This window comes from Ancylobacter mangrovi (genome assembly GCF_024752355.1).
Lineage (GTDB): Bacteria > Pseudomonadota > Alphaproteobacteria > Rhizobiales > Xanthobacteraceae > Ancylobacter > Ancylobacter mangrovi.
Window position 1 is genome coordinate 1 of the sequence record NZ_JANTHZ010000007.1, and the last position, 113,097, is coordinate 113,097.

The following is a 113,097-nucleotide window of genomic DNA, read 5'->3' on the forward strand; positions in this document are numbered from 1 at the left end:
ACTATCGCTGGCGGCTCGGCCTCGCCCCCGGAGAGACTAGGTACAACGACATCGAGGCAAGGCTCGCGACCTTCCCTTCCATAGGCGTACCCACCATCACCATGGAGGGCGACGCGAACGGCGCGCCGCATCCCGAGCCTGCCGCCTATGCCAAGAAGTTCACGGGCAAATACCAGTTCCGGCTGATTACCGGCGGCATCGGCCACAACCTTCCGCAGGAGGCGCCGCAGCCCTTTGCACAGGCGATCATCGATGTGGCGCAGCTGTGACGGAAGGGTATGGCAAGCAAAGTCGTCGTTCTGGCGGGTTGCGCCACCAACGTTCCGGCCGGGTATCGCTGCCGGGTCGACCGCGCCGACCGAGGCGCTCAACGCAAGGCGTCACCCAGTTCTGGCGTCACCCGTCGCTGGCGTCGCCCTTCCCGATGGCTATCGGCGTCGGGAGCTCGCGGCGCCGGCCTTGGAGGCGGCAGCATCCGGGGCATCGACCGCCTCGCGCGCCAGCCTCGCCTCGCGCAGCCGCATAAGCTTGGCGTCGCGCTTGGTGGCCTCCTGCTGGATCATGCCCATCGCCGTGCGCGATACCGCCTCCGCCCTGGATTCGGTCTTGCTCAGGTTGGGCTTGAACAGATTGTTTCGGGTTAAGTCAGCCATGACGTGCAGTCTCCTATCAGAATGAAAAAAGGCCGGGTTGCCCTGGCCTCTCCCGATGCCTCGACGGTTCGTGCCAGTACATCCGTGGTCAGGAACCGGAGACACTGCCTCGGGCGGCTTCGAGGCTGGCCGCCGATCTGCCGCCGCTGAGGCGAGCGGCTTCGATTAATAGAAAATCTTTTGGCCTTTGCTCAGGCTCAACAAGCTCGAACGCTCCATGACCCGGATATGGAGGAGCACCTCCGGCTCGCCCTGATCGGATTAAACGAAGCCGAAGCCTTTTCTACCCGTTGAACGGCTTCAACCTCCCGCTTGCCATGACGATGGCCGTTCAAATCGACATAGAAATTCGACCACCCGCAACCGCGCGAACGTCACGATGGCATCGATTTGAGAGGACGTTTGTCCGGCGCAGCTCGGCGCAAAACGCGTTCAACGTACAAGTTCGACAGAATTACAATAGAGTTGAACCGGATATTTTACAAGCCTGCGCCGATTTTATTTCTTCCGATGGTCCGCCCGGGCTTGGCGATTTGCGGCCTTCTTTGACTCGCATTTCAGTGTTATACGTCGAAAGTCGTCATATCGACGTGCCCCGCCCTCTTTCGGTGGAGCGGGCCCCTTTTTGTAAATTCCGAAATGTCGTCGCGCGTCGCCGGTTTGAAAAGCGGCGCGCGCACAGGAACATCATGACCAGCAAGAAGACCATAAGGGGCATCAAGCCCCACCCCGCCGCCATGCCCACCGTGACGCGCGCCGCCGCGGACTGGAAGCCCGAGCCCTGCGGCCTCACCCGTGAACAGATCCGCGCCATCATTATCGAGCAGATCGGCTGAGGGCGCGACCTCGCGGAGGGGCGGCGACGCCCTCTCTCGTCGGTCTACTGCCGACGCCCCCCGCTCGGCGCCTTCGCCAGCGCTCCAACCTCAGTTTCCATCAATCCCGGCTGGATCGCGGCGCCGTGACGATCCGCTCCGGGCGTTCCTAAGGCGACCGTCACCCGGACGCTGCTTTGGGTGAGTCAGACCTGACATTGCCGTCTACATGAGCGGTAACGGTCCGAAGGATGCACAGTGACGACGTTCGAGGAAAGCTACGATCCGGAGACCGTGGACCTGCTCGACCAGGTCCTCGCCGATGCGTGCGCGCACGCGGCCTCTCGCGTCGTGATGGACGAGGGAATTCGCACCATGCTCGCTTCGGCCGTACTCGAGGGCGCGAAGCTCGGGCTGCGCGAGCGGGACGATGTGCTCCGCTTCGCCCTGCGGGCGATCCCCACGTTTCGCGAGCGCGAGGCGCAGCTGTAGGTCGCGGGAATGGTCGGATGCGGGAATGTCCCGCTGCGATCAAGCCCGCGTAATCAGCGCGGCTACAAGGGCGGCGAGGACGACGACAACGCCCAGCAGGGCGATGACCGCCGTCGGAAACGACACGCCCAGCACCGTCGTCCCCCGGTCGTCGAAGGGGCGCCCGCGCTCATCCGTACCGGAGCCCGCCGCCGGGTCCGGCTGGAACGCGTCCCGCCGGGCCTCGGCGATCTCTTCGCGGGTGGCCGGCCTTCCGGCAGCCTCGTCGTCGGTGCCGAGCGGGGCCGTCGCCGGATCGGGGAACGGGACCTTGTCCCCGAAACGGCCGCTGTCGATCTCCTCGCGCAGATGACTGTTCGTCGGCATGATCGCTGCTCCATATGTCGCGCGCATCCCGCCAGCCGATGGCGACTTCCTGAATAAGCCGGTGAAGCCCCTGGACGTTCCCCTGCCGACCCCGGCGGGGCGACCGACCGGTTCCACAGGCCAAAAAAATCGCCCGCGGAAATTTCCACGGGCGATCTCTCGTCCGGCGGAAACCCGTTGCCATTTCGCAGGCCCACGGGGCGACGCAGGCGCCTGTCCGGTTCGGGAACGCTCGGGCATTTCATCAGCCGCAGGGCGCGTGAGGCGGCGCGGATCGGGCCGTGCTTATGGGCGGGCCCGTCATGATGCCGCCGGCACCATGTGCCCGATCATCACTCAGGATAGGTCTCGCTTCCCTGCGCCCCGTCCTTGTGAAAAAGGATGAAGGTCAGAGGATTGCCCGGCTCGGCCATCGCGTCGCTGCGCTGGCCCGTTATCTCTCCGGCCACGCCGCTCGTATATTCGGCGACCACCTCGCCGAAGCTGTTGCGCTGGAGGGCAACCTTCTGTCCGGGCTCGACCTTCTCGTTGAGCTTGACCAGATGCTCGACGAGGCCGCCCTCGGTCGCCAGGATCGGAACCGCGCTGTTGCCGACGAAGACGTCCACATCCTTCCCCGTGCGCCCCATGGCCCCGGCGACGATTCCGTAATGCTTGAGCACGTTCATCGTGCCCTCGACGAACAGTCCGATCATGTCGAGGTCCAGCACACGCGCGGCGCCGATCTCCGGTGTGAACGCCGGAATGCCCACATCCATGAAGGCATTGTGCAGGACGCCGGGATATACGTGATTGTCGAAGACCTGGCCGACGGGGAAAAGCTCCACCATCTCCCTGACCTCCGGCACGTCCATGCCGCCAATATTGAACGCGGTGACCTCGAATCCCGTGGTCCCGGTGTGGAAGTCGATGGCGGCGTCGGCATTGCGCCGCAGCAGCCGGTTGAACAGCAGTCCGGCATGCCGGCTCGGGGCGGTCAGGCCGTTCTCGTTTCCGGGCCACTCGCGATTCAGGTCGATCAGATCGGCACCCCTGCCGGCATTGGGCCATCTGCGCTGCATGCCTTCCATGGCCGCGCGCGCAACATCGGTGACGGCCATCACCGTGCCCGACATCTGCGCCGGGTCGAGCTGGTTCATCACGGTCTGGACCGTGTGCACCGAGCTCATCTCGTCGCCATGCACGCCGCTCACCAGGACGACGCGCTTGCCCGGCTTCGCTCCCCTGGCGACGGTCACCGACACGTACCAGTGCTGGCCGGTGGGCATTTCGACGCCCTGAAAATAGAGGAAATGCTTGCGTCCCGGCTCGAGGTCCTCGACGTCGAGCGCGCTGACGACCTTTTTCCCCTGGATGACATCGCCCGTATAGACCGTCGCCGCGGAGGCACCGGACCCGGCGTCCGGCGCGGAAGTCGCTGCGCCCTGCGCGGCGGCGGAGCCGGCGCTGGCCAGGAGGCTGGCCGATGAGCCTATCGTCGCGACCGACGCGATCATGAAGTCGCGGCGGCCGAGGCGCTCGTCCGGTTCGTTCGACATGGCGCAGTTCCTTTCGGTGAGATCGGCAGAGGCTTCCTGCCGCCTGATGAGCGCGGACAGGCGCGTTTCGCGTGGGAACGGGCGAGGCCGAGCGGATACTCCCAGCGCTCGATGCAGGCCCCATGACGGCACGCGGTCATGCTTGCGCCCGCCCGGCGCCGAGCGCAATGCCGCACCGCTTCGATCAACCGAAGGTGCCCGCATGACATAGGCCGTCCGGACAGGCCTCGCCGCCTGCCCCGTCGGCGCGAACCAACTCGCCGGGGACGAGATCGTCGGTGTCTGGAAATTCGGGAAATGAGCGTCTGCGATGGCCGCCAGAGAGGCCGCCCCTGACGTAACGTCAGGCACCCGAAACACGTCGTGAACGATTCGGGATGTTCTCGAGACTTTTCGTTCCGACGCTCTCGGCCAAGAAGCATACCGAAGAACGGCCGTCGTACCTGTTTCGTTACGACTGCCGCGCGCCAACAGGAGCCGTATCCAGACGCATATCCGATGCGTTAGATGGCGACCGCGGCTGGGCTCGAACCAGCGACCTGCCGCTTAGAAGGCGGCTGCTCTATCCAGCTGAGCTACGCGGCCTTTCCGGCATGAACGCTCACGCGGTCAGTGGGTCCACTGGCCGAGGCGGCGGAAGCTGAAATTGTCCGCATAGGCGATGCGCCGGCGCGAGGCTTCCTTCGGCTCCTGGATCTGGTAGGCGATGCCGTGCCGCTCGGCATAGGCGACCGCCTCTTCCTTGGAATCGAAGCGCAGACGAAGCTGGCTCTTCATGTCGCCGGAGCTGGTATAGCCCATCAGCGGCTCGACCTGCCGGGCCTGCTCGGGCTCATAGTCGAGCACCCAGAGCTTGGTCTTGGCCGTGCCGGACTGCATGGCATTCCGGGTCGGCTTGTAAATGCGCGCCACCATTCTACTCGCTCCCCTGCCCTTCGCCTCTCGCAAGCCAAGATCGCACGTCCGGATGGTCGGGGCAGCAGGATTCGAACCTGCGACCTGAAGTTCCCAAAACTTCCGCGCTACCGGGCTGCGCTATGCCCCGACGGCTACAAACCGTTGCAACCAAACGATCTTCGAACGCCGCACCGCGCCGCTCGCGACATGCAATGGCACAGACCGGCGCACCAAGGCAAGAGCCGCCTCTCGACGGGCTGCTCCGCGCCGATCGCAGGGTGAGCGCGGGAACTTAGTTGTGAAGACCCGAATCATATGATTGACACAAAGTTAAGGATTATATTGTATGAACAGCGAGGGGCATAAGCTGTTTTTAATAGTAACAATGTAGCCACTTAGCGCCCTTCGAAAACAATCATGTCAGTAAAACTAAAAACTGCTCTCGTCATCGACGCCGTGACGAACAGCCCGGATTCCGTGGCCCGGGACTGTCTCGCCCAGTACGCTCTACTGTCGGACGACGGACAGAACAGGGACGTCCGGATATTCTGCGAGCGCCCCCGCTCCTCGTCCCACCCGGATATCGCGTTCCATGACCTCGCCGAGCTGCCGGCGTGGCTGGAGGGAGATGGCGAGTCGGTGGTCATCTATCACTGGCGCGACGGCAATCCCGACTTCGACGCGCGGTTCGCGCGCCTCGGCACGCGACGCATCATACGCTGGCACAACAACACGCCGCCCTGGTTCTTCGCGCCCTATGCGGCGAGCTGCGCGGCCAACACGCTGCGGGGGCTGAAGGCCATCCGCGAATTCGCTGCCATGGCGGGCATCGAGTTCTGGGCCAATTCGGCCTATTCGGCCCGGCAGCTCGTGGTGCTGGGCGCCGATCCCGCGGCGATCCGCGTGGTGCAGCCGCTCTCGCCGCTGCTGGCCGACGTCGCGGCGGGCGACCAGAGCCTCGCTGCACCCGGCCTGCTCCATTTCATCGGCAGCAACAACCGGGGGCCGCTGCGCCTGCTGTTCGTCGGCCGCTTCGTTCCGCACAAGGGCCATCGCCATCTGGTGGCGACCGCCGCCATGGTGCAGCAGATCACCGGGCGGCCGGTCGAGCTCAACCTGGTCGGCCGCGCCGACCCGGTGATGGGCGGCTATGTCGACGAGGTGCTGCGCCTGGCGCGCGAGCTCGGCGTCTCTATCACCGACCATGGCGAGATCTCGGGCGCCGCGATCGAGCATCTCTACTGCCGCTGCGACGTGTTCCTCATGCTCTCCGAGCACGAGGGCTTCGGCCTGCCTGTGCTCGAGGCGGCGCGGTTCGGCCTGCCGGTGGTCGGCGTGCGCGCAGCGGCGACGGCGGAAATTCTCGCCGGCCATCCGCTCTGCCTCGACCGCTTCGACCATGTGGAGCTCGCCCGCCGGGCGGTCGCTTCCTGCCAGCCGGCCGTGCGTCAGGCGGTGGTGATCTGGCAGCGCCAGGAGCTCGGCGCGCGCCATTCCCTCGCCCTGGTGGCGCGGCAGATCGATGACGCCATGGCCGGCGCGCAGCCGCCCGAACGAGTCGGCGCCGATGCGCCGGAGGAACTGGCGGCACTGGTGGCGCAGGCGCTCGAGGCGGTGCCCGTCCCGCCGCTGCCGGAGGCGTTGGAGGCGCGCCTTCGCACGCTGCCGGCCGAGAACCCGGGACGGCTCGTCAGCCTGCACGACATCGACGCCTATTCCGCGCTGATCCGCGGGGAGCCCGAGGCCGGCGATCTCTACAAGGCGACGTGGCGGCAGGGCTTCCCGGCCAAGCGGCGCTGGAGCAGCCGCGTCTACCGGGCGATCCGGCGCTTTGCCTTCAGCCTGAACTTCGGCCTCGTGGCGGCGATCGAACGCTCGCGCCGGGACACGGACCGCAGGATCAACCACCTGTCGGAGGAACTCGGCGCGGTGAAGCAGCAGAACGCGGCCATCCTGCAGCGCCTCGACCGGATGCTTGGAACGGAAGACCGCGCAGCCGAGCCCACCTCCCTACGCGCGCCCTCGCTCGCCGCCGTGCTGCCGAGCGCTCACGAGCCGGACGACGCCCCGGATGCGGTGGCCGCGCGCAGCGCGCCGGGCGGCCTCACTCTCCGCTGAACAGGCGGTGGTGCACGCGGTCGCCGACCTCGATCCCGCGCGCCTTCGCCGTGCCGGCCGGCAGCTCCAGCACGGCGCTGACCGGAACCTGCGAGGAAATGGTCTGGGTGGAGAGCGGCACCGTGTTCGCCGCGATACTGGCGACGCGTCCGTCCGCGCGGATGAACACCATGTCGAGCGGGATATAGGTGTTCTTCATCCACATATAGACCGGCTGCTGCACGCCGAAGTCGAACAGCATGCCGGCGTCGGGCGCCAGCTCGGTGCGGTACATCAGGCCCTTGGCGCGCTCGGCCGCGTTCTCGGCCAACTCGACCTTGAAGGTCGCCTCGCCCGATTTCGTGTCGATGGTGAGGGTCTCGATGGTCGCGGCGTTCACCGCGCCGGCGGCAAGCAGAAGCACGAGGACACACGCAAAGCCGCGCATACCCGCGGCCATCGCCCGAAAACCAGACGTCATACCGACTTGGCGCGCCGAGGCGCCTTCCCTAATGCGACGAAGGCGTCGAGGCCCCGTCCGGACGCACCTCGGCGGCCATCAGCCCTTTTGGACCTGGCCCGAAGCGCACCAGAACCATCTGCCCGGGGCGCAGTTCGGTCAAGCCGTGGCGGCGCAGAGTCTCCATGTGGACGAAGATGTCCTCCGTCCCCTCCCCGCGCGAGAGGAAGCCGAAGCCGCGCAGCCGGTTGAACCACTTCACCCAGGCCCGCTCGAACCCGCCCACGGGCTGCACCGTCACATGGGTGCGCGCCTGCGGAAGCTGGGAGTGATGCACGGCGGTGGAGGAATCCATCGACAGCACGCGCAGGGCCTGGAAGCCGCGTTCGCGCGCCACCGCCTCGCAGACGATGCGCGCGCCTTCCTGCGCGGTCACGAAGCCGCCGCGGCGCAGGCAGGTGACATGAAGCAGCACGTCGCTGCCGCCGCCATCCGGCACCACGAAGCCATAGCCCTTCGATACGTCGAACCATTTGATGGTGCCGGCGATCTGGACGATACCGGCATCGGCCTGACGTGCGTCGCCGACCTCATTGTCCACGGGCTCGTGATTGACCAGGCCTAATCGTGGCGCAGAACTGTCGGCTACCATCGGCCACCCACCTCCGGGAACGCCTCACCCCGCCATATCACATCTGGCGAGCCATGGATGATTCTCGTCGTTAGAGCATAACACTCGATTCCGCCACGAAAACACCCAAATCACGTCGCAGCGCGGGTTTGGAACAGCTTTAACCCGAGCGGCAACCCGATCAGGCGAACGGCGCGAATACCTCTCCGATCTCGTCACGGATGACGAGGTCGGCGATGTCGTCGAGCTCGGTCGGTTCGCGGTTGATGATAACGAGTATCGCACCGTTGCGCTTGGCCTCCAACGGGAAACCCGCGGCGGGCCAGACCACCAGCGACGAGCCTATGGCGAGAAAGACGTCGCAGCCCTGCGTCAGCTCCCGCGCCCGCAGCATTGCCGGCGCCGGCATGGGCTGGCCGAAGGAGATGGTCGCCGACTTGATCGGGCCGGCGCACTCCTCGCAATCGGGCGCCGCCCCGCTCTCCGCCTCGAAGCGCATGCGCACCCATTCCAGCTCGTAGCGCCGCCCGCAATCGAGGCAGGTGGCGTAGGTCGTGTTGCCGTGAAGCTCGATCACATCTTCCGGAGGCGCGCCGGAGGCCTGGTGCAGCCCGTCGATGTTCTGCGTCACGATGCCAGCGAGGCGCCCCTCGGCGAGTAGCCGGGAGAGCGCGCGATGCCCGCGCCCCGGGCGGGCCTTGGCGAACGCCTCCTCCATGGCGAAGCGTCGCCGCCACGCCTCGTCGCGCATGGCGCGGCTGGCGAGGAAGGCGTCGAAGTCGATCGGCCGGTTGCGCGTCCACAGCCCGCCCGGCGAGCGGAAATCGGGAATGCCGCATTCGGTGGAGATGCCGGCGCCGGTGAAGGCGACGCCGCGCCTCATGCCGGCCAGCAGCCGCGCCAGCGCCTCACCTTCAGGCTTGATGTCACCGACCGGCGTCATATGTTCGGCCACCCGTCCTGTCCGGCCGCCGGGCCGAAACCTTCCACGAGGTCAGCATGAAATTTCTTCATACCATGGTACGCGTGAGCGACGTCGACGCCTCGCTCGACTTCTACTGCAACAAGCTGGGGCTGGTGGAGGTCCGCCGCAAGGACGTTCCGCAGGGGCGCTACACGCTGATCTTCCTCGCCGCGCCGGGACAGGCGGGCGTCGCCGAGGTCGAGCTGACTCACAACTGGGACCCGGAGCCCTATGGCGAGGGCCGCAATTTCGGCCATCTCGCCTTCGAGGTCGACGACATCTACGCCGCCTGCAAGAAGCTGCAGGACGGGGGCGTGACCATCAACCGCCCGCCGCGCGACGGCTACATGGCCTTCGTGCGCTCGCCGGACAACGTCTCGATCGAGCTTCTCCAGAAGGGCAGCGCCCTGCCCCCGCAGGAACCCTGGGCGTCGATGCCGAACACCGGCAAGTGGTGATCGCTTGGTGATCGCGCGCTGACCCCCGCCGCGGCGGGGTGAGGGTCGGCACCGGGCGAGCGCAGCCCTGCCGAAGCCATGCGATGACCGGCGGGTCGCCAAGGGCAAATCGGCTTGCGGCGGTGCCTGTGCATCGCTGCAGCGGGGCGCTTGTGCAAGCTGCCGCTCGCCCCTATAAGGGCCCCGCCTGCGCGCCCTTCGTCTATCGGTTAGGACGCCACCCTTTCACGGTGGAGAGAGGGGTTCGACTCCCCTAGGGCGCGCCATCTGCCTATCCAAATTATCGACATCGACAAAAACACGGCCCATTCAATGGGTTGAGTCGGTTTCTTGCTACGTGAACGGCCATCGGACGGCTTTCATAACGTAGCTGACCCGTCCCGATTCAAGATGGCATTTCGGACCCCGGCTCACCGATGATCGAAGGGGCGGTGAGGCTCCCACCCGCCTGGCCCAACGACTTAGCAAACTCGTCAGCAGCAAGCGCAGCGCTTCAACCGACTCGCTCGAGCCGGGCATCGCTGAGGTCCTCGATACCGGCCAGGGAGATTCTGGACCATTTGTGCCTGTTGGCGCCAGTCAAGGTAGCAGAACCCGTCGCGCTTCCGCCCCGCTCGCACCCATCGAGCGAGGCGACCATAGCCTATGTACGCCAGACAAGGACCGGAACGCCCCCGAGAGCTTGCCGATGGTGGGGCCGACGGCCCGGAGCATCCCTCCCATGGGCGGGATCGGGTCGAAGCCAGACGATCGCCCGTCGCCTCAAGTATCGTGATTGCGGTTCGCGCTTTTCGGCCGGACTCACACCAGCCGCGCGCGTCGATGATCGGATGATCTCCGAGGGGGCCGCCCGCCGGCATCGCTCACCAGCGCAGCAGCCGCTGGCCGAGGCCGTAACCGGCGGCGGCCATGACGGCGAACGCCATCGGATACCAGAAGGCGACGAATAGCGGGCTGTCGTCGTCGCAATTGGCGGCATAGAAGGTCGCGGCGATCGCCGCCGCCGTGAGACCTGCCGCCGCGCCGGTACGCCCCGGATGCGCCGGCGCTCCCCGGCGCAGCACCGCGAGCAGGCAGGCAAGCGGCCCGAGCGACAGCAGCGGAATGAGGGTGAGGCACAGCCGGCCGTTATGGCCGATCATCTGTCCGCGCCAGGCCGCGGGCGGCAGCAGCCACAATTCGCTGGCGACCGCGCCCAGCAGCAGCGCGGGCGAGGCAAAAACCACCCAGCGCCACAGGCCGATGTCGGTACCCGGGCGGGCGAGGCTCAGCAGGAGGCCGACGGCGCCGAGCGCCAGCGGCACGGTGATCACGAACTTGAACAGGAACCGCCCGGTGCGCAGCGCCCTTTCGACGTCCGGCCGCACCCCGATCGCGGTGAAGAAGACCAGGCCGGCGATGGCGACGCCGGTCAGCGTGGCGGCGAGGAACAGGGTGCGGAAGGCGAAGGCCGGCGCGGTGTCCTGCGCCAAGAGGTCGATGAACTCCTCGGTCTTCACGTCGGCCTCCGCAAGCGTATCCCTCTGCCAATGGATACGTGCGGGAACACCGCTCCGTTACAGGGTGCTACCAGGCCAGCAGTCGCCGGCCGCCGAGATAACCGGCCGCGGTCACGATGGCGATCGCCACGCTGTACCAGACCGCCACGAAGAGCGGGCTGTCGTCCGGGCAGTGCGCCGCATAGAAGGTGGCGGCAATGCCCCCGGCCGCGAGGCCCGCGAGAGCCCCGGCGCGTCCGGCATGGGCGGGGGCGCCGCGCCGCAGCACCAGCAGGAAGCATGCGAGCGGCGCGACGGCGAGGAGCGGGATCACCCGGAGGCAGAAGGCGGAGTTGTGGCCTACCAGCCGCGTCATCCAGGCCTCGCGCGGCACCACCGCGAGCTCGGCCGCGACCCCGGCGAGCAGGAGCAGCGGAGCGGCCGCGAGAAGCCAGAGCCAGGGCCCCGTGCGCACGCCTGGCCGCGCCATGGCGAGGCTCAGGCCGACCGCGCCGGTCGCCAATGTCAGCGTGACCACGAACTTGAACGGGAAGCGCACCGTCTCCGCCGCATGCGCGAAGTCAGGCCGCGGCCCGATGGTCGCGAAGAACGCCACCGCGCAGGCGGCGACGGCCGCAAGAAGCGCAATGTCGAACAGCCGGCGGAACGGCCATTGCGGCGTGGCGTCCTCCGCCAGCAGCTCGATCAAGTCGTCGGTCTTCACAGTACAAGCTCCCGCCGGCAGGAACCGGCCCGTCTAGCGGACCGCCCCTTCCGACGTCTGAATTCGTCTCCGTCCCGGCAGACATAACATGGCTTTGCCACCGTCGCGCTAGCTGCGGGCCAGGACGAGCACGCCGGCGAGGATGATTCCGATGCCGGCCACGCGCGCCGGCGGCATCGGCTCGCCGAGCCACTGCCAACCCGCGAGCGCCACCAGCACGAAGCCGAGCGCGAGAAACGGGTAGGCGAAGGACACCTCCACCCGCCCGAGCACATAGAGCCACAGCAGCAGGCTCACGGCGTAGCAAGCCAGCCCGCCGAGCACCGAGGGCTGGAACGCCAGCGCCAGCAGCCCGGCGGGACCCGGCTCGGCGGCCGCCCCTGCCCGCGCCCCAAGCCGCAGAAGGATCTGGGCGAGCGCGTTGAGCGCCACGCTGGCGAGGATGAGGCCGACAAGGGCGAACCGGCTCATGCCCCGCCCGTCATCGCCCGTTTCATCCCGGCACCGGCCGCCTGGGGTGCGGCGTCCGTCCGGGGATGAAGGCCGGCGAACTCGGCCATCCCCTTCTCGAAGCTGACGCGCGGATGCCAGCCGAGCTCGCGCCGAAGCCGCGAGGAATCGGCGGTGATGTGGCGCACATCGCCGAGGCGGTACTGGCCCGTCACGACAGGCGCCGGACCGCCGAGCGCGCGGGACAGCGCGAGGGCCATCTCGCCCACCGTGCGCGGCGTGCCCGAGCCGACATTATAGGCGCCGACGCCCTCCCCATGCCGTTCACAAGCCAGCACGGTGGCGGCCGCGATATCGCCGACATGGATGAAGTCGCGCCGCTGATTGCCGTCCTCGAACACCTTCGGTGCTTCTCCGCGACGGAGCGCGGAGGTGAAGATCGAGGCGACGCCGGCATAGGGCGTGTCGCGCGGCATGCCGGGGCCATAGACGTTATGATAGCGCATCATCGCCACCGAGCCGCCGGTCGCGCGGGCCCAGTTGGCGGCGTAGAACTCCTGCGCGAGCTTGCTGGTGGCATAGGCGTTGCGCGGATCGGCCGGCGTGTCCTCGCCGACGAGCCCGCTGGCGAGCGGCCGGCCGCAATGAGGACAGGGCGGCTCGAAGTGTCCGGCCGCCAGATCCCGCGCGCGGCGCGGCGCCGGACGCACCGCCCCATGCTCCGGACAGGTGGCGAAACCCTCGCCATAGACCACCATCGAGCTCGCCAGCGTCAGGCGCGACACGCCCTCCTCCGCCATGCCCACCAGCAGCTCGGCGGTGCCGACATCGTTCGAGGAGGCATAGTCCGGCATGTCGGCGATATCGACCCCGAGCCCGACCTTGGCGGCGAGGTGAATCACCGCGTCGACCCCCTTCACCGCCCGCGCGACCAGCTCGCGATCGCGCACGTCGCCGATCAGCGCCTCGACGCCCCGCACCACCTGCCAGGGACTGCCGTCGCGATGGACGTCCGGCCGCAGCGAATCGAGCGCGCGCACCTCATGGCCGCGCGCAAGCAGCTCGGCGAGCACATGGGTGCCGATGAAACCGGCGGCGCCGGTGACGAGGATGTGCATGCGCCTCTCCGCTAGCTGTTTCTCAAGGTCGACGCCGGGCCGGCGGGGGCCGCGCCGAACGTGCGCTGGGAGCGGGCGAGGCGCAGAAAGGTCGAGGTGATCTTGAAGGCCGCGGCAAGGCCCGCCCTCAGATTGCCCGAGACCTTCGACACGCCGCCACGCCGGCAGCGATGATCGACGGCAATCTCCCGGCACCGCAGGCCGGCGCCTGCCGCGCGCATCTGCATTTCGAGATTCCAGCCATAGGTGGTCTCGCTCATGCCGAGCGCCGCGAGCCGCTCGCGCTGCATGGCCCGCAGCGGCGACATGTCGGTGAAGCGCACGCCATAGGCGAGGCGCAGCAGTACCCCGGCGATGCGTCCGGCGACGATCTGCTGGGGGGTCATCGAGCCCGGCTCACGCCGCCCGAGGATACGCGAACCCATGACGAAATCGGCCTCGCCCGCCGCGACCGGCGCCACGATCGCCGGAATGAAGGCCGGCACGTCGCTGCCGTCGCCGTCGAGAAAGCAGACGATCCCGCAACCCGGCCCCACCCCCGCCAGCCCGGCGGCGCAGGCGCGCCCATAGCCCCGCTGCGGCTCGCTCACCACCCTCGCGCCGGCTTCGGCCGCCCGCTCCGCGGTCCGGTCGCGCGAGCCGTTGTCGACGACGATCACCTCGCCGACGCCGACGGCGAGTACGTCCCGCACGACCGCGCCGATCGCCTCCTCCTCGTCGAGGCAGGGAATGATCACCGTCACCATGGACAGGTCCCGTGGGGCGCTCATGCGGCCCTCCCGGTGCGGCGACGCGCCCGCACGAAAGCGCGGGTGCGCGGCGCCGGCGCGCCGGTCATGCCCGGCCGCCCGACCGCCGGCGGCACGCCGTCGATCTCCTGCTCGAGCCAGGCATAGGACAAAGCGTCATCGACATCGTACCAGCCGGGCAGTTCGACCACGGGCAGCCCGATCTCCCGCGCCCGCTCCAGCGTCAGGCGATAGACGTCGGCGGTGCTCCAGGGGATGTCGGCGAACAGATGCGCGTGCGGGCGCGTCAGGCCGATCAGCGTATAGCCGCCGTCGGCCGCCGGGCTCAGCACCACCCGGTCGCCCCCCTGCAGCGCCTCGACCGCCGCCCGCAGGATCGCCGCCGGCAAGGTGGGGCTGTCGGAATTGATCAGCATGGCGCCGGCATGGCCGGCGTCCAGAAGATCCGAGATCCCCTTGTGCAGCCGGGCGCCGAGATCGCCCTCCCCCTGCAGCACCAGGCCGAAGCCGGGCGGCAGCAGCCGCCGCAGCGCCGGCTCGGTGCCGGCGGGGGTGTAGACGGCATAGCCCGCCGCGTCGGCGACCTCCGCCACCTCGGCGATGGTCGCGGTGAGGTCGGCGATGAAGCAGGCGGAGATCGCCGCGCACTCGTCCGGGTGCAGCGGCGGCGAGAGCCGGGTCTTCGACTTGCCCGGTGCGGGCGTCTTGCAGATGACCGCGACGGCGATCGTGCTCATGGGAAGATCCTCACTTCGTCGTCACGCCAGCAGATCGAGGGACTGGGCGAGGTCGCGGTAAAGGTCGCCTGGATCCTCCAGCCCGACCGAGAGCCGCAGCAGATCTTCGGGACAGGACGAGCCTTCGCCCTCGATCGAGGCGCGATGTTCGACGAGGCTCTCGATGCCGCCGAACGAGGTCGCGCGGCGCCAGAGCTGCACGCGGGCCGCAACCGCCACCGCCGCCGCGCCGCCGCCGCGCACCCGCACCGACAGCATTCCGCCGAAGCCGTCCGGCATCTGCCGCGCCGCCACCGCATGGTCGGGATGGGTGGGCAGCCCCGGATAGAGCACGCCAGCGATCACCGGGTGGCCGGCGAGGCGCTCCGCGATCAGCGCGGCGCTGCGGCTCTGCTCGCGCACCCTGAGGTCGAGGGTGCGCAGGCCGCGCATCAGGAGCCAGGCGTCGAAGGCGCCGGGAACGGCCCCGTTCTGGTCGCGCATCTCCTTGATGCGCAGCCAGAGGCCGGACGGGTCTGCGGTGGCGAGCGCTCCTGCGACCACGTCGGAATGGCCGTTCAGGTACTTGGTCGCGGAGTGCATCACGATGTCGGCGCCCAGATCGAGCGGCTTGGTCAGCACCGGCGTCGCGACCGTGGAATCGGCGCAGACCAGCGCACCGGCCCGGTGCGCGATGTCGGATACGGCCATGATGTCGGTCAGCGTCCACAGCGGATTGCTCGGGGTTTCGATCCAGACGAGGCCGGTGCGTCCGGGCCGGATCGCCGCGCGTATCGCGTCGAGCCGCGACATGTCGACGAAGCTGATCTCGTGAAAGACGCTGCCGAAGCGTTCGAGCCAGACCCTCAGGCCCCAGTACATCGCCTTCGGCGCGACGATATGGGTCGGGGGCAGCGCGGCGAATACGGCGGTCGCCGCTGCCATGCCGGAGCCGAACAGCAGCGCCTCCCGGGCGTGCTCCAGCTCGGCGAGCTGGCGTTCGGCCTGCTGCACCGAGGCATTGTCCTTGCGGCCATAGACGGGACCCGAGCTGTAGCCATTGTCGGCGTCGCGCGTGTAGGTCGCGCTCATGTCGATCACGGGCGTCAGCGCGGTCGGGGACGGCCGCCCGCCGCCGAGAGCCCGGGCGGCAATGGTACGCGGTGTGGGAAGGCTGGCGGGGCGGTCGTCCATGGAATCGCGATCAACCTGTGTCCGGGAACGGAGCGACCCATTCCCGGCAGGGCCCAGTGAACGTGTCATCGGCTTCTACGCGGCCGGAATGGACTTCGTTACAGCCCCGCCATGCCATCCGGTTATTTTTGCGTTCGCACGGCGGGAGGGCCCGCGCGGCAGCTCCCCAGCTTGGGGTTTTGGATCGCCAGATATAAAATGGAGCCCAGGAGGCCCACTGGGGAACATGTGTGGAAGAGTCAGCTCGCGAGGAGGAATGGGCAGCGCTGATGCGGGCCGCTCTCGCCGGTGATGCAGGCACCTACCGCCGCTTCCTCCAATCGATCACACCGTATCTGCGGCGCCTCGCCCAGCAGAGCTGCGCGCGGTTCGGCGCCTCGGCCAGCGACGCCGAGGACGCGGTGCAGGAAGCTCTGCTCGCGATCCACCTGAAGCGCGGCACCTGGGACCCTGCCCGGCCGATCACCCCGTGGCTGTCGGCGATCGTGCGCAACAAGCTGATAGACATGCTCCGCCGGGCCGGCCAGCCGGCGGTGCCGATCGACAACCTCGTCGAGGTGCTCCCCGCCGGAGAAGCGGGCTCGGCGCCGGAAGCCGGCGATATCGAGCGGCTGATTGGCAAGCTGAAGGACCAGCAGCGGAGCGTGGTGCGGATGGTCTCGCTCGAGGGCTGCTCCGCCCGCGAGGCCGCCACCCGTCTCGGCATGAGCGAAACGGGGGTGCGGGTTGCCCTGCACCGGGCGCTGAAGTCGCTCGCGAGCCTCTACGAGGCGGGCGCCGGGCGAGCCATGGCGAACCGGGCGCGCGACCCGGGCGGCGGCTGATCAGTCGCTCGCCGCCGCGAGTATCGGCCCGCCGGCGCTCTCCTGCACCAGGACCGCCGTCCGCAGGCCGTCCGGGGCCGGCGGCACCTTGAACGCCGCCGCCGCGCCGTTCCAGCCGCCGAGCCGGGCAAGACCATGCACCACATGGCTGTGCGGCAGGGTCCGCCCGGAATTCTCGCCGCGGCGCACCGGCACCTCGACCAGACGCGGGTCGTACCGGACCAGCCACACATCGGCGGCGCCCCGTCCCGGCCGCGCGGCCCCAATCTCGATCCGGCCCGGCCGCAGCGTCAGCGCCGGCCCGCTCTTGCGGGGGCTGGCGGCGATCAGCGCCTCCATCTGCCGCCGGTCATAGCCAATCGCGCTCGCCTGCCCGTCGACCACCATCTGCGGCGTGAAGGGCCCGCTCTGGCCGAGCTTCGGCTCGTAGGCCACCTGACGCTGGGTATATTCGGGCCGGCCGAACGCGTCCTTCCAGCCGAGATAATCCCAGTAGGTGACGCTGAAGCTCAGCGCCAGCACGCCGGGCCGATCCGCCAGCGCGATCAGCGTCGCATTTGCCGGCGGACAGGAGGAGCAGCCCTGGCTGGTGAACAGTTCCACCACCACCGGCTGGCTGGCGGGTGGAACGGCCTCCTCCGCCGCGAGGCGTGAGGCGGGGGCCACGAGGCCCCCGAGGGCGGCAAGCAAGGCGGCGATGGCGGCGCCTTTCATGGGATCACTCCGTCTGGGTTGGCCGGCGGTCCGCGCGGAACCACCGACCTCCCTTTCGCGCGCGCCGGCGCCGACGTTACCGGCTCACGCGCTCGTGTCCGCCGTAATCACGAAGCCGTGAAGGATGTAACGAGCTCTCGCTCCTCCCCGTACCCGTCCCTGCGAGGACCCGGATGGCTGACGGCGGGCCGGCTCCCCGCCCCAGACGCGGAGATGCCGGATGCTCACCCGACCGCCCTATGCGCCGCTCGGCGCCGACACGCTTCCCGACCGGCTCTGGCATCGGCCCGAACTGACGCGTCTTCTCGGCCCTCCCGCGCAATGGCGGGTACGCGAGGTCGGCGACGGCAATCTCAACCTCGTCTTCATCGTCGAGGGTCGCGACGGCTCGCTGGTGGTCAAGCAGGCGCTGCCCTATGCCCGGGTGGTCGGCGAGAGCTGGCCCATGTCGCTCGACCGCGCCTTCTTCGAATACGAAGCGTCCCTGCGCCTAGGCGCCCGCGACCCCGGACGCATGCCCACGCTCCACCTCTTCGACCGCGAGCAGGCGCTGCAGGTCATGGAGCACCTGACTCCGCACATCATCCTGCGCAAGGGGCTGATCGCCGGCACCCGCTACCCTGCCCTTGGCGAACATCTCGGCCACTTCCTCGCCCGCACGCTGTTCCGGGGCTCCGACTGGGCGATGGAGACCGCGCACCGCAAGGCCGACCTCGCGCTGTTCGCCGGCAATGTCGAATTGTGCGGCATCACCGAGGATCTGTTCTTCACCGACCCGTTCTTCGACTGCCCGCGCAACCGCCATAATCCGGCGCTCGACGCCGAGGTGGCGACGGTCCGCGCCGACCGCGCCCTCAAGCTCGCGGCGCTGCGACTGAAGGCGCGGTTCTGCACGGGCGCCGAAACGCTGTTGCACGGCGATTTCCACACCGGCTCGGTGATGGTGAGCGCGCAGGACAGCCGCGTCATCGACGCCGAATTCGCCACCTATGGCCCGATGGGCTTCGATATCGGCTCGCTGCTGGCCAATCTGTGGATGGCGGCCTTCTCCCAGGAGGGCCTGCGTCCGGGCGACGCCGACGCCCGCGCCTATCGCCGGTGGATCCGCGATCTCGCCGCGCAGATCTGGCGGGTCTTCACGGACGAGTTCGCCCGCCTGTGGCGCACCGAGCGTGCCGGCATCCTCGGCGGACACGATCTCTTCGAGGCGCAGAGCGACCGCGAGGGCGCCGAACAGGCGCTCGCCGCGCGGCTCGCCGCGATCTGGCACGACACGCTGGGCTTCGCCGGGCTGGAGATGTATCGGCGCGTCCTCGGCCTCGCCCATATCGCCGAGTTCGAGGCGATCGGCGACGAGGCCGCGCGGGGCGCTTGCGAGCGGCGGGCGCTTCGTCTCGGCCGGGCGCTCGCCGTCACGCCGGAGCGCTTCGCCGATGTCGCGGCCGTAAACGCCCTGGCGGTGGAACTCGACGGGGGCGAGCGATGACCGCCCGCCCGTTCGTTCGCCGGGAGGACTCGCGCCGTTCAGCGGCGCGAGATCGCGATGCGGATGGTGTCGTCGGCCGGGATCGGCATGCCCTCCCCGTCCGCCCAGGTCGGCAGGGTCGGAAAATCCTCGCGCGGGATGTCGAGCACGTTCAGGTGCCGGGCGAGGATGGCCACGGTCTCGATCGGGATGCCGACCGGCCGGGCGCCATAGCCGAGAAAGCCGCCATACGGCATGACCAGCACGATCCGGCCGTCCGGCGTGCGGACCACCTTCTCGACATAGCCGAGAACGCGGTCGTCGTAGTCCTGCATCGGCAGGCCGATCAAGTCGCCGACCCGAACCTTCTGGGGGAAGCGCCGGTTCATGCGCTCCTGCGGCGTCAGGCCGTCCGCCCGCGCGCCGGGCTGGGTATGCGCCCCGCCTTCAGCGCGCATGGGCTTGGGCTCGGGACTGGTCTCGTCGGCCCGCGCGGCACCCGCCGCGGCGCCAAGCGCCAGCCCCCCGAGCAGAACGACGCGGATGATGGTCTTCATGGCTCAACACTCATCGATGAAGGCAATAATGAGTAAATAATATCAATATTCGCCTTCGTCAAACCATGAATACAGGTAATTCTATTCGTCGTGAGAGGAAATACGATGAACACGTCCAGAAAAATGCATCCTCTCGCGATACGAATGATGCATTGGACCAACGCCATCGCCATGATCATCATGATCATGAGCGGATGGAAGATCTATAATGACGAAGTGATCTTCGGATTTTTGCATTTTCCCGATGCCGTCACCCTGGGTCCGTGGGCGCAGCACGGGCTGCAATGGCATTTCTTCGGCATGTGGATCCTGGCGCTGAACGGCCTCGCCTATCTCGCCTATGGCTTTCTGTCCGGCCGCTTCCGCCGGCTGCTCTGGCCGATCCGCCCGCGCGAGGTGATCGGCGAGGCACTCGCAGCCCTGCGCTTTCGGCTGCCGCATGCCGACCTCACCCAATACAACGCCGTGCAGAAGACGCTCTATGTCGGCGTCATGACGGTGATCGTACTGCAGGTGATCACCGGCCTCGCCATCTGGAAGCCGGTGCAGTTCGCCGGCCTGACGGCTCTGTTCGGCGGCTTCCAGGGCGCGCGGCTCGTCCATTTCTTCGGGATGACCGCGATCTGCCTGTTCCTCGTGGTGCATGTCGCGCTCGCGCTTCTCGTGCCGCGCACGCTCCTCGCCATGTTCACGGGAGGTCCCCGGCTCGACGAGGCCGCCGCCGCTCCCACCCATGCCTCCCATTCGTGACGGACGCACCATGTCGCTGAAACGCCCGATGTCGCTGTTCCGGCCGCGCCGCGGCCCCGACCCGTCGATCCTCGCCGAGCACCGCGCCCTGATCGAGGAGATCGACCGGCGCAAGCTACTGCGCGGCGCGGTCAGCCTCGGCGCGCTGTCCATGCTCACCGGCTGCAACATCGCCGAGCAGCCCCAGGTGCAGAGCGTGCTGCGCGCCGTCTCCTCCTTCAACGACCGGGTGCAGGAGGCGATCTTCGATCCCAACAAGCTGGCGCCGACCTATTCGGTCGATCAGGTGGTCAAGCCGCCGCGCTTCAACGCCTATTACGAGATCGAGAACGTCCGCCCGGTGGACGTCAGCGGCTGGAAGCTGGAGCTCGCCGGCCTCGTCGCCGACAAGCGGCCCTGGACGCTCGATCAGATCTACGCCCTGCCTGAGCAGGAGGAGATCATCAAGCACATCTGCGTCGAGGGCTGGGACTATATCGGCCAGTGGTCGGGGCCGAACCTCAGGCAGTTCCTCACCCGCGTCGGTGCCGATCTGAGCGCGAAATACGTCGCCTTCCACGGCAATGACGACTATCTCGAAGTCATCGACATGCCCTCGGCGCTGCATCCCCAGACCATCCTCGCCACCAAATATGCCGGCGAGCCGATCGCCGACCCGTTCGGCTATCCGCTGCGCCTGCGCACCGCGGTCAAGCTCGGCTTCAAGAACCCGAAATGGATCCGCGCCATCGAGGTGACCAACGTCTACCAGGAGGGGTTCTGGGAGAAGCAGGGCTTCAACTGGTTCAGCGGCCTGTGAGCCGCCCGCCGCGCCGGCGGCGCGCCGCCGGGAGCCGCTGAGCCATGTTCTCCCTCGCCACCGCCGCGCTGGCGGCCACAATCGGCCTCGTGCTGTGGAGCCTCGCGGGCTACCGGCTGGCGCGCCGGCTCGGCTTCGGCCGCGCCTTCGCCCTGCCGGTGGCGCCCGCTCTCGGCTGGGCGGCACAGAACGTTCTCGCGCTCGCCCTCGCCGAGATGATCGGCTTCTCGGCCCTCGCCATCCTCGCCAGCCTCGCGCTGATCCTCGTATCGACGCTGCCCACGGCAGCGACGGAAGGCGCCGAGGATGACGAACTCCCGCCCTGGTGGATCGCCCCGGCCGCCGGCCTCCTCGCCCTCGTTCCGGCGCTCGCCGTGGTGCCAAAGCACACCGCCGACGGCGTGATCCTCGCCGCCGCAATATTCGACCACTCCAAGATCGCGCTGATCGACGAGATGCTGCGGACGGGCGTGCCGCCGGTCAATCCGTTCTACGGCCCGGTCGGGCAGCCGGCGGAGATATCCTATTACTATCTCTGGCATTTCGGCGCGGCGCAGATCGCCCGCCTCGCCGGCGCGACCGGCTGGGAGGCGGATGCGGCGGCAAGCTGGTTCACCGCCTTCTCGACGGCGCTGCTGATGGCAGGGCTCGCCTTGCGCCTCGGTGGCAACCGGCTGGCGCCCGCCCTCGCCCTCGCCCTGTGCGCCACCGGCTCGCTGCGGCCGCTGCTCGGGTGGCTCGCCGGCGCCGGGCTCGACCAATGGCTCGCGCCGGCCACGGGCCTTGCCGGCTGGCTGTTCCAGACGAGCTGGAGCCCGCATCACGTCGCCGCCGCCGGCAGCCTCGTCATAGCGGCCCTGCTCGGCGTGCGCCTCGCCCGCCGGCCGGACGCGCCGACCTGCCTCGTGCTCGCCCTCGTGATGGCCGCGGCCTTCCAGAGCTCGTTCTGGGTCGGCGGCGTCGTGCTCGCGCTGGTGGCGCTTGCCTTCGCGCCGCTGCTTGTGTGCGCCGCGCCCGCGCGAGGCCGCGTCCGCTTCGTTCTCGCGGCCGCCGTAGCCGGCCTCCTCGCCCTCGCCTTCGCGGCGCCGCTGCTGCTCGCGCAGTACCATGCCGCGCTCGGGCGTGGCGGCGGCAGTCCGGTCGCGCTGCGGGCCTATGAGGTGCTCGGGCCACTGCTGACTGGCCAGTTCGGCCGCGTGCTCGATCTGCCGGCCTACTGGCTGTTGCTGCTGCCCGTCGAGTTCCCGCTCGTGGTCATCGCCGGCGCGCTCACCCTGCTGTGCCGGATCGGCGCGCCCGACGAGGCGCCGCGGCGCCTCGAGGTGCGGGCGCTCGCCCTCGTCGCGGCGGTGAGCTTCGCCACGAGCTGGCTGCTGGTGAGCACGGTCGGCGACAACAACGATCTCGGCTGGCGCGCCGTGCTGCCCGGGCTGATGGTGCTGACGGCGGCGGCGGCGGCCGGCCTTGCCGGACTGGTCGCCCGGCGCGCCCGGCTCGCGCTCGTCGCGGCACTCGCCCTCTTTGCGGCGAGCCTGCCGGCCGGCGCGATCATACTGGCCGGCAATGCCGGCGGCGACGCCTCGCTCTCGGCCGCCGCCTTCGCACGGGCGCCGGCGATGTGGGCGGCGGTGCGGCGCGCCGTGCCCCCGCAGGACCGCATCGCAAGCAATCCAGCGCTGTTCGCCGACATGACGCCCTGGCCGGTCAACATCTCCTGGGCGCTGCTGGCCGACCGCCGCTCGTGCTTTGCCGGCAAAGAACTAGCCATCGCCTTCGCGCCGCTGGCGCCAGCGGCGCGGGAAGCGATCTCGAGGCAGTTCCTCGCCGTGTTCGACGGCCGGGCAGGTCCGGACGACGTCCATGCCCTGGCGGAGCGCTATGACTGCCGGGCGGTCCTCGTCACCGCGCGCGATGGAGCGTGGACACGGGACCCCTTCGCGGTAAGCCCCGACTACCGACTGGTCGAGACCGAGCCGGACGCCTGGCGGCTCTATCGCGCCACCGCACCGGCCTCTTCACCGACCGTTCGTCCCTGAGACCCAAGGAGCCGTGCCCATGCAGGACCCCCACCGGCATCTCGCCGTGCTGGGCGACATCACCGTCCTGCCCATCATGGCGACTCCGCACGAATATGGCCCGCACCTGCGCGCCCGCATCGATCCGCTGATCTGCGGTGTCGGCCCGGTCGAGGCGGCGGCGGCGACCGCCATCGCGCTCGCGCGGCTCGAGGCCGCCGGCCGGCTGCCAGATCTCGTCGTCACGCTCGGCTCGGCCGGCTCGCGGCGGCTCGACCACGCCGCCATCTACCAGGTCGCCAGCGTCAACTATCGCGACATGGACGCCTCGCCGCTCGGCTTCGAGAAGGGCGTGACGCCGTTCCTTGACGAGCCGGCGGTGATCCCCATCGCCCTGCGGATCGAAGGCATTCCCGCCGCCTCGCTCGCCACCGGCGCCTCGGTCGTCTCCGGAGACGGCTACGACGTGCTCGACGCCGACATGGTGGACATGGAGACCTTCGCGGTGCTGCGGGCGGCACGACGCTTTGGCGTGGAGATCATGGGATTACGCGGGATCAGCGACGGCCGCGACGAACTCGCCCGGCTCGGTGACTGGACGGAGTATCTTCATGTCATCGATGCGAAGCTCGCCGACGCGCTCGACATGTTCGAGGCTCAAATGGCACGGTAATCGTTCGATCCGGACGTAAGCCGAGCTTCGAGACCATCGAAGCGCGCGGCGATGCGAGCTTCCGAAAGGTCGAAACCAGCGGTCGGTGTTTCCATGACGGACATTCCCTACAGCAACGCGCTGATCATCGGCACCGGCCCGGGCATCAGCGCTTCGCTTGCGCGGACCCTGCGCGCCGCCGGCCTTTCCGTGGTGATCGCCGCGCGCAACGTCGAAAAGCTGAAACCGCTGGCGCAGGAGACGGGTGCGATCGCCATTCCGGTCGACGCGACCGATCCGCGGCAGGTCGAGCGGCTGTTCGCCGAGACCGAGGCGCGGATCGGCGTCCCGGAGATCGTCGTCTACAATGCGAGCGGGCGCCTCCGCGGTCCGATAGCCGAGCTCGACCCCGCCGAGGTCGAGCGGGCCGTCGCGGTCTCGGCGATGGGTGCCTTCTATGCCGTCCATCAGGCGGCCCGGCGCATGGTCCCGGCCGGCAAGGGCGCCATCCTGCTCACGGGGGCCACCGCCGGCGTGAAGGGCTTCGCGCTTTCGGCTCCTTTCGCGATGGGCAAGTTCGCGCTGCGCGGATTGGCGCAAAGCGCGGCGCGCGAGCTGATGCCCAAGGGTATCCACGTCGCGCACATCGTCATCGACGGCGGCGTGCGCCGCGAGGCCGACCCGTCGGACGGCACGCTCGATCCGGATGCGATCGCCCGGACCTATGTCGACCTGCTGCGCCAGCACCGTAGCACCTGGTCGTGGGAACTGGAGATCCGTCCCTGGGTCGAGCGGTTTTGAGACGCGACGCCCGACCGGAGATGTGCGGTTGAGATAGGCGGGGCAATTCGGCGCCGCAGGGTCCCGACGCCCCGCGCGTGATGCGTCGTCAGATTTCGACGGCGCAGCCAGCGATCCGGGCGCCACCGGCGAAGCAGCGTCGGCGTGAGAGCGGGCTCGGCTGCCTCACGCCGGCGGCACCCCATCCGTCAGCGTGAGGTCCTCGCTCAAAGAAAAGCGAAGATAGCGTCCGCGATTTCGCGCGCATGCGTCTCCAGCGCGAAATGGCCGGTGTCGAGGAGGCGGATGTCCGCGCCCGGAATGTCGCGCCGATAGGCTTCGGCGCCCGCGGGAAGGAAGAACGGATCGTGCCTCCCCCATACCGCCAGCAGCTTCGGTTGATGTTCCCGGAAATAGGCCTGGAAGGTCGGGTACAGCGCGACGTTGCTGGCGTAGTCGAGGAACAGATCGAGCTGGATCTCATGCACCCCGGGCCGCCCGGTGTACCAGGCATCCAGGCTGTATCCGTCGGGGGAAACTCGGGTCGTGTCGGCGCCATGCTCGTACTGCCAGCGGATCGACTCCGGCGTCAGAAGCCCGCGCAGCGCCTGCCGGTTGGCGTCGCTCGGGTCGCGCCAGTAGCGCTCGATCGGGTTCCAGCCATTGCTCAGGCCCTCCTCATACGCATTGCCGTTCTGCGTGATGATCGCCGTGATCCGCTCGGGATGGGCGAGCGCCAGGCGGAAGCCCGTCGGCGCGCCATAGTCGAACACATAGAGCGCGTACCGATCGAGACCGATCACCTCGGTGAAGCGGCCGGTCACCTTCGCGAGGTTGTCGAACGTGTAGGCGAATGCCTCCCGCGGCGGCAGGGCGGAGCGTCCGAACCCGGGAAGATCGGGGGCGACGAGGTGGAACCGATCCGCGAGCAAGGGGATCAGGTCACGGAACATATGGCTCGACGAGGGGAAGCCGTGCAGCAGCAGCACGGTCGGGTTCGCCCGGTCGCCGGCCTCGCGATAGAAGACCTCGAAGCCGTCGACGTCGACGGAGCGATAAAACGTGTCGGACATGACTTTCTCCTGGCCGTGTTTGCGCAGCCGATTGGAGCTGGATGGACGGGGCGAGCGGCCTAGAGGCCGAGTTCGCTCAGGCCGGGGTGATCGTCCGGGCGACGTCCCGGCGGCCAGAAGTAGCGGCGGTCGGCCTCGCGGATCGGCAGGTCGTTGATGCTGGCGTAGCGGCGGCGCATCAGCCCGTTCTCGTCGAATTCCCAGTTCTCGTTCCCATAGGACCGAAACCAGCTCCCGCTGTCGTCGTGCCACTCATAGGCGAAGCGCACGGCGATGCGGTTTTCAGTGAAGCTCCACAGTTCCTTGATGAGGCGATAGTCGAGCTCACGGCGCCATTTGCGCTCGAGAAAGGAAGTGATGGCTTCCCGGCCTTCCACGAACTCGCTGCGGTTCCGCCACGAGCTGTCGAGGGTATAGGCGAGCGCGACCCGCTCCGGATCCCGGCTGTTCCAGCCGTCCTCGGCGAGCCGAACCTTTTCGATCGCGCTCTCACGTGTGAAGGGGGGCAGCGGCGGGCGCTGAATAGCGGTCATTTTGATGTTCCCTGCGATGCGAGCTGAGCGCGAAGCGTTGCGCATTCCGCTTCGAGGGCCTGCAGGCGGTCGCGCAGCGGCTTCACCGCCTCCGCGACCTCCAGCTCCGTGAAGCGAGGGGTTATGTGCTGCTGGCAGTTCCAATCGAACGCCTGCAGCTTCAGTCGAAATATCCTTTCGGGCCTTGCCCGATAGCCGGAGGGCGCGACGAGCTCATCGAGCTCGGGCTCCGCGCCAAGCGGGATCGCCGTGACGTGGGCGTAGATCTTCAAACGCGCACGCCTCGGATAATCCATGAGGATCAGGCAAGCGCGATCGTCCGCCGCCAGGTTGCCGACGCTGATGTATTGGCGGTTGCCCCGGTAGTCGGCGAAGGCCAGCGTGCGATCGTCCACGACCTTGAGGAAACCGGGCGGGCCGCCCCGATGCTGCACGTAAGGCCAGCCGCTTTCCGAGACCGTCGACATGTAGAAGCTGTCGCGCGTGGCGATGAAGGCCGCCTCGTCCGGGCTGAATCGGTCGGAAGGCCGGTTCCCCTTGAAGTCGGACCACAACCCGTCGGCGCCCATCGCCGCCTGGGCGGCACGGACACTCGGCGTGACGGCGATATCGAGGAAATCATAGGGCATGGCAGCCTCCGCTGCGTCACGTGGCGAACCGGGGTGCGCCCGGCCCGGCCGAGTTCAGGCCGCCTCGGCGGCGTGAACGACGGGGAAGTCGATGTCGGTCTTCGCGACCTCGTTGAGGTAATTGGTGAACGTGTGCTCCACGACCAGCGCCACGATCTCGACGATCTGCGCGTCGGCGAAGCCGGCGGCGCGCACGGTCGCGATGTCCGCGTCGGAAACGTGACCGCGCTGGCTCGCCACCTTCGCCGCGAAGCTCACCGCCGCGTCGGCCGTCGCATCGCTCGAGCGGCCCTTGCGGTTCAGCGCAATCTCTTCGGGGCTGATCTTCGCGAGGTTGAGGCCGAGATAGGTATGGGCCGAAAGGCAATAGTCGCAGCCGTTTACCTGGGCCACGGCGAGGGCGATGCGCTCGCGGGTCTTCACGTCCAGAACCTTGGTGAGCGGCCCGCTGAGGCCGGCATAGGCGTTGATGGCGGCCGGGCTGTTGGCGATCAGGCGAAACAGGTTCGGCACGACGCCGAGCGACTTGTGGATGGCATCGAGCACCGGCTTCGAGGCTTCCGGGGCATCATCGAGGTTGGGGACGGCGAGGCGGGACATGGAGCATCTCCTCAGGGCCGAGCCGGAACTGGCTCGTGTGAAGAGGAAGATGTTGCATTTCGGTCAGAAGGATAATCCGGTATCTATGAGAAGGATTTCACCGGAAATCGGGAAGATCGATGGATCGCTTCGAAGCCATGTCGATGTTCGCCGCCGTCACCGAGAAGGGAAGCTTCTCTGCGGCGAGCCGCGCGCTCCACGTGCCCCTGGCAACGCTCAGCCGCAAGATTTCGGACCTCGAGACCCTTCTCGGCGTACAGCTTCTGACCCGGACGACCCGAAAGCTCGCGCTCACCGAGGCCGGCATCGCCTATCTGGCGGCGGCACGTCGGATTCTCGAGCAGGTGGAGGAAGCCGAGCGCGAGGCCGCGGGCGAGTTCATCGCGCCGAGGGGCGAACTGGTCATCACAGCGCCCATCTCGTTCGGTCGGCGGCATCTGCTTCCGATCGTCTCCCAATTTCTGGCGACCTTTCCCGAAATCAACGTCCGGCTGCTGCAGTCCGACCGCAACCTTCACCTCGTCGATGACCATGTCGACATGGCGGTGCGCATCGGTGCGCTCCCGGACAGTTCGATGGTGGCGACGCGGGTCGGGAGCATGCGCACCGTGACCTGCCTAAGCCCCAGGCTCGCCGCCGGCCACGGACGCCCCACCGAGCCGAACGATCTCCAGCGCATGCCTTGCGTGGCCTTCGACATGGGCGTGCCGTCGCCGCACTGGACCTACCGCTCGCCGGGATTGGGACTGAGACTTGAGGTCGCCATCCAGCCCCGACTTTCGGTGACGACGGCGGACGCTGCGGCGCAAGCGGCGATCGACAATGTGGGCGTCACGCGGCTCCTGCACTACCAGGTGGCGGACGCGGTCGACCGGGGGCAGTTGGAGATTATCCTGGAGACGTTCGAGCGCGAACCGGCCCCCGTCCACCTCGTCCATGTGCCGCGCGGGCAGATGCCGCTGAAAATGAGAAGGTTCCTCAGCTTTGCCGCGCCGCGCCTGCGGCAGGCACTGACGAGGTTCAGCGGCAAGACGGCCGCCGATGCTCCCTCCGACGATGAGCCGGGGATGTCGCCGCGTGAATAGCCGCCCCGTCGAACAGGTGGGATATCAAAGTCGCAGCCGCACGCGACACGGCGGCGACGTCGCATTCCATCCGCTGCGCTATCGGCGCACTTCTTGAGGCCCCGAGGAATGGACCTCCAGCCGAAATAACCATCTAGACGTTTGCAATAGTCGCCCTCGCGGAACGCTGCGCGCCCCTGCCCGGGCCGTCGCCTCAGAGGCCGACGAGACCGCGCGGATTCGCCGTCGTCTGCCGCGCGGCGGTGCGCCCGCTCATCCAGGGCGGCGAGATGAATCGCTCGGTGTTGTAGGGCTCCGGCGCGATCATGGAGAGCGGCTTACGGAAGTCCTGGATCTGGTAGAAGATGTGCGGCATCCCGAGCGAGGGATCATGAGTGACCACCGGATAGGGCACGACCGCCTGCCAGTCCGGGTGATAGCGGATCGTGCCGTGCACGCTGCGGTAGATCATGCCCTTGAGGGCGAAGGCGACCTTGCGGTTCTGCTCGAAATCGCCGGGCGGCCCGGAGCCGCCCGCCATCGCCGCCGCCACCGCGTAATGGTGCATGTTGCTGTAGGACTGGCAGCCGATGGTCGCCGTCGACCCCTCGCCGAAGCGGGCGATGTAGCGGGCCTCGAATCGCTTGCCCATCTCGTCGCGCAGGAGCCCGATGACCGACGAGACAATCACCCCGTCGCACGCCTCCTGGGCGATGTCGTTGAAGGTGCGGTGCATGGCGCCGTATTGCAGATAGACGATGCAGTCCATCGGGTTGGCGCGGAACTGGCGCTGGAAATGGGCAAGGTCCACCGCATAGAAATGCGTGTTGGCGAGCACGGCCGGGTTGGTCGCGCGCGCCTCTTCCAGCACGTCGCGCCAGTGATGCGTCGGCGTCTGCACGATCTTCGGCCCGAACGCCACCTCCCAGCCGAAATCGGCCGCCGCGTTCGCCATCGCGTTGGCGATGACGATGCTGTAGGGCTTCGAGCCGGAAATGATGGCGATGCGGTTGGAGTGCGGCGTCCACTGGCCGGAATCGCGTAGCCAGGAAATGAACTTTATGAAGCCGGGCCCGTACCAGTAGTCGGCCGGGTCCGCCATGAAGCAGCCGAAATAGCGGTCGGGATCGCTCATCACCGTGTCGTGGTGCTGCAGCAGCGTGTTGGCGTGGACGTAGATGATCCCCGCATCCGCGATCGGCTCGTATTCGGAGTTCTGCGGGCCGATATTGTAGCCGTTGACGATGGCGTGGACCTTATGCTTCTCGATCAGCCAGCGCGCCGCGGTCACGACCTCCTCCGCCGTCTGCCGGCACGTATCGGCGAAGATCGGCAGGATCGGGCGCCCGAGCAGCCCGCCGCGGGCATTGAGCTCCTCGACGGCGAGAATCATTCCCTTGCGAAATTCCGCGCCGTCCGCCGCCGACGGGCCGGTCAGCGGCACCATGCTGCCGATGGGCACGGGTTCCATGCTGCTGGTCACGGGGCATCTCTTCTGGACTGGGAGGCGGGCGGTTCGGCGACGGACACCAGCGAGGGTTCGAACAGCAGGTTGTGCATCAGCACGCGCAGCCGCGGCGGGCTGACCGGCTTGATCAGCACCGGCAGACGGGCGGCGCGGATGCTCTCGATCACGCGCGGCTCCGCGTCGGCGGTGACGATCATCGCCGGCACCTCGGCGCCGATCGCCTTGCGCAGCCTGTCGACGACGTCCACGCCCATCTGGGTCTTGAGATTGTAGTCGGCCACGATCAGCCGGGGCGAGACGCCGCTCTCGATCAGCCGGATCGCCTCCCCCTCCTCCGCCGCCGCGTGCACGTCGATGCCCCAGCGGCGCAGGAGCTGGGTCATGGTCTGGCGCAGGATGTCGTCGTCCTCGACCAGTATGACCGGCGTGCCGACGAACTCGCCGGCGACCGTCTCGCTGATCTCGATCTCGTTGGCCTCGCTGTGCCAGATGTTGCCCATCGGCACGGTGACCGAGAAGATCGAGCCGCGACCGACCTCCGAGCGCAGGCGGATCGGCAGTTCCAGCAGGCCCGCCAGCCGCTTGACGATGTTGAGCCCGAGGCCGAGGCCGCTCTTCTGCGCGCGCTGCTCCTCGGAGCGGAAGAACTCGTCGAACACGCGGTCGCGGTCTTCCGGCCGGATGCCGCGCCCGGTGTCCACCACCTCGATCCTGAGGCCGTTCGCCTCCCGCCGGCAGCCGACGACGATGCCGCCGACCTCGGTAAAGCGGATCGCATTGGCGACGAAATTGCTCAGGATGCGCTCCAGCAGCGCGCGGTCGGTCGCCACCGTGCCGTGCGGCCAGACGAAGGCGAGGCGCAGCCCCTTCTCGCGGGCTTGGTGGCGGAACTGGACGTCGAGCCGCTCGAACAATTGCGAAAGCTGGAACGAGGTGATGCGCGGCTGGACACGGCCGGCGTCGAGCTGCCCGATCTGGAGAAGCGCGCCGAGCAGGTCCTCCATGATGGAGGTGGCGATCCCCATGGCGTGCAGCATGTCCGAGCGATGCTCGGGGTCCTCCTCGCGAATGCAGTTGTAGATCAGGATCTTGAGCGAGGCGAGCGGCTGGCGCAGGTCGTGGTTCGCGGCGCGCAGGAAGCGGGACTTGGCCTCGTCCGTCGCCTCGGCGGTCTCCTTGGCGAGCTGCAGCGCGCGCTCGTTGTTCTTGATCGCGGTGACGTCCGCGAACGACATCGTCATGCCGCCATTGGCGGTCGGCGTCTGCGTGACGTTGAGCACGAGGCCGGTCGCGAACAGGTAGTCCTGGCTGCTCTCCGAGCCGAAGCTCGCGGTCTGCTCGCGCTGCCATGCGTCCCGGTCGGTCGGCAGCACGCATTCGGGCCAGTGGGCGATGGTGTCGATGAAGGCGTCGAAGCCCATGCCGACCGTTACCGGGAAATCGCAGCTTCGCCGGAAGCGGTCGTTCACGTAGAGAAGCCTCTGCTCCGCTGACCAGATCAGGATGCCGAGCGGCGCGGCGTCCAGTCCGGCGAAGATGTCGCCCAGGTGCTCCGGCACGGGCACGTCGTTCACCTCAGGCACTCTCCTTCGTACCGAAGCGGCCGATCGCGTAGTGCATGGCGGCGGAACGATCGCGGATGTTGAGCTTGCGCATCGCATTGCCGAGATGCACGCGCACCGTCTGGCTGCTGAGCTCGAATTCCTCGGCGATCCGCTTCACCGAATACCCGCGGCCGAGCAGGCTGAGCACGTCGCGCTCGCGCGGCGTCAGCAGGTCGAGCTCGTCGCGCACCTCGTCGGCTGCCTGAGCGGGCGGGGCCTGCGGGTTCGCCGGGGCGGGTGGAGGCGCCGGTGTGGCCGGGGCGGCGGCAGGCTCGGCCGCCAGCTTCGGAGTGCCGCCGGCCGAACGCTCGATGATCCGCCGCGGGAAGCTCACCTCGCCGGCCAGCACCCGCTCCAGCGCGCGCTCGATCTCCGAGCCGCCGGCCGATTTCGGCACATAGCCGATGACGCCGTGCTCCAGCGAGCGCAGGACGTGGTCCACGTCCTCATGGACGGAGACCACCACCACGGGGACGTCCGGGAAATTCATGCGCAGCTTGTGAAGGCCGTCGAAGGCGTCGAAGCCGGGCATCACCAGATCGATGAGCATCAGGTCGATGTCGGGATGCTCGACCAGAAGCGCCGCCGCCTCGTCGAAGGTCTCCGCCTCGAAGGTCTCGAGCTTCTGACGCAGGCGACGCATGACCTGCTTCAGCGACTGACGGACGACCCAATGGTCATCGGCGATGAGGATCTTCATATGGTCACGCGATCGCTGCTTCCGACGGTGATCGACGCCTCCCCGACGCGATCGAGCGTCAGCTTTTCCAGCGTACCTGCAATCTTAGATATGCTCGTTTTGTCACGATTACGCCATCTTTGAAAGAGGGCGCGAGAAAATACTCTAGCGGAATGGCGCGAGGCGGCATCATCAATTCGGTGCACCTCGACGAGGCTTCTAGATATCGGCATGTAGCTCACCCCATTTGCCGCGAGTGGCCGCCACGGCCGCCGCGCCGCGGCCCGAGGCACAACGCGGCCCGGACGCGTCCGACTGACATAATCCGGCCAGCAGCCTGAAAAACAGCCCGACATCGAGGCTCCTGCACAGTCCTTGACCGCGCATCTGCCGTCGATGCGGGCAGTTTTTAATCGTAGGAAGAAAATTTGATAACTGCGACGAAAACCGTTGACGGCCCCGCAGCTAGCGACATAGCATCTAGATAATCGATCTAGCCACAATTCAAAACTTCCAGGCGCAAAGCTGAGGCCGCGAATCAACGTTCGTTGCCCGAGGGGTCGTAGATATGAACATCACACGCCGTAATATACTCAAGACGACGCTTGCCGCTTCCACTGCCGTGGCCCTGCCTCATCTTTGGCTGCCGGGCTCCGGCGAGGCGTGGGGCGCGACGCTGAAGAAGGGCGAGCCGATCAAGGTCGGCCTGCTGTTCTCCCTCACCGGATCGCTGGCGGTCCCGGAGGAGGACTCCACCCTCGTCATGCAGTACGCGATCGACGAGATCAACAAGGCCGGCGGCGTCGCGGGCGTACCGGTCGAGCCGGTGATCGTCGACGCCAAGTCGGACTTCGCCGTCTATTCGGAGAAGGCCAAGGAGCTGATCCTGCGCGACAAGGTGATCGCGATCTTCGGCTGCTACACCTCGGCGAGCCGCAAGGCGATCCTGCCGACCGTGATGCAGCGTAACCACCTGCTCTACTACCCGACCTGCTACGAAGGCGCGGAGTGCACGCAGAACACCATCTGCACCGGCCCGCTCGCCAACCAGCACTCGAAGGACCTGATCCCCTTCATGGTCGGGAACTTCGGCAAGAAGGTCTTCTTCGTCGGCTCCAACTATGTGTGGCCGAAGGAATCGAACAAGAACGCGAAGATCTGGCTCGAGCAGGCCGGCGGCGAGCTTCTCGGCGAGGAATACATCCCGCTCGGCAGTTCGGAGTTCGGCCCGGTGCTGAACAAGATCCGCGACGCCAAGCCCGACTTCATCTTCTCGACCGTGGTCGGCGCGTCCGACATCGCCTTCCACAAGCAGTTCAAGCAGGAAGGCTTCAAGGTCGACGACATGCCGATCGCCTCGCTCACCACGGGCGAGATCGAGACCCGCGCCATGGGCGCCGAGTTCGGCGCCGGCCACTTCCTCTCCGCGCCCTACTTCCAGACGCTGGACAACCCGACCAACCACAAGTTCGTCGAGGGCTTCCTGGCGAGCAAGTACGGCAAGAACGGCGTGACCCACTACAACATGGAGGAGACCTACATCTCCGCCTATGTGTTCAAGGCCGGCTTCGAGAAGGCCGCCGCCGAGGTCGGGTTCGAGAACGTGACCCCGCGCTCCATCCGCGACCATTCCGGCGGGCTGGTGATCGAGGACGCGGTCTCGCCGGAAGGCCAGGTCTGGATCGACAAGGACAACTTCAACACCTGGCTGAAGCCGAAGATCGGCCAGTGCCAGGCGGACGGGACGTTCAAGGTGGTCAAGGCCGCCGCCGAGCAGGTCGCGCCCGACCCCTACTCGATCTATCCCGACCTCGGCGTCTGCACGGCCAACGGGCTGAAGGCCCCGGACGGCAGCATCCGCAAGAACGTCATCTGACGCCAGAAGGCCCCGGTGCGCCCCCGCGCTTCCGGGGCCGTTCGCGGTCGACGCACGGGCTCGCCCTCACCATGGCGCGCCCGGCGGTCTCGGGCTCGAGGGATAGGGTTCTATGGATCTGGGTTCGCTCATCAACGCGCTCATTCTCGGTGTGAGCATCGCCAGCATCTGGCTGATCGCCGCGCTGGGATTGACGATCATCTACGGCACCGCCGGCGTCATCAACATGGCGCATGGCGAGCTGATCATGCTCGGGGCTTACAGCTCCTACATGCTACAATTCTATCTCGGCCTGCCCTATCTGCTGTGCCTGCCGGTGTCCTTCGTCATCGTCGCCCTGGTCGGGCTGGCGCTGGAGCGCGGCCTGATCCGCTATCTCTACAACCGCCCGCTCGACACGCTGCTGGCGACCTATGGCGTCTCGCTGGTGCTGATGCAGGGCGTGCGGCTGATCTTCGGCAGCGACCCGAAATATCTTGCCGTGCCGGAGATCTTCCAGAGCAATGTGATGATCGGCTCGGTGTCGCTCTCCGTGTTCCGCATCGTCGTCCTGCTGGTCACGGCGCTGCTCGTGCTGGCGCTGTGGCTCCTGTTCTACAAGACCCGGTTCGGCGTGCAGGTGCGCGCGGTCATGCAGGACAAGGAGATGGCGGCCTCCTTCGGCATCAATTCCAGCCGCATCTACATGCTGACCTTCGCGCTCGGCGCCGGGCTGGCCGGCGTCGCCGGCGCGCTGTTCGGCGTGCTGGCGATCGTGCTGCCGACCATGGGGGCGAGCTACGTCGTGCAGGCGTTCCTGATGGTGGTCGTGGGCGGCGGCTCGCTGGCGGGCAGCGTGGTGGCGAGCGGCGTGACGGGCGAGCTCCAGTCCGTCTTCGCCTTCTTCACCAACGACACCTTCGCCCGCTTCATCATCTTCGTGCTGATCGTGGCCTTCCTGCGGTTCCGCCCGCAGGGCCTGTTCGCACAGGCGGGAGCCCGGCGATGACCTTCGCCGTCATCAGCAACGCCACGCCAGGACGGTTCTGAGACCATGGGCAACCTCTATCACAACAAGATTGCGCAATGGATCGTCTATGTCGTGTTCTTCGCGGCGTTGACGATCATCCCGATGACGGTGAGTGACAGCTTCCTGCTCAACCAGCTCGCCACCTACGGCGTCTACGGCATGCTGGCGCTCTCGATCAGCCTGTGCTGGGGCTTCGGCGGCATCCTGAACCTCGGCCAGGGCATCGCCTTCGGCCTCGGCGCCTACGGCATGGCGATGACCATGCAGATGCAGAGCCAGAGCGAATCCAACCCGATTCCGCCGTTCATGCTCAACAACAGCCTCGACCACCTGCCCCTGCTCTGGCAGCCGTTCCAGAGCACGGCGGTCGGGCTGGTGCTGGCGGTCGCGGTGCCGACCCTGTTCTGCGCCGCGTTCGGCGGCATCATGTTCCGCGCGCGCGTCTCCGGCCCGTTCTTCGCCATCATGACGCTCGCCATGCTGTCGGCCTTCTACACCATCATCCTCGACCGGCAGGCGTACACCGGCGGCGTCAACGGGCTGACGCCACCCTCCTCGTTCGTGTTCGCGGGCGTGGAGGTCGACCCCTACAGCCCGACCGCCTACTGGGTCGTGCTCTGCCTGCTGGCCGGGGCCACCTTCGTGGCCAAGCTCATCACCCAGAGCTCGTTCGGCCTCGTCACCCAGGCGATCCGCGACGACAGCGAGCGCGTGCGCTTCCTCGGCTACAGCGTCGCCGGCTACGAGACGGTGATCTACACCGTCTCCGGCCTGATCGCGGCGCTGGCGGGCTGCTGCTGGGTGATGCTGGTGCAGTACGTGTCGCCGGCGCAGCTCGATGTCGGCTTCAGCCTCTCCATGGTGATCTGGGCGGCGATCGGCGGGCGGCACTCGCTGCTCGGCTCGATCCTCGGCGCCTTCATCATCCAGGGTGCGCAGAGCTATCTCGGCGACGCCTTCCTCGCCACCTGGCTGCTGATCCTGGGCGGCTTCTTCATCGTCGTGGTGCGCTTCCTGCCGAACGGCCTCGCCAGCCTGGTCGAGTCCGGGCTCGGCCTGTTCGACCGGCAGCGCCCGACCTCCTCGCCTGCGCCGGACGGCGGCAGGCCCATGCCAGCCGAGTGAGGGGCCTCATGACCGGTCTTCTCGAAATCCGCAATCTGTCGAAGAGCTTCGACACCACCAAGGTCATCAACGACTTCAGCATGGAAGTCGTGGAGGGCACCATCTGCTGCCTGGTCGGGCCGAACGGCGCCGGCAAGACCACGACGATGGATCTCATCACCGGCCGCATCAAGCCGACCTCCGGCCAGATCCTGTTCGCCACCGACGACATCACCGCCAGGCACGAGCACCTGATCGCCCGCGCCGGCATCGGCCGCAAGTTCCAGGTGCCGGCGGTACTGCGCGACATGAGCGTGCGGCAGAACCTCGAAGTGGCCTACAGCCGCCAGACCAACCCGTTCCGCAACCTGTTCAAGTTCCGCAAGGAAGGGCTGAAGGAAAAGCTCGACGAGGTGGCGACGCTGGCCGGCCTGACCGACCGGCTGAAGGAGCGCGCGGGCATCCTCTCCCATGGCGAGACCCAGTGGCTGGAGATCGGCATGGTGCTGATGCAGGAGCCGCGCCTGCTGCTGATGGACGAGCCGATCGCCGGCATGACCGAGAGCGAGATCGAGAAGACCACGCAGATCTTCAAGGATCTGCGCCAGTCCGCCACGCTGCTGGTGGTCGAGCACGACATGGGCTTCGTGCGCAACATCGCGGACGTCGTCGTCGTGATGCACATGGGGTCGCTGCTCGCCCAGGGCTCGATCCAGGAGATCGAGGCCGACCGGCGGGTCCGGGACGTCTATCTCGGCGAGCAGGAGGCCGCATGAGCACGCTGCTCAGCTTCGACAACGTCACGTCCTATTACGGCGCGACCCCCATCCTGAGGGACTTCTCCTTCGAGATGGAGAAGGGCCAGTGCCTGTGCGTGCTCGGCCGCAACGGCGTCGGCAAGACGACGCTGATGCGCACCATCATGGGGCTCACCGACCGCTCGTCCGGCGCCATTCGCATCAACGGCGTCGAGCTGAGCGGCCAGGCGACCCATGTGCGGGCGAAGCAGGGGTTGGGATATGTGCCGCAAGGGCGCGGCATCCTCTCCAACTTCACGGTGCGCGAGAACATCCTGCTCGGCACCTTCGCTCGTGCCGACAGGTCCGGCGACATTCCGGAGATCTGCCTGCGCATCTTTCCCTATCTCAAGGAAAACCTCGACCGCCGCGCCGGCCTGCTGTCGGGCGGGCAGAAGCAGCAGCTCGCCATCGCCCGCGCGCTCGCGGTCGACCCGCAGATCCTGCTGCTCGACGAGCCGACCGAGGGCATCCAGCCGAACATCGTCCACGAGATCGGCGAGATCCTGATGATGCTCAACCGCGAGTTCGGCATCAGCCTGATCGTGACCGAGCAGCACATCAAGGTCGCCCGCAAGCTGGGCGATGCGTTCCTGATGGTCGACAACGGCCGCGTCGTCGCGCGCGGCCCGATGCCGGAAATGACCGATGAACTGATCGAACGCCACATGACCATCTAGATGTTCTAGATATACGTAGACGAAACGACGTATTTTCTTGACGAAAGCTCTAGATTCGGTCATGTTCTAAACTGGAGTTCATTCGATCTGATCTCCCACTCATCTATCCACCCGGCACCGTTCGTCATTATTTTACATGGCGTGCGGCGGCTATTCTTCGATCACGACGGAGAACATTGGCGATGATACCGATCCCGAAGAAGGGCACGCCCGAGCGCGAGGCCATGATCAAGGAGCACCGCGAGTGCGTCGACTCCATGAAGGGGGTCGCCGGATTCTCCGTGCTTAAATGCGCCACACCCGGCGACACCACCGTCGTCACCGGCGGCGTGCATGAAAATCCGGACCTTCGCCGCGTGCTGCTGCGCATGCGCGGGGAGTCGCCCAAGGGCAAGCTCATCATCATCTGCACCAAGGTCGATGCCGAATGGCGCATCGGCCGCCTGTCCGGCATCCGCGGCGTTCCGCCCGAATTCGTGACGGACAAGGTCTACACCTGCGAGCAGGAAGCCCAGCACGACATCTTCCTGATGCGCCTCGACGAGCTGCCCGAGACGGCCGGCATGCCCGAGAACTTCCAGGAAGGCTGGAAGCACCGGGACGACAACTGGCCGGTTACCTGACCCGGCGCCACGCGCAGCCACCCAGAGTTTCCCAGCTTCGCCTCGGCACTGCGCCCGAACGCGGCCCCTCCCGGGCCGCGAACGGGACCGGCGTGCCCGACGCCAGCGTTATTTTTGGAGAATCGAGACATGTGCGCCATGCGGCTGACGGGATACGCCGACAAGTTCGGCGTCCATCCGGGCGACACGATCAAGTTCTACGTCAATTGCGACGGGCCGGCCGAGTTCAAGGCCGAAGTCGTCCAGATGATCCATGGCGACACCAATCCCCGCGGCCCGGGCTTCATCGAGAAAGCCGTCGCGGCCGATTGCGACGGGACCTACAAGGGGCGCAAGCAGATCATCCACGGCGGCTCCTACGGCTATGTCGAGGACGCGCCGCAGTTTCACGTCGAGAGCTTCACGCTCCAGTGCCACATCTGGCCGACCACGCCGAAGACGCATCCGCGCTACTGGAAGCACGGCGCGCAGGGCCTCGTCACCAAGTGGATGGACGGCAAGGGCTACGGCCTCTTCATCAATGAGGAAGGCTGCCTCGAGCTGCGCATCAACGAGCACAAGGTCACGACCGGGGTGCCGATCCGCGACCACGCCTGGCACTTCGTCGCCGCCAGCTTCGACGCGGCGACCGGCGAGGTCGTGCTCTATCATGAGCCGCTGATCGTCTACGCGCTCGACCCGGTGATCGAGCCGGTCAAGACCACCATCAAGACCGGCATCGTCCACACCGACGCGCCGGTGGCGCTCGCCGCCTATGTCGAGAAGATCGGCGGCGACCCGCTCGGCAGCTCCTCGCTTCCCGCCGGCGTGTGGTTCACCGGCAAGTACAACGGCAAGATCGACAGCCCGCGTATCGTCAAGAAGGCGTTGAGCCGGTTCGAGATCGAGCAGATGAAGGGCGGCGCGCAGCCCGGCCTCACCGAGCGCCGCAATTCCGGCCCGACCGGCGAGCTCTCCGCGCTCATCGTCGCCGCCTGGGACTTCTGGGACGGCATCAGCACCATCGTCGCCAAGGACAACGGCCCGTACCGCTTCGACGCACGGCTGGTGAACTGCCCGACCCGCGCGCTCACCGGCTACAACTGGGCCGGCGAGAACTTCGACTGGAAGCACGCCAGGAAGGAATACGGCGCGATCCACTTCCACGACGACGACGTCGACGACGCCCGCTGGCAAGCCGACGTCGAATGGGCGGTGCCGAAGGAGATCAAGAGCCGCTTCTACGCGCTCAAGCTGACGACCACGGACGGCGACGAGGATTACATTCCGTTCTGGATCGTGCCGCGGATCGGCGAGGAGCAGTCCAAGATCGCGGTCATGGTGCCGACCATCAGCTACATGGCCTATGCCAATGAGCACGTGGCCTGCAACGCCGGCGGCGCGGAGCTGTTCGTCTACCGCGTGCCGATCATGCAGCACCAGAACATGTTCCTCGCCGAGCACCGCGAATATGGCGGCTCGATCTACGACACCCACACCGACGGCTCGGGCATCTGCCTGTCCTCGCGCCTGCGTCCGATCCTGTCGATCCGGCCGAAATACGACCACTTCCTCGCCCAGGCGCCGTGGCAGTACCCCGCCGACCTCCACCTGATCTACTGGCTGGAGACGATGGGCTACGAGTATGACGTGATCACCGACGAGGACGTCACCTATGACGGCCTCGCCCGGCTCGAGAACTACAACGTCATCATCACCGGCTCGCATCCCGAGCACAATTCGGGCACCCAGCTCGACGCCCTGCACAACTACACCCAGCGCGGCGGGCGGCTGATGTATATGGGCGCGGACGCCTGGTACTGGGTCCACTCCTACCACCCCGCCTATGACGGCGTCGGGCGTGGCGTCATCACCGAGATGCGGCGCTGCGAATCCGGCATCCGCACCTGGCGCGCCGACCCGGGCGAGTACTACCACCAGGGCACGGGCGAGCTCGGCGGCATGTGGCGCTATCGCGGCCGCTCGCTCTACTCGGTTGCCGGCGTCGGCATGACCAACGAAGGCTTCGACATCTCGACCTATTACAGCCGGACGCCGGACAGCCTCGACCCGCGCGTGGCCTGGGCCTTCGAAGGCATCTCCTATGACGAGCCGATCGGCAATTTCGGCCTCGTCGGCGGCGGCTGCGCCGGGCTCGAGCTCGATATCGTCGACGTCACGCTCGGCTCGCCGCCGCACACGCTGGCGGTCGCGACCTCCGCGGGCCGGCACACAGAGGCCTATCTCCTCGTCATGGAGGATTTCGGCTTCAACCAGCAGGGCCTCGACGGCACCGTCCACCCGCGCGTGCGCGGCGACATCGCCTTCCACGAGACCCCGAACGGCGGCGCGTGCTTCGCCTTCTCCTCGATCGCCTTCTGCGGCTCGCTGCCGTGGAACGAGGGCAAGAACAACGTCTCCACCCTGGTGAAGAACGTCCTCGACCGGTTCTCGAAGGACGGCCCGCTGCCGCCGCCCCCGGTGGACGCGATCAAGCATCGCGGCCGCGCGGACTACGAGTCGCCGGCGCTCGCCGCGACGTCCTGAGCCCGCCGAACGGACACCCGGCGCGCGCGGCAATGCGCGCGCCGGCCCTCCCCTCGCTGGATGCCGGACATGACACACAGACGCGATCTCGGTTACCGGGACGAGGGCCACGACCTCGCGGACCCCGCCTTCTATGCGGACGCGCTCGGGCACGAGCCGCGGGTGCTGCCGCCCGCCGCCTTCCGCTCGCTGCGCTTCAGCCAGCTCGAGGACGAGGCGGTCTGGACGCGTGACTGGATCTGCGTCGGCACGCATGAGGCGATCGCCGGCAGGGGCGACCTCCTCCCCTTCACCGTCGGCACCCACGGCATCCATGTGCAGCGCACCGACGACGGCATCGTCGCGCGCTTCAACAAGGCCCAGCACGGGGGATGCCGCGCCGTGCCGCTGCAATGCCAGACCGGCGCCAAGACCAAGTGCTCCTTCACCTCCTGTGGCTACAGCCGCGACCGCGGCGCCATTCCCGCCAGCGAGCTCGGCGACGGCACGCCGCAGATGCACCAGTATCTGGGCCTGCGCCCCGAGCGGCTGCTGACCGCCCATGTGCAGAGCTGGGGCCCGCTGATCTTCGTCAATCTCGACGTCGCCCCCGCCTGGCCGGCGGAGGAACTGGCGAGCCTCGGCCGCCTCGGCGGGTTCTTCGGCAACCACAAGCCCGCCTGGTCGGACGAGGTGTGGCTGGAATATGCGGCGAACTGGAAGCTGATGGGCCAGGCTCTCGCTTCGGGCACGCCGGCGCATTCCCGGGCCGACATCTGGATGCTCGCCGACACCGCCCTGTCGGACGGCACGCCCGCGCGGGCCTCCTGGCTGTTTCCCAATCTGGTGCTGCTCGCGACCGAGCGCAGCACCGCCATCGTGAACCTGCAGCCGACCGCGATGGGCCAGACGCTGTGCCGGCTGTCGACCTACGGTTCCGATCCGCGCGGCGACCGCCTGTTATGGCGCGAGGAGATCCGGTTCCGGGCCGAACGCGGCGAGGCCGAGCACGAGGCGCGGGCGCTCTGGGGCACCCAGCATCACCCGCAGACCATCGGCGCGGCCCTGCCGAGCCAGCCCGACGCGTCGGGCGCGTGGATGCAGGGCGCCCTCGCCGCGCGGGTCGCGCGCATGCCGCGCGGGGACTTCGCGCAACCGCTCTACCAGAACCCGAGAGGCTGACGTCATGCTGTCGCTGGAAATCCCAGCCGAGGATGCCACGGCGCTCGGCGCCGCCATCGCCGCCTATATGCACGGCGATTATGAGGAGGCCTTCGCGTCCTTCTCCCGGCTGGCCGAGGAGGGCGACGCGGACGCCAAGACCTGGCTCGCCGCCATGTACGCAAACGGCGAAGGGGTGGAAGCCTCCCTCACCCGCGCCTTCGCGCTCTATCTCGAGGGCGCCGAGGCCGGCATCCTCCTCGCCCAGACCAATGTCGGCGCCATGCTGGCCATGGGCCAGGGCGCGCCGCGCGACGTCGGCGCCGGAATACGCTGGCTCGAACGGGCGGCGGAGCGCGGCGACATGTTCGCCCAGTACAATCTCGCCACCGTGCTGTCCAAGGGCGATGGCGCGCCGGCCGACCACGCGGCGGCGGCGCGCTGGTATCGCGCGGCGGCCGAGACCGGGCACTATCCCGCGCAGGCGCGCCTCGGCTTCATGTATGCGAACGGGCTCGGCGTGGAGAAGGACCGCGTCGAAGCCTTCACCTGGCTGTCGCTCGCCGCCCAGCACGGCGTGGGCGCCGCGCTGACCGCGCTGGAGGCGGTCGTCGCGCAGATGTCGGCCGACGAGAAGCAGGCCGGCAACCAGTCGGTCGGGCGCTGGCGCAACCAGACCGCCGGGGCGTCCCGCCACGCGCGCCTCAACCCGCTGCCGGGGTGAGGGTCATGGTGTTCAGTCCGCAACAGGTGAAGTTCGAATTCCTGAGCTACATCAAGGAATTCGGAGGCAAGCCCGCCGAGTGGCGCGTCGGCTGCGCGGACGACCCGACGCAGGCCCTGTTCGCGCGCCACGCGGTCGATGAGGACAGCGATATCTGGCTGTGGAAGCCCACCCTGTCGCCAGCCGCCGCGCGGATCGTGTTCCGCTATCTCACCGAGCAGCTCCACGTGCCGGCCGCTGACGAGGGCACGGGCCGCTGCCTGTTCCTGTTCAAGCGCATAGCCGAGCCCGAAGGGCCTGCCCGCCCCAACCTCGCCTGACGCGCTCTCCACATCGGGACGGTTCTCATGCTGCTTGTCGATCGCGTGCTCGGAAACCGGCTGGACGACGGCCTCGCCGACCGGCTGCACCACATGGAGCACCACGGCACGGTGGAGTGGCTGGTGCTGCCGGCCGCCGAACTGGCGCGGCGACGCTTCCGGGCGCTGACCAACCGGGGCGCCGAGGTGGCGGTCGCGCTGCCGCGGGACGAGCCGCTGACCGACGGCGCCGTGCTGCTGCTCGAGCCGGACCGGGCCATCGTCGTGCGGGTCGATGCGGAACGCTGGCTCCGCCTCACCCCCCTCGACCTCGCGACCGCGCTGGAGCTCGGCTACCACGTCGGCAACCTGCACTGGCGCGTGCGCTTCGAGGCCACGTCGATCGAGGTCGCGCTGGAAGGGCCGGAGGAGACCTATCGCGCCCGCCTCGCCGCGCTCGGCCTCGACACCCGCGTCGAGACGCGCCTCCTCCAGCCCGACGAGGCGCCATGCTGAGCCTTTTCGCGACGCTCTGGCAGGCGGATTCGGCCTTCCCCAATGGCGGCTTCGCCTTTTCCAACGGGGTCGAGGGGCTGGCGGAGCTGGGCGAACGGCTCGACGGCGAGGGTCTCGCCGGTGTTCTCGCGATGACGCTGACCCATCGCTGGATGGGGATGGACCGGATCGCCGTCGCGCTCGCCTTCGCCGCCGGCGCGGACATGGACCGCCTGACGGAAATAGACCGCCGCCTCGACGCCGCCACCCTGCCCGCTCCGCAGCGTACCGGCTCGCGCCGCAACGGGCTCGCCTTCCTCACCGCCCATGCCCGCATCGGCACGCCGTCTGCCGCCGAGCTGAAGAGGCAGGTCGAGCGCCGGCATATGCCTGGCCATCTGCCGGTGATGCAGGGCGCGGTCTGGCGCGCCTGCGGCCTCGACGCGCAGTCCGCGCTGGCCGCCTCCGCTTATGGGGTCGCCGCCGGCATGGTGAGCGCGGCGGTCCGCCTCGGCCTCGTCGGCGCGGTGGAGGCGCAGCGCTGCCTCGGCCTGACGCTGCCGCTGCTGGCGCGGCTCGTGGACGAGGCGGGACGGGCGGGCGCCCTCACCTGCGACGATTTCGAAAGCCTCACGCCGATGCTCGACATCGCCACCATGCGCCACGCCAGCTCGGACGTCCGGCTCTTCTCGAACTGATCGGCTCCCCAAACCGCAGGACGGCCCAGATGCTTCTCACCCCCACGGAACTCGAACGGCTGACGATCTTCACGGCGGCGGAGCTCGCCCGCAAACGCCGGTCGCGAGGACTGAAGCTGAACCATCCCGAGGCGGTGGCGCTGATCACCGACGAGATCCTTGAAGGCGCGCGCGACGGGCGCAGCGTGTCGGAGATGATGAGCTTCGGCTCCAGCATCCTCAGCACCGACGACGTGCTGCCCGGCGTCGCCCCGCTGATCCCGATCCTGCAGGTCGAATGCGTGTTCCGCGACGGGACCAAGCTGGTGACCATCCATGAGCCGATCCGCCCGCTGGAAGGCGCCGCCGCCGAGCGTCTCGCGCCGGGCGAACTGCTGCCGCTCGACGGGGAGATCGAGCTCAATGCCGGGCGCGAGCGCACCGAGGTCACGGCGGTCAACACCGGCGACCGCGCCATCCAGATCGGCTCGCATTTCCACTTCTTCGAGGTGAACCGGGCGCTCGAATTCGACCGGGCGAAGGCCTACGGCATGCGCCTCGACATCCCCGCCGGCACGGCGGTGCGCTTCGAGCCGGGGCAGAGCAAGACGCTGGTGCTGGTCGCCTTCGGCGGCGAGCGGAAGGTGAGCGGGTTCAACGACCTCGCCCGTGGCGCGGCCGATGCCGCCGACCCGCTGCGCCGGGCTCGCGAGCGCGGATTCAAGGGAGCCTGAGCATGGTTACGATGCAACGCCGCGACTACGCGCATATGTACGGGCCGACCGTCGGCGACGGGATCCGGCTCGCCGACACCTCGCTGATCGCCGTGGTCGAGAAGGACCACACGGTCTATGGCGACGAATGCCTGCACGGCGGCGGCAAGACGCTGCGCGACGGCGCCGGCATGGCGGCGGGCGTCACCTCGGCCGAGGGCGCGCTCGACATGCTGCTCTGCAACGTCGTCGTGATCGACGCGGTGCTCGGCGTGGTAAAGGGCGACCTCGGCATCAAGGACGGGAAGATCGTCGGCCTCGGCAAGGCCGGCAACCCGGCGATCATGGACGGGGTCGACCCGCGCCTCATCGTCTCGCAGGCGACCACCGTGCGTGACTGCGAAGGGCTGATCGCGACCGCCGGCGCCATCGACGTGCATGTGCATTTCGACAGCGCGGGCCTGTGCGAGCACGCCATCTCCAGCGGCATCACCACCATGATCGGCGGCTCGCTCGGCCCGATCACGGTCGGCATCGATTCCGGCGGCCCGTTCAACACCGGCAAGATGCTGCAGGCCGCCGAGCACTGGCCGATCAATTTCGGCTTCCTCGGGCGCGGCAACAGCCACCGGCCGGCCTCGCTGGTCGAGCAGATGCGGACCGGCTGCCTGGGGCTGAAGCTGCACGAGGACTGGGGCTCGATGCCGGCGCCGGTCGACACCTGCCTGCGCGTCGCCGACGAGCTCGACTTCCAGGTGCAGATCCACACCGACACGCTGAACGAGAGCGGCTTCCTCGAAGACACGCTCGCCGCCATCGGCGGGCGCACCATCCACATGTACCACACGGAAGGGGCCGGCGGCGGCCACGCGCCGGACATCATCCGCGTCGCCGGCATCGCCAACTGCCTGCCCTCGTCGACCAACCCGACCAATCCCTACACGGTCAACACCTTCGACGAACATCTCGACATGACGATGGTGTGCCACCACCTCAACCCGGCGATCCCCGAGGATGTCGCCTTCGCCGAGAGCCGGATCCGCCCCCAGACCATCGCCGCCGAGGACGTGCTGCACGATCTCGGGGCCATCTCCATGCTGGGGTCGGACAGCCAGGGGATGGGGCGGATCCACGAGGTCATCTGCCGGACCTGGCAGCTCGCCTCGAAGATGAAGGACCAGCGCGGCCCGCTGCCCGAGGACGTGCCGGGCATGGGCGACAATGCCCGCATCCGCCGCTACATCTCCAAATACACCATCAACGCCGCCCGCACCTTCGGCATCGCCGCGCATATCGGCTCGCTGGAGGACGGCAAGATGGCGGACATCGTTATCTGGCGGCCCGGATTCTTCGGCATCAAGCCGGAGCTGGTGGTGAAGGGCGGCTTCATCGCCTGGGGCGCGATGGGCGATTCCGCCGCCTCGCTCATGACCTGCGAGCCGCTGCTGATGCGCCCGCAATGGGGCGCGTTCGGGCGCGCCGCGCCGGCCCTGTCGGCCTGCTTCGTCCACCCGCTCGCCATCGAGGACGGGCTCGCCGGCACGCTGGGGCTCTCCAAGGCGCTGCTGCCGGCCAGCGGCACCCGCGCGCTGACGAAACGGGACATGGTGCTGAACGCCGCCTGCCCCGACATCCGCGTCGACCCGCAGACCTTCGAGGTGTTCGTGGACGGGACCCTCGCCACCTGCGAGCCCTACGACACGCTGCCTCTCGCCCAGAGGTACATGCTGCGATGAGCACATTGGACGATCGAGCCGCCGGAGGGGCGGAAGGGCGCGCCGCAGCGGCGCGCGTCGGCATCGGCGGGCCGGTCGGCTCCGGCAAGACCGCGCTGATCGAGGCCCTGATCCCGGTGCTGCACGAGCGCGGCGTCGACCTCGCCGTGGTGACGAACGACCTCGTCACCCGCGAGGACGCCGAACGGCTGCGGCGCTCGGGCCTCATCGATCCGCAGCGCGTCTCGGCGGTCGAGGCCGGCGCCTGCCCGCACACCGTGATCCGCGAGGACCCGACGCTGAACATCGCGGCGGGAGACGAGCTCGAAGTCCGGTTCCCCGGCGTGGAGCTGATCCTGTTCGAATCCGGCGGCGACAACCTCGCCTCCACCTTCTCGCTCGACCTGGTGGACTGGTGGATCTTCGTCATCGACGTGGCCGGAGGCGACGACATTCCCCGCAAGAAGGGGCCGGGCACGCTGCGCTGCGACCTGCTGGTCATCAACAAGCAGGACCTCGCCCCCCATGTCGGCGTCGCCCTGCCCCGCATGGTGGAGGAAGCCCGCGCCGTTCGCGGCCAGCGGCCGGTGATCCTGACCGATGCCCGCCGCGGCGCCGGCGTGGCGGAAGTGGCCGACACCATGCTGAAGGCGGTGCTGTTCTGATGAACATCGCCCCACAGGCGGCGGGACTTCGGGACGCCCGGCCGGCCGCCGCAGGAACGGCGGGCGCGCGCGACGTGCGGGCGCATCTCGGCTTCGTGCGGGGTGGCGGGCGCACCGTCCTCGCGCGCCAGCACGTGCCCTACCCGTTTCACATCACCCGCCCGTTCTGGCTCGACCCGCATCTGCCGGAATGCGCCACGCTCTATCTGCAATCGAGTTCCGGGGGGATGTATACGGGCGACCGGCTGGCGCTCGAGATCGAGGCCGGCGCCGGCGCGCAGGCCCATGTCACCAGCCAGGCGGCGACGGTCGTCCATCGCACGCCGGGAAACGAGGCGCGCCTCTCGACCGCGATCCGCCTTCGCGACGACGCCTTCCTCGCGCTGACCAACGACCCCTTCATCCTGTTTCCCGACGCGCATCTGCATGTCGCCACCGACGTGACACTGGTGCCCGGCGCGCGCGCCATACTCGCGGACGGCTTCGCCACGCACGATCCCGAGCAGCGCGGCCGCCCCTTCGGCCGGCTCCGCACCGAGCTGCGCGTGCGCAACGCGGACGGTCAGGTCATGGTGTGGGACCGCGGCACGATCACCGGCGCGCAATTCGCCGGGCCGGCCTCGCCGCTCGGGCCCTATCGCGCCATGGGCAACATGGTCGGCCTCGGCGCTCGGCGAGGCGACGTGCACGCTCCCGCCCTGATGCGGCGGCTCGACGCCCTGGGATGCCGGATCGGCCTCAGCAACCTGCCGGGCGAATGCGGCATCCTCGCGCGCTGCCTCGCGCCGACCGGCGGCCTTCTCGCGCAAGGCATGGCGGAACTCTACGCCGCGTTCTTCGAGGCCTGGACCGGCCACGCCCCTCCGCCACTGAGGAAGTGACGCGACGACGGGGTATCTTGCCATGGTAAGTTAGACAACCACTACAAGTTATTGTTTTTAGATATCATAGGCATTTGTCTCTCCGCCCTAATAGGTCCAATGGCGGTTTCCGACATCACCGCCCGGGCGCATGGATGCTCCAAAACGGCCAACCCGTCCGGCAGACTCATAGCCGCCCAGCCGCGCACGTGGTGTCGTACCTCGCGGGGAATCCGCCGCTCCAGAAACGGAACCCCCCAACCCATCTTTTCCCGATCCAGCGGCAACCGCCTCGCCTTCCGCGGCGTTGTCCCCGAGAGCGAAAGGAGGCCCGCATGGAACTCTTGTTCGGAATTGGAGCGCTGCTCCTGCTCGCGGCCCTTGCCTATGGGGTGCACCAGTCGCACCGCCGGCGCGAGGAGAAGGGCGTCGAACTGCCGGAAGAAAAGGTCGACCGGAAGGGCGTGATCTAGGGTCGCAAAAGGCGCCGAAGGCTGGCGAGCATTCGGCCGACTTTCCCGCCAGGCGGCGGGAAAATATCCATCCACTGGTGACTGACACCCCGTTCGTTGCGCCCCTTACTCGCGCCACGGGCGGGGCGCAGTTGCGCAGACCGTTGCGCCTGAGCGGGCGGCGCGTGGCCGTTACGGCGCCCCCCACCCGCATTCATCCTGTCATGACCGATGGTGACGGCTGCCCCGCCACCAGATCGCGCGATGTGATCCCCCGCGCCCGCGAGCTACGACACCGGCCCCGGATACCGGCCGTAGGTGTCACGCAAGTGTCATCCGGCTCGCTTAGCAGTGCCCGAAGCATTGCTAGCCGGAAGATCCATGTCCTCAACAGCTCCAGGAGCGGTCTCGGTCCGCGGCCTCGGCCTGCGCTACGGCGCGGCGCGCATCCTCGACGATGTCGGGTTCGAGGTCGCGCCGGGCGAGGTGCTGGCGCTGCTCGGCCCCTCCGGATGCGGCAAGACCACGCTGCTCCAGCTCGTGGCGGGGCTGCTCGCGCCGACCGCCGGCACTATCCAGATCATGGGTGCCACCGTCGCCGATGCGTCCGGCGCCGCCTTCGTGCCACCGGAGGCGCGCGGCCTCGGCATGGTGTTCCAGGACTACGCGCTGTGGCCGCATATGAGCGTCGCGGCGAACGTCGCCTTCCCGCTCGAGATGCGCGGTGTGCCGGCGGCCGAGCGGCGCATGCGCGTGGCGATGGCGCTGGAGCGCGTCGGGCTCGGAGCGATGGCGGGCCGGCGCCCGTCGGAGCTCTCGGGCGGCCAGCAGCAGCGCGTCGCCCTCGCCCGCGCCATCGTGGCCGAGCCGCCGCTGGTGCTGTTCGACGAGCCGCTCTCCAATCTCGACCCGGAGTTGCGCGAGGCGATGGTCGCGGAGATCGGTACGCTGGTCGGCCAGCTCGGCCTCACCGCCATCTACGTCACCCATGACCGCGCCGAAGCCTTCGCCCTCGCCGACAAGGTCGCGGTTATGCGCGCCGGCCGGATCGCCCAGCTCGCCGCGCCGGAGACGCTGATCGGCTCGCCCGCGAGCGCCGAGGTCGCCGAATTCCTCAATCTCGGCTGCGTGCTGCCGGCCGACCGCGCCGATGCCGAATGGCGGATCGCGGGGACGACGATGAGCCTCGGCGATGGCGGCCCCGAGGGGCGCACCGCCCAGACGCTGCTTCCCGGCCGCAGCATAAGGCTCGGCCCGGTCGAGGAGGGCCGCCCCCATGCCGACGTGCTGCGCACGCGGTTCCGCGGCGACGGCTACCTGCTGACGCTGCGCATCTGCGGCACCGCTTTCGAGATCCAGGTTCCCAGTCCGCACCGGGCCAATGTCGGAGACGTGGTGGGGCTGTTCTGCCCGCCGCAGGACCTGCGCTGGTTCGCCAGCGCCACCGCCTAACCACAGGAGAAGACCATGCGCGCACTTCCCGTTGCCCTCGCCCTGGGCGCGTCCCTCTTCGCGACGGCCGCGATGGCCGACATCACCGTCTATTCCGCCGGCCCCGGCAAGCTGATCGACAACCTCGCCAAGGGCTTCACCGACAAGACCGGCGTGAAGGTCAACGTGTTCCAGGCCACCACCGGCAAGGTCATGGCACGCATCGAATCGGAAGCCTCCAACCCGGTGGTGGACGTCGTGATCTCCGCCTCGTGGGATACGGCGACCGACTTCGCCAAGCGCGACCTGCTGCTGGCCTATACCAGCCCGAACGCCGCCAAGGTGCCCGATTTCCTGAAGACCGACACGGCGGTGGCGCAGGGCATCTCGGCGCTCGGCATCGCCTGGAACCCGGCCTCCGGCACGCCCAAGCCCGCCGAGTGGTCCGACCTCGCCAAGCCGGCCTACAAGGACCTCGTGACCATGCCCGACCCGGCCCAGTCCGGCGCCACCTTCGAGCTGGTCTCGGCGCTTCAGGCGGAGGATGGCTGGGACCTGTTCAAGAACCTCGCCGCCAACGGCGCCATCGTCGCCGGCGCCAACGCGCAGGCGCTGAACCCGGTGATGCAGGGCGCCAAGGCCGCCGTGTTCGGCGCCGTCGACTACATCTCGCTCGCCGCCAAGGCCAAGGGCGAGTCGATCGACGTGATCTTCCCCGCCTCCGGCACCGTGGTCGCGCCGCGCCCGATCATGATCATGAAGTCCTCCAAGCAGCCGGAAGACGCCAAGAAGTTCGTCGACTACGTGCTCTCGGACGAGGGCCAGAAGGCGGTCGCCGCGACCTATCTCATGCCCGCGCGCACCGACGTCTCGGCCAAGCGCCCGCTGATCTCCGAGCTCAAGATCCTCAAGGTCGACAGCGCCGCCGTCTACGGCAAGCGCGACGAGACGCTGGCCGAATTCGCCAAGGTGATGGGCAAGTGACATCGGCAGGCGGAGCCGTGACGGCGGGCCGTCCCGGCGGCCGGACGCGCGCGCGCCTCGACGGGATGCGCGTGCGTTGAACACGGCCAATACCGCAGCAAGGCGGCCCGCCGGTGTGATAGCCGGCGGGCACGATCTGATCGGCTGGGTGGCGGGCGTCAGCCTCGGGCTGATCGTGGCGGTGCCCTTCGTCTTCATCGTCCTGCAGGCGATCTTTCCCGAGCTCGGGCGCGGCTCGCTCGCCGCACCCCTGCGCCATCTCGGCCGGACGCTGGGCGACCCGGAGCTTTTGCGCCTGACCGGGCACACGCTGGTCCTCGGGCTCGGCGTCATCCTCGGCTGCACGTTCGTCGGCGTGCCGCTCGCTGTCGCGCGGGCGCTGTTCCGCGTGCCGCTGGCGCTGGTCTGGGACGTGCTGTTCCTCGTCCCGTTCATGATCCCGCCCTACATCGCGACACTCGGCTGGATCATGTCGCTGCAGCCGCGCGGCTACCTCCAGCAGCTCACGGGCGTCAATCTCGGCCCGCTGCTGTTCTCCGTGCCGGGCATGATCGTCATCATGACGCTGAACGTGTTCCCGGTGGTCTATTTCGCCGTCTCGCGCACCATCGAGGCGGTCGGCACGCGCTATTCCGATGTCGGCCGGGTGTTCGGCGCCCGCCCGGTGCGCGCGTTCTTCCGCATAACCCTGCCGCTGGCGACGCCGGGGCTGGCGGCGAGCCTGCTGCTCGTCTTCGCCCTCGCCATCGAGGAATACGGCACGCCGGCGGCGCTCGGCCGGCGCTTCGGCTTCGAGGTGCTGGTGACGGGGATCGAGAACCGCATCTCCGACTGGCCGATCGACCTGCCCGGCGCGGCGATCCTGTCGCTGCTGCTGGTCGGGCTGTCGCTGATCGCCTTCATGATCCAGCGGCGCATCCTCGTCGCGCGCAACTACGACACGGTCGGCGGCAAGCCTCACGCCAAGCTCAAGCGCCCGCTCGGGCGCTGGGCGATCCCGGTCACCGCCGCCTTCGCCGTCGTGGCCTTCCTGGCGACGGGCCTGCCGATCCTCGCCATCCTGGCGACGGCATTGTCGCGCACGCTCTCCGGCGGCCTCAAGCTGAGCAATATGGGGTTCGAGAACTTCGTCGAGGTGTTCCACAACACCGGCGGCGCGCTGCAGGCGCTGGTGAACTCGCTGTCTCTCGGCGTCGGCACCGCCCTGCTCGCCGGGGCGCTGGGCGCCCTCACCGCCTACGCGGTAGAGAAGGGCCGCGGGCGCGGACGCGTCGCGCTCGACGTGCTGGCGATGCTGCCGAGCGCGCTGCCGGGCGTGGTGGTCGCGGTCGGCATGATCCTCGCCTGGAACCAGCCGGCGCTGCCCTTCACGCCCTACAACACCGCGTTCATCCTGCTGCTCGCCTATTGCTGCATCCTGCTGCCGCAGCCGGTGCGCTACGCCACCGCCGCCTTCCAGCAGATCGGCGACAATCTCGAGGCGGCGGCGCGGGTCGCCGGCGCGGGGCCGCTGACCGTGTTCCGCCGGATCATGCTGCCGCTCATCCTGCCGAGCCTCGTCACCTCCATGCTGCTCGTCTTCGCCGTCGCCTCGCGCGAGCTCGTCGCCTCGCTGCTGGTGGCACCAGTGGGGATGATGACCATCGCCGGCTTCATCTGGCGCCAGTTCGACCAGGGCTCGGTCGGGCTCGGCATGACCATGTCCTTCATCGCCATCGTCATCACGACGCTGATACCGATGGCACTGATCGCCCTGCTGCGCCGTTTCGCCGGTGAGCGCTTCACGGGACTGCACTGACATGAAACGCGCCACCGCCCTGTCCGGCTGGGGGGTCAAGGGACCCGCCTGCTTCCTCGTCGAGATCGACGGCCGGCGCCTGCTGCTCGACCTCGGCGAAGGCCCGGATGCGGGCCGGCGGCCGGACCTCGACGGGGTCGGGCCGGTGGACGCGATCCTCATCTCGCACGGCCATCCCGACCATGTGGGCGCGCTCGATCTCGCCGAGCGTCTCGGCAACCCGCCGGTCCATGCCACCGCGCCGGTGCGCGAGCTGTCCGGCGACGCGCGCCTGCGCGATGCGAGGGACCTCCCCTTCGGCGGCGGCGCGACCATCGCCGGCCTCGACATCGAGACCGGGCCGGCGGGCCATGCGCCGGGCGCGGTGTGGACGCGGATCGGCGGCGCCGCCGGCCTGCTCTACACCGGCGACTATTCGGTCGAGAGCCCGCTCTATCCCTCCACGCCGCCGCTGCCCGCCGAAGCGCTGATCTGCGACGCGAGCTATGGCGACGCGGCCGAGCCGCTCGACGTCCAGGCGGCCACACTGGTCGAGCGGCTGCGCGATCGCGCGCTGTTGCTGCCCGCCCCGCCGACCGGGCGGGCACTGGAGATGGCCCTCACCTTCAAGCGCGCCGGCATCGAAGTCGCGCTCTGCCCGACCACGCGCGCCGTCGCCGAGACGCTGACGCGCCACGCCGAGGCGGTGGCCCAAGGCCTCGCCGGCTGGCCGGCCGAGCTGCTCGCGAGCACCGCCACGCTCGCCGCCGACAGCCCGGCGCGGGGGGCACTGATCGTCGCCGGGGCGCAGGTCGAGCGCGGCCTGTCCGTCGCGCTGACGGAGCGTTTCGCCGCCACGGGCGAGGCCGACATCGTGTTCACCGGCCATGTCGCGCGCGGCTCGGGTGCCGAGCAACTGCTGCAGTCGGGCGCCGCCACGCTGCGGCGCTGGAACGTCCACCCGACCCTGAAGGGCCTCCGCGCCATCATCGCGGCGGTGCGGCCGCGGGCGATGCTGCCCGCCTTCCTGCCGCAGCCCCGCCTCGCCCCGCTGGCCGCCGCCCTCGCCGCCAACTGGCCGGACCTTGCGATCGCCGCGCAGGCGCCGGCGTTCGAATGGTGAGCCGACGGACGGCGCCACACCCCTGCCAAGGCGCGTCGTCCGCGCTACCTCTCTGACCGGAGAGGCCGATTTCCCGGGATGACGGGCGGGCCCCGCGTCGACAACGGGCCTGCCTTGCCGCATCCTGCGGCACCGTCCGCCAGAAAGGGAGAAACACGATGAAGCGCTTCCACAGGATGAAATGGGTGGCTGCCGCCGCGGCTTTCGCCGCCATGACCGGCCTCGCCCTCGCCCAGCAGCCGACCTTCTTCCGCATCGGGACAGGCGGCACGGCGGGCACCTACTATCCGGTCGGCGGTCTCATCGCGAACGCGATCTCCGGCCATGGCGACAAGGGCGTGCCCGGTCTCGTGGCGACGGCGGTGGCCTCGAACGGCTCGGTCGCCAACGTGAACGCAATCGAGTCCGGCTCGATGGAATCGGGCTTCTCGCAGTCGGACGTGGCCTTCTGGGCCTATACCGGCACCGGCCTCTATGACGGCAAGGCCAAGGTCGAGGATCTGCGCATCATCGCCAACCTCTATCCCGAGACCATCCATCTCGTGGCGTCGAAGGCCTCCGGCATCAAGTCGGTGGCGGATCTCAAGGGCAAGCGCGTCGCGCTCGACGAGCCGGGCTCCGGCACGCTGGTGGATGCGCGCATCGTGCTCTCCGCCTTCGGCCTGACCGAGAAGGACATCAAGCCCGAATATCTGAAGCCCGGCCCGGCCAGCGACCGGCTGCGTGACGGCGCGCTCGACGCCTTCTTCTTCGTCGGCGGCTACCCGACCGGCGCCATCTCCGAGCTCGCCTCCTCGACCGCCATCGAGCTGGTGCCGATCACCGGCCCGGAGGTCGACAAGATGCTCGCGCAGTACAAGTTCTTCGCCAAGGACAAGGTGCCGGCCGACACCTACAAGGGCGTCGCCGCCACTGACACCATCTCGGTCAACGCGCAGTGGGTGACGAGCGCCAAGCAGCCGGACGACCTGATCTACAACATCGTCAAGGTGCTGTGGAATAAGGATTCGCGCGCCGCGCTCGATGCTGGCCATGCCAAGGGCAAGCTGATCACGCTGGACAATGCCACCAACGGTCTCGGCATCCCGCTGCATCCCGGCGCCGAACGCTTCTACAAGGAAGCCGGCGTCCTGAAGTAACCAGCGTCGGGGCACCTCGCCATGGCCAGCAATGACGAGCACGCCGCCCCGGCGTCCGACGACATGCGCCTCGAATTCGACGAGGCGAAGGTCCGGGAGCTCGAAGAGACCTACGACCCCGAAATCCGCTTCCGGCCGCTGGCGCCGGGAGCGGGCTATCTGGTAGGCGGCCTTCTGGTCGCGCTCTCGCTGTTCCACTACTACACCGCCGGCTTCGGCCTGCTGCAGGAGCGGATGCATCGCGGCATCCACCTGTCCTTCGTGCTGGGCCTGATCTTCCTGGTGTTCCCGGTCTCGCGGCGCGGCTACACGGCGCCGGTGACGGCGAGCCGCTGGCGCCCGCTCGGCATCGCCATTCCCGACTGGATTCTCGCCATCGTCGCGGTGATCGCGGTGATGCACATCCCGCTGATCCCGCTCGACGACCTCGCCTTCCGGGTCGGCAACCCGACCACGGTGGACGTCGTGCTCGGCGGGCTGCTGATCCTCGCGCTGCTGGAAGCGACGCGGCGTTCGCTCGGCGTGCCGCTGCCGATCATCGCCGTGCTGTTCATGGCCTATGCCATCTGGGGCCGGCACATGCCGGGCATCCTGGTGCACCCCGGCGCCAGCTTCCCGCAGCTCATCAACCATCTCTACCTGACGACGCAGGGCATCTACGGCGTCGCGCTCGGCGTGGTGGCGACCTACGTCTTCCACTTCGTGCTGTTCGGCGTGTTCGCCACCCGCATCGGGCTCGGCCAGCTCTTCCTCGACTGCGCGGCCTGGGTGGCGGGGCGCTATGCGGGCGGGCCGGCCAAGGTGTCGATCTTCGGCTCGGCCCTGTTCGGCATGATCTCCGGCTCTTCGGTCGCGAACACCGTGACGGTCGGCTCGCTCACCATCCCGGCGATGGTGCGCCTCGGCTACAAGCGCCACTTCGCGGCCGCGGTCGAGGCCACGGCATCGACCGGCGGCCAGATCACGCCGCCGATCATGGGCGCCGCGGCGTTCCTGATGATCGAATTCCTCAACCTGCCCTACACCACCATCATCCTGGCGGCGGTCGTGCCGGCCTTCATGCACTTCTTCGGCGTGCTGGTGCAGGTGCATTTCGAGGCCAAGCGCAACGGCCTGCGCGGGCTCGAGCCGCACGAGATGCCGGACGTGAAGGCGGCGCTGAAGCGCGACTGGCCGACAATCATCCCGCTCGCGGTGCTGATCGGCGTGCTGATGTCGGGTTACACGCCCTATCTCGCCGCCTTCTGGGGCATCACGCTGTGCATCGCGGTCGGGCTGCTCAACCCGCGCAACCGGCTGAGCCTGTCCGACATCGCCGAATGCCTGCGCGACGGCGCGAAATACGCGCTGGCGGTGGGCGCCGCGGCGGCCACGGTCGGCATCGTGGTGGGCGTGGTGACGCTCACCGGCGTCGGCTTCAAGGTGTCGTTCATCGTCACCTCCACCGCCGCCTCGATGGCGGACTGGGTGGGCTCGGTGCTGCCGGCGATGATGGCCTCGCCGCAGACGCTGACGCTGCTGTTCACGCTGATCATGACCGGCATCGTCTGCATCCTGATGGGCTGCGGCATCCCGACCACGGCCAACTACATCATCATGGCGACGATCGCCGCGCCGGCGCTCGGCCTGCTCGGGGTCGAGCCGATCGTGGCGCATTTCTTCGTGTTCTATTACGGCGTGCTGGCGGACATCACGCCGCCCGTTGCGCTCGCCGCCTATGCGGCGGCGGGCATGGCCAATGCCGACCCGTTCCGCGCCGGAAACACCGCGTTCCGGCTCGGGCTCGGCAAGGTGCTGGTGCCGTTCGTGTTCGTGTTCTCGCCCTCGCTGCTGCTGGTGACGAAGGGCTTCACCTGGACCGATTTCGCCATCGCCTTCATCGGCTGCGTCACCGGCATCGCGTGCCTCGGCGCCAGCCTGTCGGGGTGGCTGCTGACCTATGCGCGGGTGTGGGAACGGGTGCTGCTGGCAGTGGCGGCGATGCTGCTGGTGGCACCGGAGCTCTATTCCTCGCTGCTCGGCCTCGCCCTCATCGTGCCGGTGCTGGTCTCGCAGACCACACAGTGGCGGACCGTGCCGGCATAGGGCACCCGCCCTCTCGCGGGCGTTTCACGCCTGCCGGAAAGGCTTCAGGCGGCGGCGCGGCCCTCGATTGCGAGCAGCACCCGCGCCGCCTCGACGCAGCGCGCCATGCGCTCCATCTCGTGCCAGGCGACGGCGCCGCTCATGGCCCCGAAATAGATCGCCCACGCCTCGGGCGGCACAGCTGCGCCACCCATGTCGCCCTCGATCCGCTGCGCGGCGGCCGCGAGACGCTCCGGCGGGAAGGTGCCCGCCGCGCCGGCCGCGCGATCCTCGTCGTCGAAGCAGTCGATGCACATGGTGCCCTCCCCTCAGCTCTCGAAGGCGAGGATGTCGAGGCCGTTGTCGCGGTCGAGCAGATAGACGATGCCGCGCGGGTCGACGTCGACATCGTTGCTCTGCGGCGCGACATGGCCGGCGGTCGGGTCGGGAATGTAGTGCCCGACCTCGCGCGGGGCCACGGGGTCGGCGAGGTCGATCACCCGCAGGCCGCCCGAGAACCAGCTCGCGAAGACGAGGCTGCCAACCTGCCGCTCCTGGAACTGGTGGGCGCCGAAACGCCCGCCGGCCCGCGCATAGGGCGATTCCATCTCGCTCAGATGGAAGGTGGAGATCGGCTGCACATTGGCCGGGTCGGCCGCGTCCATCACCCACAGGAAGGCATGCGGCTGCCCGGGCGTGTGGTCATGCTCCTCGTCGATGATGAGCGCGAGCTCGCGCCCCGCCACCGGTTGCGCGAGCCGGAAGAAGGTGTGCGTCGGCTCGGGGATCGGCGGGTGGTAGTTGAAGCTGCCGAGCGTGCGCGGCTTGGTGATGTCCGACACGTCGATCGTGTAGGCGCCGGCGTACCAGCAGCCCGCCCACATGATGTCGCCGACGCGCAGCGCGTGGTGGAGCCGGTGGCGCTGGCCCGGCCAGGACGGCACCTCGCCCGCCGCCACGTGCTGGCCCGGCATGTGCCAGCGCGACACCTCGCGCGGGCGGGTCGGGTCGGCGAGATCGTAGATGACGAGGATGTTGCCGACATAGCCTTCCATCTCGGTCGAGATGTAGGCGTAGCGCTCGTCCATGTCGAAGCGGTGCACGCCGATCCCGCCGGTGCGCACATAGGCAAGCTCGCGCGGGTTGGCGGGGTCGGCGATGCTCCACACGCGGAAGCCGCCGTCCTGGTAGCCGCGCGCCATGCCCGCGCGCAGGTCGGCCACCTCCTGCGCCTTCACGCCCAGCGCGGCGGCGATCTCGCCATCCTCGGGCGGGCGCCCGAGGCCGGCGGCGAGCTCGGCCGTCACCTCGGCGAGGCGCTCGCCCTTGCGGTAGAAATGCCGCTTGTGGCGCTCGACATTGGTGATCATCAGATCGCCCGCCACCCGCACCTTGTGGGTGTGCGAGTAGCCGTCGCGCGGGGCGATGGAGGCGACGAGCCGCGGCTCGCGCGGGTCGCGCACGTCGTAGATGCTGGTGCCGAGCGGCGGCGACATGTGGCCGACATAGGCGTAGCCGTTCTCGACCGTCACCTGCCCGCCGCCCGGAATGTCGAGGCGGGCGAGCGGGGTGACGTTGCGGCTGTGCCGCGTGCTGAGCGGTCCCGAAAGCGTCATGATCGGTTCTCCTCTCAGGCCGAGGCCAGCGCCGCGCGGTTACGGCGCCACTTGGCGAAAGAGGGGATCAGCAGCGAGCAGGCCAGGGCAACCCAGAGCACGTTGCCGACCGGCGAGGAGAAGAACACCAGCGGGTCGTCGCCGCTGATGCGCAGCGCCCGCATCACGTTGGCTTCCAGCATCGGGCCGAGGATCACGCCGATCAGCACCGCCACCACGTTGTACCCGGTGCGCCGGCACAGATAGCCGATCACGCCGAAGACGAGGGTGAGCCAGAGGTCGAACATGTAGCCGCGCGGGGCGAAGGCGCCGACGAGGGTGAAGGCGATGATGATCGGCGCCAGCACCGTGGTCGGGATCAGCACCAGGCGCGAGACGTAACGCGTCAGCGGCAGGGTGGTGAACAGCATCACCGCATAGGCGACCATCATCGTGACGAACACGCCGTAGCCCATGCCCGGGTTCTGGATGAACAGGCGCGGGCCGAGCTGGACGCCGTGATAGGTCAGCACGATCAGCATCACCGCCGCGGTGGTGCCGCCGGGCACGCCGATGACGAGCAGCGGGATCAGGTCGCCCGAGGAGCAGCCGTTATTGGCCGATTCCGGCGCGATCACGCCCTCGGGGATGCCGGTGCCGTACTTCTCCGGCGTCTTCGAGAACAGGCGCGACTGCTGGTAGGCGACGAAGGCGGCGATGGAGGCGCCGGCGCCGGGGATGATGCCGATGACGAGCCCGACCAGGCTGGTCCAGATCATGTGCCAGGTGCGGGCGAAGGCCATCTGCACCCCTTCCCAGGTCTCCTTCCATCCCGCCTGCTTCATCAGCTCGCGGCCCTTGTCGCTGAGGACGGAGGAACTCTCCATCATGGTCAGCGCCTCGGAGATCGCGAACACGCCGATCAGCACCGCGATCAGCGGCACGCCGTCATAGAGCTCGATGAAGCCGAAGGTGGCGCGTGGGGTCGAATAGATGTGGTCCGCGCCGATGGCTCCGATCAGCAGGCCGAGGAAGCCGGCGATCAACCCCTTCAGCATGTTGTCGGAGGCGACCGAGGCGATCAGCGTGATGCCGAACAGCAGCACCACCACCATCTCCACGCTGTGCATGTAGTAGGCGAGGCGCGAGATGTAGGGCAGCAGGAAGATCGACAGGCCCGCCGTCACCATGCCGCCGACGGTGGAGGAGACGAAGGACAGCACGAGCGCCTGCTGGCCGAGCCCCTTGCGGGCCATCGGATAGCCATCGAGGCATGTCGCCGCCGCGCCGCCATTGCCGGGAATGTTCAGCAGGATCGAGGTGATGCCGCCGCCCATATGCGAGGCGACGAACAGCGAGATCATGAAGATCAGCGCCACGTCCACATGCACCGCCAGGGTGAAGGGCAGCAGGAGGATGATGGTGTTGGCGGCGCCGAAGCCGGGCATGGCGCCGATGATGATGCCGATCGTGGTGCCGATGACGATCAGCCACAGATAGCTGAAGTTCAGCGCGAACTGATCGGCGAGGATGCTCATACTGATGTGCATGTCGGGTCTCCCGTCCCCAGCCGTCTCAGAGGCCGGTCAGCGCCGCGACGAGGCGCTCGAAGGGTCCGGGCGGAAAGGCGGTACGCAGGATGAGGATGAAAAGCACGTAGCCGAACAGGGCGAGCCCGGCGGCGACGAGTGCGGCACGGCGCGGCGTCATCCGTTCGAGCCACAGGAAGCTCGCGAACAGGAAGCCGAAGGTGCTGAGGGTGAAGCCGGCCCAGGGGATGAGCGCGACGTTCGCCACGGTGAGCGCGAACAGCGATCCCCGCACGACGGCGAGCTTGTGGGACTCGTAGAGGCTGCGCAGCTCGAGATAGTGCGTGCCGCGCAGCAGGCCGATGGCGGTGCGCAGCGCGAAGATGGCGATGAGCAGGAACAGGACGACGGCGCAGAAGACGCCGCTGATCTTCGCCTCCCAGGCGAGATCCTTGATGGAAATCAGGTAGTAGGTCGCGAAGGCGGCGCCGAGGATCGGGATGATCCAGTCGGCGCCGGTGGCGACCTTGCCGTCGCGGTCGTTCTTCATGGCGGATTCCTGCGCAGTCGGCCAACGGGACGAGGCGCGCGAGCCGGCGCCGGCCGCGCGCCCGGGGGCGCTTACCGGGCGGCGCCCATCAGGAGGCGCTCGCCCGGACGCTCATGCGAGCACGCTCACCTGGAGCGAACTCACTTGGAGCGAACTCACTTGGAAGCGGTCAGGAGAGAACGGTAGCGACCGGCCAGGGCGATGAATTCCTTGGCGGATTCATCGCACGAGGCGGCGTCGCCGTACTGGATGAACTCCCACGGCGTGCCGGCCTTCTCGGCGATCTCCTTGTATTCGGGATCGGTGAAGACCTTCTGCATCGTGTCGGTCAGCTTCTTGACCCGGTCCGGATATTCCTTGACCGCCTTGGTGTGGATCGCGATCGCGCGCTGGCCGGACATGGGCGGGATCTTGGTGCCGAACACCTGGTTCACCGGCGGCGCGTCATTGGTGAGCTTGGGCGCGCTGTTCTTGTTGTTGAACACGGTGAGGAAGCGGATCTGGTCGCCGAGGCCGAGCGAGGTCGACAGGAAGGTCGCGCAGCCATCCACCTCGCCGGTGATCGCCGCCGAACGGGCCGGGCCGCCGCCGCCATAGGGGATCATGCGCACCTTCATGCCGGTCGCCTCGGCGAGGGCGAGCACACCGATCGTCGAGGGGTGCGGGAGGCGGCTGGTCGAGAGCGTGATCTCGCGCTTCTTGCCTTCCTCGACCAGGTCCTGAATGGTCTTGAACTTGCTGTCGGCCGCGACCCAGATGACGGAATCATCGACATCCATGCTGCCGATATAGACGAAGTCCTCGGGATACTTGTAATGCACGTTCTGGGTCGCATACATGATCATCTCCGGGCCGATATTGCCGAAGAGGATGTTGTAGGCGTTGGGCTCGCGCTTCGAGATGAACACCTCGTAGCCGACCTGACCCGACGCGCCAGGGAAGTAGGAATACTCGAAATTGGCGCCGAGATATTTCGCCCAGACCCGGTCGAAGGCGCGCGCGGCCTGATCGACGCCGCCGCCCTCGCCGGTCGGCACCAGCACCTGCATCGGCTTGTCGGGGAAATCGCCGGCCGCGCGGGCGGACGAGGACAGCAGGCCGGGGGACGCCGCCGCGCCCAGAGCCGCCGCGCCGGACAGCATGAAATGGCGGCGATTGAGACTGAGTTTCATGAGGAACCTCCCTAGGCGGCGATCTGCGCGCCGTTTGGCCGCCCACCCGGCGGCGATGACTCGTCCGGACCATATCCAGACCTATTGGGTTTTGGTTATATATTGGTCGCCTGCCGAGTCAAGAATCTCGACGGAGGCTCTCCGTCGTAAGTCGCATGCGCGTCCCCGCCCCGGCCGGACGTCGCGCCATGCCATGGGAAGGCGTGGTGGACGTCGGCAGCCGTCCGCCGGCAATGCCTTTGCCACTCATACCTATCGTAATGATGACGCTTCGGAAATTCCATCGGCGCGGCTGATCTGCCGGCCGGCGGCCCGCATCGCCGGGCGGCGCGGGCCCGGTCGCGGTGCGGCCGAATTGGCCGCCCGTCGCGCGTCAACCATTTGTCATATTGGTTGGCCGCATCCGGCCGCACGCCGGGTCGGCGCGCTTTCGCGCCGTGCGGCGGCGACCGCCCGATGCCGGCAAGGCCGGGTCGGGCGGCGACCATTCCCGCACAGGAGACGCCCGGGCGTGATGCTTGGTCAGAAGCCGAGAAGCTCGCCGGCCGTGGCGAGGACGAGCAGCGTCGCAGCGGCAACGATGACGGCGCTGGTCGCCTTCACGAGGCGCCGGTCGGACGCGGCGACCACGTCGTCCCCGGCCTCGAAGCGCGCGCGAAGATGGGCGCGGTGCAGCAGAGCGCCGGCCATGGTGCCGAGCAGCAGCGCGGCGCACAGATGGAGCAGGCTTTCGCCGTCCATGCCGACCCGCGCCAGCAGGAGCGCGACCAGCATCGCCAGCAGCCCGGTGCGTGACCAGGAAAGCCCGGTCCGCTCGGGCTGGAGCCCGGGATCGCCCTTCGGTCGCTCCCCGCGCAGCGGCGCGCCCGGCATCAGCCCACCATCACCAGCAGCGCGAGGCCGACGGCGAGGAAGGCGGTGAAGGCGGAGAGGACGGGAAGCAGGCGGCTGCGCGGCAGGTCCGCCTCGTGCCGCATCGCCTGCTCCGCCCGCTCCCAGCGCGTATAGGCCATGGCGCCGAGCCAGCCGCCGGCGCAGAACAGCACCAGCGAGAGCGCGAGCCGCAGATGGGCCGGGCCGAGATGCGAGGCGAACTGGTCGACCGCCGTCGCCCCTGCGATCAGCGCCAGCGCGGTACGGATCCAGGCGAGGAAGGTCCGCTCATTGGCGAGCGAGAAGCGGTAGTCGGGCCGGATGCCCCGCTCCCACCAGCGCGAGCGCTCCTGGGGATGCACGGATCTCGTCACGGCCGTTGCCCGCGGGATCGATCTGCGAGGAGTGATGCTGCACGGGACATCAGAGCGCCTCCGCCTCCAGCACCTGGCGTTCCTGCCCGCGCAGGTCGTCGAGCACGATCGAGGCCCCCTTCTCGCCGATCATCAGCGTCGCCGCATTGGTGTTGGCGGAGGTGATCTTCGGCATCACCGAGGCGTCGATCACCCGCAGCCCTTCGACGCCGCGCACCTTCAGCCGCGGGTCGACCACCGAGCCGCTATCCGCGCCCATGCGGCAGGTGCCGACGGCATGGAACACCGTGCCGCCCATGTGGCGGATCGCGTCCCACAGCGCCTCGTCGCCGGCGACCGCGCTTCCCGGCACCACTTCCTCGTCCCAGAGCGGGCGGAAGGCCGGCTGCTCGTTGATCTCCCGCAGCATCTTCACGCCCTCGACGATGGTCTTGCGGTCGATCTCGCGCTCGAAATAGCGCGGGGCGATGCGCGGCGCGGCGAGCGGGTCGTCGCCCGTGATCCGCACGAAGCCCCGGCTTTCGGGATGGCACTGCCAGACGGAACTCGTGAAGCCGGAATAGGCGTGCAGCGGCGTGCCCGGCTTGTCGACCGAAAGCGGCATGACGTTGAACTGCACGTCCGGACGCCCGTTCATGGCGTAGGAGGTGCAGGCCGCGCCGCCGACCTGGCCGGCGCCCACCGTCAGAGGTCCTTTGCCGGCAAACAGCCATTCGGCACCCATCTGCGCCAGCTTGAACGGGTTGCGGACGTCGTCGTTCAGCGACAGCTTGCGGTTCATCCGCACGATCAGCCGCATCTGGTAGTGGTCCTGCAAATTCTCGCCGACCTCCGGCGCGTCGACCGCCACCGCGATGCCGAGCGAACGCAGGTGCTCGGCCGGGCCGATGCCGGAGAGCTGGAGAAGCTGCGGCGACTGGATCGCGCCGGCCGAGAGGATCACCTCGCGGGCGGCCCGGATCGTCCGCCGCTCGCCGCCGGCGAGATATTCGATGCCGACCGCCCGCCCGTTCTCGATCAGCACGCGCGTGACGTGGGCACCGGTCATGAGGTCGATATTCGGCCGCTTCAGCGCCGGATGGAGGAAGGTAGTGGCGCCGCTGGCGCGCCAGCGGCTGCCGATGGAGAGCTGGTAGGAGCCGACGCCGTAGGTCGTCGCGCCGTTGAAGTCGGGGTTGTAGGGCAGGCCGTATTGCTGCGCCGCCTCGAGCCACAGCGCGCAGGCCTCGTTCTCGTTGCGCAACTCGGAGACGGTGAGCTCGCCGTCGCGGCCGTGGAAGCGGTCCTCCCCATTGGGGAAGCTCTCCAGATGCCGGAAATGCGGCAGCACGTCCTGATAGGACCAGCCGACGGCGCCGAGTTGCTGCCAGTCGTCGAAATCGTCCTTCTGGCCGCGGATGAAGATCAGCCCGTTGATCGAGCTCGACCCGCCGACGATCCGCCCGCGCGGCCAGACCACGTTGCGCCCGCCGCTGCCCTCTGACGGCTCGGTGTCGAAGACGCGGGAGAAGCGCGGGTCGTAGATGGTGCGGAAATAGCCGACCGGCAGGCGAAGCCAATAGTTCCGGTCGCGGCCGCCGGCCTCGACCACGAGAACCCGGTTGCCCTCGTCGGCGGAGAGGCGGTTCGCCACCACCGAACCGGCCGAGCCGGAGCCGACGACGATGAAGTCGTATTCCTTCTGTCGCACGCGTGCCTCCTCGTGAATGTCCCGTTTTCCGGTGCCCGCCGGCATCCCCGCCCCCACCCGTGGGACACGGGGGCGGCGTCAGAACCGGACGTCCCGGGACCAGACCAGATAGCGGGAGAAATCGTCGATCATCGCATCCTCGACACCGATGCCGGGCGAGGTGTTCAGCTTCACGCGGCCGTCGCGCAGCGTGTCGAACACGACGGCGGCGACCTCGCTGCGGATCGGGTTGGGGTTGAAATCGACCTCGACGAGGCCCGAGACATCCCCGACCGCCGCCTTGACGTGGCAGGAGGTGAGCAGGCCCACGCCGCCGCCGAGCCAGTGCGGGCAGAAGGTCAGGCCCCGCTGGGCCAGCGAGCGGCCGACCGCGAAGATGCGGCCGACGCCACCCCATCGCCCGAGGTCCGGCTGCACCACCCGCACATGCCGCGTCTCGGCCAGCGCATCGAAGTCGCACTGGCTGGTGTAGTTCTCGCCCGCCGCGAGCGGCGTGCGCATGGCGTCGCCGAGCTGGCGCCACTCATCGTCGGCGGCGGGATGGCATAGCGGTTCCTCGAGCCAGCGCAGCCCCGCATCGTCCGCCGTGGAAGCGAAGGCGAGCGCCTCGTCGAGATCCCAGGCCTGGTTGGCGTCGGCCATCAGCAGGCGGTCGTCGCCGATAAGCTGGCGCGCGCCGAGGAGGTTCGCCCGGTCGAGCGCGGGATCGAAGCCGATCTTGATCTTGCAGCCGCCATAGCCGGCCGCAATCGCGGCGGCGGCGGTCTCGGGCGCGCCGGTGGGGTTGATGCCGCTGGCATAGACCGCGACGTCCCCGGCGGCATCCGGCGCGAGGAAGGTCGCAAGCGGCACCCCCGCCCGGCGCGCGGCGAGGTCCTGCAGCGCGCATTCGAGGCCGGCCACGCAATGGGCCAGCGGGCCCGGCTCGCCGGACTGGATGGCGAGCACGCGCAGCCTTTCGGTGAGCCAGGTCCACAGCGCGGCGGGCTGGTCGACGAGCCCGCTGCCACCGACCAGCGGCAGCACCACCGTCTCCAGCAGCCGCGCCCGGTGCTCGGCGCCGACGCTCGGGTAGTTGCACCACACCTCGCCATAGCCGAACGCCCCGTCATCGTCCTCGACGCGGACGAGGACGGAAGGCCGGTCATGCATGATGCCGAAGGACGTTCGGACCGGCGGTTCGGCCGGGACCCGGTGAACGAGAATCGTCGCGCGCATGGCGTTCTCTGCTAAGCGTACTGGTTATAGATGGCGTGCTCGGTCGTGTAGAAGGCGGCGGCCGAGGCGCCCACCGAGTAGGAGCCGAGGCCGGATTCGCCGATGCCGCCGAAGGGCATGTGGCTGTCCGGCACCGTGCCGTGATTGATGTGGATCATTCCGCTCTTCACCTCGTCGATGAAGCGGTTGATAAGGTCGTTGCGGTTGCTGAAGAGTGCCGAGGTCAGGCCGTAGGGCGTGCCGTTCACGATCGCCAGCGCCTCGTCGAAGCTGGCGTACCTCATCACCGAGATGACGGGGCCGAAGATCTCCTCGCGGGCGATCCGCATCTCCGGCGTCACGTGGTCGAAGATGGTCGGGGCGTAGAAGCGCCCGTCCGGCCGGTCCGCCACCTCGCATCGTGCGCCGCCGAGCACCAGCGTCGCGCCGGCGGCCCTGCCCTCCTCCACCATCTCGGCCACCTTGGCGAGCTGACCGTCGGTGGTGATGGCGCCGATGTCGGTATCCTCCGCCATGCCGTCACCGATCCTGAAGGCGGCGCAGCGCCGGCGGAGCGCCTCGACGAGCTCGTCGGCGATCTCGTCGGCGACGATCACACGGCTCACCGCCGTGCAGCGCTGGCCGGCACACTGCATCGCCGCGCCGACGATGGCGCCGACCGCATTGTCCATGTCCGCCACGTCGTTGACGACCGCCGCGTTCTTGCCGCCAAGCTCCAGCGAGACCTCGGCGAGTTGGTCGGCGGCGGCTTCCGCCACCTTCCGGCCGACGCCGATCGAGCCGGTGAAGGTGATGCCCTCCAGCCCCGACCGGCACAGCGCCGCCCCGAGCGGCCCCTCGCCGACGACGACCTGCACGAGACCGGCCGGCAGGTGCCGGGCCGCCAGCGCCTCGACGATCAGCGCTGCGCTCGGGGTGAATTCCGAGGGCTTGAGGATGATGGCGTTTCCGAACACCAGCGCCGGCGCGATCTTGCGCATGGGCGTGAGGATCGGGAAGTTCCACGGGGTGATCGCCCCGATCACGCCGCGCGGGCGGCGCACGACCATGTTGCGCACGCCCGGCCGCGCCGAGGCGACACCCTGCGTGCCGACGGACATGCCGTGCGCCGCCATCGCCCGCGCCTCGGAGACCGCCTTCAGCGTCTCCGCCCGCGCCTCGCGGATCGGCTTGCCCTGCTCGCGGGTGATCGCGGCGGCGATCTCCCCGGCGGCCTCGGCGATCGCCGCGAAGAAGGTCTCGAGGCGCTGCACCCGCTCGGCCATCGGCACCTTGCGCCAGACCTCGAAGCCGGCGCGGGCCCTGTCGACGATGGCCGGCAGGTCCGAGGGCTCGGTCATCGCGACCTCAGCGACCACCGTGGAGGGCGCCGCCGGGTTGACCACCTTCATGGTGCGTGCGGGCCTGTTCGCCTGATGAAGCATGCGGTGTCTCCTGGTCTGTCCCGCGCAGCAGCGCGGAACGCGGGCGGGAAATCGGCGGCCTTGATGCTGGCGTCACGAGTGACGCCCGGCGAGCGCGCAAGGCGGCTCCTGCGCGGCGGCGGGGAGCGCCGTCGCGGGGATCGATGTCGTTCGTAGGGCGGGCAGCCGGCGGCGCGCGGTGGCGCCGCCGCGCAAAGGCCGTTCAGCCCACCGCCTTGAGGAACAGGCTCGGATCGAAGTATTTCGACGCCGGCACGGCGTCGGAAATGCCGCCGATCTTGGCGTAGAAGTCGGTCACGCGGTTGAGCCAGGCCGTGACGGTGCCGTCCTTGTACATCTCGGCCCATTTCTCGGCCGGGAACAGCTTCTCCGCCTTGAACTGCTCCGTGAGCTCGGAGAGCGGCACGTCGGGATACTGCGTCTGCTGCAGCATCTTGAGCGTCGCGTCGGTGTTCTCGATGAGTTCCTTGTTGGCCGGCAGCCAGGTCTTGATGATGCGCTCCAGTACGTCCTTGCGCTCGTCGTAGAAGTCGTTGCGCGCCGCCCAGCCGCCGAGGATCGCCGCGTCGGGGTAGAACTTGGAGGCGTCGACCAGCATCTTCGCGTCCTTCACCCGCTCGCGGACCTGCAGGTTGAAGGGCACCCACAGCGCCACCGCCGGCACCGCGCCGGAGATGAAGGCGGTGGTGGCGTCCGGCATGCGCTGGTTGATGATCTGCACGTCGGACTTGGGATCGATGCCGTTCGCCCGCAGCGCGGTGTCGAGGAAGACGTGGGCGGTGGTGCCGATCGAGGTGGCGATGCGCTTGCCCTTGAGGTCGGCGAAGGACGACACGCCCATGGCCGGGTTGACCCAGAGCTGGGCGGTCGCGAACTCGACGCTGTTGATCAGGAACGCCTTGCCCTGCCCGCGCGAGGGGAAATTGGAGATGACGGCGCCGGTGGCGAGCACGTCGATCGAGCCGCCGACCATCGCCTGGAAGATCTCGAGGCCGGTGTAGAAGCGCGTGAAGGTCGGCTTCAGCCCCTGCTTCTCCCACTCGCCCTGATGCTGCGCGGTCCAGATCTGGCCGTCGACCGCGAGCGTGTGGAGATAGCCGACGCGGATCGGATCGGTGGAGCCGGCCGCGCGCACGATCGCCGGCGCGGCGAGGGTCATGAGGCCGCCGGCGGCCGCGGTCCTGAGCACGTCTCTTCTGTTCAACGTCATGTCGTCCTCCCGTGTTTCGTCTTGCCGTCTGGCTTTCTTGTTTTCAGCGCAGCTCTTGCTGCTGCGCGTATTGCTGCATGACCAGATCGCGCAGGTGGCGGCGCATCTCGATGAATTCGTGCGTGTCGAGAAGCTCGCGGTCGCGCTGGTCGCTGAAGGGAACGCGGATCTCCTCGACCACGCGCGAGGGCCGCGCCGAGATCACCAGGATCCGGTTGGACAGGTAGATCGCCTCTTCCACCGAGTGGGTGATGAGCAGCGCGGTCTTGCGTTCCGACTGCATGATGCCGAGGAGCAGGTCGTGCATGGCGCTGCGCGTCTGCGCGTCGAGCGCGCCGAACGGCTCGTCCATCAGCAGGAAGTGGGGATTGGCCGCATAGGCGCGGGCGAGCGCGAGGCGCTGGCGCATGCCGCCGGACAGGTTCTTGGGCCAGGCGTCGCGGAAATCGCCGAGGCGCATCAGCGCGATGTACTTCTCGACCGTCTCGCGCTTCTCCTCCTTCGACATGCCGCGCTTCACGCGCAGGTCGAGGCCGAAGCGGATGTTCTGCTCGACGGTGAGCCAGGGGAACACGCCGTAGTCCTGGAACATGACGCCGCGGTCGGGGCCGGGGCCGGTCACGCGGTTGCCCTCCAGCAGCACCTCGCCGCGGTCGGGTTCGGTGAAGCCGGCGAGCATGTTCATCATCGTGGTCTTGCCGCAGCCGGACGGGCCGACCAGCGAGATGAAGTCGCCTTCATTGATATCGAAGGAGACGCCGTGGACCACCTCGATACGGCCATAGGTCTTGTACACGTCCCGGAACTGAACCTTGACGTCCGGGCTGTGCGCCGATGCGGCCGGTTCGCAGAGCTGAAAGCTAGCGGAAGCGTTCATTGTGCAACTCGGTCCTGCCAGTTGAGGAAATTGCGGGTGATCGCCCGCAGCACCGAGTCCATCAGCAGCGCGAAGAAGCCGATGGTGACGATGCCGGCATAGATGGTGGTGAGCTGGAAGAAGGCGCTGGCGTTCTGGATGACCGCGCCGATGCCGTTCTGCGCCGCCACCAGCTCGGAGGCGACGAGCGTCGCCCAGGCGACGCCGAGCGCGACGCGGGTCGCCGTCAGCACATGGGGAATGGTGAGCGGGATGATGACCTTGTAGAAGATCTCCCAGTCGGTCGCCCCGAGCGTGCGCGCCACCCGGACGAACAGCGGGTTGATCTGCGACATGCCCTCGTACATCACGATCACGCCGGCGAAGAAGGCGGCGTAGAAGAGGATCGCGACCTTCGCCACCTCGCCGATGCCGAGATAGACGATCACCAGCGGGATGAGCGCGATCGGCGGCAAGGCGCGGAAGAAGTTGACGAGCGGGTCGACGAAGCGCCGCACGCCGCGGTTCCAGCCGATCAGGAAGCCGACCGGGACCGCCAGCAGCATGCCGAAGAACAGGCCGAGCAGCACGCGGCGGACCGACATCCACGCGTCGAGCAGGAAGCCGCCGTCAAGGCTGCGGCGCCAGATCTCCACGAAGACGGCGTGGGGCGGCGGCAGCAGGCCCTGATCGACAAGGCCGCTCCAGCGCACCAGGTACCAGATCGTGATGGCGGCTATGAAGGGGAGCAGTCGCCATCCGAACTCTGCCAGTCGTTGCATTCGTTCCTCCCAGAGGAGCGCCCCGGCTTCTTGTTGTTGAGTGCGAACTGAACATCGATCCGCACATATTCACCCGGGTAGCGCGCGTAAGTGTGGGCAATAACCTGGTCGTTCCGATCGATGAGCGTGCGCATGATCTCGACGACGGGGGCGCCGAGCGCGATGCCCAGCGCACGCGCCGACGTTTCGTCGGCGTTGGAAAACAGGATCCGCTGGCGGACCTCCTCGACGAGCTCGGCATGGCGCTCCGCCAGCACCAGCACCACCGGCACGGAGGCGAAGCGCTCGGCGTCGAGCTCGTAGACGTCCTCGCGCAGGTTGATGTCGATCAGGCAGTAGGGCTCGTCGGCGCGCGTGTGCACGCGCTGGAACCAGACGAACTCGCCCTCGGCCGATCCCGCCAGCACGCCCTGCAGGCTCGTCCCCGGCCGCCGATCCATCGGCGCGACGAGCTTGGGCTTGATGTTGCGCAGGCTGGCGAGAAGGCCGTCCCAGGTGGTGGGCAGATCATGCGAGCGCCGCTCCGGCAGCGCGGCCCGCACGAAGGTGCCGCGCCCGCGATAGCGCTCGATCAGCCCTTCCTCCTCCAGCATTTCGAGCGCCTCGCGCACCGTCGCGCGGGAGAGGTCGAGCTCGGCCTGAAGGTCCTCGATCACCGGAAGCTGGCTGCCCGGCGCCCAGATGCCGCGCTCGATCTTGAGGCGCATCTGGCCCGCCGCCTGGATGTAGAGCGGCTGCCGGCTCCGAATGTAGAGGTTCGTATCGGTCATAAAGTTCGTATATGCGTACTTTATGATATTGGCAATGGGCGAGGCGCGTTTCGGGGCAAAAAGGCGGGCACGGGCTGCCCATCGCGCGCTCATTATCGAGAATGTCGGCGAAGTGCCGCGCGCCTGACCGTTCAGCATTCGGGAGAGGACCGCGGCCGAAGGGGCTGAGGCGGGCGTCGCGGATGGCACAGTTTCGCGCCGGGCACTCCCTTAGCAATTGAGCAATCACGCCGCGCGCCCGCAGCGCCGGCTTTCAGCGCCGAACGCTGGCGTCTCGAGCGAGACGCATGGCCCGGGGCGACCCCCAATTCGAATTATCGATAATTATCGACGGCCCTTCGCCGCCTTCCCGGCCAATTGACTTAAGCCATTGTCAAAACAAGAATTTCGGTTCGGGATCCGCCATTTGCCGCGCTCAAGCTTTGTGCACAGGATGCCAGCACATTTCGGGCACCGAACCGCCAACGTCGTCGGCCATATAACCGTTCATATCCAATATCTTACGCCCACATCCTGAGCCGTTTTCCGGTTGCTGGCACGATTGCTGCTAACTCACCGGCGAACCCGCATTCCCGCTTTCGTGGAACATGATGCCTTCACAGCCCAATGGCCGGACCGCCGCGGCGAGTCCGGCCCCCGCCGACCCGTTGCCTGCCCCGCCCGGTCCCGCGACCGGCACCCCGCTCGTGCGCCTCTCCGGCGTGCGCAAGGTGTTCAACCAGCTCGAGGCGATCCGCAACATCTCGCTCGACATCGGCGACGGCGCCTTCGTCAGCCTGCTCGGCCCCTCGGGCTGCGGCAAGAGCACGCTGCTGATGATGATCGCCGGGCTGGTGCGCCCCACCTCCGGCGAGATCCGGGTGAATGGCGAGGTCGTCACCGGGCCGCGCGCGGATGTCGGCGTGGTGTTCCAGAGCCCGGTTCTGCTGCCCTGGCGCACGGTGCTCGACAACGTGCTGTTCCCGGTCGAGCTGCTGAAGCTGTCGAAGGCGAAGTACCGCGAGCGGGCGATGGAGCTGCTCGCCATGGCCAAGCTCGCCGATTTCGCCGGCGCCCTGCCGCGCGAGCTGTCCGGCGGCATGCGCCAGCGCGCCGCGATCTGCCGGGCGCTGATCCACAACCCGTCCACCCTGCTGATGGACGAGCCCTTCAGCGCCCTCGACGCCATTACCCGCGACGACATGTCGGTCGAGCTGCTGCGCATCTGGCAGGCCAACCGCAAGACCGTGGTGTTCGTCACCCATTCGATCCGGGAGGCCGCCTTCCTGTCCGACCGCGTGCTGGTGATGGGGCGGCGGCCCGCCACCCTGGTCGAGGACATCACCATCGACCTGCCGCGGCCGCGCCACATCGCGATGACGGAAGAAGAGAGTTTCAACGGCTATGTCAGGCATCTGCGCCGCAGCATCGAGGCGAGCCATGCGGACGCTCCTTGACCGTTTCGTCTGGCCGATGGCGGTGCCGGTGGGCCTGCTCGTCCTGTGGGAGGTGGCGACGCGGGCGCTCGGCATCCGCAGCATCATCCTGCCGCCGCCCTCGGAAATCATCGAGGTGATGGTCACCCGCTATGACCTCATCCTCACCCATCTGTGGCCCTCGCTCTACCTCACGCTCACCGGCTTCGCGCTCTCGGTGGTGGGCGGGGTGCTGGTGGCGGTGCTCATCACCACCTCGCCGCTGCTGCGCAAGAGCCTCTACCCGACCATCGTCGTCTCGCAGGTGGTGCCCAAGATCTCGATCGCGCCGCTGTTCGTGGTGTGGTTCGGCACCGGCATGACCTCAAGCCTGATGCTGGCGGTGCTGGTCGCCTTCTTCCCCATGACCATCAACGCCGCCATGGGCTTCCAGTCGGTGGACGAGGACATATTGCGCATGGCCCGCACCTATATGGGCTCGCGCTGGCAGATCTTCTGGAAGATCCAGATGCCGCACGCCCTGCCCTTCATCTTCTCGGGCATGAAGATCTCCATCACGCTCGCCATCATCGGCGTGATCGTCTCCGAGTTCGTCGCCTCGCAGGAAGGCATCGGCTACCTGATCAAGTTCGCCGGCGGCCTGCTCGACACGCCGCTGATGATGGCGGCGATCACCGCGCTGAGCCTCACCGGCCTCGTGCTCTACTGGCTGATCGCCGAGGCGGAGCGCCTCACCGTCTACTGGCAGTCGACATCCGAGTTCGGCTCGGGCGGTCAGGTGTAGCGGCGATGAAGCATCTCGACGCCACGCCCTCCACGGTCCATTTCGGCTTTCACGACGCGTGCCTGCCGCCGGTGATGGAGGTCAATCCGGGCGAGGAGATCGTCATCTCCAGCGTCTCGGCCGATCCCGACGACGCGGTGCCGGCGCATTGGCTGCCGGTGGGGATCGCGGACATCTACGCCCACGCCCCGCGCGGCACCGGCCCGCACATCCTCACCGGACCGGTCCATGTGCGCGGGGCGATTCCCGGCGACACGCTGGTGGTGGACATTCTCGACATCCGCCTGACCCAGCCCTACGGCTACAACATCGTCAGCCCGATGAAGGGCATGTTCCCGCAGGAACAGCCGACCCAGCGCACCACCGTCATGCCGATCGACCTCGACACCGGCCTGGTCGAGGTGGCGAGCGGCATCCGCATTCCCACGCGCCCCTTCTTCGGCCAGCTCCTGGTGGCGCCGCCGCCCGAATGGGGCCGGCTCGACAGCCGCCCGCCCAACCGGCACGGCGGCAATCTCGACAACAAGGAACTGGTGAAGGGCACCCGCCTGCTGCTGCCGGTGTGGAACGAGGGCGCGCTCTTCAGCGCCGGCGACGGCCACGCCGCGCAGGGCGACGGCGAGATCAACCAGACCGCCATCGAGACCAGCATGGAAGGGCGCTTCCGCCTCTCCCTCCTCAAGGGGCGCAGCGTCGAATGGCCGGTCGCGGTCACGCCCACCCACCTGCTCGCCATGGCCTTCCATGAGGACCTCGACGACGCGGCGCGGCTCGCCATGCGCGCTCTCATCGCCCTGATGGAGGAAGGCGGCCTTTCCTTCCACAACGCCTACCGCCTCGGCAGCGTCGCGGCGGACCTTCGCATCACCCAGTTCGTCAACGGCAATCGTGGTGTGCACGCCATGCTGCCGATCGAGATCGCCCGCGCCCTGCCGCGTCCCCCCGATTTCCTGCCCGCACCCGGAGAGCTTTCATGACCGTCGACCGGCGTTCCTTTCTCAAATTCGCAGGCACCGCAGGCGCGGGTTCCGCGCTCGGTCTTTCCATGCCGACGATCCTGCGCGCGGCATCGCTGCAGCCGGTGAAGCTGACGCTGCCCTGGCTGCCGCTCGGGACCTTCTCCTATGCCTTCGTCGCCAAGAAGATGGGCTTCTGGGAGCAGCGCGGGCTCGACGTAACGATCGACCGCGGCTTCGGCTCCGGCAAGGTGTGCGTGCCGGTCGACCAGGGCCAGTACGAGTTCGGCATCCTCGACCTCGCGGTGATGATGAACTGCGCCGCGCGCAGCCTGTCGCTCACCGCCATCGCCGGCATCTGGCCGAAATGCCCGATCGGCATCTTCTCGCTCAAGGAATACGGCATCACCAAGCCGTCGGACCTCGAAGGCGAGCGCGTGGCCTTCAACGTCAGCTCGGGCGACTTCCAGCTCTGGCCGGCCTTCGTCAAGGCGACGGGCATCGACGACAAGAAGGTCACCAAGGTCACCATGGACCCCGGCGCCCTGATCAAGGTGCTGGTGGAGAAGCAGGTGAAGGCCGAGGGCAATTTCTACGGCTCCATCGCCCCGAGCCTGTGGGCCAACGGGCTCGAGATCAACTCGATCTTCTACGAGGACTACGGCATCAAGGCCTTCTCCAACGTGCTCGCCGCCAGCGAAGCCACGGTGAAGGACAAGCCCGAGCTCTGCCAGGCCTTCGTCGACGGCATGATGGACGGGCTGAAATACGTCTATCTCAACCCCGAGAAGTCCGTGCAGCTCCACATGGAGAGCGTGAAGGAGTTCCAGGGCGGCAACGCCATGAACGAGAAGGTGGTCGAATACGGCCAGGCGGTCAGCACCGCGCTCGGCCTCGTCCCCTCCGTGAAGGCGAACGGGCTCGGTTACATGGACCCGGCGCTGATCCAGGCCACCATGGACACGGTGAAGAACTACATGGGCGTGGAGAACCTGCCCCCCGCCGACAAGCTCTTCACCAACGCCTTCGTCGGCTCGGTGAAGGTGGACGACGCCCAGTGGTCGGCGATCGAGGCGCGCTCTGAGAAGTACATGCCCAGGAAGGCCTGACGTTCGATGTCCATGGAACGAAGCGGACATGCGCGCGCCGACGCCTCGGGCGTGGGCGCGGCGGTCCTGCGCAAGGAGGACGCGCGCTTCCTGGAAGGGCGCGGCCAGTATGTCGCCGACATCCGCCTGCCGGGCACGCTCGAGGTCGCCTTCGTGCGCAGCCCGGTGGCGCATGCCCGGCTCAAGGCGGTGCACGTGCCGGCGGACCTCGAGCGCCGGGTGTTCACGGCAGAGGATCTGGCCGATATGAAGCCGATCCGCGCGGCGACCGCCCTGCCCGGCTTCAAGCATTCCTCCGAGCCTGTGCTCGCCAGCGGCAAGATCCGCTATGTCGGCGAGATCATCGCCATGTGCGTGGCCCCGAGCCGAGCCGAGGCGGAGGACATGGCGGCGCGCGTCGGGCTCGACTACGAGGAGCTTCCCGCCGTGGCCGACGTCGCCCGCGCCATGGCGCCGGACGCGCCGCTCGTGCACGAGGAGTGGGGCGACAACGTCTTCATCACCTTCAGCGAGGATGCGGGCGGCGACATCGACCGGGTCGCCGCCGAGGCCGCCATCACCGTGACGCGCGAGATCCGCACCGCGCGGCACTGCATGTTCCCGATGGAGGGGCGCGGCGTCCTCGCCCACATGGATGCCCGGCTCGATTTCCTCACCGTGATCTCCGCGACGCAGATGCCCCATGTGGTGCAGCACGGGCTTGCCGAATGCCTCGGCCTGCCCGACGGCAAGGTGCGGGTGATCTCACCCGACGTCGGCGGCGGCTTCGGCTACAAGGGCCTGCTGCTGCGCGAGGAGGTGGCGCTCGCCTGGCTCACCCGCCGCCTCGGCGTTCCGGTGCGCTGGCTGGAGGACTGCCGCGAGCACCTCACCGCCAACGCCAATTGCCGCGAGCACGCCTATGCCATCACCGGCTACGCGGATAGCGAGGGCCGGCTGCTCGGGCTCGACTGCGTGGCGCATGTCGATGCCGGCGCCTATTCGGTCTACCCGACCTCCTCGGCGCTGGAGGCGGCGCAGGTGGCGAACCTCCTGCCCGGCCCCTACGACCTGCCGGTCTATCGCTGCCGCTCGCACGCGGTGGCGAGCAACAAATGCCCGATCCTGCCCTATCGCGGGGTCGCCCGCACCGGCGTTTGCCTGGCGCTGGAGACGGTGCTCGACGCCATCGCCGTCGAAGCCGGCATCGAGCCGTGGGAGCTGCGCCTGCGCAATCTCGTCGGCCCGGAGCGCATGCCGTTCGAGAACGTGCTGAAGAAGCATTTCGACAGCGGCGACTATCCGCAGTGCCTGCGCCGCGCGGTGGACGCCATCGACCTGCCGGCCATCCGCGAGCGCCAGAAGGCGCCCGAAGCGGACGGACGGCGGATCGGCGTCGGCCTCGCCATCTTCTGCGAGCAGGGCGCCCACGGCACCTCGGTGCTGGCCTCGTGGGGGCGGCCCGTGGTACCCGGCTACGAGCAGGCCACCGCCCGGCTCACCGCCGACGGCGAGCTCGAGATCCGCGTCGGCACCCACTCCCATGGGCAGGGGCACGAGACCACCTACGCCCAGATCGCGCACGAGATCCTCGGCCTGCCGCTCGAGCGCATCAAGGTGTTCCAGGGAGACACGCTGCTGGTGCCGTTCTCCACCGGTACCTGGGGCTCGCGCTCCATCGTCATGGGCGGCGGGGCGGTGGCGGAAGCCTCTCGGGCGCTCGCCCTGCGCATCGGCGCCATCGGCGCGTGGCTGCTGCAGGCCGAGGCCGATGCGGTCGAGGTCGGCGCGGGCATGGTGCGCGGCGGCGAGGCCAGCGTCTCCTTCGGCGAGGTGGCCCGCGCCTGGTATCTCCAGCCGCAGCAGCTTCCGCCCGGCGTCGACACGACGGGGCTGGAGGTCACCGCCGGCTACCGCGCCGAACGCGACAGCGGCACCTTCTCCTACGCCACCCACGCGGCGCTGGTCGCCGTCGATACCGAGACCGGGCTGGTCGAGATCCTCGACTATGTCGTGGTCGAGGACGGCGGCGTGCTGGTCAATCCGATGATCGTCGACGGGCAGATCACCGGCGGCACGGCGCAGGGCATCGGCACCGGGCTCTTCGAGGCGATGCCCTTCGATTCCGAGGGCCAGCCGCTCGCCTCCACCCTGCTGGACTACCTGCTGCCCGGCGCGGCGGACGTGCCGGACATCCGCATCCTGCACATGGAGACGCCCTCCCCCTACACCGCCTTCGGCGTGAAGGGCATCGGTGAAGGCGGCGCGGTGGCGCCGCCGGCGGCCCTCGTCTCCGCCGTCAACGACGCGCTGCGCCCGCTCGGCGTCGCCTTCTGCGACGTGCCGCTCACCCCGGACGCCATCCTCGGCGCCATACTGGCGGCGGGCGAGCGATGAAGCCGGCGCCGTTCGACTATACGCGCCCGGCAAGCGTGAGCGAGGCGGCGGCCGCGCTCGCCGCAGGCGAGGGAGGCGCGAAGCTCATCGCCGGCGGCCAGTCGCTCGGCCCGATGCTCAACCTGCGGCTGGTGCAGCCGCGCCTGCTGGTCGACGTCGCCGGCATCGAGGCGCTCCACGCCTTCGAGGAGACGGCGGACGCGCTGCGCATCGGCGCCGGCATCACCGCCGCCAATATCGAGGACCAGCGGATCGACACCGGCGCCGTCCCGCTGCTGCAGCGGGTCGCCGCGGGCATCGCCTATCGGGCGGTGCGCAACCGCGGCACCATCGGCGGCAGCCTGTGCCATGCCGACCCGGCCGCCGACTGGGTGAACCTGATGCCGGCACTCGGCGTGCGCTACGAGCTCGTCGGCCCCAGCGGGCGGCGCACCGTCGCCGCGGCCGACTTCATGACGGCGGCGTTCGAGACCGTGCTCGCCCCCGACGAGGTTCTCGAGACCGTCGTCATCCCAAAGCCGTCCGCCGGCGCGCGCTTCGGCCACGTCAAGATCGCGCGCAAGACGGGCAAGTTCGCCATGGCCATCGCGGTCGTGGTGTCCGATCCCGGGCGCGGCGTCTTCCGTGCGTTGATCGGCGCCACGCACGGCCGGCCGCTGGTGGTCGAGGAGGCGGCGAGCCTGCTCGGCAGCGACGGCAACACGCCCGATACCGCCCGGATCGGCGCCCTGCTGGTGGAAGCCGGCATTACCGAGCCCGCCGCCCGGCAGCTCCACCTGACGGCCCTGCGCCGCGCAGCGGCAGAAGCGTTTTCGAAGGCCCTTCCATCGTGACCGACATTCGCCTTTCCGTGAACGGGCGCCCCATTGCGGGCGCCTGCGAACCACGGACCCATCTCGCCGATTTCCTGCGCGACAGGCTCGACCTCACCGGCACACATCTGCGCTGCGAGCAGGGCGTGTGCGGCGCCTGCACCGTGCTGATCGACGGCGCGCCGGCACGCTCCTGCATCAACTACGCGGTCAACTGCCAGGGTGCCGAAGTCACAACCATCGAGGGGTTCGGCGGCGACGAGGTGATGAGCCGGCTACGCACCGCCTTCCACGAGGAGCACGCGCTCCAGTGCGGCTTCTGCACGCCGGGCATGCTGGTGACGGCGCGGGACATCGTGCTGCGCCTGCCGGAGGCGGACGCCGCGCAGGTGCGCACGGAGCTGTCCGGCAATCTGTGCCGCTGCACCGGCTATGCCGGCATCGTTCGCGCCATCTGCCGCGTTCTCGACGAGCGCCGCGGCGCTGCTCCCGTCTCCGCCGGCCGTCTCGGCCCGGTGGGCGCCCGCCCGGGCGCTTCGGTGGCAGGCGCACGCCCGGCAATGACCGAAGCCGGAACGGCGCCGGCCGCCGCGCCGGGCACAGGGGAGCTCGGCCTCGGCGGGCGAAAGCCGAATCTGGAGACGGCGCTGTCCTTCACCGTCCGGCGCCCCATCGACGAGGTATGGGCGGTGCTCGGCGACATTCCGCGCGTGGCGCGCTGCATGCCGGGCGCGAGCCTGTCCGCCCCCCCGTCCGACGGGCATGTGGAAGGGCGCATGAGCGTCAAGGTCGGCCCCATCGCCACCAATTTCGCCGGCGCCGCGCGCATCGTGCGCGAGGAGGCGGAACGGCGCGGCACCCTGTACGGCGCGGGACGCGACGGCCTCAGCGGCTCCAGCGCGCGCGCCGAGGTGACCTATGCACTCGCCCCTACCGGACCGGACGCGACCCGGATCGACATCACGCTGAAGACGGTGCTCGCCGGCCCGCTGGCGCAGTTCGGCCGCAGCGGCATCGTGAAGGAGCTGATGGCGCGCCTCGCCGAGCAGTTCGCCCGGCGGCTCGAGCAGACGCTGGAGCACGGCGCGCCGGATGACGAGGCCATGCCCGAGACCTCCCTGCGGCCGCTGGCGCTGATCGCCGGCCTCATCGCCGACAAGTTCCGCTCCCTGTTCAGGAGGGCCCGCTGAGGCGGGTGCGACATGATGAAGATTGCCATTCCCGACCTCGTCTCCCCCTCCTATTTCCCCGCCGAGGCGGCGGTCGAGCTCGGCTGCTTCGCGGCCTATGGCGTCGACGCCGAGATCGAGCTCATCTCCCCGGTGGAGCGCGCCTATGAGGCGATGCGCGAGGGCGCGGTGGACATCGTCGCCGGCTCCGCCCATTCGGCGCTCTCCGCCTTCCCGCGCTGGGAAGGGGTGAAGCTGCTCTGCGCCCAGTCCCAGGGCATGTACTGGTTCCTGATCATGAACGCCGCCCTCGGCGCCACGCGCGGCGACATGAACGCGGTGAAGGGCCGGCGGATCGGCGCCGCGCCGTGGGTCGGGATGGGGCTGAAGCAGATGCTGGTCCGCTCCGGCATCGACCTCGAGCGCGACCGCGTCACCATCGCGCCGACCCCCGGCTCGCTGGAGCCGCGGGTGAATTTCGGCCTCGCCGCCGTCCGCGCGCTGGAGGCGGGTATCGTCGACGGCTTCTGGGCCAACGGCATGGGCGCGGCGATCGCCACCGAGACCGGCGTCGGCACGCTGGTGCTCGACGCGCGCCGCGGCGACGGGCCGAAGGAGGCGTTCAACTACACGATGGCGACGCTCGCGACCACGGACCGCCTGCTGGCGGAAAATCGCGAGCTGGCCAAGATTGCCGTACGCGCCGTGACCGACGCGCAGAAGATCCTCATCGCCGATCCCGGCCGGGCGCGGGAAGTGGGCGAGAAGCTGTTCCCCGAGGAGGCCGGGCGGATCGAGGCCCTGATCCGGCGCGACATTCCCTTCTACCAGGCCGATCTCACGCCCGATTTCGTCGCCGGCATGAACGACTTCGCCCGCGCCCTCGGCATACTGGACGTCGACGTGCCCTATTCCGCTGTCGTCGCCGAGGGCATGGAACGGCTGTGGTGAACGGGGCGCGATCCCGCCGCGCGCGGACGGCGCCGGCGCTCAGTCCGATGTGAGGTCGGTCAGCCTCACATCGGCGTCGTCCAGCGTCACCATGTGGCGCTCGGCGGTGTCGTCGATGTGCCGCGTCAGCGTGGCGACGGCCCGCGCCTGGTCGCCCTTGGTCACCAACTCGAACATCGCCTCGTGGTCGGGCTTGCCGGTCGCGTCCACGGAGAGGCTGCGCGCATTGATGCGGCGGTAGCGGTCGATCTCGTCGTACCAGCGACGCGCGAGGTCGACCATGGCGGGCATACCCGAACCCTCGACGAGCGAGAGGTGGAACTCCCGGTGCAGGCGCTCCCATTCGATGTTCTGCGGCCTGAGATCCCCCACCTGGGCGTCGAAGGGCTGGAAGTCGGTGAAGGCGCGCTCCACCCGGCGCAGCCATTCCGGCCCGCCATTGCGCATCGCCGCCGCCAGCAGCCACGGCTCCACCCGGCGGCGAAGCAGCAGGAGATGGACGAGCCGGCTGCTGTCGACGCCCGAGACCTGGAAACCGTGCTGGGCCTCGGCGACGACCAGCCCCTCCCCCACGAGGCACCACAGCGCCTCGCGCACGGGCGTCGCGCCCACCCCGTAGCGCTCGGCGAGCGCACGCACGGAGAGGCGCGCGCCCGGCTCCAGCGCTGCGGTGAGCACGTCGCGCTTGATCGCCTGGCGCAGCGTGTTGGTCAGCGTGTCGGCCGCGTTCTCCGGCAGGGCGGCACCCTGGAGAACCGAGGCGATCTCATCCTTGCGGCGCTTCGCCATGAGCCCATGAATCCTGACCACGCGCGGGGGCGCATGGCCGCAAACCCGCCTGCCGGGCACGCATCGCCCGAGGCTCCTGCAAAATCGGTTTTTCGGGCGGCGCGATCAAGCGCCAAACCGCGGACCGGCGCGAAAGCCGGTCCGGCGACAGAGCGGATTGCCTACGCCTCGGCCAGCCGGTAGCCGACGCCCGGCTCGGTGATGATGAGGCGCGGATCGGCGGCCTCGTCGCCCAGCTTGTCGCGGATATGCCCGATGGCGATGCGCAGATAATGGGTATCGTCGGCATGGGCCGGTCCCCACACGGTCGTCAGGAACTGGCGGTGGGCGATCAGCCGGCCGGGATGACGGGCGAGCAGCGCCAGCACGTCGAACTCCTTGCGGGTCAGCTTCACCTCGCGCCCCGCCATCCGCACCGCCCGGTTGGCGAAGTTGACGCTGAGCGGGCCGATCACCTGTTCGGCGGGCTCGGCCGCGCGGTCGAGACGGTTGCGCAGCAGCGCCCGCAGGCGGGCGAGCAGCTCGCCGGTGGCGAAGGGCTTGGTTACATAGTCGTCCGCCCCGGCATCGAGCGCGGCGATCTTCTCGCCCTCGGCGTCGCGTACCGACAGGACAAGGATCGGCACCCGCGACCAGCCGCGAATGGCCGCGATCACCGCCTTGCCGTCCATGTCCGGCAGGCCGAGATCGAGCACCACGCAATCGGGCGCCGAGGTCGCCGCAAGCTCGATCCCCGCGCGCCCGCGGTCGGCTTCGAGGCTGTCATAGCCGCCGCTCGCCAGCGCGATCTTCAGGAAGCGCCGTATCGGTGCGTCGTCCTCGACGACGAGGATGCGGACGGAGGGGGTCTCGGCGGGGGTCTCGGTCATGCACCGTCGTCCAGGGGCGTGGCGGCGAGCGGCAGCCTGAGCGTGATGGCGGCACCGCGCCCGCCGGCCCCGGCCTGCGCCTTCACCCGCCCGCCGTGAGCTTCCACAAGCCCGCGCACGATGGCAAGGCCGAGCCCGGTGCCGGCGGGACGCGCATCGCCCTGCGTGACGCGGTGGAACAGGTCGAACACGCGCTCGCGTTCGCCTTCGGGAATGCCCGGCCCCTGGTCGGCGACGGTGATCGCCGCCTCCCCGCCCTCGGCGCGGGCGGAAAGCAAGATGGTGGTGCCCGGCGGGGCGTATTTGGCGGCGTTCTCCAGCACGTTGGTCAGGGCCTGGCCGATCAGCACCGGGTCGACGTCGAGCATGGGCAGGTCGCGCGGGATCGCCACTTCCACCCGGTGCCCGGCGAGGATGCGCGCGAGGTCGCTGCGTACCCGCCCGACGATCTCGCCGAGCTCGACCGGCGCGCGTTTGGGACTGAGCGCCCCGTGCCCGAGGCGCGTCATGTCGAGCAGGTTCTGCACGTAGCGGTCGAGCCGTCTCGCCTCGTCCAGCGCCGTGAGGACCAGCTCGCGCCGGTCCGCCGCATTGAGCGTCCCGGCCTCGCCCTCGGCGAGGGTCGAGACGGTGCCGATCACCGTGGCGAGCGGGGTACGCAGATCGTGGCTCACCGAATTGAGCAGCGCGCCGCGCAGGCGCTCGCTCTCGGCCGAGACGCGGGCATCGGCCAGCTCCTCGGCGAGGCGCGCCCGCTCGATCGCCACCGCCACCTGGTCCTCGACCGCGAGCAGCAGCCGCCGCGTCTCGGGATCGAGGCCCCGGCTGCGGTCGCGGAACCGTACGCCGATAACCCCGAGCGCCCGCTCGCCGGCGGCGAGAGGCACGAACAGCCATTCGCTCATCGGCAATGTAGCGGTGCCCGAGCCGGCCGGCTCGTTCTTCTCGAACGCCCACCGCGCCGCGCCCTCCGCCCCGGCGTCCAGCTCCTCGATGGTGGGATGGCCCTGCACCTGCTCGAGCGTACCAGCCGCGTCCGGCATCAGGATCAGCGACTGGCAGTCGAGCGTCGCCGCGATGTGGTAGGCGCCGGCCCAGAGCACGTCGTCGGAATTGCCGGCTGCGGCGATCTTGCGGGCGAAGTCGTAGAGCGTCTCGGTGCGCCTCTGGGCGGCACGCACGGTCTCGACCTGCGCCTTCAGCCGGCCGGCCAGTGTGCCCGTGAACACCGCGCCGACGAGGAAGACGAGGATTGAGACGATGTCCTCGGGATTGCTGACCGCGAGGGTGTAGTAGGGCTCGGTGTAGAAGAAATTATAGGCCATCGAGCCCAGCGCCGTCGCCACCAGCGAGGCCGCGAGCCCGTGCCGGGCGCCCACCACCAGAACCGCGGTGAGGTAGATCGCCGAGATCGCCCCGCCCGGTATCGCGTCCCACATGGCGATCGGCCAGGCGGCGAGGCTGGCAACCGCGATCGCCGCCACCGCCAGCGCATAGCCGCGCCAGTCCGGCTCCAGCAGGTGCGCGCGCCCCGCACCGCGCCGGGCGGGGCGGCCATGGGCGGTCACCACCGTCACCTCGAAATCGGTCGCCTCGTCCAGCAGCCGGTCGGCGACGTGCTCGCGGAACAGGAACACCAGCCGGTCGCGCCAGGAGGCGCGCGAGCGGGCCCGGCCGACCACCACCCGCGAGACGTTGCGTGCCCGCGCATAGTGCAGGAGCTCGGCGACGACGTCGGATTCGGCGTGCAGCGTCGTTGTCTCCGCCCCCAGCGTCTCGGCGAGGCGAAGCGCGTCCATGGTCGCGGCGCGCGCGCCGGCCGGCATCGCCTCGTGGCGCGGAGTGAGGACGGTGGCGACGATCCAGGGGATCCTCGCCCGCTCCGCCATGCGCTTGCCCGCCCGCACCAGCGCCTTGGCAACCGGCGCCTCGTTGACGCAGACGAGGAGGCGCTCCTCGGTCGGCCAGGGGCCGCGGACCGCATTGGCCTGCATGTAGGCCAGCATCTCCGCGTCCACCCGGCTTGCCGCCGTGCGCAGGGCGAGCTCGCGCAGCGCCGTCAGGTTGCCGCGCGAGAAGAAATTGTCGAGCGCCCGCCCGACCTGGTGGGGCACGTAGACCTTGCCCTCCTTCAGGCGCTTGATCAGTTCCTCCGGCGGCAGGTCGATCAGCTCGATGTCGTCGGCCCGCTGCAGCACCTGGTCGGGCACCGTCTCGGCGACCTTGACCCCGGTGATGCGCGCGACGATGTCGTTGAGGCTCTCAATGTGCTGGATGTTGAGCGTAGTGGTGACGTCGATGCCGGCGTCCAGCACCTCCAGCACATCCTGCCAGCGCTTGGGATGGCGCGATCCGGGGGCGTTGGTGTGGGCGAACTCGTCGATGAGGGCGAGCTGCGGGCGGCGGGCGAGCAGCGCGTCGAGGTCGAGCTCGCTCAGCGTCTGCCCGCGATACTCCACCATCCGGCGCGGAAGCTGCTCGAGCGGGCCGAGCAGGCCGGCGGTCTCCGCGCGGCCATGGGTCTCGACCAGCGCCACCACCACGTCGACGCCGGCGCGCTGGCGGGCGCGCGCTTCGCCGATCATGGCGAAGGTCTTGCCGACCCCGGGCGCGGCGCCGAGGAAGACCTTCAGCCGGCCGGGACCGCCGCGCTGGCGCGCCTCGGTGCGGGCCTCCTCCAGAAAAGCCTCCGGAGCGGGGCGCTCGTCGGCGGTGCTCGCCATCGGGACGTGCCTTGCGCGTCAGTGATCGAGGCCGTCGAGGGCGAGGTTGAGCGCCAGCACGTTGACGCGCAGCTCGCCGAGAAGGCCGAAGGTGCGCGCCATGATATGGCGGGTGACGAGCCCGCGCACCAGCGCTTCGTCGAGCCCGCGCGCCTTCGCGACCCGCGCGACCTGGAACAGCGCCGCCCCGGGCGAGACGTCCGGGTCGAGCCCGGAGGCCGAGGCCGTTGCGAGGTCCGCCGGCACCGGGCCGCCGCCGAGCGCGGCGACGCGCGTGCGCACCTCGTCCGCCAGCGCGGCCGAGCTCGGGCCGAGGTTGGAGCCGGCCGAACTCGCGCCGTTATAGGGGCTGGCGACGCTCGCCGAGGGATCGTTCGGATCGGGACCCATGGTCGCCGAGGGCCGGCCGTGGAAATAGCGTTCGGCGGCGAAGGCCTGGCCGACGAGCGCCGACCCGACGACCCGGCCCTCGACCGTCACCGGCGAGCCATTGGCGGCGGAGGGAAACGCGGCCTGCGCGAGGCCGGTAATCGCCAGCGGATAGGCGAGGCCGGTCAGCAGGGTGAACAGCGCCAGCAGCACCAGCGCGGGACGCAGATGGGGGATCATGGCTCTCTCCGTTCAGGCGAGGTGCAGGAGGTCGACCAGGAGGTCGATCGCCTTGATGCCAATGAAGGGCACGACGAGCCCGCCCAGCCCGTAGATCATCAGGTTGCGGCCCAGCAGGGTCGCGGCGGGCGCGGGCGAATAGCGCACGCCCTTCAGCGCGATCGGGATCAGCGCGACGATGACCAGCGCGTTGAAGATGATGGCGGACAGGATGGCCGATTGCGGCGTGCCGAGCCCCATCACGTCGAGCACCGCGAGACCCGGATAGGCGGTCACGAACAGCGCCGGCAGGATGGCGAAGTATTTCGCGACATCGTTCGCCACCGAGAAGGTGGTGAGCGCGCCGCGCGAGATGAGGAGCTGCTTGCCGACCATGACGATCTCGATGAGCTTGGTCGGGTCGCTGTCGAGGTCGATCAGGTTGCCGGCCTCCTTGGCGGCGGGCGTGCCCGAATTCATCGCCACGCCGACATCGGCCTGCGCCAGCGCCGGCGCGTCGTTGGAGCCGTCGCCGCACATGGCGACGAGGCGGCCCTCCGCCTGCTCGCGGCGGATCAGCTCAAGCTTCCGCTCCGGCGTCGCCTCGGCGAGGAAGTCGTCCACCCCCGCCTCGGCGGCGATGGCGGCGGCGGTGAGCGGGTTGTCGCCGGTGATCATCACCGTGCGGATGCCCATGCGCCGCAACTCGGCGAAGCGCTCGCGGATGGCGGGCTTCACCACGTCCTTGAGATGGATCACCCCGAACACGCGTCCGTCCCGCGCCACGACCAGCGGCGTGCCGCCGGAGGAGCCGATGCGCTTGACGATCTGGTCGACCGCCGGGCTCAGCGGCGCGCCGGTGAGGGCCGCCATCGCGTCCGAGGCGCCCTTGCGGATCGTGACGCCGCCCGGAAGGTCGACGCCCGACATGCGGGTATGGGCGCTGAAGGGCACGAAGCTCGCCGCGCCCGCCTGCGCGGCGTCGAAGCCGAAGTCGCGCGCCGCCAGATCGACGATCGAGCGTCCCTCCGGCGTGTCGTCGGCGAGCGAGGCGAGGAAGGCGGCCTCGGCGAGCTGGCGCGCGGAGATGCCCGGCGCCGGCTCGAAGGCGTCCGCCATGCGGTTGCCGAAGGTGATGGTGCCGGTCTTGTCGAGCAGCAGCACGTCGATGTCGCCCGCCGCCTCCACTGCCCGGCCGGACTTGGCGATGACGTTCGCCTTCACCAGCCGGTCCATTCCGGCGATGCCGATGGCCGAGAGCAGCCCGCCGATGGTGGTCGGGATCAGGGTGACGAACAGCGCCGCGAGATAGACCACCGGGATGGTCGTGCCGGACCAGGCGGCGAAGAAGGGCAGCGTCGTCACCACCAGCAGGAAGACGAGGGTGAGGCCCGCAAGCAGGATGTCGAGGGCGATCTCGTTGGGCGTCTTCTGGCGCTTCGCCCCTTCCACCAGCGCGATCATGCGGTCGAGGAAGGTCTCGCCGGGCCTCGCGCTGACGCGCACCACCAGCCAGTCGGAGACGAGGCGCGTGCCGCCGGTGAGCGAGGAGCGGTCGCCGCCGGATTCGCGGATCACCGGTGCGCTTTCGCCGGTGATGGCGCTCTCGTCCACCGAGGCCACGCCCTCCACCACCTCGCCGTCGGTGGGAACGATGTCGCCCGCCTCGACGAGGATCAGCTCGCCGATCTCCAGGCGATCGACGTCGCGCACGCGGAACCCGGTGCGCTGCCGCGGGTCGGCGATCACCTTCGCCTGCACGCTCGATCGGGTGGCGCGGAAGGCGTCGGCACGGGCCCTGCCCCGCCCCTCGGCGACCGCCTCGGCGAAATTGGCGAACAGCACCGTGAACCACAGCCACACGGTGATCTGCAGGCCGATCGCGAAGGCCGGCCCGCCTTGCAACCCCTCGCGCACCACCAGCACGGTGGAGAGGAGGCTCACCAGCGCGGTGGAGAAGATCACCGGATTGCGTGCCAGCGACCTCGGATCGAGCTTGCGCAGCGCCTGGCCCATGGCCGGGACGATGATGTCCGGCGCCAGCAGGCCGAACTCGACGGGAGAATGCTTGCTCATGGGATGCCTCTAGAAGGTCCGGCCGGCCAGCAGCGAAACCTGTTCCGCGATGGGGCCGAGGGCGAGGACGGGCAGGAAGGTGAGCGCGCCCACGATGAGGATGGTGGCGATGAGGAGCGTCACGAACAGCGCGCCATGGGTGGGGAAGGTGCCGGCGGTCTCCGCCGCCGTCTTCTTGGCGGCGAGGCTGCCGGCGATGGCGAGGATGGGGATGATGTAGCCGTAGCGCCCGAGCATCATGGCAATGCCGAGAAAGGTGTCGTGCCAGGGCGTGTCGGCGGAAAAGCCGGCGAAGGCCGAGCCGTTGTTCCCCGTTGCCGAGGAATAGGCATAGAGCAGCTCCGACAGGCCGTGCGGCCCCGGATTGGGCGCCGAGCCCTGCGCCGTGCCGGCCGCGATGGCGAGCGCGGCGAGGACGAGTACGCCGAGCGGCATGACGAGCAGCGTCACCGCGGCGAGCTTCACCTCGCGGGCCTCGATCTTCTTGCCGAGATATTCGGGCGTGCGCCCGACCATCAGCCCGGCGAGGAAGACGGTGAGGACCACGAACAGCAGCATGCCGGTGAGCCCGACGCCGACCCCACCGAACACCACTTCGCCGAGCTGGATGTTGAGCATGGCGACAAGCCCGCCCAGCGGCGTGAAGCTGTCATGCATGGCGTTCACCGAGCCGTTGGAGGCGGCGGTGGTGGCGGCGGCCCACAGCGTCGAGCCGAGGAGGCCGAAGCGCACCTCCTTGCCTTCCATGTTGCCGGACACGGTCTCCACCAGCCCGGCCTGCAGCGGGTTACCGGCCCGCTCGGCGGCGTAGATCGCGGCGAAGCCCGCCAGGAACAGCAGCGCCATGGCGGCGAACAGCGCCCGCCCCTGCCGGCGGTCGCCCACCATGCGGCCATAGGTGAAGCAGAAGCCGGCCGGCAGGGCGAGGATGGCGAGCGTCGAGATGAAATTGCTCAGCGCGGTCGGGTTTTCCAGCGGGTGGGCCGAGTTGACGTTGAAGAAGCCGCCGCCATTGGTGCCGAGCTGCTTGATGGCCACCTGGCTCGCCACCGGGCCGAGCGCGATGGTCTGCTTGGCGCCCTCCAGCGTCGTCGCGTCGAAGGCGGAGGCGAGCGTCTGCGGCATGCCGCAGAAGGCGAAGACGAGCGCGAGGAGGACGGCGCCCGGCAGCAGCACGTAGAGCGTGGCGCGGACGAGATCGACCCAGAAATTGCCGATCGCCCTCGCCTGCCGCGCGGCAAAGCCCCGCGCCACGGCGGCCGCGACCGCCATGCCGGTGGCGGCGGAGAGGAAGTTCTGCGTCGTGAGGCCCGCCATCTGGCTGAAATTGGAGAGCGTGGTCTCCCCGCCATAGGCCTGCCAATTGGTGTTGGTGACGAAGGAAATGGCGGTGTTGAAGGCGAGCCGGGGGGAAAGGCCGGCGAAGCCCTGCGGGTTGAGCGGCAAATGGCCCTGCCCCACCAGCACGAGGAACAGCAGCGCGAAGCCGGCCGCGTTGAAGACGAGCAGCGCGAGCGCGTAGGCGCTCCAGTACTGGCTCTGCCGCGCGCCGGCACCCGCCGCGCCGAGCAGAGCCCGCTCGACGGGCGCGAGGAAGCGTACCTCGCCGGCGAAGACCGCCGCCATATAGGCGCCGAGCGGGACGGCGATGGCCGTCAGCAGGACCGCGTAGAGGACGAACTGAAGGAGATCGCTGGTCATGGCGCGCCCTCAGAACAGCTCGGGGCGCAGCAGCGCCGCGAGCAGATAGACGAAGAGCAGGACGGCCACGCCGAGGCCGAGGACGAGATCGAGAGGGATGGATGAAAAAGCCATGGCGCGCCTCACAGACGGTCCGCTGCGAGGACCGCCGCGCCGGCAAGGGCGAAGAGCACCAGCCCGCCGCCGAGATAGATGAGCATGTCCATGATGGTGAGCTCCGGTTTTGATGACCCGGAGCTACCCGTGAGCAGCGTAAAGGCGATAGGCGGAAACGCGGAAAGCGCGTAACGCCGGCGTAAAGCCGGGCGGTCCCCGCGCCGTGCAGCCAATGTGAGAGGCGCCGAGGGGGCGGCTTCCGGCCTCAGTCGTGCGCGGTCAGCCCTTCGCGCCGGCTCCCGCGCGGCTGGGACGGAGGGTGAGCGCGGCCATCGCCTCGCCGGCTGCGCGCATGCCGGTCTCATAGGCGCCATGGGCGGTCGAGAAGTCGGTCGGGTGGGTCGCCTCGCCGGCGAAGAACAGGCGATCCTCGAACGGCCGGGCGAGCGCGAGACGGGACGGCGCACAGCCCGGCCGCGCATAGCTGTAGCCGCCGCCGATGGTGGGCGTCGCGGCCCAGTCGGAGGCCATGAAGGGCCTGAGGCAGCCGCGCACCGAGGCGCCGAACAGGCCGGCAAGCTCATCGATGGCGCGCGCATAGGCCGCCTCGTGGCCTTCCGCCTCCGCGGCGCGGGCCCCGGCGCCGCCGAGGAAGCACTCGATCACCGGCCGGCCCAACGGGCGGATGTAGTACGCACCGGTGGCGGGGTCGTCGATGGCGCCGAGCACATGTGTCTCGGGCTCGAAGGGGCCGGTTCCGACGATCTCGAGGAACAGCTTCTCGTTGCGGCCGAGCGGCAGGCGCGTCGCCGCCTCGCGCCAGGGGTCGAGGCCGGCCGGCCACCTGATGGACTCGCCGGCCAGCACATGGGTCGAGGCGGTGACGATGGCGGCCCGGCAGCGCACCGTACCGGCCGGCGTCGCCAGCGCCACGCCATCCGCCTTAAGCGTGACCGCCTCGACCGGCGTCGCGAGCCGGAGCGACGTGTCGGCCGGAAGGCTGCTCGCGATCAGCGTCCCGTATCCCGCCCGCACCCGCCAGTTCCGATAGGTGGAGGCCTCGCTATAGGCGACATAGTCGCGCGCGGAGATGCGCTCCAGCTCGTCCCCGCTGATATAGCCGCTGAGCGCCTCAAGATAGGCGGTCCAGCGCCCGCCCGGCTCCAGTGCGTCGGAAGCCCGGTCGCTTGCCGGAGGCTCGGCCGCCAGCCGCTCGCTCCAGTCGTCGAAGGCCTGCCGGGCCGCGCGCCACTGCTCGGCCGGGGCGCCCAGATCGCCATATTGCGCGCCCCAGCCGGGCTCGCTGCGGTCGATGGCGAAGCCCACCTCCTCGGCGATGCCGCACCACGGGTTGCGGTCGGCCGAATGCAGCCAGCCGCAGCCGAGATCGACCGCGATGCCCGCCGCCTCGCGGGTCCAGGCACGGCCGCCGACGCGTGGGAGCGCTTCCAGCACCAGCACGGAAAGCCCGGTGCCGACGAGGCGCCGCGCCGCCCCTACGCCGGCCGCACCGGCGCCGATGATCGCGATATCGGCATCGTAGGCCATGGTGGATTCCCGATTGCTGGATGGAGCGAGCCTGACGACCGGCTACTCCCGAACGGCCGCACGGCGCAAGTGGAGCCGTAGGCCGCCGGCGCGCAAGCGTCGACCCGCCCCACGGCCTTACCGTTGGAAAGGGCGCGGCGAGCGGGTATTCTGGAACGCGCGCCCCGGGCCGGGTTCCCGCACGTGCGCGCCACAGGACAAGTCGTGCCTTGAGACCGCGTCGAAACTTATGCGGGAGGCAAACGCACCATGAAAAACATTAGAAACGTCTTGAGCTTAGGGGCCGCCGTTGCAACGATGGTTGCGCTGGTGCCGGCCCTCGCCGGCGCGCAATCCCCGCCCCGCTACGCGCCGGACGTGCCGGCCAAGATCACGACGCCCGAGACCGTGGAGACGCGCATCGGCACGCTGCGCTTTCCCAATGGCGTCCCCGATGCCGCGACCGCGCAGAAGGCATTCGACCAGCTCGACTTCGGCCGTGGGATCGACGCCTTCCTGCAGGGCATGTCGGCGACCTCGGTCCATGCGCTGTGCCGGGGCATGGCGGAGGCCGGGGCGCCGGCCAATAAGGGCATCGGCATCGCCGAAAGTCTCCTCGACGCCCGTTCGCTGTTCCTGACCGCCAACACCACCACCGTCTACGCCATGCTCTGCCTCGACCTCGCGGCGGGGCCGATGGTCGTTCGCATTCCCCCACGCGTGCTCGGGCCGGTCGACGACGCCGATTTCCGATGGGTCACCGATGTCGGGCTGACCGGCCCGGACGGCGGCAAGGGCGGCGACTATCTGTTCGTGCCGCCGGGCTACACGGGGAGCCTGCCGGCGGACGGTTTCCGCGTCGCGAAGCCGCGCACCAACCGGCTGCTGGTCTTCTACCGCGCCTTCGTCGAGAAGGGCGACATCGCGGCGGCGGTGGCCGGGGTCAGGGCGAAAGCGGCCGTGTTCGCGCTGTCCGACGCCGCGAACCCGCCGACGACGCCCTTCGTCGACCTCTCCGGCCGAAAGTTCAACACGATCAGCGCCAACGATTTCAGCTTCTACGAGGAGCTGAACGACGTGGTGCAGAACGAGCCGGCCGACTGGGTGGAGCCGGACGAGGTCGGCCTCTATGCGGCCATCGGCATCCGCAAGGGCCAGCCCTTCGCGCCGGATGCGCGGATGAAGGCGATCCTGACCGACGCCGTGGCGGTGGGGAACGCCATCGCCCGCACCAACCTGTTCGCCTCCCGCGACCCGGCGACCCGGATCTATGCCGACCGGCAATGGTTCACGGCGTTCGTGGGCGGCAGCTACCGGTTCCTCGACGGCGCGGCGCGGCGCCTCGACGCGCGCATGATGTTCTTCTACTACGCGACCGGCATCACCCCGGCCATGACCGAAGCCCGGCCGGGCACCGGCTCGGCCTATGCCATCACCGTGCGCGATGCGGCGGGCGATTATCTCGACGGCGGCCGCACCTACCGGGTGACGCTGCCCGGCCCGATACCCGCCAAGGATTTCTGGTCCTTCACCGTCTACGACAACGTGACCCGCTCGCTGCTTCCAACCGACCAGAAGCTGGCCGGGATCGACAGCACGCTGCCGGACGTGAAGCCGAACCCGGATGGCGGCGTCACGGTGTGGTTCGGGCCGAGCGCGCCGGCCGGCAAGGAGGCGAACTGGGTCCAGACCACCGCCGGCACGGGCTACAACATCATCCTGCGCCTCTACGGACCGCTCGAACCGTGGTTCGACCAGACCTGGCGACCGGGCGACATGACGCCCGCGCCCTAGGCGTTGCGCCCCGCACGGCAGGCAAGCCGCCCGGCATCACATCCGGCCGATGCCGGGCGGGAGCGGCTTGCCCTGCCCTTTCTCCACAATATCTGATGCGGAGGGGTCGGCAGCCGAAGCCCCGCCGCACCTCGGGTGACACGAGGCCGGACGTCCCGGCGCTGGGCTCGCTTCCGCGCGGAGCCGGCGGCAGAAGGAGGACGACATGATCGAACTGCTTGAAGGCTTTCCCCCGAACGTCGTGGCGGTCCGCGCATCGGGCCAGATCAGCAGCAAGGACTACGAGACCGTGCTGACGCCGAAGGTCGAGGCCGCGTTCGCGACGCATGGCAAGGTCAGCGTCTATTACGAGGTGAAAGGCGACACACTCGGCTTCGAGCCGGGGGCGATGTGGGCCGATCTCAGATTGGGCATGGGCCACATCGCGGGCTGGGACAAGGTCGCCGTGGTCACCGACATCCCCTGGCTGCGGCACGCCACCGAGTTCTTCCGCTTCATGATGCCCGCCGAGGCCCGGGTGTTCGGGCTCGCCGAGGCCGACGCCGCCCGGACCTGGATCAGCGCCTGAACCGGCGATCCGCCGCCCTCAGTCGGCAGGCGTCGCCTCGGGCGCGCGGGCGCCCGCCGGCGCGTTGGGATCGCCCGGTTCGGTCTCCCAGGCGAGGCCCGGAATGGCGATGATGCGCCGGCCCTGCCCGTCGAGGCGGCACACGATCACCTGCCGCTCCTCCATATAGGCGAGCAGCCGCCGCGCCCGGCCCGGCGAGCGGCTGCCGAAGGCCTGCGCTACCTCCGCGTCGGACGGACAGGGGCGGCGGTCGAAGGCGGCGCGCGCCACGGTGAGGAAGGTGCCCTGCATGTCCTCGGGCAGCGCGCCGGCCATGGCGAGCACCTCGCCCCACGGGGAATCGTCCGCCTCCGCCTCGGCGAGGTCGATGCCGGCATGGGCCACGGCGAGCCGGCGACGGAAGGCCGGCAGGCTGAGCGGCTCGCCGCCGACCCGGCGGATCCGGCAGCGCACCAGAAAGTCCTGATAGAGCACGGCGATGGTGCGGAACGCGGCGTCGCTCTCGCCCAATATCTCGCGCAGCGCCGCGTCGATCGCCGCCTGGCGCTGCTCCGCCGACAAGGCGGGCACGGCGGGGGCAGGCGCGGGCGCGGGCTGCGGGGCATTCGCCGGCGTACCCTCGGGGGCGCCATCGACGCCTGCGGGCACCTGCGGCACGCTGCGGGCGAGCTGGGCGAGCACGTCGGCCGTCGAGGCCACCGGCGGCGGCCGCCTCGGCGCGAAAAGGCGGTCCTCGTCGGCGCCGGGCATGAAGATGAGATCGTGCGCGTCCTCGACCGAGGCGGGCTGCGGCATCGGCATCAGCTTCGGGCTGGTGGAGCGCGCGGCGGTCTGCACCGGGCCGATATGGACGGGCAGCGGGCGCCGCGAAAGCGCCGGGCCGAGGGCGATGAAGTGGCCGCTCTTCAGATCGCGGAACATCTCCGCCTGCCGCCGCTCCATGCCGAGCAGGTCGGCGGCGCGGGCCATGTCGATGTCGAGGAAGGTGCGGCCCATGAGGAAGTTGGAGGCTTCCGCCGCCACGTTCTTGGCGAGCTTGGCGAGGCGCTGGGTGGCGATGACGCCGGCAAGGCCGCGCTTGCGGCCGCGGCTCATGAGGTTGGTCATGGCGCCGAGCGAGACCTTGCGCGCCTCGTCGGAGACCTCGCCGGCCGCCATCGGGGCGAAGAGCTGCGCCTCGTCCACGACCACGAGCATCGGGTACCAGAAGTCCCGGTCCGCATCGAACAGGCCGCCGAGGAAGGCGGCAGCGGCGCGCATCTGCTGCTCGGCGTCGAGCTCCTCGAGGTTCAGCACCACCGAGACCCGATGCTGGCGCACCCGCGCGGCGATGCGCTGGAGGTCCGCCTCGCCCCGCCGCGTATCCACCACCACATGGCCGTAGCGTTCCGCCAGGGTGACGAAGTCGCCTTCGGGATCGATCACCGCCTGCTGCACCCAGGGCGCGCTCTGCTCCATGAGGCGGCGCAGCAGGTGCGACTTGCCGGAGCCGGAATTGCCCTGCACCAGCAGCCGGGTGGCGAGCAGTTCCTCGAGGTCGAGCGCCGCCGGGCTCCCGTCGGGACGGGTGCCGAGATCGACGGACACCTTGGCGGCTGCCGTCATCGCGGCGCCGGTCCGGCAGCGTGGGGGCGAAGGGTCATGGCAGGACTCATATCGATTCCCGCCCCGCGTTCAACCGCGCCGGGCAACGTTCCACCCCTCAATGCCGGGCGCGCGGTAAGCTTGTGACGACGCTCGCAAGCCGCGCGCCGCCGGGTTTCCTACCTCTGAAGCGGAAGGCGCGGAGGCGGCGGCATGGCGATGGTGCTGAACAGAGCTGCGCTCACCCTCCGGCGGCGCGGTAGCCGTTCGAGCCGTGCCATGATGGGCAGGACGCGTGATGACCGATCGCCGCCGCATCATCGCGCACCTGACGAGCATCCGGGCACCTCCCTCCCCTCCGGCACGGAAAGGTGTCGGACGGCCGGAAAATCAAACGGCGGCACTGCTTCCCTTGCGCCGCATCCCCGGAACGGCGCCGCCCCGGAGGGCGCCGACGTGTCACCTTCCGGCCTATGCAGCTTCCGCTTGCGCACCACGCGAAGTTTCGTCATGACCGACGCTGGCGTTTTACAATTTCACGACGGCCGGGAGGCGACGGATGGCGATTGACCGATCGGTGCCCCTCGTCCGCGCAAACGGCCTCGGTCCGCTTCCGGCGGTGTTGGAACAGCGGGCCGGGGAGCGCGCCCTCTGGAGCACCTTCGAACAGGAAGGGCTGCCCGTCGCGGTGCTCGGCGCGCCGCAGACGCCCGTGCCGCTGGGCTCCATGATCGCCGTCTTCGAAAGATGCGCTCGCCTTCTGGGCGACCGGACGTTCGGGGTCGATGTCGGCTTCGAAATGGCGAAGGCGTGGGGTTATGGCGTGTGGGGCATGTACGGCGCCGCCGCCCCGACGCTCGGCCAGGCGATCGAGCGCTATTGCCGGACCTTTCGCGCCCACGCCGTCAGCGGGAGGCTGGAGCTTGTCCAGCGCGGCGTTCACCAGGTCTGGCGCTGCGTAGGACCGCCGTTCAGCCTGCCGGCCATCCAACACGCCGATCACCTGATCGGACCGATGATACTCATCGCCAGAGAGTATCTCGGCTCCCGATGGACGCCGAAATGGATCGAAGTCTCCTATCCCCGCGACGCTGATGCCCATCTGCTCGAAGACAGGCTGCAGATTCCGATCCGCTACGGCCACGGCGGCACGGGGCTGGCCTTCGCTGCCGAAGATCTCCTCGCGCCGCGGGTGCGGGGTCCGGCGAAGGGTTCCGACGTCGTGACGCTGCGGGAAGTCGTCGCCGATCTGGTTCTGTCGCGCGCCTCCGAACCGGCCCGCTCCGTTTCGGCCATCGTGGCGCTGCGGCTTCTCGACGGGCAGACCGACATCGATGGGACGGCGCGCATGGCCGGCGCGAGCGTCCGCCACCTGCAACGCATGCTTGGCCAGGAAGGCTACACCTATCGCGAGGTGATCGACGCGGCGCGCAGGGCGCGGGCGCTCAGCCTCTTGCGGGAATCGGAAAGACCGATCCTCGAAGTTGCGATGCTGCTCGGCTATGAGGATCACGCCAGCTTCTCCAGGGCCTTCCGGCGCTGGATGGGCTGCACGCCCTCGGAATTCAGGGCGGCACACGGCGCTGGAAGGGAACCCTTGATCGGCGCGCCGGAGGGGCCCGAGGAAGCATCGGCGGCCGAGGCCGGATTCGGTTCCTGATTGGCCCGCGCTCACTGCCGGTCGTCGATTATGCCGCAGTGACGGGTGAGCCGGCCGAGCAGCGCGATGGTCAGCTTGGCGTCGCCGAAGACTCACGGCTCTCTCGGCTTTGAACCTCGTGACGCCCTTCCTTCCTCCGGGATAAGCCCGGGCGAGCGGCGGATCGCGCCGCCCCCATGCGCGGCTTGTCGAGGCAGCTCCTTCTCGCGGCTTTGCGGCGCGCGCGCCGGGACGGCGCGACGCGCATGCGAGCCCCTCACCCCGGCCGCGCCGGAAAGGGACCGCATGCGCATCGTCATCCCGTCCGCTGCGGGCCGCTACTGGGCCCTTTGCATCGGAAGCGCTTTGACCTTGGCGATCGCCGGCGGCGCCCATTTCCCGATCAGCGCCTCGGGACGCGGTGCATAAAGCCGCATCGTCACGTTGAATGGACCGTCGGGCGCCGGGAGCCAGTTCGCCTCCTTGTCCTTGCCGGGGCTGTCCTTCTGGAAATAAAGGTCGATCGACCCGTCGGGATTGCGCTCGAGGGGCATCCAGCTCGACAGCGCGAACCGGTTCAGGCTGTTCGCGACCTGGAAGCCGTCATTGTCGTAGATGGTGACCGACCAGAACGCGTCGACCGGCGGAATCTGCGACGCCTCGAAATGCAGGACATAGCGGTTCGCGCCGTCGAGCGGCTGTCCGTCGCCGTCGGTCACCGCGATCGGATAGATCGCATCCTGCGGCACGTTGGCGCCGAGGCCGATCTGCGTGAGGATCGCCCGCTTCAGATAATAGTCGCCATAGACGCCCACCGTGTCGACGTCCATGGACCATCCGTTGACGGTTTCCGCGATCCTCGGCGCCTTCCAGGCCATCAGCTGCTGTGCCGTCTTCGGCGCGGCCTCGATGGCCGCCTTCACGATCGGATCGGCGCCGTCGAAATCGAAGCTCTCGCCGCGCCGCAGGCCAAGCCGCTCCATGCGCGCGATGATCGGCTGGTCCGTGAGGTGCGGAGGGGCGACCTTCAGAAGCTCGGCCGCATAGGTGAAATAGTCCTTTCCGGCCATGGTATCGACCTGGACCTTCGGCGGCGTCTTCGTGTCGACGGTCGGGTCCGGCGAGAATTTCGGCGGCGAGATCTCCTGCCCCCATTTCGACAGGGGCGTGATCTTGAATCCGTCCTGGATCTTGTGAACGGCCGCGTAGTCCGAAGGGCCGTCGGTCTTGGTGCGCCCGATGATCCAGACCAGCGGCGTCGGCGCTTCAATCCTGCGCGTGCCCTCGGGAAGGCCGAGCGCCTTCGCGAAATCCTCGCCCAGCTCCGGCCGCCAGCCGGGCGGCGTCACGAGGAAGTTCGCCGCCTTGGTGCCGGTCGTCCGCCAGCCCGGTGAGGCGAAGACATCCGTCCACATGTCGAGCATGGGAAGCAGGTAGTAGCGCCCGCCAGTATCGGGAACCGAGACGATCGCGGGTTCCCTGGTCAGGTCGAGGAAGGTGGAGGAGTAGAGCGTGTCGAAGTTCGGCCGAACCACCGCCTTCTCGTTCGCGGGCGGATAGGCGCGAACATTCGTGAACCAGTTCTCCGGCCCGCCGAAGGCGTTCTTGGCCGGATCGAGGCTGGTCATCTGCCGCCTCGTCAGGTCCATGGTGACGAGCGGATAGACATACAGATACGCCTCCACGGCGATCGTATTCGCCTCTTCCTGGGTGAGATTCTGAGTGTGGCCGGCTCCGGCTCCCAGCAGAAGGGAGGCCGCGAGCATCGTTGCCGCCATCGCCGTTCGTGGCTTCATTGCTTTTCTCCAGATCTTAAAATTCGTTTCGGTCGACTGGCCGGCGCGGCGCGAAGACCGAGCGGCGCCTGTTTCCCATTGTTCACGACGGCCTCATTTCGCTTCCGGGAGACCCTTCACTGCTGTTCTTGTCGGCTTTCTTCCGGCGGTCCGACGCCGCTGGGAATGACGAGTGGGATGGACGTGTCAGCCATGGTCGCTTTCCTTGTTCATCCCGCACAGCGCGGCCGAGAGAAAGCCGGCGCCGAAGCCGAAGGCCGCCGCCAGCCAAAGGCCGAGGAGAAACATCCAGAGCGATAATGAGACGGTCGCGTTCATTGCGCCGCCTCCCGAAACCCGGAAGGTGCGCGCGTCAGCGGCGCGGCATCGGCCATCAGCGCACGGGCGCTGGCGCGCAGCTTCGCCACGGGGACCGCGTCGACGATCTGCGTGATCTGCTCGGTGCTGGTGTCGGCGAACACGCAGGTCGCCTCGTCGGAGTTGAACCCTATCCCGACCGTCAGTTCGCGCGGCTCTCCTCGTGCGGCGCGGCGCATGCAGTTTCCCAATTTCGGTTTCCTCGTTCTTCTTCTGCGAGGCCGACAATGGGATCAATTCGCCGCGAAGAGCTTTGCATTTCCCGTCATCGGCTATCACGGGTTGAAGATCGATTGCGTCCTCCGGGTCGCAAACATGCAAGCGAGATCGATCGCCGGCGCGACCGTAGGCAGGCGCGCGCCACATTAAAAAGTGCAATACATCAATGAATTACGCGATGTCGTTGGCGGAGCCGTGCCAGCCAAGCGCGGCTCCGGACACGCCTGGCACCGCTCGAGTGACACAGCCTTCACAGCAGGGGCAGGTCCGGTCCATTTCCGTCCAAACCCATCTCACCCCGGCGCGCCATCACTCCCGCGGCACGGCAACATCTCGTCCGCTCTCCTGGCGGATCACTTCCATCTCGATCCCGTAGATCGCCCGGAGCGTCGGCGGCGTGATGATGTCCTCCGGCGCGCCACGCGCGATCATCCTGCCGCTGTGCAGCGCGATGATGTCGTCGCAGTAGCGTGCGGCCATGTTCACGTCGTGGAGCACGACGATGACGCCCGTACCGTTCTCGCGGCAGAGCGAGCGGACCAGATCCAGCACTTCGAGCTGGTGGGCGATGTCGAGCGCCGAGGTCGGCTCGTCGAGGAGAAGGCAGCGGGCGTCCTGCGCCACCAGCATCGCGATCCACACGCGCTGGCGCTCGCCGCCCGACAATGTGTCCACCAGCCGGTGCGCGAGGGATCCGGTGCTGGTCAGCTCGATCGCCTGCTCGACCTTGCGGCGATCCTCGGCCGAGAAACGGCCCAGCGCCCCGTGCCAGGGATAGCGGCCCAGCGCGATCAGTTCGCGCCCGGTCATGCCGCCGGTCGCCGGCGCGGTCTGCGGCAGATAGGCGACGCGGCGGGCGAAGGCGCGGGTGCTCCAGTCGTCGAGCGGGCGTCCTTCGAAACCGATATGGCCACCACTCGCCTCAAGCTGCCGGCCGAGCAGTTTGAGCAGGGTGGACTTGCCTGAGCCATTATGGCCGATCAGCCCGACGACCTTGCCCGCCGGCACCTTCAGGCTGAGAGGATGCAGCAACATGCGCCCGTCCACGCTGAAATGCGCGTCGGCCAGCTCGAACAGCGTCTCTGCGGAAGTGTCCGTCATGCCGGATCCCGACCAAAGGCGAAGCGGATGCCGAGATTGATGGTCGCGGGCAGCACCGACATGTGCGTCTCGCCGGGCAGGAAGACGTATTGCGTGGTTAGCCCCGGCGCCATCGCCAGCCGTTCCGCCATCTCCCTTGTGTGGTCGACGATCCGGCTCTCCTCGAAGTTGGCGAGCCGCTTCTCCTCATCGCAGGCGCCGACCTGAAACGGCGCGAGCTTCTGCTCATACTCGCCGACCAGCAGCATCACCCGGCCCTCATGGGTGTCTCCCTTGGCGACGAAGGCCTCCGCCGCGGCGACGATCCCGCCGCCCTCCCACCAGATGGCGGGACTGGAGGAGATCCAGCGGGAGAAGGCTGTCGGACGACGGAATAAAGCGTGCAGCACGAAAAGCCCGCCGAAGGAATGGCCGAGGATCGACTGACGGCTCGTGTCGATCGGCACGCGCCGGGCGATTTCGGGCTTCAGCTCGTCTTCGATGAAGGCGAGGAACGCGTCGGCGCCACCGGTGCGGACGTCCGGGCCATCGGCCGTGAAGGGCGGGTAGGTCTTGCCCGGCGGCGGGCCGAGATCCCAGGAACGGCGCACGCCGTCATAGGCATCGTCGACGGGATAGCCGATGCCGACCATCACGCCCCACTCGATTCCGGTGCCGAGCGGCCAGGCGGCCTGCACCCGCATCGTGTCCGCCGCGGTTCCGGCGACCGCATTGGCATCGGTGTAATAGAGCACCGGCCAGCCCTCCGCTGGCGGCTCACCCGGCGGCTGATAGAGGAAGATGCGCCAGGTGGCACTCCCATCGCCCGGCGCAAGATCGAAAACCGTCGTTTGAGGAATGAGGGCGGCGGTCATGGTGTCTGCCTGCGTGTGAGGAGCCAGAGGAACACGGGGGCTCCGATCGCCGAAGCGACCAGACCCGCGGGGAGTTGCCAGGGAAAGGCGATGGTGCGGCCGATGAAGTCGGCGCCGACCATGATCGCGCTCCCGAGCAACGCGGCGCCGACAAGTTCGGGCAAGGCCCGCCGGAGCCCGGCGAGACGGGCGAGCGGCGGGGCAACCAGCCCGACAAAGGACAGCGGCCCGACCAGCAGCGTCGCGAGAGCGGTCGCAAGCGCGGCCAGCGCGAGCAGCAGCGAACGGCTCAAGAGCGACGAGATACCGAGCGCCCGCGCGGAGGCATCGCCGAGCGGCAGGATTTCGAGCCAGCGCGCGACCATCGGCAGCGCCGCAAGCACCAGCGCGGCGGCAACGATGCTGCCGATGGCGGAAGCGGTATCGACCCCGTAGGTGGAGCCGGTCATCCAGTTGAACAGGCGCATGGCGCGCGGATCGCCGCTCGCCATCAGGATGCTGACGAGGGAATCGAGCAACGCCCCGATGGCGATGCCTGCCAGGATCACCCGCTCAGGCGCCCCTTTCGACGCACGCGCAAGGGCCAGGATCACAACCAGAGCCAGCGATGCACCCGCCGTCGTGGCGAGCACCTGCCCGGTACGGGCGGATAAATCGAACAGGAACAGCGCGACCATGAGCCCGCCGGCCGCACCCGCGCTCACGCCCAGCACTTCCGGGCTCGCCATCGGGTTGCCGGTCATGCGCTGGAGGATGCCGCCGGCCACGGCCAGCAATGTTCCGCCCGCAATCGCCGCGAGAATGCGTGGGAATCGAAGCGACCACAGCAGATCGCCCGGCAGCGCGGCGCCCCATCCTTTCACGCCTGGCCCGACGGTTGCCGAAATCGCGGAAACGACCAGCAGCAGAACGGCCAGCCCGGCGAGAAGCGGTGCCGGGCGGATCATGTTCATCGCAGGCGAGATGAGCCCGGAGACGCTGTGCGGCGGCAGGTTGAGCCGGGGCACCATCCACAGCAGCAGCGGCGCGCCGAGCATCGCCGTGACGGCGCCGGTCGGCAGCATCATCTCATAGGAACTGGAGAGCAGCATCACCATCTGGTCGGTGAGGCAAAGCAGGGCAGCGCCAAGCAGCGCGGCCGCGACCAGCCGCGAGCCGAGCCGTCGTGCTCCGCTCAGGCGGGCGAGCACGGGAGCCGCCAGGCCGATGAACCCGAAGCTGCCGACACTGGCGACGACGAAGGCGCTCAGCGCCACCGCCACAGCCAGCGCGGCAAAGCGGAACAGCCTGAGCGACAGGCCGAGGCTGCGCGCCGCGGAATCCTCGAGCCCCAGCAGCGTCAGCGGCCGGAGCAGCAGCACCGCCGCGATGCCCGCCACGGCGATGCGCGGCGCCAGCTCGGCGGCAACCGACCAGTCCTGCTGGCTCAGCGAGCCCGCACCCCACAGAAACAGCCCGGCGAGGTAGTGGCTGTTGAACAGGGTAAGCAGCGCCGCCAGCGAAGCGCAGGCAAGGCCAGTCACCATGCCGGCGAGGATGACGACCAGCGGCGCAAAGCCGCTGCGCCGCGACAGCAGCAATACGAGCAGAATGGCGAGCAGCCCGCCCCCTAACGCCACCCATTCCCGCCCGAAGCCGATGAGCACCGGGGCGAAGATCAGCGTTGCGCCGAGAGCGAGATTGGCACCCGCCTCGACGCCGAGCGTGGTCGGCGAGGCGATCGGGTTGCGCAGCACCTGCTGCAACAGAGCACCCGACAGCCCAAGCGCAGCACCGGCCAGCAGGCTGACGGCGAGACGCGGTGCGAGGCTGTAGAACACCAGCAGTTCGGCGATATCGGCCGTGTCGGGCTCGACGAGCGCGCGCCACCATTTTTGGGGCGGCAGTTGCATCGACAGATTGGCCGTGCAGGCGAGGACCGCCGGGAGGCCCAGCAGCAGAACCAGCGCAAGCGGGCGCAGCTTCGGACGCATGCCGCCCGAGCTCGACACGGCCACATCACCCATTGGACGGCGCTCCGCCGAGCACGAGCGATATCTGCCGCGCGAAACGCATGGCCGCAGGCAGCATGCCGAACATCAGCGCCGCCGGCAGTCGATAGATGCGCCCGGATTCGACCGCCGGCAGACGGTTCCAGAGCGGGCTGGCCGCGAGCCTGTCCAGCGTGTCGGGCGCAATCGGCTCGAGATAGGCGATGCCGCTCGCCGGGCTTACAGAGAGTTCCTCGATGCCGACCGTGTTGAAGCCCCAGTAATTGCTGGCTCGCGGCCAGCCATTGGTCAGGCCGCAACGTTCGAGAACGTCGCCGAACAGGCTGCCCCGGCCGTAGACACGCACGTGCCGGGTGTCGAGAAACTGGACGATCAGCAGCGATCTTCCGCCAAGACCCGCAGCGGCAAGGTGCTCGCGAACCTCGTCCATCACTGTCTGCGCCCGGGAAATGAGGTCCTCGCCGGCGCTCTCCATGCCGACGGCGCCGGCAAGCTCGCGCGTGGCCGCGACGCTGCGAGCGTAGATCGGACCCGGCGGCGGTGCATAGACCGAGAAGGTCCGCGTCGGCGCGAAGCGCTCCAGCAGCGGGGTGATGTCGTCGAGAAACGGCGTCGTGACGATGAGGTCCGGCTTGAGTGCAGCGAGCAGTTCGAGGTTCGGCTCGCGATCCGTGCCGAGATTGACGATATCCGCCGGCAAGGGAGGCTCGACCACCCAGTCCGCCCATGTATTCGGGTCCGGCACCGCAATGGGCGGCAGGCCCATTTCGATAAGCGTCTCGGCGAGGCCGAAATCCATCGCGGCGATGCGGGGCCGGCTGCCGGCAGTGACCGCCGCCGCCGAAAAGGGGCGCGCGAGGACGCCGGCCGCGAGCCCGCCGAGCATGAGCGCCCGGCGGGAATGCAGGGAGCCGCGCATCACCAGCGGTACTTCAGGCCCGCCAGAACCGTGCGCGGGGCACCGAGATAGCAATAGCCGGCGTCACAGGTGACGTAATCCTCGTCGAGCAGGTTCTGGGCGTTGACCTGCAGGCTCCAGCCCTTGAGCTTCGAATTGAGATACGAGAAGTCGTAGCTCAGCTTGGCGTCGACGAGCGTGTAGGCGTCGTTCTCGAAGGTGTTGAGACTGTCGCCCCAGGTCGCGCCGGTGTAGCGCACGCCGGCACCGACACCGAGGCCCGCCAGCGTGGTGCCGGGCTGGAACTGGTAGTCGGCCCAGATCGCAAAAGCGTTCTGCGGCTGGCCCGAAGGCGTCAGGCCGATCGTCGTCGGATCGCCGGCCACATTGGTGAGGTCGAGATAGGTGTAAGCACCGCGAACGCGCCAGCCGGCCCCGAGATTGGCGACCGCCTCGAGTTCGAAGCCGCGGGCCCGCACCTCGCCGGTCTGCACCTGGTAGAGCGGATTGCTTTCGTCGGTGACGAGCCCGTTCTCCTGGTTGATCTGGAACACGGCGGCGGTGAAGTAGCCGTCAAAGCCGACCGGCTGGTACTTCACGCCGGCTTCGATCTGCTTCGCCGTGGTCGGATCGAAGGAATCGCCATTGCTATCGACGCCAAGATTGGGCGCGAAGGAGGTCGAGTAGCTGACGTAAGGCGCAATGCCGTTGTCGAACAGATAGGTCAGGCCGGCACGCCAGGTGAACTCGCTGTCGTCGATGTTCTCGGTCGTGCTGTTGAGCAGATCCTCGTCCTTGCTGTCGACCCAGTCCTGACGTCCCGACAGGGTCAGGATCCAGCGATCGAACTGCATCTGATCCTGAATATAGAGGCCGGTCTGTGCCTGACGCTGGCGATAGCGCGACGAGTTGAAGGGCGGATCCTCGGTCGAGCCGAGCGGCTGGTTGGTGTTGTAGTCGTAATCCGCGGCGGTGCCGAAGCCGATGCCGCCATCGAGCGACAGATAGGTATAGTCGAGGCCCACCAGCAGCTTGTGCTCGATCGCGCCGGTGGCGAAATTGGCCTCCACCTGATTGTCGACGGCGAAGGCGTCCAGGAGGTCATGGACATAGCCGGTGTAGCGGCTGGCAATGTTGGTGTCCGGGTCGAGATCGTTCAGGCCGGTGTAGCGCACCGTGGTGTCGGCATTGCCGTAGCGCAGCTTCTGACGGACGGTGAAGACCTCGTTGAACTCGTGCTCGGCTTCGTAACCGACACGCCACTGTTCCTGCGGCTGGCTGTTATAGTCGCCGGGCGACCGGCTGAAGGTCTCGCTGCCCGTGCCATCCCAGGCATAGTACGGCAGCGACGCCGGGGTCTCCGACTTCTGATATTCGCCGAGGAAGGTGATCTTGGTCTGGTCCGTGGGCTTCCACGTCAGCGCCGGCGCGATGAAGGTCATGTCATTGACGCCGCCGCCGAGCGTGTTCGGCGAACCGGCATCGCGCAGCAGGCCGGTCAGGCGGTAGAGGAACTGGCCGTCCTTGTCGATCGGGCCGCCAATATCGAACTGGCCCTGCAGCCAGTCATAATTGCCGCCCTGCAGCTCGATCTCGCCGAAGGCCTCTTCGGTGGGACGCTTGGACTGGACATCGACCAGGCCACCCGGCGAACCGAGGCCGTAAAGCGCCGAGCTCGGGCCGCGCAATACCGATACGCTCTCGACGCCATAAGGCTCGATCTTGAACACCGACATGTTCGCGCCGGGCCAGCGCAGGCCGTCGCGGAAGATGCCGTTATAGGTGGTGTCGAAGCCGCGGATGGTAAAAACGTCGAAGCGCGGGTCGTAGCCACTCTGGCCGGTGCGCACGCCGGGCGTGTAGTCGACCGCCTGCGTCAGCGACTGCACATTGCGGTCATTGAGTTCCTGCCGTGTGACCACCGAAATCGATTGCGGCGTCTCGATCAGGGGCGTGTCGGTCTTGGTGCCGACCGTGCCGCGATTGGCGACATAGCCGACCGTGCCGCTACCCTCGCCTTCGACGGCGATGGTGTCGAGCGCGATGCCGCTGTCGGGGCCACCCATGCCCACGGAAGACGTCGGATCCTCGATGGTCACGCGGTTGGGCGCGGTGAAGCGGTAGGTCAGGCCGGTGCCGCGCAGCAGCGCGTCGAGCGCCTCGGGCGCACTCAAGGTGCCGGAGACCGCGGAAGAGCGGCGTCCACCGAACTTCGCCGTGTCATAGAACACCCGCACCCCGGCCTTCTGGGCGAAGGAGAGAATGGCCCGGTTAAGATCCTGCGCGGGGATGTCGAAAGCGATCTTCACCGGAGCAACGGTCGCCGTGCCTTGCGCCCGGGCGGCCGGCATCGAGAGGGCGAGACCTGCGACTGTCAGACCGAAGACCAGGGCATTGGCCGCCGCACCGGCGAAATAGTGCCCGCGCAGTCGTCCTGTGCTGCGATGTACTTGGGTCGTCATGAGGCGTCGTTCCTTCCAGATCGCACGGAGCGCATGCCGGGCGGCAATGCGCGGCGGTTCGCAGGAAGGAAGACAACTGAGCCGGCGGAGTCCGTAACGAAAAGTTGAGAAAATTCAGACGCGATCAGTAAAGCACTGTGATCAATGGATAAATCGATCTGGCGCTGATGCCGAGTTCAGCGGTCATCGTCTCTATGGCATCCCCGAGATCGTCGGTCGCAAACACACCGCTGACCCGGCGGCGGGCAAGCGTCTCGTCGAGGATGACGATGCGCCCGCGTCGGTAGCGGTTCAGCGTCTCGACCACATGACGAAGCGGCGTGCCGTTGAACACCAGCATGCCGCGGCGCCAGGCCGTTGCCGTCTCGACATCGCGCGAGCGCACGCGTCCCATGCCTCGCTCCGGTGTGTAGCGCACCTCTTCGCCGGGCGAGAGCACGACGCCTTGCCGCTCGCCGTTCCGCTGCAATGCCACATTGACCTGATGTTCGATCGCCAGCACGTCGGCGCCACTGCCGGCTTCTTCGATGACGAATTGCGTGCCCAGCGCCGTCGTGGTGCCGCCGGCCGCCTCGACCACGAAGGGGCGCGGTTCCCGGTCGGTGCGCGGCATGGCGGAGAAGAACACTTCGCCGGCAAGAAACTTCACCCGCCGCTCCTTGTCGTCGAAGTCGACGACGATGGCGCTCGCCGGGCCCAGTTCGACCGAACTGCCGTCGGTCAGCGTCACCGTCCGCAGTTCGCCCGGCGATGTGCGGTAGTCGGCCGTCGCCAGCAGCCACAGATCGCCGAACTGATAGCGCGCGATGCCGGCGCCGAGCGCCAGAAGGCCAAGCAGCGCACCGATCCTCACCGCACGCTGGGCCACCGAGCTTTTCCGGCGTGTACGCGAAAGGCCCCGCAAGGGACCCGGATCATGCCGCAGCAGGGAAAGCTCCCGCCATGTCGCGCCGGCCTCCTCAAAGGCGGCCCGGTGGTCCGGCGCCTCCTCGAGCCAGGAACGCAGCGCGCGCTGCTCCTCCTCGCTCAGCGGCGAGCCATCGAGGCGCGCCACCCACTCGGCGGCACGCATGCCGATCTCATCGGCGCGATCGTCGATGCTGCTCACTTCCGGGCTTTCGCAGTTCGATACCGTCCCGCTATAGGACAACTGAGCGGGGTCGACACAGTAAATCGAAGGTGCATCTGCGGCGATGCGACCTCAGCGGTCGCGCAGGCGGCGCGTCATATGCGCGATCGCCAGGGCGAGATGCTTCTGCACCGAACTCTCGGAAATGCGCAACTGCCGGGCGACTTCGGCATGGGTCAGGCCGTCAATGCGGTTCAGCGCGAAGATTTCCTGCGTGCGCCGGGGCAGTTCCTGCACGAGCAGGTGGATACGTTCCAGCTGGAGGCGCGAATCGACCACATCCTCGGGCGAGGGCTCATCGGCAGCTATTTCAGCAAAAGCCTCCGGTGCCACCGTGTCGGTACGGCGCCTTGCTTCCTGCTTGCGATGATTGAGCAGCAGGTTTCTCGCGATGGTATAAAGATAGGCCCGGATGTTCTGAATGCGCGTTTCCGGACGCTCCAGCACGTTTACGAACGTGTCCTGCACCAGATCGCACGCCGTATGTCCGTCGCCGAGCCGGCGCTGCAGATAGCTCCGCAGCTCCGCCTCGTGCGCTGAGAATACAAACGACAGATCGGACTGCATGAAACCGGCTCGTACTCCACATGGCCGCCGCGCACCCGAAGAGAGCTACCATGTGGCCCGCCCGAAGTTAAGTTCCTGGCAATACATTATAATTGTTGCAGAGTGTTATATTGGAACCGTTCCATCTTGCTCTGCACTTGAATGAAAGACGGTTTATTGTCATGCGCAGCGTGACTTTATACCTCCAACTCAAAGCTCAACTCTTTTCGGGGGCCTCGGAGGCGATTCCGTGATCGAGCCCCCCGTCGCTTCCTTCCCGTGCGCCGGGGGCGGCGATCGGCGGGATCATCCGAGTGCATTGGCCCAGCGCATCGAGGTCGGCGAGGGCGAGGTACGCATAACGGGATCGAAATCCAGCCGGCTCAAAACGCGTATGGCTGCGCAGGGGAGGGAATTCGGCGGGCATTGGCGTGCCCGGCTGCGGACTGAAATGGCGGAAGCGGTGGGATTCGAACCCACGAACCCTTGCGGGTTGCTGGTTTTCAAGACCAGTGCCTTCAACCACTCGGCCACACTTCCATACCGTGCCGCCGGGATGCCCGTCGGCCCTTCGCGCGCCGAAAGCCGCCTGGCGGGTCGCCGGTAGCCAGGTCCTGACGGAGCGCTGACGACCGATGCGCCGGGCGTTGCGCCCGGTTGCCTGCTTTAGTGCTCCCTCGCCGGCCGCGTCAACCGCCAGCGGCTCGCCCCTGCCCTTCCGCCCCAAGCGCCGGGCTAGGCGCCGCCGATCAGCCCCAGCCGGGCGCGGAAGGCGTCCCTTATATGGGCGCGCGCGGCCTGCTCGGCGCGGTCGGCGTCGCGCGCGGCGATCGCCTGCAGGATCGCGGCGTGTTCCCCCGTCGCTTCGCGTGCCCGCCCGGGAACGGCGAAGGTCGTGGAACCCAGCAGCGCGATCGCGTCGTGCAGCTCGCTCGAGGCGCTGTCGAGATAGGGGTTCCGGGCGGCGCGGTGGATCGCATCGTGGAACAGCCGGTTCAGTCGCGCCAGCTCGCGCTCGTCATCCTGCGGATGAGCGGCGAAGCGCGCCAGCAGGTCCTCCATCGCGGCGAGTTCCGGCGCCGAGGCGTGCTGGGCGGCGAGCCGCGCCGCCGCGCCCTCGATGATCTCGCGCATCACATAGAGGTCGACGATCTCGGTGGCGGAGAGCGAGCGCACCACGAGGCCGCGCCCGCCGACCGGCTCCAGCAGCCGCTTCTCCACCAGCCGGCCGAGCGCCTCGCGCACCGGCGTCCGGCTCACGCCCAGCCGCTCGGCGATGTCCTGCTCGCGCACCCGCTCGCCCGGCTTGAGCTCGCCATTGCGCAGCGCGTCGAGCACGAAGCGGTAGACGAACGTCCCGAGCGGCACCTGGGGCGCGGATGGCGAGGCGGCGGGTACGGGCTTGCGTGGATCCATCACATCTCGCGTTCCGTTCCGGCGCGGCGCGCCATTCCCCGCGCGCCGTCGCCGCTGCCTTTCATACATCAGCCATGGCCCGGCGAAAGCCGCCGACCTGTCGATTGGACTCGTTAAAAGACGATTGCACGGCTTCGTGCACGTACGTATACAATAACATGCAAATACGACGGGCGAACAGGCGGGAGCTATGGCGGCGAGGGAAAACGGAGCGGAATCGGGGCCCCGCGGCCCCTATGACGTGCTGGTGATCGGGGGCGGAAACGCCGCCCTGTGCGCCGCGATCAGCGCCAGCCGGGACGGCGCCCGCGTGCTGGTGCTGGAGGCCGCGCCGCGCTTCTATCGCGGCGGCAACACGCGCCACACCCGCAACATGCGCTGCGCCCACGACACCGCGACCGAGATCCTCACCGGCCCCTATACCGAGGACGAGTTCTTCGACGACCTGCTGCGCGTGACCGGCGGCCAGACCGACGAGGAACTGGCGCGGCACATGATCCATGAATCCAAGGACATGCTGAACTGGATCGTCGAGCAGGGCGTGCGCTTCCAGCCTTCGCTCGGCGGCACGCTCAGCCTGGGGCGCACCAACTCGTTCTTCCTCGGCGGCGGGCGCTCGATGCTGAACGAGCTCTACCGCACGGCCGAAGGGCTGGGCGTCGAGGTTGCCTACGATTCCGAGGTGGTGGCGCTCGATATCGACGACGGCACCTTCCGAGCCGCCACCGTCCGGCGCGGCGACGCGCTCGTCCGGATCGAGGCGCGCGCGCTGGTGGCGGCCGCCGGCGGCTTCGAGGCCAATATCGACTGGCTGAAGGAAGGTTGGGGCGAGGTCGCCGAGAACTTCCTCATCCGCGGCACGCCCTATAATCGCGGCACGGTGCTGAAGATGCTGATGGCCGCCGGCGTCGAGACGATCGGCGACCCGACCCAGTGCCACGCCGTGGCGATCGACGCGCGCGCGCCGAAATTCGACGGCGGCATCATCACACGGCTCGACTGCGTGGTGTTCGGCATCGTCGTCAACAACAGGTGCGAGCGCTTCTACGACGAGGGCGAGGACATCTGGCCCAAGCGCTACGCCATCTGGGGCCGCCTCGTCGCCGCGCAGCCTGACCAGATCGCCTACATCATCTTCGACGCCCGCTCGCTCGAGCTGTTCATGCCCTCGCTTTTCCCCCCGATCAGCGGCGCCAGCATCGCCGAGCTGGCCGGCAAGCTCGGGCTCGACGCGGAAAAGCTCACCGCGACGGTGGAGGGCTTCAACGCCGCCGTCCAGCCCGGCACGTTCGACGACAAGACGCTCGACGACTGCCGCACAGTGGGCCTCTCGCCGCCCAAGACGCACTGGGCGCGGCGGATCGAGACCGCGCCCTTCTATGCCTATCCGGTGCGGCCGGGCATCACCTTCACCTACCTCGCCACACGGATCGACCGCGAGGCACGGATGCGCATGGCCGACGGGCGCCCGGCGCGGAACATGTTCGCCGCCGGCGAGATCATGGCCGGCAACGTGCTCGGCAGGGGCTATGCCGCCGGCATCGGCATGACGATCGGCAGCGTGTTCGGCCGGATCGCGGGACGGGAGGCCGCCAGCAATGCTCGCCAATGAACGCATCCACGCCACCGACACGCTGGCGGAAGCCGACCGGCTGATGACGGTCTGCAATTCCTGCCGCTATTGCGAGGGGCTGTGCGCGGTGTTCCCGGCCATGGAGATGCGGCGCTCCTTCGCCGATGGCGACCTCAACTACCTTGCCAATCTCTGCCATGGCTGCGGCGCCTGCTACCATGACTGCCAGTTCTCGCCGCCGCATGAGTTCGACGTCAACGTGCCGCGCACGCTGGCGGTGGCGCGGGCGGATTCCTACCGCGCCTTTGCCTGGCCGCGCGCCTTCGCGCCGCTGTTCGACCGCAACGGGCTCGCCGTCAGCCTGATCGCGGCGCTGGGCGTCGCCGGCTTCATCCTCGCCTTCGCCGCCTGGCACGACCGCGACGTGCTGTTCGGCACGCATCTCGACGCTGGCGCCTTCTATGCGCTGATGCCGCACAACGCGATGGCGCTGCTGTTCGGCGGGGTGTTCCTCTATGCGATGGTCGCCGTCGGCATGGGCCTGCGCGCGTTCTGGAACGACATCGGCGAGCCGGCCGCGACGCTGGTCGCCCCGAAGCCCCTCTGGCAGGCGATCAACGATGCGGGGCGGCTGCGCTATCTCGACGGCGGCGGCGTCGGCTGCATGAACGAGAGCGACAAGCCGGACGACAATCGCCGCTTCTACCATCACTGCACGTTCTACGGCTTCATGCTGTGCTTCGCCGCGACTTGCGTGGCGACGCTCTACCACTACCTGCTCGGCCGCGAGGCGCCCTACCCGATCTACGACCTGCCGGTGCTGCTCGGCACCGCCGGCGGCGTCGGGCTCCTGATCGGCCCGGCGGGGCTGCTCGCGGCCAAGCTGCGGCGCGAGCGCATCCTGGTGGACGAGGCGCGGCTCGGCATGGACGTCGCCTTCCTCGTCATGCTGTTCCTGACCAGCCTCACCGGGCTCACCCTGCTCGCCTTCCGCGAGAGCGCGGCCATGGGGCTGCTGCTGGCGGTCCATCTGGGCGTCGTGTTCGCGCTGTTCTTTACCATGCCCTACGGCAAGTTCGTGCACGGCCTCTACCGCTTCGCGGCGCTGGTGCGCTATGCGCGGGAAATGGCGCGCCACGGCGACGACGCGGCCGCCTGACGGCGGGATAGGGGTCGTCCCACCGGCCCTCGCCGCCCTCCCGAACAGCCGGCGATCAGATCGCCCCTGCCCGCCCCGCCGACCTCATAACCCACCGTTATGTGCCGGCGGAATAATGTGATTGGTTCTCCCGGCCGGAATGGTCTCTCCTCACGGAAAGACCGGGAGGAACAAATGCCCGCCGAGGCATTCGCTGCCGCGCAAAGCGGGAGCACGCATGGTATCCGGCCGACCCGGATGATCGGAACGGCTGCGAACGCATCCGCATATGTCGGCAGCGCTGCTCGGCGCCCATCGGGCGCGACGGATCGCCCGCGCGCGAGCGACCGGCCGTGATGCTTTCCGTCCTGCCCGAACTTTCGCCGGTCATACTCGGCGTGCGGCACACGGCGCCCTCCTTCGGCGTGCCCGCCGGCGCCTGCGACACCCATGTGCACGTCTTCGCGCCCGGCACGCTTTTTCCGTTCGCAGCCGGGCGGCACTACACCCCGCCGCCTGCCAGCGTCGCCGATCTCGTCGCCCATCAGAGCGCGCTCGGCCTGGAGCGCGTCGTCATCGTGCAGGCGAGCCCCTACGGGACCGACAATGCGTGCCTGCTCGACGCGCTCGCGCAGCTTGGCCCGCAAGCGCGCGGCGTCGCGGTCCTGTCGGGCGACGTGGACGAGGAGACGCTGCATGCGCTCCACGACCGGGGCGTGCGCGGCGTCCGGCTGAACGTCGCCACCGGCGGCGGGGCCGTCGACCGCGGGGACATCGCCCGCGACCTCACTGCTACCGCCGAGCGCATCGCGCCGATGGGCTGGCACCTGCAGATCTATGCCGCGATGGACCTCCTCGCCGGCCTCGCCGACGAGATCGCCGCGCTGCCGGTGACGACCGTGCTGGACCACTTCGCCCGGCCGAAGCCGGACGGCGCCAATATCGCCCACGATGCCCGCCGCATCCTGCGGCTGCTGGAGCGCGGTACGGCCTACGTCAAGCTTTCCGCCCCGCGCCGGCTGGCCGATCCCGATTCTCCCGCGCTGGCCCGTTGGGCCCGGGCGCTCATCGGCGCCAATGCCGAACGGGTGCTCTGGGGAAGCGACTGGCCGCACCCGCGCGCCGGGGCCAGCGCCGGCGAAATCTTCTATCCCGAGGATGACGGCCTC

Annotated in this window: 107 protein-coding genes and 4 tRNA genes (1 of these 111 only partly in view); 51 read left to right on the top strand and 60 right to left on the bottom strand. The window is 68.7% G+C overall.

Translation table 11 applies throughout. The features are described from left to right. Window positions 1–269: alpha/beta fold hydrolase (locus tag NVS89_RS15100; RefSeq protein ID WP_258733596.1), on the top strand; the 269-nt coding region annotated here is incomplete at its 5' end. 159 nt (window positions 270–428) lie between these two features. Here the strand turns inward: NVS89_RS15100 and NVS89_RS15105 are convergent. Continuing rightward, window positions 429–653: a hypothetical protein gene (locus NVS89_RS15105; RefSeq protein ID WP_258733597.1), complete on the bottom strand. Its 225-nt coding sequence runs from the start codon at window positions 651–653 to the stop codon at window positions 429–431. A gap of 689 nt (window positions 654–1,342) precedes the next feature. Between NVS89_RS15105 and NVS89_RS15110 the strand changes: the two genes are divergently transcribed. Together NVS89_RS15110 and NVS89_RS15115 are read left to right on the top strand one after the other, a co-directional pair. After that, window positions 1,343–1,489 (top strand): hypothetical protein, encoded by a 147-nt coding sequence (locus NVS89_RS15110; protein WP_258733598.1) that lies wholly within the window; start codon window positions 1,343–1,345, stop codon window positions 1,487–1,489. Between the two features lie 237 nt (window positions 1,490–1,726). Further along, window positions 1,727–1,960: a hypothetical protein gene (locus tag NVS89_RS15115; RefSeq protein WP_258733599.1), complete on the top strand. Its 234-nt coding sequence runs from the start codon at window positions 1,727–1,729 to the stop codon at window positions 1,958–1,960. 39 nt (window positions 1,961–1,999) lie between these two features. On the opposite strand, the gene NVS89_RS15120 is transcribed toward NVS89_RS15115, so the two are convergent. The 5 genes from NVS89_RS15120 to NVS89_RS15140 form a co-directional block, all read right to left on the bottom strand. Continuing rightward, window positions 2,000–2,326 (bottom strand): hypothetical protein, encoded by a 327-nt coding sequence (locus tag NVS89_RS15120; protein WP_258733600.1) that lies wholly within the window; start codon window positions 2,324–2,326, stop codon window positions 2,000–2,002. A 332-nt stretch (window positions 2,327–2,658) separates the two neighbouring features. Then, complete coding sequence (locus tag NVS89_RS15125; RefSeq protein WP_258733601.1) at window positions 2,659–3,864, bottom strand: M14 family metallopeptidase; 1,206 nt, start codon at window positions 3,862–3,864, stop codon at window positions 2,659–2,661. 508 nt (window positions 3,865–4,372) lie between these two features. Beyond that, window positions 4,373–4,449, bottom strand: a tRNA-Arg gene (locus tag NVS89_RS15130). A 24-nt stretch (window positions 4,450–4,473) separates the two neighbouring features. Then, entirely contained in the window at window positions 4,474–4,779 is a 306-nt protein-coding gene (locus NVS89_RS15135) for an ETC complex I subunit (protein ID WP_258733602.1), read from the bottom strand. Window positions 4,780–4,832: 53 nt separating this feature from the next. After that, window positions 4,833–4,909 (bottom strand) — tRNA-Pro (locus NVS89_RS15140). A 329-nt stretch (window positions 4,910–5,238) separates the two neighbouring features. On the opposite strand from NVS89_RS15140, the gene NVS89_RS15145 reads away from it, so the two are divergent. Continuing rightward, window positions 5,239–6,879, top strand: a complete 1,641-nt coding sequence (locus tag NVS89_RS15145; RefSeq protein WP_258733603.1) for a glycosyltransferase family 4 protein — start codon at window positions 5,239–5,241, stop codon at window positions 6,877–6,879. Here the strand turns inward: NVS89_RS15145 and NVS89_RS15150 are convergent. The 3 genes from NVS89_RS15150 to NVS89_RS15160 form a co-directional block, all read right to left on the bottom strand. Continuing rightward, a complete protein-coding gene (locus NVS89_RS15150) occupies window positions 6,866–7,339 on the bottom strand; it encodes a DUF192 domain-containing protein (protein ID WP_374114581.1) in 474 nt (157 codons plus the stop codon). The genes NVS89_RS15145 and NVS89_RS15150 overlap by 14 nt on opposite strands. Window positions 7,340–7,367: 28 nt before the next feature. Continuing rightward, window positions 7,368–7,970, bottom strand: coding sequence for a cold-shock protein (locus NVS89_RS15155; RefSeq protein WP_258733605.1), 603 nt, complete (start codon window positions 7,968–7,970; stop codon window positions 7,368–7,370). Window positions 7,971–8,130: 160 nt separating this feature from the next. Then, window positions 8,131–8,832: an SIR2 family NAD-dependent protein deacylase gene (locus NVS89_RS15160; protein ID WP_258733868.1), complete on the bottom strand. Its 702-nt coding sequence runs from the start codon at window positions 8,830–8,832 to the stop codon at window positions 8,131–8,133. 116 nt (window positions 8,833–8,948) lie between these two features. Here NVS89_RS15160 and NVS89_RS15165 point away from each other — a divergent pair, with 116 nt between their 5' ends. Together NVS89_RS15165 and NVS89_RS15170 are read left to right on the top strand one after the other, a co-directional pair. Then, entirely contained in the window at window positions 8,949–9,371 is a 423-nt protein-coding gene (locus NVS89_RS15165) for a VOC family protein (RefSeq protein WP_258733606.1), read from the top strand. Between the two features lie 191 nt (window positions 9,372–9,562). Continuing rightward, window positions 9,563–9,637, top strand: a tRNA-Glu gene (locus tag NVS89_RS15170). 597 nt (window positions 9,638–10,234) lie between these two features. Here NVS89_RS15170 and NVS89_RS15175 read toward each other — a convergent pair. The 7 genes from NVS89_RS15175 to NVS89_RS15205 all read right to left on the bottom strand — a co-directional run bounded on the left by NVS89_RS15175 (window position 10,235) and on the right by NVS89_RS15205 (window position 15,800). Continuing rightward, complete coding sequence (locus NVS89_RS15175; protein ID WP_258733607.1) at window positions 10,235–10,870, bottom strand: NrsF family protein; 636 nt, start codon at window positions 10,868–10,870, stop codon at window positions 10,235–10,237. Window positions 10,871–10,937: 67 nt separating this feature from the next. After that, complete coding sequence (locus NVS89_RS15180) at window positions 10,938–11,573, bottom strand: NrsF family protein (protein WP_258733608.1); 636 nt, start codon at window positions 11,571–11,573, stop codon at window positions 10,938–10,940. Between the two features lie 108 nt (window positions 11,574–11,681). Further along, window positions 11,682–12,044 carry an SMR family transporter gene (locus NVS89_RS15185; protein ID WP_258733609.1) on the bottom strand — a complete coding sequence of 121 codons (363 nt, stop codon included), beginning with the start codon at window positions 12,042–12,044 and terminating at the stop codon, window positions 11,682–11,684. Further along, the gene (locus NVS89_RS15190; RefSeq protein ID WP_258733610.1) at window positions 12,041–13,141 is read right to left on the bottom strand and encodes an NAD-dependent epimerase/dehydratase family protein; all 1,101 of its coding nucleotides are present in this window, start codon (window positions 13,139–13,141) and stop codon (window positions 12,041–12,043) included. Before NVS89_RS15190 ends, NVS89_RS15185 begins: the two co-directional genes overlap by 4 nt. Before the next feature lie 11 nt (window positions 13,142–13,152). Then, a complete protein-coding gene (locus tag NVS89_RS15195; RefSeq protein WP_258733611.1) occupies window positions 13,153–13,911 on the bottom strand; it encodes a glycosyltransferase family 2 protein in 759 nt (252 codons plus the stop codon). Continuing rightward, window positions 13,908–14,627 (bottom strand): TIGR04282 family arsenosugar biosynthesis glycosyltransferase, encoded by a 720-nt coding sequence (locus NVS89_RS15200; RefSeq protein WP_258733612.1) that lies wholly within the window; start codon window positions 14,625–14,627, stop codon window positions 13,908–13,910. Before NVS89_RS15200 ends, NVS89_RS15195 begins: the two co-directional genes overlap by 4 nt. A gap of 21 nt (window positions 14,628–14,648) precedes the next feature. After that, complete coding sequence (locus NVS89_RS15205; RefSeq protein WP_258733613.1) at window positions 14,649–15,800, bottom strand: trans-sulfuration enzyme family protein; 1,152 nt, start codon at window positions 15,798–15,800, stop codon at window positions 14,649–14,651. Between the two features lie 230 nt (window positions 15,801–16,030). Here NVS89_RS15205 and NVS89_RS15210 point away from each other — a divergent pair, with 230 nt between their 5' ends. After that, entirely contained in the window at window positions 16,031–16,624 is a 594-nt protein-coding gene (locus NVS89_RS15210) for a sigma-70 family RNA polymerase sigma factor (protein ID WP_258733614.1), read from the top strand. Here the strand turns inward: NVS89_RS15210 and NVS89_RS15215 are convergent, their stop codons facing one another. After that, window positions 16,625–17,338: a DUF1223 domain-containing protein gene (locus tag NVS89_RS15215; RefSeq protein WP_258733615.1), complete on the bottom strand. Its 714-nt coding sequence runs from the start codon at window positions 17,336–17,338 to the stop codon at window positions 16,625–16,627. It abuts the gene before it with no gap. Between the two features lie 220 nt (window positions 17,339–17,558). On the opposite strand from NVS89_RS15215, the gene mtnK reads away from it, so the two are divergent. Continuing rightward, window positions 17,559–18,824 carry an S-methyl-5-thioribose kinase gene (gene mtnK / locus NVS89_RS15220; protein WP_258733616.1) on the top strand — a complete coding sequence of 422 codons (1,266 nt, stop codon included), beginning with the start codon at window positions 17,559–17,561 and terminating at the stop codon, window positions 18,822–18,824. 38 nt (window positions 18,825–18,862) lie between these two features. On the opposite strand, the gene NVS89_RS15225 is transcribed toward mtnK, so the two are convergent. Continuing rightward, window positions 18,863–19,360, bottom strand: a complete 498-nt coding sequence (locus NVS89_RS15225; RefSeq protein WP_258733617.1) for a PRC-barrel domain-containing protein — start codon at window positions 19,358–19,360, stop codon at window positions 18,863–18,865. 105 nt (window positions 19,361–19,465) lie between these two features. On the opposite strand from NVS89_RS15225, the gene NVS89_RS15230 reads away from it, so the two are divergent. The 5 genes from NVS89_RS15230 (at window position 19,466) to NVS89_RS15250 (ending at window position 24,377) form a co-directional block, all read left to right on the top strand. Next, a complete protein-coding gene (locus NVS89_RS15230) occupies window positions 19,466–20,110 on the top strand; it encodes a cytochrome b/b6 domain-containing protein (RefSeq protein WP_258733618.1) in 645 nt (214 codons plus the stop codon). Between the two features lie 10 nt (window positions 20,111–20,120). Then, window positions 20,121–20,909, top strand: coding sequence for a molybdopterin-dependent oxidoreductase (locus NVS89_RS15235; RefSeq protein ID WP_258733619.1), 789 nt, complete (start codon window positions 20,121–20,123; stop codon window positions 20,907–20,909). A 44-nt stretch (window positions 20,910–20,953) separates the two neighbouring features. Continuing rightward, window positions 20,954–22,945 carry a hypothetical protein gene (locus tag NVS89_RS15240; protein ID WP_258733620.1) on the top strand — a complete coding sequence of 664 codons (1,992 nt, stop codon included), beginning with the start codon at window positions 20,954–20,956 and terminating at the stop codon, window positions 22,943–22,945. 19 nt (window positions 22,946–22,964) lie between these two features. Next, entirely contained in the window at window positions 22,965–23,597 is a 633-nt protein-coding gene (locus NVS89_RS15245; RefSeq protein WP_258733621.1) for a 5'-methylthioadenosine/S-adenosylhomocysteine nucleosidase, read from the top strand. A 93-nt stretch (window positions 23,598–23,690) separates the two neighbouring features. Then, window positions 23,691–24,377 carry an SDR family NAD(P)-dependent oxidoreductase gene (locus tag NVS89_RS15250; protein WP_258733622.1) on the top strand — a complete coding sequence of 229 codons (687 nt, stop codon included), beginning with the start codon at window positions 23,691–23,693 and terminating at the stop codon, window positions 24,375–24,377. Between the two features lie 206 nt (window positions 24,378–24,583). Here NVS89_RS15250 and NVS89_RS15255 read toward each other — a convergent pair whose 3' ends face one another. Genes NVS89_RS15255 through NVS89_RS15270 form a run of 4 tightly spaced genes read right to left on the bottom strand, consistent with a single transcriptional unit; the run spans window position 24,584 to window position 27,191 of the window. Further along, window positions 24,584–25,429: an alpha/beta fold hydrolase gene (locus tag NVS89_RS15255; RefSeq protein ID WP_258733623.1), complete on the bottom strand. Its 846-nt coding sequence runs from the start codon at window positions 25,427–25,429 to the stop codon at window positions 24,584–24,586. 59 nt (window positions 25,430–25,488) lie between these two features. Beyond that, window positions 25,489–25,962, bottom strand: a complete 474-nt coding sequence (locus NVS89_RS15260; RefSeq protein WP_258733624.1) for a nuclear transport factor 2 family protein — start codon at window positions 25,960–25,962, stop codon at window positions 25,489–25,491. After that, the gene (locus NVS89_RS15265) at window positions 25,959–26,591 is read right to left on the bottom strand and encodes a pyridoxamine 5'-phosphate oxidase family protein (protein ID WP_258733625.1); all 633 of its coding nucleotides are present in this window, start codon (window positions 26,589–26,591) and stop codon (window positions 25,959–25,961) included. The genes NVS89_RS15260 and NVS89_RS15265 overlap by 4 nt, the downstream gene beginning before the upstream one ends. Window positions 26,592–26,645: 54 nt before the next feature. Then, window positions 26,646–27,191: a carboxymuconolactone decarboxylase family protein gene (locus tag NVS89_RS15270; RefSeq protein WP_258733626.1), complete on the bottom strand. Its 546-nt coding sequence runs from the start codon at window positions 27,189–27,191 to the stop codon at window positions 26,646–26,648. Between the two features lie 119 nt (window positions 27,192–27,310). Here NVS89_RS15270 and NVS89_RS15275 point away from each other — a divergent pair, with 119 nt between their 5' ends. Further along, on the top strand, window positions 27,311–28,276 hold the full coding sequence (locus tag NVS89_RS15275) for a LysR family transcriptional regulator (protein WP_258733627.1): 966 nt from the start codon (window positions 27,311–27,313) through the stop codon (window positions 28,274–28,276). 193 nt (window positions 28,277–28,469) lie between these two features. On the opposite strand, the gene NVS89_RS15280 is transcribed toward NVS89_RS15275, so the two are convergent. The 3 genes from NVS89_RS15280 to NVS89_RS15290 are packed head-to-tail and all read right to left on the bottom strand — an operon-like array spanning window position 28,470 to window position 32,027. Continuing rightward, entirely contained in the window at window positions 28,470–29,738 is a 1,269-nt protein-coding gene (locus tag NVS89_RS15280) for an ABC transporter substrate-binding protein (RefSeq protein ID WP_258733628.1), read from the bottom strand. Further along, window positions 29,735–31,297 (bottom strand): ATP-binding protein, encoded by a 1,563-nt coding sequence (locus tag NVS89_RS15285; protein WP_258733629.1) that lies wholly within the window; start codon window positions 31,295–31,297, stop codon window positions 29,735–29,737. The genes NVS89_RS15280 and NVS89_RS15285 overlap by 4 nt, the downstream gene beginning before the upstream one ends. A 1-nt stretch (window position 31,298) precedes the next feature. After that, on the bottom strand, window positions 31,299–32,027 hold the full coding sequence (locus NVS89_RS15290; protein WP_258733630.1) for a response regulator transcription factor: 729 nt from the start codon (window positions 32,025–32,027) through the stop codon (window positions 31,299–31,301). Between the two features lie 547 nt (window positions 32,028–32,574). On the opposite strand from NVS89_RS15290, the gene NVS89_RS15295 reads away from it, so the two are divergent. The 23 genes from NVS89_RS15295 to NVS89_RS15405 all read left to right on the top strand — a co-directional run bounded on the left by NVS89_RS15295 (window position 32,575) and on the right by NVS89_RS15405 (window position 56,900). After that, window positions 32,575–33,882, top strand: coding sequence for a transporter substrate-binding domain-containing protein (locus NVS89_RS15295; protein WP_258733631.1), 1,308 nt, complete (start codon window positions 32,575–32,577; stop codon window positions 33,880–33,882). A 112-nt stretch (window positions 33,883–33,994) separates the two neighbouring features. Then, window positions 33,995–34,870: an urea ABC transporter permease subunit UrtB gene (urtB, locus tag NVS89_RS15300; protein WP_258733632.1), complete on the top strand. Its 876-nt coding sequence runs from the start codon at window positions 33,995–33,997 to the stop codon at window positions 34,868–34,870. 45 nt (window positions 34,871–34,915) lie between these two features. After that, window positions 34,916–36,016: an urea ABC transporter permease subunit UrtC gene (gene urtC / locus NVS89_RS15305; protein WP_258733633.1), complete on the top strand. Its 1,101-nt coding sequence runs from the start codon at window positions 34,916–34,918 to the stop codon at window positions 36,014–36,016. Window positions 36,017–36,024: 8 nt separating this feature from the next. Then, a complete protein-coding gene (urtD, locus tag NVS89_RS15310) occupies window positions 36,025–36,771 on the top strand; it encodes an urea ABC transporter ATP-binding protein UrtD (RefSeq protein ID WP_258733634.1) in 747 nt (248 codons plus the stop codon). Further along, window positions 36,768–37,472, top strand: a complete 705-nt coding sequence (gene urtE / locus NVS89_RS15315; protein ID WP_258733635.1) for an urea ABC transporter ATP-binding subunit UrtE — start codon at window positions 36,768–36,770, stop codon at window positions 37,470–37,472. Before urtD ends, urtE begins: the two co-directional genes overlap by 4 nt. Before the next feature lie 182 nt (window positions 37,473–37,654). Beyond that, window positions 37,655–38,095 (top strand): N,N-dimethylformamidase alpha subunit family protein, encoded by a 441-nt coding sequence (locus NVS89_RS15320; RefSeq protein ID WP_258733636.1) that lies wholly within the window; start codon window positions 37,655–37,657, stop codon window positions 38,093–38,095. A gap of 129 nt (window positions 38,096–38,224) precedes the next feature. Next, entirely contained in the window at window positions 38,225–40,621 is a 2,397-nt protein-coding gene (locus NVS89_RS15325; RefSeq protein ID WP_258733637.1) for a N,N-dimethylformamidase beta subunit family domain-containing protein, read from the top strand. Between the two features lie 69 nt (window positions 40,622–40,690). Continuing rightward, the gene (locus NVS89_RS15330; protein ID WP_258733638.1) at window positions 40,691–41,782 is read left to right on the top strand and encodes a Rieske (2Fe-2S) protein; all 1,092 of its coding nucleotides are present in this window, start codon (window positions 40,691–40,693) and stop codon (window positions 41,780–41,782) included. A gap of 4 nt (window positions 41,783–41,786) precedes the next feature. Continuing rightward, on the top strand, window positions 41,787–42,485 hold the full coding sequence (locus NVS89_RS15335) for a tetratricopeptide repeat protein (RefSeq protein ID WP_258733639.1): 699 nt from the start codon (window positions 41,787–41,789) through the stop codon (window positions 42,483–42,485). 5 nt (window positions 42,486–42,490) lie between these two features. Then, complete coding sequence (locus NVS89_RS15340; protein WP_258733640.1) at window positions 42,491–42,805, top strand: hypothetical protein; 315 nt, start codon at window positions 42,491–42,493, stop codon at window positions 42,803–42,805. Between the two features lie 27 nt (window positions 42,806–42,832). Then, the gene (ureE, locus tag NVS89_RS15345; protein WP_258733641.1) at window positions 42,833–43,300 is read left to right on the top strand and encodes an urease accessory protein UreE; all 468 of its coding nucleotides are present in this window, start codon (window positions 42,833–42,835) and stop codon (window positions 43,298–43,300) included. Beyond that, window positions 43,294–43,977 carry an urease accessory protein UreF gene (locus NVS89_RS15350; RefSeq protein ID WP_258733642.1) on the top strand — a complete coding sequence of 228 codons (684 nt, stop codon included), beginning with the start codon at window positions 43,294–43,296 and terminating at the stop codon, window positions 43,975–43,977. The genes ureE and NVS89_RS15350 overlap by 7 nt, the downstream gene beginning before the upstream one ends. A gap of 29 nt (window positions 43,978–44,006) precedes the next feature. Then, window positions 44,007–44,690: an urease subunit beta gene (locus tag NVS89_RS15355; RefSeq protein ID WP_258733643.1), complete on the top strand. Its 684-nt coding sequence runs from the start codon at window positions 44,007–44,009 to the stop codon at window positions 44,688–44,690. Between the two features lie 2 nt (window positions 44,691–44,692). After that, window positions 44,693–46,405, top strand: a complete 1,713-nt coding sequence (gene ureC, locus NVS89_RS15360) for an urease subunit alpha (protein WP_258733644.1) — start codon at window positions 44,693–44,695, stop codon at window positions 46,403–46,405. After that, window positions 46,402–47,049, top strand: coding sequence for an urease accessory protein UreG (gene ureG / locus NVS89_RS15365; RefSeq protein ID WP_258733645.1), 648 nt, complete (start codon window positions 46,402–46,404; stop codon window positions 47,047–47,049). The genes ureC and ureG overlap by 4 nt, the downstream gene beginning before the upstream one ends. Next, a complete protein-coding gene (locus NVS89_RS15370; protein ID WP_258733646.1) occupies window positions 47,049–47,930 on the top strand; it encodes an urease accessory protein UreD in 882 nt (293 codons plus the stop codon). The genes ureG and NVS89_RS15370 overlap by 1 nt, the downstream gene beginning before the upstream one ends. 314 nt (window positions 47,931–48,244) lie before the next feature. Next, window positions 48,245–48,382: a hypothetical protein gene (locus NVS89_RS15375; protein ID WP_258733647.1), complete on the top strand. Its 138-nt coding sequence runs from the start codon at window positions 48,245–48,247 to the stop codon at window positions 48,380–48,382. A 360-nt stretch (window positions 48,383–48,742) separates the two neighbouring features. Further along, entirely contained in the window at window positions 48,743–49,813 is a 1,071-nt protein-coding gene (locus tag NVS89_RS15380; RefSeq protein ID WP_258733648.1) for an ABC transporter ATP-binding protein, read from the top strand. A gap of 15 nt (window positions 49,814–49,828) precedes the next feature. Then, on the top strand, window positions 49,829–50,776 hold the full coding sequence (locus tag NVS89_RS15385; protein WP_258733649.1) for an ABC transporter substrate-binding protein: 948 nt from the start codon (window positions 49,829–49,831) through the stop codon (window positions 50,774–50,776). A gap of 76 nt (window positions 50,777–50,852) precedes the next feature. Continuing rightward, entirely contained in the window at window positions 50,853–52,574 is a 1,722-nt protein-coding gene (locus tag NVS89_RS15390; RefSeq protein WP_374114582.1) for an ABC transporter permease, read from the top strand. Between the two features lies 1 nt (window position 52,575). After that, the gene (locus NVS89_RS15395; protein ID WP_258733650.1) at window positions 52,576–53,676 is read left to right on the top strand and encodes an MBL fold metallo-hydrolase; all 1,101 of its coding nucleotides are present in this window, start codon (window positions 52,576–52,578) and stop codon (window positions 53,674–53,676) included. 158 nt (window positions 53,677–53,834) lie between these two features. Then, window positions 53,835–54,815 carry a TAXI family TRAP transporter solute-binding subunit gene (locus tag NVS89_RS15400; protein ID WP_374114583.1) on the top strand — a complete coding sequence of 327 codons (981 nt, stop codon included), beginning with the start codon at window positions 53,835–53,837 and terminating at the stop codon, window positions 54,813–54,815. Window positions 54,816–54,836: 21 nt separating this feature from the next. Then, a complete protein-coding gene (locus tag NVS89_RS15405) occupies window positions 54,837–56,900 on the top strand; it encodes a TRAP transporter permease (protein WP_258733651.1) in 2,064 nt (687 codons plus the stop codon). A 44-nt stretch (window positions 56,901–56,944) separates the two neighbouring features. Here NVS89_RS15405 and NVS89_RS15410 read toward each other — a convergent pair whose 3' ends face one another. The 14 genes from NVS89_RS15410 to NVS89_RS15475 all read right to left on the bottom strand — a co-directional run bounded on the left by NVS89_RS15410 (window position 56,945) and on the right by NVS89_RS15475 (window position 70,922). Further along, window positions 56,945–57,196: a hypothetical protein gene (locus NVS89_RS15410; protein ID WP_258733652.1), complete on the bottom strand. Its 252-nt coding sequence runs from the start codon at window positions 57,194–57,196 to the stop codon at window positions 56,945–56,947. 12 nt (window positions 57,197–57,208) lie between these two features. After that, complete coding sequence (locus NVS89_RS15415) at window positions 57,209–58,495, bottom strand: LVIVD repeat-containing protein (RefSeq protein ID WP_258733653.1); 1,287 nt, start codon at window positions 58,493–58,495, stop codon at window positions 57,209–57,211. Window positions 58,496–58,509: 14 nt separating this feature from the next. Next, complete coding sequence (locus NVS89_RS15420) at window positions 58,510–60,024, bottom strand: tripartite tricarboxylate transporter permease (RefSeq protein WP_258733654.1); 1,515 nt, start codon at window positions 60,022–60,024, stop codon at window positions 58,510–58,512. Window positions 60,025–60,049: 25 nt separating this feature from the next. Next, on the bottom strand, window positions 60,050–60,553 hold the full coding sequence (locus NVS89_RS15425; protein ID WP_258733655.1) for a hypothetical protein: 504 nt from the start codon (window positions 60,551–60,553) through the stop codon (window positions 60,050–60,052). 155 nt (window positions 60,554–60,708) lie between these two features. Next, on the bottom strand, window positions 60,709–61,725 hold the full coding sequence (locus NVS89_RS15430) for a Bug family tripartite tricarboxylate transporter substrate binding protein (protein ID WP_258733656.1): 1,017 nt from the start codon (window positions 61,723–61,725) through the stop codon (window positions 60,709–60,711). A 522-nt stretch (window positions 61,726–62,247) separates the two neighbouring features. After that, window positions 62,248–62,598, bottom strand: coding sequence for a DUF202 domain-containing protein (locus tag NVS89_RS15435; protein ID WP_258733657.1), 351 nt, complete (start codon window positions 62,596–62,598; stop codon window positions 62,248–62,250). After that, the gene (locus tag NVS89_RS15440; protein ID WP_258733658.1) at window positions 62,598–62,972 is read right to left on the bottom strand and encodes a YidH family protein; all 375 of its coding nucleotides are present in this window, start codon (window positions 62,970–62,972) and stop codon (window positions 62,598–62,600) included. The genes NVS89_RS15435 and NVS89_RS15440 overlap by 1 nt, the downstream gene beginning before the upstream one ends. Before the next feature lie 49 nt (window positions 62,973–63,021). After that, window positions 63,022–64,662 (bottom strand): GMC family oxidoreductase, encoded by a 1,641-nt coding sequence (locus NVS89_RS15445; RefSeq protein ID WP_258733659.1) that lies wholly within the window; start codon window positions 64,660–64,662, stop codon window positions 63,022–63,024. 78 nt (window positions 64,663–64,740) lie between these two features. Then, on the bottom strand, window positions 64,741–65,880 hold the full coding sequence (locus tag NVS89_RS15450) for a mandelate racemase/muconate lactonizing enzyme family protein (RefSeq protein WP_258733660.1): 1,140 nt from the start codon (window positions 65,878–65,880) through the stop codon (window positions 64,741–64,743). Window positions 65,881–65,891: 11 nt separating this feature from the next. After that, window positions 65,892–67,304, bottom strand: a complete 1,413-nt coding sequence (locus NVS89_RS15455; RefSeq protein ID WP_258733661.1) for an aldehyde dehydrogenase family protein — start codon at window positions 67,302–67,304, stop codon at window positions 65,892–65,894. 202 nt (window positions 67,305–67,506) lie between these two features. Beyond that, a complete protein-coding gene (locus tag NVS89_RS15460; protein ID WP_258733662.1) occupies window positions 67,507–68,508 on the bottom strand; it encodes an ABC transporter substrate-binding protein in 1,002 nt (333 codons plus the stop codon). A gap of 49 nt (window positions 68,509–68,557) precedes the next feature. Then, window positions 68,558–69,391, bottom strand: coding sequence for an ABC transporter ATP-binding protein (locus tag NVS89_RS15465; RefSeq protein WP_258733663.1), 834 nt, complete (start codon window positions 69,389–69,391; stop codon window positions 68,558–68,560). Then, window positions 69,388–70,152, bottom strand: coding sequence for an ABC transporter permease (locus NVS89_RS15470; RefSeq protein WP_258733664.1), 765 nt, complete (start codon window positions 70,150–70,152; stop codon window positions 69,388–69,390). The genes NVS89_RS15465 and NVS89_RS15470 overlap by 4 nt, the downstream gene beginning before the upstream one ends. Beyond that, on the bottom strand, window positions 70,107–70,922 hold the full coding sequence (locus tag NVS89_RS15475; protein WP_258733665.1) for a GntR family transcriptional regulator: 816 nt from the start codon (window positions 70,920–70,922) through the stop codon (window positions 70,107–70,109). Before NVS89_RS15475 ends, NVS89_RS15470 begins: the two co-directional genes overlap by 46 nt. Before the next feature lie 590 nt (window positions 70,923–71,512). Between NVS89_RS15475 and NVS89_RS15480 the strand changes: the two genes are divergently transcribed. From NVS89_RS15480 to NVS89_RS15515, 8 genes are read left to right on the top strand one after another with little or no spacing between them, the layout of a single operon-like run. Then, on the top strand, window positions 71,513–72,358 hold the full coding sequence (locus NVS89_RS15480; protein ID WP_441296722.1) for an ABC transporter ATP-binding protein: 846 nt from the start codon (window positions 71,513–71,515) through the stop codon (window positions 72,356–72,358). Further along, entirely contained in the window at window positions 72,342–73,121 is a 780-nt protein-coding gene (locus NVS89_RS15485; protein WP_258733667.1) for an ABC transporter permease, read from the top strand. The genes NVS89_RS15480 and NVS89_RS15485 overlap by 17 nt, the downstream gene beginning before the upstream one ends. 5 nt (window positions 73,122–73,126) lie before the next feature. Continuing rightward, window positions 73,127–74,098 (top strand): acetamidase/formamidase family protein, encoded by a 972-nt coding sequence (locus NVS89_RS15490; protein ID WP_258733668.1) that lies wholly within the window; start codon window positions 73,127–73,129, stop codon window positions 74,096–74,098. Then, complete coding sequence (locus NVS89_RS15495) at window positions 74,095–75,186, top strand: ABC transporter substrate-binding protein (protein WP_258733669.1); 1,092 nt, start codon at window positions 74,095–74,097, stop codon at window positions 75,184–75,186. Before NVS89_RS15490 ends, NVS89_RS15495 begins: the two co-directional genes overlap by 4 nt. Window positions 75,187–75,198: 12 nt before the next feature. Beyond that, on the top strand, window positions 75,199–77,562 hold the full coding sequence (locus tag NVS89_RS15500; protein WP_374114590.1) for a xanthine dehydrogenase family protein molybdopterin-binding subunit: 2,364 nt from the start codon (window positions 75,199–75,201) through the stop codon (window positions 77,560–77,562). Continuing rightward, the gene (locus NVS89_RS15505) at window positions 77,559–78,395 is read left to right on the top strand and encodes an FAD binding domain-containing protein (RefSeq protein ID WP_258733671.1); all 837 of its coding nucleotides are present in this window, start codon (window positions 77,559–77,561) and stop codon (window positions 78,393–78,395) included. The genes NVS89_RS15500 and NVS89_RS15505 overlap by 4 nt, the downstream gene beginning before the upstream one ends. Beyond that, entirely contained in the window at window positions 78,392–79,564 is a 1,173-nt protein-coding gene (locus NVS89_RS15510) for a xanthine dehydrogenase family Fe-S subunit (RefSeq protein WP_258733672.1), read from the top strand. The genes NVS89_RS15505 and NVS89_RS15510 overlap by 4 nt, the downstream gene beginning before the upstream one ends. A 12-nt stretch (window positions 79,565–79,576) precedes the next feature. Continuing rightward, the gene (locus NVS89_RS15515) at window positions 79,577–80,494 is read left to right on the top strand and encodes an ABC transporter substrate-binding protein (RefSeq protein ID WP_258733673.1); all 918 of its coding nucleotides are present in this window, start codon (window positions 79,577–79,579) and stop codon (window positions 80,492–80,494) included. Window positions 80,495–80,533: 39 nt separating this feature from the next. On the opposite strand, the gene NVS89_RS15520 is transcribed toward NVS89_RS15515, so the two are convergent. The 8 genes from NVS89_RS15520 to NVS89_RS15555 form a co-directional block, all read right to left on the bottom strand. Continuing rightward, window positions 80,534–81,283: a GntR family transcriptional regulator gene (locus tag NVS89_RS15520; RefSeq protein WP_258733674.1), complete on the bottom strand. Its 750-nt coding sequence runs from the start codon at window positions 81,281–81,283 to the stop codon at window positions 80,534–80,536. Window positions 81,284–81,444: 161 nt separating this feature from the next. Continuing rightward, window positions 81,445–82,152 carry a response regulator gene (locus tag NVS89_RS15525; RefSeq protein ID WP_258733675.1) on the bottom strand — a complete coding sequence of 236 codons (708 nt, stop codon included), beginning with the start codon at window positions 82,150–82,152 and terminating at the stop codon, window positions 81,445–81,447. Then, window positions 82,149–84,875 carry an ATP-binding protein gene (locus NVS89_RS15530; protein ID WP_258733676.1) on the bottom strand — a complete coding sequence of 909 codons (2,727 nt, stop codon included), beginning with the start codon at window positions 84,873–84,875 and terminating at the stop codon, window positions 82,149–82,151. Before NVS89_RS15530 ends, NVS89_RS15525 begins: the two co-directional genes overlap by 4 nt. Before the next feature lie 18 nt (window positions 84,876–84,893). Further along, complete coding sequence (gene kdpC / locus NVS89_RS15535; protein ID WP_258733677.1) at window positions 84,894–85,484, bottom strand: potassium-transporting ATPase subunit KdpC; 591 nt, start codon at window positions 85,482–85,484, stop codon at window positions 84,894–84,896. Window positions 85,485–85,496: 12 nt separating this feature from the next. Next, the gene (kdpB, locus tag NVS89_RS15540; protein WP_258733678.1) at window positions 85,497–87,539 is read right to left on the bottom strand and encodes a potassium-transporting ATPase subunit KdpB; all 2,043 of its coding nucleotides are present in this window, start codon (window positions 87,537–87,539) and stop codon (window positions 85,497–85,499) included. A 9-nt stretch (window positions 87,540–87,548) separates the two neighbouring features. Next, on the bottom strand, window positions 87,549–89,240 hold the full coding sequence (gene kdpA / locus NVS89_RS15545) for a potassium-transporting ATPase subunit KdpA (RefSeq protein ID WP_258733679.1): 1,692 nt from the start codon (window positions 89,238–89,240) through the stop codon (window positions 87,549–87,551). A 9-nt stretch (window positions 89,241–89,249) separates the two neighbouring features. Beyond that, entirely contained in the window at window positions 89,250–89,354 is a 105-nt protein-coding gene (kdpF, locus tag NVS89_RS15550; protein ID WP_258733680.1) for a K(+)-transporting ATPase subunit F, read from the bottom strand. Between the two features lie 261 nt (window positions 89,355–89,615). Then, window positions 89,616–90,884 (bottom strand): flavin monoamine oxidase family protein, encoded by a 1,269-nt coding sequence (locus NVS89_RS15555; RefSeq protein WP_258733681.1) that lies wholly within the window; start codon window positions 90,882–90,884, stop codon window positions 89,616–89,618. 297 nt (window positions 90,885–91,181) lie between these two features. Between NVS89_RS15555 and NVS89_RS15560 the strand changes: the two genes are divergently transcribed. Then, window positions 91,182–92,657, top strand: a complete 1,476-nt coding sequence (locus NVS89_RS15560; protein WP_258733682.1) for a DUF1254 domain-containing protein — start codon at window positions 91,182–91,184, stop codon at window positions 92,655–92,657. Between the two features lie 205 nt (window positions 92,658–92,862). After that, window positions 92,863–93,225 (top strand): SpoIIAA family protein, encoded by a 363-nt coding sequence (locus NVS89_RS15565; RefSeq protein ID WP_258733683.1) that lies wholly within the window; start codon window positions 92,863–92,865, stop codon window positions 93,223–93,225. Between the two features lie 18 nt (window positions 93,226–93,243). Here NVS89_RS15565 and NVS89_RS15570 read toward each other — a convergent pair whose 3' ends face one another. Continuing rightward, a complete protein-coding gene (locus NVS89_RS15570; RefSeq protein WP_258733684.1) occupies window positions 93,244–94,830 on the bottom strand; it encodes an ATP-binding protein in 1,587 nt (528 codons plus the stop codon). 538 nt (window positions 94,831–95,368) lie between these two features. On the opposite strand from NVS89_RS15570, the gene NVS89_RS15575 reads away from it, so the two are divergent. After that, on the top strand, window positions 95,369–96,469 hold the full coding sequence (locus NVS89_RS15575; protein ID WP_258733685.1) for a helix-turn-helix domain-containing protein: 1,101 nt from the start codon (window positions 95,369–95,371) through the stop codon (window positions 96,467–96,469). Window positions 96,470–96,786: 317 nt separating this feature from the next. On the opposite strand, the gene NVS89_RS15580 is transcribed toward NVS89_RS15575, so the two are convergent. The 12 genes from NVS89_RS15580 to NVS89_RS15635 all read right to left on the bottom strand — a co-directional run bounded on the left by NVS89_RS15580 (window position 96,787) and on the right by NVS89_RS15635 (window position 109,217). Beyond that, on the bottom strand, window positions 96,787–98,244 hold the full coding sequence (locus NVS89_RS15580) for a DUF1254 domain-containing protein (RefSeq protein WP_258733686.1): 1,458 nt from the start codon (window positions 98,242–98,244) through the stop codon (window positions 96,787–96,789). A gap of 186 nt (window positions 98,245–98,430) precedes the next feature. Next, entirely contained in the window at window positions 98,431–98,562 is a 132-nt protein-coding gene (locus NVS89_RS15585; protein ID WP_258733687.1) for a hypothetical protein, read from the bottom strand. Beyond that, window positions 98,559–98,780, bottom strand: coding sequence for a hypothetical protein (locus NVS89_RS15590; protein ID WP_258733688.1), 222 nt, complete (start codon window positions 98,778–98,780; stop codon window positions 98,559–98,561). Before NVS89_RS15590 ends, NVS89_RS15585 begins: the two co-directional genes overlap by 4 nt. A 349-nt stretch (window positions 98,781–99,129) precedes the next feature. Then, window positions 99,130–99,921 (bottom strand): ATP-binding cassette domain-containing protein, encoded by a 792-nt coding sequence (locus NVS89_RS15595; protein WP_258733689.1) that lies wholly within the window; start codon window positions 99,919–99,921, stop codon window positions 99,130–99,132. Continuing rightward, window positions 99,918–100,775 (bottom strand): alpha/beta hydrolase, encoded by an 858-nt coding sequence (locus NVS89_RS15600; RefSeq protein ID WP_258733690.1) that lies wholly within the window; start codon window positions 100,773–100,775, stop codon window positions 99,918–99,920. The genes NVS89_RS15595 and NVS89_RS15600 overlap by 4 nt, the downstream gene beginning before the upstream one ends. Beyond that, on the bottom strand, window positions 100,772–102,781 hold the full coding sequence (gene fhuB, locus NVS89_RS15605) for a Fe(3+)-hydroxamate ABC transporter permease FhuB (RefSeq protein ID WP_258733691.1): 2,010 nt from the start codon (window positions 102,779–102,781) through the stop codon (window positions 100,772–100,774). The genes NVS89_RS15600 and fhuB overlap by 4 nt, the downstream gene beginning before the upstream one ends. Continuing rightward, window positions 102,774–103,652 (bottom strand): iron-siderophore ABC transporter substrate-binding protein, encoded by an 879-nt coding sequence (locus NVS89_RS15610; RefSeq protein WP_258733692.1) that lies wholly within the window; start codon window positions 103,650–103,652, stop codon window positions 102,774–102,776. Before NVS89_RS15610 ends, fhuB begins: the two co-directional genes overlap by 8 nt. A 32-nt stretch (window positions 103,653–103,684) precedes the next feature. Further along, on the bottom strand, window positions 103,685–106,126 hold the full coding sequence (locus tag NVS89_RS15615) for a TonB-dependent siderophore receptor (protein ID WP_258733693.1): 2,442 nt from the start codon (window positions 106,124–106,126) through the stop codon (window positions 103,685–103,687). Between the two features lie 124 nt (window positions 106,127–106,250). Next, window positions 106,251–107,234, bottom strand: coding sequence for a FecR family protein (locus NVS89_RS15620; RefSeq protein ID WP_258733694.1), 984 nt, complete (start codon window positions 107,232–107,234; stop codon window positions 106,251–106,253). A gap of 93 nt (window positions 107,235–107,327) precedes the next feature. Next, the gene (locus NVS89_RS15625) at window positions 107,328–107,822 is read right to left on the bottom strand and encodes an RNA polymerase sigma factor (RefSeq protein WP_258733695.1); all 495 of its coding nucleotides are present in this window, start codon (window positions 107,820–107,822) and stop codon (window positions 107,328–107,330) included. A gap of 431 nt (window positions 107,823–108,253) precedes the next feature. Continuing rightward, window positions 108,254–108,341: transfer RNA gene (locus tag NVS89_RS15630), tRNA-Ser, on the bottom strand. A 195-nt stretch (window positions 108,342–108,536) separates the two neighbouring features. Further along, window positions 108,537–109,217, bottom strand: coding sequence for a GntR family transcriptional regulator (locus NVS89_RS15635; protein WP_258733696.1), 681 nt, complete (start codon window positions 109,215–109,217; stop codon window positions 108,537–108,539). 190 nt (window positions 109,218–109,407) lie between these two features. On the opposite strand from NVS89_RS15635, the gene tcuA reads away from it, so the two are divergent. The 3 genes from tcuA to NVS89_RS15650 all read left to right on the top strand — a co-directional run. Beyond that, complete coding sequence (gene tcuA, locus NVS89_RS15640) at window positions 109,408–110,829, top strand: FAD-dependent tricarballylate dehydrogenase TcuA (RefSeq protein WP_258733697.1); 1,422 nt, start codon at window positions 109,408–109,410, stop codon at window positions 110,827–110,829. 4 nt (window positions 110,830–110,833) lie between these two features. Continuing rightward, the gene (gene tcuB, locus NVS89_RS15645) at window positions 110,834–111,949 is read left to right on the top strand and encodes a tricarballylate utilization 4Fe-4S protein TcuB (protein WP_309486565.1); all 1,116 of its coding nucleotides are present in this window, start codon (window positions 110,834–110,836) and stop codon (window positions 111,947–111,949) included. Between the two features lie 335 nt (window positions 111,950–112,284). Then, a protein-coding gene (locus NVS89_RS15650; protein WP_258733871.1) for an amidohydrolase family protein crosses the window boundary here: on the top strand, window positions 112,285–113,097 show its 5' portion. The gene runs 93 nt beyond the window's last position; the window shows 813 of its 906 coding nt (coding positions 1–813); it begins with the start codon at window positions 112,285–112,287; its stop codon lies beyond the right edge, outside the window.

Bases quoted from the DNA above. Each gene is read 5' to 3' on its own strand.
- NVS89_RS15370 (WP_258733646.1), top strand. From the start codon at position 47,049: ATGAACATCGCCCCACAGGCGGCGGGACTTCGGGACGCCCGGCCGGCC.
- NVS89_RS15215 (WP_258733615.1), bottom strand. From the start codon at position 17,338: ATGAAAGGCGCCGCCATCGCCGCCTTGCTTGCCGCCCTCGGGGGCCTC.
- urtC (WP_258733633.1), top strand. From the start codon at position 34,916: ATGGGCAACCTCTATCACAACAAGATTGCGCAATGGATCGTCTATGTC.
- kdpF (WP_258733680.1), bottom strand. From the start codon at position 89,354: ATGGCTTTTTCATCCATCCCTCTCGATCTCGTCCTCGGCCTCGGCGTG.
- kdpC (WP_258733677.1), bottom strand. From the start codon at position 85,484: ATGATCCCCCATCTGCGTCCCGCGCTGGTGCTGCTGGCGCTGTTCACC.
- NVS89_RS15410 (WP_258733652.1), bottom strand. From the start codon at position 57,196: ATGTGCATCGACTGCTTCGACGACGAGGATCGCGCGGCCGGCGCGGCG.
- NVS89_RS15425 (WP_258733655.1), bottom strand. From the start codon at position 60,553: ATGAAGAACGACCGCGACGGCAAGGTCGCCACCGGCGCCGACTGGATC.
- NVS89_RS15530 (WP_258733676.1), bottom strand. From the start codon at position 84,875: ATGGCGAGCACCGCCGACGAGCGCCCCGCTCCGGAGGCTTTTCTGGAG.
- NVS89_RS15340 (WP_258733640.1), top strand. From the start codon at position 42,491: ATGGTGTTCAGTCCGCAACAGGTGAAGTTCGAATTCCTGAGCTACATC.
- NVS89_RS15335 (WP_258733639.1), top strand. From the start codon at position 41,787: ATGCTGTCGCTGGAAATCCCAGCCGAGGATGCCACGGCGCTCGGCGCC.
- NVS89_RS15595 (WP_258733689.1), bottom strand. From the start codon at position 99,921: ATGACGGACACTTCCGCAGAGACGCTGTTCGAGCTGGCCGACGCGCAT.
- NVS89_RS15520 (WP_258733674.1), bottom strand. From the start codon at position 81,283: ATGGCGAAGCGCCGCAAGGATGAGATCGCCTCGGTTCTCCAGGGTGCC.
- NVS89_RS15580 (WP_258733686.1), bottom strand. From the start codon at position 98,244: ATGAAGCCACGAACGGCGATGGCGGCAACGATGCTCGCGGCCTCCCTT.
- urtB (WP_258733632.1), top strand. From the start codon at position 33,995: ATGGATCTGGGTTCGCTCATCAACGCGCTCATTCTCGGTGTGAGCATC.
- NVS89_RS15450 (WP_258733660.1), bottom strand. From the start codon at position 65,880: ATGCGCGCGACGATTCTCGTTCACCGGGTCCCGGCCGAACCGCCGGTC.
- NVS89_RS15570 (WP_258733684.1), bottom strand. From the start codon at position 94,830: ATGACGGCAGCCGCCAAGGTGTCCGTCGATCTCGGCACCCGTCCCGAC.
- NVS89_RS15190 (WP_258733610.1), bottom strand. From the start codon at position 13,141: ATGCACATCCTCGTCACCGGCGCCGCCGGTTTCATCGGCACCCATGTG.
- NVS89_RS15160 (WP_258733868.1), bottom strand. From the start codon at position 8,832: ATGAGGCGCGGCGTCGCCTTCACCGGCGCCGGCATCTCCACCGAATGC.
- NVS89_RS15420 (WP_258733654.1), bottom strand. From the start codon at position 60,024: ATGCACATCAGTATGAGCATCCTCGCCGATCAGTTCGCGCTGAACTTC.
- NVS89_RS15105 (WP_258733597.1), bottom strand. From the start codon at position 653: ATGGCTGACTTAACCCGAAACAATCTGTTCAAGCCCAACCTGAGCAAG.
- NVS89_RS15565 (WP_258733683.1), top strand. From the start codon at position 92,863: ATGATCGAACTGCTTGAAGGCTTTCCCCCGAACGTCGTGGCGGTCCGC.
- NVS89_RS15205 (WP_258733613.1), bottom strand. From the start codon at position 15,800: ATGGACGACCGCCCCGCCAGCCTTCCCACACCGCGTACCATTGCCGCC.
- ureE (WP_258733641.1), top strand. From the start codon at position 42,833: ATGCTGCTTGTCGATCGCGTGCTCGGAAACCGGCTGGACGACGGCCTC.
- NVS89_RS15270 (WP_258733626.1), bottom strand. From the start codon at position 27,191: ATGTCCCGCCTCGCCGTCCCCAACCTCGATGATGCCCCGGAAGCCTCG.
- NVS89_RS15225 (WP_258733617.1), bottom strand. From the start codon at position 19,360: ATGAAGACCATCATCCGCGTCGTTCTGCTCGGGGGGCTGGCGCTTGGC.
- NVS89_RS15235 (WP_258733619.1), top strand. From the start codon at position 20,121: ATGTCGCTGAAACGCCCGATGTCGCTGTTCCGGCCGCGCCGCGGCCCC.
- NVS89_RS15260 (WP_258733624.1), bottom strand. From the start codon at position 25,962: ATGACCGCTATTCAGCGCCCGCCGCTGCCCCCCTTCACACGTGAGAGC.
- kdpB (WP_258733678.1), bottom strand. From the start codon at position 87,539: ATGAGCAAGCATTCTCCCGTCGAGTTCGGCCTGCTGGCGCCGGACATC.
- NVS89_RS15470 (WP_258733664.1), bottom strand. From the start codon at position 70,152: ATGCAACGACTGGCAGAGTTCGGATGGCGACTGCTCCCCTTCATAGCC.
- urtE (WP_258733635.1), top strand. From the start codon at position 36,768: ATGAGCACGCTGCTCAGCTTCGACAACGTCACGTCCTATTACGGCGCG.
- NVS89_RS15275 (WP_258733627.1), top strand. From the start codon at position 27,311: ATGGATCGCTTCGAAGCCATGTCGATGTTCGCCGCCGTCACCGAGAAG.
- NVS89_RS15575 (WP_258733685.1), top strand. From the start codon at position 95,369: ATGGCGATTGACCGATCGGTGCCCCTCGTCCGCGCAAACGGCCTCGGT.
- ureG (WP_258733645.1), top strand. From the start codon at position 46,402: ATGAGCACATTGGACGATCGAGCCGCCGGAGGGGCGGAAGGGCGCGCC.
- NVS89_RS15240 (WP_258733620.1), top strand. From the start codon at position 20,954: ATGTTCTCCCTCGCCACCGCCGCGCTGGCGGCCACAATCGGCCTCGTG.
- NVS89_RS15295 (WP_258733631.1), top strand. From the start codon at position 32,575: ATGAACATCACACGCCGTAATATACTCAAGACGACGCTTGCCGCTTCC.
- NVS89_RS15150 (WP_374114581.1), bottom strand. From the start codon at position 7,339: ATGACGTCTGGTTTTCGGGCGATGGCCGCGGGTATGCGCGGCTTTGCG.
- NVS89_RS15405 (WP_258733651.1), top strand. From the start codon at position 54,837: ATGGCCAGCAATGACGAGCACGCCGCCCCGGCGTCCGACGACATGCGC.
- NVS89_RS15600 (WP_258733690.1), bottom strand. From the start codon at position 100,775: ATGACCGCCGCCCTCATTCCTCAAACGACGGTTTTCGATCTTGCGCCG.
- NVS89_RS15435 (WP_258733657.1), bottom strand. From the start codon at position 62,598: ATGCCGGGCGCGCCGCTGCGCGGGGAGCGACCGAAGGGCGATCCCGGG.
- mtnK (WP_258733616.1), top strand. From the start codon at position 17,559: ATGCTCACCCGACCGCCCTATGCGCCGCTCGGCGCCGACACGCTTCCC.
- fhuB (WP_258733691.1), bottom strand. From the start codon at position 102,781: ATGGGTGATGTGGCCGTGTCGAGCTCGGGCGGCATGCGTCCGAAGCTG.
- NVS89_RS15515 (WP_258733673.1), top strand. From the start codon at position 79,577: ATGATGAAGATTGCCATTCCCGACCTCGTCTCCCCCTCCTATTTCCCC.
- NVS89_RS15475 (WP_258733665.1), bottom strand. From the start codon at position 70,922: ATGACCGATACGAACCTCTACATTCGGAGCCGGCAGCCGCTCTACATC.
- NVS89_RS15505 (WP_258733671.1), top strand. From the start codon at position 77,559: ATGAAGCCGGCGCCGTTCGACTATACGCGCCCGGCAAGCGTGAGCGAG.
- NVS89_RS15265 (WP_258733625.1), bottom strand. From the start codon at position 26,591: ATGCCCTATGATTTCCTCGATATCGCCGTCACGCCGAGTGTCCGTGCC.
- NVS89_RS15165 (WP_258733606.1), top strand. From the start codon at position 8,949: ATGAAATTTCTTCATACCATGGTACGCGTGAGCGACGTCGACGCCTCG.
- NVS89_RS15245 (WP_258733621.1), top strand. From the start codon at position 22,965: ATGCAGGACCCCCACCGGCATCTCGCCGTGCTGGGCGACATCACCGTC.
- NVS89_RS15120 (WP_258733600.1), bottom strand. From the start codon at position 2,326: ATGCCGACGAACAGTCATCTGCGCGAGGAGATCGACAGCGGCCGTTTC.
- NVS89_RS15610 (WP_258733692.1), bottom strand. From the start codon at position 103,652: ATGCTCGGCGGGCTCGCGGCCGGCGTCCTCGCGCGCCCCTTTTCGGCG.
- NVS89_RS15635 (WP_258733696.1), bottom strand. From the start codon at position 109,217: ATGGATCCACGCAAGCCCGTACCCGCCGCCTCGCCATCCGCGCCCCAG.
- NVS89_RS15290 (WP_258733630.1), bottom strand. From the start codon at position 32,027: ATGAAGATCCTCATCGCCGATGACCATTGGGTCGTCCGTCAGTCGCTG.
- NVS89_RS15400 (WP_374114583.1), top strand. From the start codon at position 53,835: ATGAAGCGCTTCCACAGGATGAAATGGGTGGCTGCCGCCGCGGCTTTC.
- NVS89_RS15125 (WP_258733601.1), bottom strand. From the start codon at position 3,864: ATGTCGAACGAACCGGACGAGCGCCTCGGCCGCCGCGACTTCATGATC.
- NVS89_RS15625 (WP_258733695.1), bottom strand. From the start codon at position 107,822: ATGCAGTCCGATCTGTCGTTTGTATTCTCAGCGCACGAGGCGGAGCTG.
- NVS89_RS15380 (WP_258733648.1), top strand. From the start codon at position 48,743: ATGTCCTCAACAGCTCCAGGAGCGGTCTCGGTCCGCGGCCTCGGCCTG.
- NVS89_RS15480 (WP_441296722.1), top strand. From the start codon at position 71,513: ATGCCTTCACAGCCCAATGGCCGGACCGCCGCGGCGAGTCCGGCCCCC.
- NVS89_RS15495 (WP_258733669.1), top strand. From the start codon at position 74,095: ATGACCGTCGACCGGCGTTCCTTTCTCAAATTCGCAGGCACCGCAGGC.
- ureC (WP_258733644.1), top strand. From the start codon at position 44,693: ATGGTTACGATGCAACGCCGCGACTACGCGCATATGTACGGGCCGACC.
- NVS89_RS15155 (WP_258733605.1), bottom strand. From the start codon at position 7,970: ATGGTAGCCGACAGTTCTGCGCCACGATTAGGCCTGGTCAATCACGAG.
- NVS89_RS15500 (WP_374114590.1), top strand. From the start codon at position 75,199: ATGGAACGAAGCGGACATGCGCGCGCCGACGCCTCGGGCGTGGGCGCG.
- NVS89_RS15385 (WP_258733649.1), top strand. From the start codon at position 49,829: ATGCGCGCACTTCCCGTTGCCCTCGCCCTGGGCGCGTCCCTCTTCGCG.
- NVS89_RS15375 (WP_258733647.1), top strand. From the start codon at position 48,245: ATGGAACTCTTGTTCGGAATTGGAGCGCTGCTCCTGCTCGCGGCCCTT.
- NVS89_RS15320 (WP_258733636.1), top strand. From the start codon at position 37,655: ATGATACCGATCCCGAAGAAGGGCACGCCCGAGCGCGAGGCCATGATC.
- NVS89_RS15465 (WP_258733663.1), bottom strand. From the start codon at position 69,391: ATGAACGCTTCCGCTAGCTTTCAGCTCTGCGAACCGGCCGCATCGGCG.
- urtD (WP_258733634.1), top strand. From the start codon at position 36,025: ATGACCGGTCTTCTCGAAATCCGCAATCTGTCGAAGAGCTTCGACACC.
- NVS89_RS15135 (WP_258733602.1), bottom strand. From the start codon at position 4,779: ATGGTGGCGCGCATTTACAAGCCGACCCGGAATGCCATGCAGTCCGGC.
- NVS89_RS15330 (WP_258733638.1), top strand. From the start codon at position 40,691: ATGACACACAGACGCGATCTCGGTTACCGGGACGAGGGCCACGACCTC.
- NVS89_RS15615 (WP_258733693.1), bottom strand. From the start codon at position 106,126: ATGACGACCCAAGTACATCGCAGCACAGGACGACTGCGCGGGCACTAT.
- NVS89_RS15555 (WP_258733681.1), bottom strand. From the start codon at position 90,884: ATGGCCTACGATGCCGATATCGCGATCATCGGCGCCGGTGCGGCCGGC.
- NVS89_RS15255 (WP_258733623.1), bottom strand. From the start codon at position 25,429: ATGTCCGACACGTTTTATCGCTCCGTCGACGTCGACGGCTTCGAGGTC.
- NVS89_RS15250 (WP_258733622.1), top strand. From the start codon at position 23,691: ATGACGGACATTCCCTACAGCAACGCGCTGATCATCGGCACCGGCCCG.
- NVS89_RS15525 (WP_258733675.1), bottom strand. From the start codon at position 82,152: ATGACCGAGACCCCCGCCGAGACCCCCTCCGTCCGCATCCTCGTCGTC.
- NVS89_RS15185 (WP_258733609.1), bottom strand. From the start codon at position 12,044: ATGAGCCGGTTCGCCCTTGTCGGCCTCATCCTCGCCAGCGTGGCGCTC.
- NVS89_RS15350 (WP_258733642.1), top strand. From the start codon at position 43,294: ATGCTGAGCCTTTTCGCGACGCTCTGGCAGGCGGATTCGGCCTTCCCC.
- NVS89_RS15490 (WP_258733668.1), top strand. From the start codon at position 73,127: ATGAAGCATCTCGACGCCACGCCCTCCACGGTCCATTTCGGCTTTCAC.
- tcuA (WP_258733697.1), top strand. From the start codon at position 109,408: ATGGCGGCGAGGGAAAACGGAGCGGAATCGGGGCCCCGCGGCCCCTAT.
- NVS89_RS15430 (WP_258733656.1), bottom strand. From the start codon at position 61,725: ATGAAACTCAGTCTCAATCGCCGCCATTTCATGCTGTCCGGCGCGGCG.
- NVS89_RS15325 (WP_258733637.1), top strand. From the start codon at position 38,225: ATGTGCGCCATGCGGCTGACGGGATACGCCGACAAGTTCGGCGTCCAT.
- NVS89_RS15230 (WP_258733618.1), top strand. From the start codon at position 19,466: ATGAACACGTCCAGAAAAATGCATCCTCTCGCGATACGAATGATGCAT.
- NVS89_RS15195 (WP_258733611.1), bottom strand. From the start codon at position 13,911: ATGAGCGCCCCACGGGACCTGTCCATGGTGACGGTGATCATTCCCTGC.
- NVS89_RS15590 (WP_258733688.1), bottom strand. From the start codon at position 98,780: ATGCGCCGCGCCGCACGAGGAGAGCCGCGCGAACTGACGGTCGGGATA.
- NVS89_RS15200 (WP_258733612.1), bottom strand. From the start codon at position 14,627: ATGAGCACGATCGCCGTCGCGGTCATCTGCAAGACGCCCGCACCGGGC.
- NVS89_RS15585 (WP_258733687.1), bottom strand. From the start codon at position 98,562: ATGAACGCGACCGTCTCATTATCGCTCTGGATGTTTCTCCTCGGCCTT.
- NVS89_RS15485 (WP_258733667.1), top strand. From the start codon at position 72,342: ATGCGGACGCTCCTTGACCGTTTCGTCTGGCCGATGGCGGTGCCGGTG.
- NVS89_RS15455 (WP_258733661.1), bottom strand. From the start codon at position 67,304: ATGCTTCATCAGGCGAACAGGCCCGCACGCACCATGAAGGTGGTCAAC.
- kdpA (WP_258733679.1), bottom strand. From the start codon at position 89,240: ATGACCAGCGATCTCCTTCAGTTCGTCCTCTACGCGGTCCTGCTGACG.
- NVS89_RS15395 (WP_258733650.1), top strand. From the start codon at position 52,576: ATGAAACGCGCCACCGCCCTGTCCGGCTGGGGGGTCAAGGGACCCGCC.
- NVS89_RS15355 (WP_258733643.1), top strand. From the start codon at position 44,007: ATGCTTCTCACCCCCACGGAACTCGAACGGCTGACGATCTTCACGGCG.
- NVS89_RS15110 (WP_258733598.1), top strand. From the start codon at position 1,343: ATGACCAGCAAGAAGACCATAAGGGGCATCAAGCCCCACCCCGCCGCC.
- NVS89_RS15415 (WP_258733653.1), bottom strand. From the start codon at position 58,495: ATGACGCTTTCGGGACCGCTCAGCACGCGGCACAGCCGCAACGTCACC.
- NVS89_RS15560 (WP_258733682.1), top strand. From the start codon at position 91,182: ATGGTTGCGCTGGTGCCGGCCCTCGCCGGCGCGCAATCCCCGCCCCGC.